We start from the raw sequence: 115,343 nt of genomic DNA, 5'->3' as shown, positions 1-115,343 counted from the left end.
TAACATATCTGAACCTGTTACTTCCACATCACCCCCTTTTACAGATACTTCATTAGGATGACTAACCACCCGATAGCGATAAAATACCAGTAGTATCAAACCACTGAATATCATATTTTTCTGTCTCATCATACATATACTGTCCTAAAATAACTGCATTGAAGCCAGACAATACAATTATTGTTGCTGTATGAGTAGCAGCCCACCAAAAATTTGCCTTTCCATTATATCCTTGAACACCAAAGATCAATGTAATAAATAACATTATCAAGCTTAACCAAATTGCTCCATATGGGTCTTTTCCCCAAGTTTCTATTGCCATATTTACTCTTCCTACTATATTTGAGATATTAAGAAACTACTTATTTTGTCTATCATTTGTTTCAGCTACTTGCAGTAATCCTTTACGGCGTAACACCCACACAATATATTTGAAAATCCATTTGCGATACTTTGTTACTAGCCAAATTGCTACTATCGGTGGCATTAATCCTATAATTCCATAGATAACTCCTCTTTTATCCCCTACAAGTGCCATAATAATGTACATTGAGCCAATTCCTGCAGATAACAAATCAGAAAACATGAACCATATTATTCCCCCTAATAAATAATTCTTACTTATTTCTAAATTTGCACCTTTAACTACTATTTCTCCTGGATATTTGATAACTCTATAGCGATAAAAAATTATTAATATAAAACCACTTATTAACAACGGCAATGATAATCCTAATACTGTTCCAATGCTTCCCCAAAAATCATATTTTGCTGTTTCATCATACACTGTCTGTCCTAAAGCAACTCCATTTAATAATGCTAAACTATTTATAATTACACTGTATCCTGTAGCACCAAGCTTGGTTACCTTACCGTTATAACCTCTAACACCAAAGATTAATACCATCATTAAAGCACCTAAACATAACCAAATTACGATATACGAACTATTCCATGTTTCTATTGCCATTTCTGTTCTTCCACCAATTTAGTCTAAATTTCTTTTTCACTACTACTTTTTTCATCTTCAACCTGCAATAATCCTTTACGACGTAACACCCAAACAATATATTTAAATATCCATTTACGGTATTTTGCTATCAGCCAAAAAGATACAGCAATCGGTATTAATACTGTGCTTGCAATTAGAAAACCTTCTCTGTCACCAACAAGCGCCATTACAACATACGCTATGCCTACGCCGCCTAACAACAATCCTCCCCACAAAAAAGTGGATAGTCCACTTAATAAATACGACCTGCTTACTATTAAATCTTTTCCTTTAACTACTACTTCTTCGGGATGTTTTACTACTCGATAGCGATAAAATATTAATAAAATCAACACACTTACTAATAATGGTACTGATAGACCCAAAGCCGTCCCTAAACTCCCCCAAACATCATATTTAACTTTTTCATCATACATATACTGTCCTAAAGTCGCACCATTTAGTATTGATAAAGCACCAACAAACATAGTATACCCTGCAGCTCCTAATTTTCTTACTTTGCCATTGTAACCTCTAACTCCATAAGTCAATACCGTCAATAAAATACCAAAACATAACCAAATTACAATATTCAGGTTATCCCATGTTTCTATTGCCATACTCCATATTCTCCTTCTTATTTTTTTACCATTTGTAGAGTTCCGTGACATCCCTAACTAAATCAATAACATTATCTACTTCTGCTCCCCAACTTGCATCACTAAATTGATTTCTAAGCAGTACTCTATTTTTAATTTGTTTAGCTACCTTTCCCCCTGTAAAACTATCTTTCACTACTCCTGCCGAAACGTTAATTGTGGTCTTAATTGGTCTAGCAATTGCATTACCTATGGCCCTATTAGTCATTTTATATTTAACACTACTTGTATCATTACCTACTAAAGAGTTTGTTATATTCGTTGCTACAGGTGTAACCACTGCATCTTTTACACTAGCAAATGTTGCTTGCTTAATTGATATTTATTGGCTATGTCTATATTAGTTTCTATTGCCCGTCTATCAAGATTCAACGCACTCACCACTTCTTTTACCGTATTTCCAATAACCTTACTATCACCAGTAAAATTAAATAGGTTAAGAAAATTTTTAGCACTCATAGAATCCTTTATAACTTGCTTACTATTTTGCAGTAATGGCTTAGTCTTTATTCCATTACTTACTAAATGTCCTTCTTTTGCTAAAGTCTTAAACGCACCTTGTGATCCGGCTACGCTACCTGCTAAATTTAAAAGTGCATACGTATTTTCTGACATTTCTCTATTCATTCCTGATTTCATAAAAAGCCATTTCAGAGCGTTGTCACCATATTTTTTTCCAGATTTCATCTTCGTATAGTCTTCATACAAAGTTATACCATCTAAAACGGCACCGAATAGGAGTAGTGCTGGAACAGCTATTCCACCAGTTATCGCAGTTATACCAAAGCCTAATAAAATAAACGTTCCATCAACTATGAGTTCCGTTTTTCCATCGTGCATATTCTGTTCTTTTTCCAAGCGCTCTAAATAGTGCTTGTAAGTTGTTTTGGCAGCATTTAGTTGTTGTTCTGCGTTTTTGACTAAGTCACGGTCACGATAGCTGTTGTTTTGTAAAGTAGTGATAACTTGTTGTGTCTTGCCACTGATCTTTTCTGCAAAGGCTCCTTTTTGATAACCTGTGAACTGAGGCAACGTTTGATTGCTATATTGTGAAATCAAACAACTGATCGCATTTATCATGTCATCTAGTTCAGCAAATTTCTGAACTTGTTCTGCTTCATAAGTTTGCCAGCTTTGTTTTTGCTTTTTGATGCCTGTCTTTATGCTATCTAACGAATCATCTACTTTTGTTTTGACTCCATTAGCTTGTTGGACATATATCCCACTATCAACGATATCGCTGACACTTCGCGTGATCTGGTTAAACTGCTTGATCTTTATTGCCACATCCGTGCGGTAGCTATCGACTTGACGGTTGATTGCTTCATAATCGGCAGTAGCTAAGTAAAAATCATCGCCACCTTGATCGACTCCAGTATATGAAGCAAAATAAAGTTTCACTAAATCGCCAAACCGCTGCATCAGTTGTTCCAGCATTGTCTGCAGACCATTGCTATGAACTTCACTGATGTAATTTGCGATTCCATCGGCAGCATTCCCAGTTAATCCACCTTTACTGTGTGCAAAAGCATTCATACTCTTTTGGGCTTTGTTTAACAGCTCTTTTCGACTTGCTAGACCTTTATCAGTCGCTACTGTGAAGCTATATAGCTCCATATAATTCATCTTTGTCACTTAATTCATCTCCGTCCCATTTGTTCATCTAGTTCACGCATATTTTGTGCTACTTTTTCGATTCTTTTTGCATCATTTCTTACCAACGAGCCATAACGTTGTAACAAGTTGTTGATTTGCGTGTGCTTTTCACGGATCTTTTTTGGTGTTGGAGTATCAATACTACTGTCTGGTTGACGTAAGCCATCTTGTTTACCGGTGATCGCATTACCTGCATTACTGATTTAGCTCACGTTGCGGGTGACCTCACCTGTATTTACACTGATTTTTGCCATTTGATTGTGCCCCCTATGTGATCCAATAACTCTTCTTTTCTGATTTCAAACGACTGATCGTATTGCTGTAATCTTCAAAGGCATCCCCCATTAAAGATGAAAAGCCATCGATATCATCTTTGACATAGCCGACTTTTTGCTGATGTTCACGGTAAACATTTCCCCGCCACACATTTTCACCACCATGCTGTATCTTGTCGATTTTTAGCCCATCTAACTCGGCTTGGACTGCCGTTAGCCGATTTATTGCTTGTTTTAATTTTTCAATTTTTCGTTCAATTGCTGCATTATGCTGATGAACAGCTGCGTTATGTGCAGCAACCTTAGCCATGCGTTCAACCAGCGCTTCTTCTGGAGTCATTTTATCTACTCTCCTTCATCAAAGTTTGCCGACAAGCCACTAAAAGGATCGGCTGGATTGGTAGCACCATTTTCAGGTGTTACTTTATTTGCATATGGATCGACTTTTTCAATCGCTTCATTGATCTCTTCAACGATCAATTCATCGTCTGCATCCGCATAGCCCACTGCAATAACTTTATAGACATCGGCGCTATTAAAATACACTAATTGTCCGTCAATCAAGCCCTCTGGATATAAGACTGCTCCATATTCAAAAAATTAGGCATCATTTTCTGTTTCATCCGTTGGAACATAGACTGCACGTTGCGCGATCATTACTTTTTTGATCGAACCATTTAAAATAACCACTGTTCCTAATAGTAAAAAATCTACTTTCTCCATTACTATGACCTTCTTTCTTTATGCCTCTCCTGCCAAGCGGATCTTGGTATGCTTTGTTCCTTGCGCTTCAAAGAAATAAGCTTCATTAGCTGGTAAATTTTTCTCTAATGATGAGCCCATAGCTTTAAGCGTATCGGTATCAGTCACCCTAGCTGTGACTACTCCGGCAGTAATATTTTTGCGGAATTCTTGAACATTTAGATCAAATCCCTTTTCAAGATAATTAATGCTGTCTGAAATAATAATGTATAAGCCTGCACGCCAAGCTTGCTTTAATGTCAAAATAAAGTTGTCGCTCGTCAGGCCACTCTTTTCAAAAAATAAGCGCAAATTAGGGATATACATAAATACGTGCGCCCCACTTTTTCTACTACCGGCTAATTTCACATAATCAGCTAACAAAAGTTTTAAGCGTTCAGTGTCTGTTCGTTCTGCGGTGTACACTTCATCAAAGAAAGCATAACTATCCGCATAAACTTGCTCTTCAAAATCGACTAAAATCGTCTTAGCTTTAGTTTTTCTCAACGAGAACATCAAGTTGTCATCTAACATTTGCCGTTGTTCTTCTGTCCCATAGATCATGGTAAAGAAGTGATGTTTTGATGGAACAAATCCTTTGAGCGCTGTTGTTTGAATATCAAATGCCAACGGAAGCTCATCTTGTTCAAGTAACTCACTGACTTCAAAGCAACTTTCCAAGTAGTCTGTTGCAAATTGAAGAGGCAACATCGGAATCGGTGCGGGGCGTTCCCCAGTCCAAGCTGCATCCATCTTTTCAGTCAGCAACACGATATTTTTGACGATGCTTAAAGAATCATCCCCTGAGATCGGCTGATATGTTTGAAAAGCATCTACTGTATCATCGATCTCTAACTGACCTCGTCCTGGAAGTGGTGGGATCTGTAGTCGTTTTCTCCCTAGCACTTCGATCAAATCGTCGTTATTGACCAAATAAAGTAAAAGCGTTTTGGCGATATTTGATCTCATGCCTAAACGATAGGCTGATATTTGGTTGGAACTCATCACTAAAAGCACCCCTAAAGCTGCCCCTTCACGTAAGATGCGATTTATCGTGCTATCAACGGTTTCCCTTTCATCTTCAATGATCGTGTCATAAGCATCGATCACGTTGACGATAACTGCCAACGTTTGTTTAGTCATCGCTTCATACTGTTCCAAATTGACTACACCATGTTCTTGGAACAATGCCTTTCGTTTTTCTAGAGTTTCTAAGATCCGCTGCAACATCTTAAAGAATTTTTCTCTTTCATCTAAGCGCACATGATCGGCAACATGAGGTAATTTTCTAAGCGGTAATAAGCCGTTATTGCCAAAATCAAGTAAATTAAATTGAACTTGTGTGGGTGAATTATAGCGTGCTAAATTAAGCACCAAAGTTTGTAACGCAGTCGACTTACCATACCCTGAACTCCCTAACAAAACTGCAGGCGTAAATTTTTCTAAATCAAATAACAATTCTTTTTGGGCTTGTTTTTCAGGAATATCTAACATGCCAAATGGGACCACCATGCGTCTAGGTTTTTGCCATTCGTTTTCCCAAGCAACTTCAGGAGCCACGATTTGTGGTAAAAGATCGGGCAACCATGGTTTTGTTGGTAAATTCAGGTCATTTTCTTTTGTCGTTTGGGCGATCTCATCCACTACTACTTCTAGTTCAGTCTGGTTCTCCTCGTATTCAGCTTGAACGATCTCCGCTGCCGACAGATCGGTCGTCAACAACTCCGCTTGCCCTAAGTGATTGATCAACCAGATGCGATCATCTACTTTAGCAGTTGCTTTGGCTTCAGCGGGCTCATACTTAGCCCCACTATAGGCTGTTTGGAAGAGTTCATAGATTTCATTTTAACGATCTCTAAAACTTGATCAAGGTATTCTTGTTGTCTCGTGGCGTTTAGATTTTGACTAAGTTCGTTTAACTCCTTGATCTCAGCTGGAGTTTTACTTGTAGTTGCTAATTGCCCAGTTGCTTCACCCAAAGCGTTGACTTGTTCACTTAGCTTTTCATACTGAGCGACTAATTGGTCAGCATATTTTTCGACTTCTGGCGTTAACTCCGTACTCTTAGTTGCCACTGCCGCCAATGATTCTGGTAAAGCTGTGATCTGACTTTGAGTTTAGTTGGCTAAAAAGTCCGCTAAACTACTTTGACTTTGCCCATAAACTGCCTTTATTTCATGCGCTAAAGCAATCGTTTGAGCAACATTTTGGTTGAGTTTGGTACTATCCGTTTGTGAAACCAATTCAAATTTTCCGGTACTTTGAACTTGATCATCTACACTCCATTTATATTCAGTGGAAGCATCGACTTGATAATCGACATTAAAACTGATTGCTACATTTTTAGCTGTAGTTGTTGGTTGTGTTTCAGTTGATTCTTCACTCTTAGCTGAAGACGAAGCTGACGCTGATTCTGAAGTCGCCGATTCGCTAGTTGCTTGACTTTCACTGGAAGTTGCTTCACTTGGCGACTCTTCTGTAGTTTCAACTTGCGCTTCACTTGAAGTAGTCTCTTTAGTGTTAGCCGTTGGGGTCGTCTTGGCATTTTTAGCAGTCGAACTTGGTGCTGTGAATCTAACTGTTAATTGATTATTCTTGAATGCTGAAACTACTACATTTTGATACCCAGCCGTTGTTAAAGCTTGAGTGATTTGGGCGGGTTCAACTTTTCCGGTTACCTTATCACCATTTAACTTGATCGTATTTGTCTGTCCGACGGTTAAATTTAGCGTGACAGTTCCCGTATAGGTATCTTGTTGTGAATTTTTTTCTAAATAGGTGACTTTTTGGGTGCCATAAGCACTATCTAGATTTTTAGCATATTTGGTCAAGATCTTGACTGCAGCTTGATATTGAGCCTTATCTTGGCTATTCCACAGATCTTTGGTCAATTCACTATCATTGGTCAAATCTTCTGCCAATGGCAAGTTAGCTAAACTTTGCTTCATTTGAGCAGCAAAGTTTTTTAAGACTTGAGTATTAGCACTACTATCACCAGTCAACTTAGCTTTAAGTGCGGCTAAATTCTCAGCTTGGGAAGTTTTAGTTAAGCCATATTCGGTCTCTAACTGTTGCTGTAAAGTCCGTAAGACTTGATATTGTTCACTTAATTGTTGTAACTGACCTTCAAGTGATGCTTGGTTAGCTTGAGTATCTTTTAGGAAAGAACTAGTAGTATCACTTAGCGATGAGATCAACGAGCCATTTTCTAAATAATTGCCGACTGCTAATTGATAAGTGCTCGTTTGACTATTTAATGCATCATAGCGCTGAAGTTGTTTAGTCAATTCTTCGTTCAACGCAGTATTTGCATCATCACCACTAGCTAAACCTTGATTCAAATCTTGTAATAATGAGCGAACATTGTTGCTAAAATCCTGGGTCATTTGACTATCCGTTAGTGGATCTTGATCTAAAATGTTTGCTGTACTAAACAACGAACTAAATTGGTCATTTAATCCTTGGAATGGTTGTTGAACTTGACTAGCTAAATCATTTACTTGGCTTGTTTGGCGGTTAGCGACCGTCCCCATCGCAAATTGGGCACTCCGTAAATTGCCGACTAAACTAGTAAAATACATCCGCACGACGCGGTTATTGAAATAATTGATCATACTGTCGACATTGCGCCCGACGGCTTGATTGGTGACCTCATTTTGTTCTTTGCGAACGCGATAACTGATCCCAGCTTGCTTTGGTGCAGTACTTTGAAGCGCTAAGATCCGTGAAGAAAAGTTTTCAGGAATAACGACTTCAACGTCATAAGTCCCATTTTTGATCCCTGCTTCGGCCATATCATATGATGCAGTTTGCCACTCATGTTTTGTATCCCTAGAAACAAGTTTGATAAAGTCGCCCCCTAAGTTATACGTTTTTCCGTTAAAGGTCGCCCCATTATCTTCATTGACCAAAACGTAGCGAACTTTATTATTTATCTGCGCATTTTCATCATGGCGAATGATATTTTTATTCCCTATTCCTAGCCATACTAAGCTGAGCAATAAAATCGTCCCTAAAAGACTGATCAAAGCTAGCCCCAAATCTCGCTTAGTTGTTATTTTCTTCATCTTTACATCACCTTTTTTCTTTGCATTACCTAAAAAAGACCCTCAACTTTTAAATTGAGGGTCTCACTGACTATTAGCTTAAACCAAAAGCACTACGATCTTCGTTATCACGTTGTTCAACAGTATTAGCATACGATTCGAGCTGACGATCGATTTGTTCTAGCAGCTGTGTCATTTGTGTAACATTCCCCTTCAATTGCTCAAATTGTTGGAGATAAGCTTGAAAAGCTTGTCCACGCCATTCATTTGCCATATTGTTATTTTCGCTTTGGACACGTTGCATTTGTTGTTGGATCTCTTGTGCAGCGTGGATGTACACCTTAGCTGAAGCCCGTAACTGTTCTGGAGTAACGGAAATTGCGCTCATATAAAAACCACCTTTAATTAAATTTAACAACCGATTTTTAACGCTAAATTAATATATTAACAAGCCATTTTTAATGATGTATATTATACTTTTTAATTTTTATAAAAAATGAATTAAGTCTATCATTACTTTATTCCTTAATCTAATTTAACTTAAAAAAGTCCAAGCGCTAAACCCTAATATTAAAAAAATTAATGCCAATTTCATATCTAAACATCAAAATTTAATAATTATAGTTTTTTCACTTTTTACTTCTGTTACAAAAATATTTCATTTTAAAAAAAACAAAAAAGCCCTGGCTTTCAACCAAGACTTTGAAAATCTATTACCCCCTTAAACTTTAGCTAAGTTGGTTTAAATTTGCTTTAAACCAAGCATGAAAACGACTCCATTTTGAATCGCTCGTGGTAAAATGTACTTAAATTATATTAGAAAGGTAGGTAACACGAGTGGACGACCCTTATCCGTCTCGCGCTATTTTTGTACGCTTAAATAAGGTTCCTTTTGTCTTTCGCAGATAGTTGTAAGTTTATCACTTAACAACTAAAGATGATCAAAGAAAGGAAAGATATAACATGAAACCTTATCAAAAAAATTTAGTAGAATTACTCCAAGATTATGAGCAAGAGGACCCACTTCAGGGACTTTCAACCAAGACAGCAACTAAAAGAGCAGCCAGCGAGGGACCTAATGCCCTAGTTGCTAAAAAAACACCTAAATGGCGCTTATTTATCCGTCAATTCAACAACATGATCATCTATATCTTGTTGTTTGCAGCCCTATTAACTCTTTTTTTAGGTCACTATACTGACGCACTTGTCATCAGCGTGGTAATCATCGCTAATGCTGTGATCGGTTATTATCAAGAAGCAAATGCTGCCGATGCTTTGGCCAAAATCAAAGACTTATTGGCAACTAACGCTACAGTCTATCGCGATGGCATCCGTCAAGATATTGCTGCGACTAAGTTAGTTCGTGGTGATGTAGTCTTTTTAGAAGCTGGTGACCAAGTCTCTGCTGATCTGCGTTTATTAAAAACAGCGGACCTTAGAATCGAAGAAGCTACTTTGACCGGTGAAGCTGATGCAGTGACTAAACACGCCGAACCACTAGAAGAGGCTGACTTACCTTTAGCTGAACAGACAAATATGGCATTTTCTTCCACTACAGTTGTTAATGGTTCTGGCTTAGGGATAGTCGTAGCAACGGGGCAAAAAACTGAATTAGGTAAGATCTCAACTGCTGTCGCTACCGCTAAAACGCGCCCTACCCCATTAGTCAAGGAGATCAACGCCTTAGGCAAGACCGTTTCCATCTGTGTTTTAGGCGCGGCGGTCTTACTGTTTATCTTGGGCATGCTCTTTGAGACCTATTCGCTACCAGTTTTAACTTTAGCGATCGTAACAATGATCGTGGGCTCGATCCCCGAAGGACTACCAGCTACCACTTCGGTCATTTTAGCTTTAGGCGTTGCTGATTTAGCTAAAAATAAAAATGCGATCGTAAAATCACTACCTTCTGCCGAAACATTAGGTGCAGTCGACGTGATCGCAACCGACAAAACTGGGACTTTGACTAAAAACGAAATGACCGTCACCGATATTTACTTTGATGAACGTCATTTTTCCGTCAGTGGTAGCGGTTATGCGCCAACTGGGGCACTATTTATTAATAGAAAACCTACTAATGAACGGGAAGCTAAACTAAAAGAACTACTCTTAGCGGGATATTTTGCAAATGATACAACGCTCACACAAAATGATGATATTTGGACGATCAACGGTGAACCAACCGATGGAGCTTTCCTAACCGTTTATCATAAATTGATGCCTACTAAAGAACAGATCAACTTAGAAAAACTCGCTCTCTTACCGTTTGATTCGTTTCATCGTTACATGGCAAGCCTCGTAAAGCTTCCAAATGGTACTCAAAAGATCTATCTAAAAGGGGCGCCTGACAAGGTATTCAACTTTGCTCAGCAACAAGATCAAAGCTTCAACCGTTCGTTTTGGCAAGCAAAAGCTGATCAGTTAGCTAAGCAAGGTAAACGTGTCGTTGCTTTAGGGGTGATCAAACCAACTGAACAACTCACCAAACTAACACATGAACACCTTCAAAGTGGTTTTTCGTTCCTAGGCTTAGTTGGGATCATTGACCCACCACGTCCTGAAGTCATCGCAGCTTTACGCGAAATGAACAAGGCCAAAGTTGAAGTTAAAATGATCACTGGGGATGCCCCACTGACCGCAGCAGCAATCGGGCGGCAATTAGGTTTGGCTCCTGGAGAATTACAAACGATCACTGGCCCTATTTGGGATCAACTGACCCCTGAACAAAAAGTTGAAGCTGCCGTCAAAAATCAAATTTTTGCGCGGACAACGCCAGAAAATAAATTAGAGATCATCGAAGCTTTACAACAAAAAGGCAAGATCACTGCGATGACCGGTGACGGTGTCAATGATGCACCAGCATTGAAAAAAGCTGATATTGGAGTTGCTATGGGGATCAAAGGTACCGATGCCGCTAAAGAAGCTGCTGACATGATCTTAACTGACGATAACTTTGCAACTTTAGCTACAGCGATCAAAGAAGGACGTCGGATATATGATAATATCAAAAAGAGCATTCTCTTCTTATTACCAACGTCATTTGCTGAAGGGTTGATCATCTTTTTAACGCTCCTCTTTGATCAAGAAATGCCGTTACAAGCGACCCAACTGCTTTGGATCAACCTAGTCTCGGCGATCACGATCCAATTTGCTTTTATTTTTGAACCTGGTGCCAGCGACTTGATGAAACGCCCACCACGTAAGAGCAACCACCAGCTGATCTCTGGCCGTGAAATGCTTCAATTAGGCTATGTTTCACTATTGATCGCTTTAGTAGGATTGGGTGCTTATGAACTACTGATCGCCACTGGTGCAACTACCGCTTTAGCAAGCACCGCCATGGTCAACATTATCGTCTTTAGCAAAATTTTTTACTTGTTCAATATTCGCACTGCAGAATCGGCCTTTTCCCGAGCTTCATTTACAAACAAAAAGGCTTTTGGGATCATCTTGCTGATGATTGGATTGCAACTGGGCTTGACCTACCTACCATTCATGCAAAATGCCTTTAGTACCACTGCAATGCAATTAGGTGAATGGAGTTTGACGATCATCTGTGGTTTTAGCATCTTAGCGGTGACTGAGTTGGATAAATTCTTCAAACTACGCTTAGCCCACATTAAAAATTAATCTATCTCCCGTGCCAGCAAAATGGGCGCGGGAGTTTTTGTTTGTTCTACTAAAAAAATCAACCATCACGTTTCAAAAACATGATGGTTGACTAGATATTATTTCCAAAATAGATCGTTTAAGGTTACATCAAGTTCTTTACAAATACTGATGCAAAGTTTGATCGTTGGGTTATAATCACCCTTTTCGATTGCCGAGATCGTTTGGCGTGAAACACCTACCCGCTCAGCTAAAGCTTGTTGCGAAAGATCTTTACCCGCTCGAGCTGCTTTTAACTTTAAATTTTTCATCTGCCTTCATCTTCCTTACGGTCAAGATGATTACGCAACATGATCGTTGCTCCCACGATTATTAAGAAAATCCCTAAAAATAGCATATATACGCTTTGGGAGTGTGTGAAATGTTCATCAAAAAAGCCCAATCGATCACCAAACACACTAAAAAAATTAAGAATCCCAATAACTAAGAAGCCCCAACCAGTTGCGTTACTATTTTTAACTTTAACTGAAAAATAAGCATTACGCCAGATAGTGTATAGAGCAAATACTAGTGTTCCAAACCAAATATTTAGCAAAGCAAGGTCCATTTTTGATATTTGAAAAATATTGCTGTATCTCCCCATTAAGTAAATCACCACATTTAATAACATGATTGCAAGAAAAGCATATTTATATCCCTTATTTGCGATCAATTCTTGACGTTCATCCCGCTCACCTGCATTTTTTGTCACCACTAACCAATACCCAATAGCTAGTAAAGCAATTAAAAATAATAACCCTATCAAATCCACTAGAGTTCACCTTCTTTAGCTTTATCTAAATAGTTACGTAACATGATCGTTGCCCCCATACTTAAACAGCTAAAACCGACAATGCCTAGACTGATTCCTTCTACAATTTCTGGCTTATCTCCCCACAGCCCTAAATAATCAATGACACCAAGTGCTACATTGACGATTCCTGTTACAATCATTAAAACTGCAAAGCCACTAGTTTCTTTAGCTCTAAACGAAAAAATGCATGTTGCCAAATACCATAAAGTGCAAATATTAGAACTCCACTCCAAATACTTATTGCTGACGTGAACATTACTGGCAATCTTAAAAAAACTATCCCCGAAGCTCAGAACATAAAAAAACATATTCAAAACAATCACAGTGGTCAAGGCATACTTACTACCACGATTCATAACAAGTTCTTGCCGTTCATCATACTCTTTAACCTTTCGCGCAGAGAGCAGCAAAACTACCATTATCAATAAAATAAAAATTGCAACTATTGTGGCTAACATAATGTATCTCCTCCTTTTTCTACACCCTAATAGTAATTTAAACCAGAAATAACGTCAACTATATTTTACAAAAATAACTTGTGAGTTGACAAAAAAAGAGTGTCACTACTGACACTCTTTAGCTTATTATTTACCTAAAACTAATCTTCTAGTATATACCACTTGTCCCGAATGCATACTAGCATCATCCAGGATCGAAATGATCCTTACCGCCCTTGTAACTGGGGATTCCCAACTTTCATCAATGATCTCATCTAAGGTCGTTAGATCCAAATTTGTTAAATATTCTCGCCCAAAAGCAACCGCTGCTTGTAAATAATCTATTAGTAGTCTTTTATCGTTTACTTGAACTTTACGAGCTTCGGTCGGAGTGTGGATCCAATCTTGTGTATCTAAAGGTAGAGCCAAATTAAATTTTTCGCCCCACCCTTGACTCGTATAAAGTGGTTCTTTTCCTGCTAATTCTGATAACTGTTGATCGATCATTTTAGCTGTATGCCACGTTAGCCACGTGACCGACTTGATCAAGTCTGTCGGCATAGTATTTAATTGTTCCACATTCATCTGCGCGATCGTTTCCAAAAAACGTTCTTCTGCCCGGTTAAGTGCATCAACTAACATGTCTGTTGTTTGCATAATATTTCCCCCATTTCAATAATTTATAGTAGTAACCATCTGTTACTAGCTTTGCTTGATTTTCATAATTATCATCCCAATATTTGTTGATTGTTGTTCGAAATCCACTTTAGAAATTGGCGCTGCATTTTTTAGCGCACATTCCAAATTTTCAATGATTTCTTCCAATTGATCTGAAGTTGCTTTAAGATATTTTGTCTATAAATGATTACTCAATTTATTCTTCAATTTTTGCTTAGATAATGTATATGGAGTCAGTGGCTCGAAGTGAGCCAAGAGCCATACTTCAAATGCAATATTTGAAAAAACAATTTCAAAAGATTCCCTAGTTGCTTTAGTAAACATTGATTTTAACTCATTTACTTTAATTTTATCTTTATCAAAGATAACAAAAACATCAGTCTGTTTGTCTCTCTTAAGTTTAGGATCATTTTGTAATAACCGCTTAGCTTTATCTATCCAAGTTATGCCACTATTATTCAAGATAGGCGTTTTTATTTTTACATTGGACAAGCGTAGTTTTTGACGTAAAAAATCAAAATATTTTTGCTCAGTTTCTCCTTCTACCAAAATGTAAATTTTTCGCTTCTCTTTCTTCCCCTTTTTATTTCTTACCATGCTATTCCCCCAAAACATCTAATAAAGCGGAATGATTAACGATTTGCGTAGCTCCAAATCTCCCTTCTAGATAACGTTTTTTATAACCAAAGTCACCTCTGTTCAAAAAAACATCGTCAAAGTCGTAAATTGAAGATAGTTCTGTCTCTCCATACTCATTTTTCTCAGCAAACCAAATTTGATCTTGACGCAAATTATGATCCATTAAAGATAATTCATGAGTTGTTAAAATAAATTGATTTGATTGTTTTTCATGCGTAAAAACATCTAATAATGCTTCAGCTAACTCAAGGTGAAAAGAGCGATCAAATTCATCGATCAACAAAACTTTTTTAGCATTTTCATTATGCAAAATATACAATGCTAAAAACATAAAAGCCTTGGTTCCCGTGCTTTCATTGTCGAAATGCACTTGAAAACTTCCTTCTTTAGCTCGATGCGTTGTATATACATCATACACTGTGACATAAGCGTCATCTTCTTTGGATAAAAGGAGCTCTCCATCTAGATCAAATCGAATTCCTGGTCGCAAAACATTGCGTTCTTTAACTTCAACATCAACAATATTAAAGTCTGCTGCCCTAAGAAATTTCAGAAACTTATTTTTAAAATTTGGTTCTGCCAACGACTTAAATAAAACATTTGGTACCTGATCTGAATTAACAAAAACTAAATCTTCTAGAAACCAAGTATAGGCTAACTTAGCCTCTTTTACATTGTTTTCCTGTGCAAAAAAAGGAGATTTTGGTTTTTTCTAATATTTTTTTGGAGTAGCGTAAGTTGTTCAGGAAGTTGCTCGAATCTTTGCCCTACACGTTCAAAAGTCACCCTACCGGCTACTGCTAATTTTTCAAAATTGATCTCATTTCGATTATAAACTACCTCATATTCAAAATATTGTTGCTCTTTAATAAAAGAAATCGCAAACTTTGTATTACCGTTATTATAACCAAATGTAGCCGTTGGCAATGGTTTATTTTCACTTGTAGTTGGAGTTAAAACTAAAAAACGCAATAGCTTTAAAGCATCAAGCAAATTAGTTTTACCATTAGCATTACCTCCAAATAAAATTGCTAGTTTCAATAACTTGGTTTTTCCAAATGTCAAAATATTGTTTTTATATTTTCGAAGATATTTTCCCTTTTCTAATGAAAATTCATTAGTATTTTTAAATGACTTGAAATTAGTAACTTTAAAATCAACCAACATGCTAAAGCCACCACCTCTTTAATAATTTGTATCAATTATAACGTTTTTTCGTTTTTTCTAAATAATATGCTCTTTTTCACCAAAAATAGTCGTTGGGAACTAAATATTTTATTTTCCCAGCGACTATTTTCATTGATTATTGCTAAAAAATATTCTTATAACCTTTACAACATCAATCGTTTCCATTTTCTAATTTTAGTCCTAAAAGTCGTGAACGGAGCAACGGTATTCACATGAATAAACTTATAGACTTCCCATACCGCTGTTTTAGTCGAATTATCCGCCCATTTTCGCATATGTGGTTCAAAGACCTCTGCTTCACTCATTTCATCCAGCATTTGATAGATTGCCTGAATATTTTTAGCTAATCGTTCTTGTAAATCTTTTAGTGACAATGATGCATAGGTGGCGGAAAAATATTGGTAAAGTTCGCCTAATTGATTCCACTTATAGTCCTCAGTTGGCGTTTTTACCAATTTACCCTGTCTTTCATCAGCTTCCCATTGCAATAAGAGTGTTGTCCACCCCACTTGATAAGCTAAATTCTCAGCCGGCGTACGGTCAACTTCCTCACAACGTTTATCTTTTAATGTCTCGGGAATCTCGGAAAATTCTGCAATATACTTGTCATATGTTTTTTGGATCTCAGCTTTTAGTTCCGCTTTACCATGATAACTTCTCATCGTTTAAAATCTCCTTTTAAGTCTTTTCCCTCAACCAGCGCAATACATTAGCTTTGCCTTAATTATAACGTCTGCTCATTTTTTTCTAAACAATATACTCTCTTTTTCACCAAAAATAGTCGCAACAAACGCTACTACGTTTCACTGCGACTAATAATATATTTAATGTTCCGATGCCCCTGTATTAGCATCTGGTGTTTCCAGTTGCACTTGCATTTTTTGAAGCACCGGTAGTTACATCAGGCATCATTTTACCGGCATTTCCCCCGACTAGGTGTTGACCAGTTTCTTTTAAATACCAATCTAGCCATGGTTTGAAGTTAAAGACCATTTCGTTAATTCCTGCAAATGACCCGTCAGAATAATACATTGCTTGATAATGATGCGTGTTGATCACACTGCTTGGTGAACCAGGAACGATTGTCCCCAGTATTCATCATTAGACTCTACAATCTTGTCATCTGGTAAGACGTGACGTTCAATAAGTTGATCTCTCGCCACCGCGTATTCTAATGAATTTTCCTTTGCCTGTAAAGCCTTCTCCATCCAGTACATTTTTTCTTGCGAAATAACTGCTACTGCTTGCTTATTTGAGCGAGCAATATATACAACTTCATCATCTTCATTCACACGATCTAAATATTCTTTGATATTGGTTCTAAAATCACTTTGTGTCAATGCTAAAGTCATAATACCACACTCCTTTTGTACATAATATTGTACTTTATTTTTTCACAAAAAACACAACTATTCTGCACATAAAAGCAATGAGTAATCCCTTAAGCACAAATAGCGCTCTAATACTTATTTGAAATAGTTTTTCTTTCGACTAGGCAAAATATTTCTTATTTTTAAATATCAAACCCGCTTCTAATTTAGCAAACAATTTAGCTGAACTTGTTTGCTGAAATTCATGTGCAACATACATAAATTCAGCCAGTAAAACGTTTAGTTCATCAAGTGTCTGCATAAACTTAGTGACTGTCAGCTCTGTTTTTCTGTGTTCCAACCGTGATAATTGTGAGATTGAAAGTCCCGCTATTGCTAGATCTTTTAGCTTTAATCCCCGTGCTTTGCGAAACTTTTGAAAAACTTCACCAAATTTTTGCATGCTTTTTCCCCCTTTGCATATCTGAGAATTTTTTTCAAAGATAGCACACTGTCACCCAAAATAAAAGCACAACTTTTTTGGCTAAAATATCAGTAATTTCATTGCTTTATGAACACAAAAAAGACAAACACATCCTCGTGCTTGTCTAAAAAATTATTTACTTTTCTTTAAACATTTTTGCATAAAATCAGCCACAATGTTGGTCATTTGCTTAGTGAAAAAGGCATCCATAGCGTGGTCTGCCCCTTCTAATTGATAGAACGTTGCATCTTTACCTGCATCCTTTAGTGCATCGTATAACAAGACGCTTTGTTCAAATGGCACTAAGCGATCCTTGTCACCGTGCATGATCAAAAATGGTGGTAAGGCTGATTCAGGCGTAATATAGTTCAATGGATTAGCTTTTTCAACTAAATCCAGATTTTCTAACACGGGGATTCTCCCGAAAAGTTGCCCTTCATAGCCGTTAGCGGAAGTGTGATCTCCAATCGATGGTTGATAGTTCATCCGTCTGATCACCGTTGGTCCGTAAAGATCGATCACCCCAATAATGTTTAACGGTTGGGTTTCATTGTCTTCTTCACTAAAGTTTTGATTATGTTCAGTGACTGCGGTCATAACCACCGTGTGTCCACCCGAGGAGTCCCCCCAGAGAATCGCTTGATCAGCTTGGATATGATACTTTTCTTTATTTTGATAAAGAAAGCGGATCGCGGTCTTAACATCTAAGATCTGCTTAGGAAAAGTTGCTTTAGGCGCATAACGGTATTCTACCATCGCGATCACATATCCACGCATCGCAAATTCAGCTAAATGAGCTAAGTGATCACCCATATTTTGCTTTTGAAAAGCAGAACCTTGCACGTAGACTACCAAAGGAAAAGTCTTGTCTGACGGAAAAAGATTATTTGGTGTCGGCATAATAACATGCACATGTAGATCCATCCCATCTTTATGGGCATAGACTTCATCCATCTTGATGAATGGATAGCGCCAAGTTAGATCCGCCTTTATCTTGTTAACTTCATATTTGGAACGAGCCTTTGACGTTGGAAAATCTGCTGGTGTGTAAAATTCTGGTTCGATATAATTTTTATCTTTCATAACTCTACCCCTTTTGCATCCATACTATAGTTTTAAACTAGCACATTTTAGCTACACTAAGCAAAAAGTTAGCATGCTCTAACTGTGCCACTATTTTAACAAAATAAGGTATAATGAATAGACCAAAGAAAAACAATGAAGGTGATATGATGGAAAAGGAAGCTGGCCACACATTTCTGGCACGTTTAGGTAAAACTAGACTTAGACCAGGTGGCAAGGAGGCAACTGATTGGCTTTTAGCCCACGGACATTTTACAAAGGAGACTAAAGTGTTAGAAGTTGCTTGTAATATGGGCACAACGATGATCGAACTCGTTGAAAAATATCATTGTCAAGTGACTGGGATCGACTTAGACCAAAAAGTTATCGCTAAAGCGCAAAAGAATATTGAAAAGCATGGCTTAACTGACAAGATCACCGCCAAACGGGGCAATGCCTTTAAGTTACCATTTGAAGCGGAAACTTTTGATGTAGTGATCAATGAAGCGATGTTGACAATGTTTCCTTATGCAAGTAAACAAAAAGCAATCAAAGAATATTACCGCGTTTTAAAACCAGGGGGGATCTTACTGACCCATGATGTCAGACTTATCAAAGATGACCCACAATTAGTCACACAGCTTGGCCAAACGATCAACGTTCATGCAACCCCGTTAACTAAAGAAAATTGGGAAGAACTCTTTTCACAACAAGGCTTTGAGGTGACAAGTAAAGTTGGTCCAATGAGTTTGATGAGTCCAGCCGGAATGATCAGAGATGAAGGTTTCTTGGGAACACTAAAAATCGTCAAAAATGGCTTAAAAAAAGAAAACCGTGCCCAATTTAAAGCTATGCATCACTTATTTAGTAGTAATAAAGATAATTTTAATTACATTGCCGTCGCTAGTGTTAAACCAAAATAAAATCAAACGCCCTGCAACCCAATTGTTGCAAGGCGTTTTTACTTAGACACGATCTAAATAGTCACCATAACCAGCTTGTTCCATCTTGTCATACGGAATAAAGCGTAATGCTGCTGAATTGATACAATAACGTAGGCCGCCTGCTTCTTTGGGGCCATCATTAAAAACATGACCTAAATGCGAATCAGCCTGACTACTTTTAACTTCAGTTCGGCGCATGAAATGCGAAAAATCAGCTTTAGTCGTCACACTATCTTGAGCCAGTGGTTTGGTAAACGCCGGCCAACCACAGCCTGAATTATACTTGTCTTTGGATGAAAACAACGGTTCACCGCTTACGACATCAACGTAAATTCCTTTTTCAAAAAATTCATCGTACTGCCCGGTAAAGGGATGCTCGGTCGCAGCATTTTGGGTAACATCATAAGCAAGATCACCAATTCTTTGCCGTAATTCTTGTTCATTTTCACGCATAATTTTTACCTCCGTTTTGATATTCTAATTATCATCAGCTATGCTCAGTGGAAACTTTAAGATCACTTGTGCACCGTGGTGATTTTTTTGATTTTCTAAGATCAACTCTCCTTTGTGTAATTTCATGATCTGAGCTACCATAAATAAGCCTAGCCCATAGTTTTTGGGAGAGTGGCGACTTTTATCGCCCCGATAGAAACGTTCTTTACCATGAACCAAATCAGCCGCTGAAAATCCAGGGCCTTGATCCACGATTCTTAGATCTAGCTGATCTGGGGTAGTTTTGAGCTGGAATTCAAGCACCGAATCTCCAGGAGCATAGGTCAGCGCATTGGCTAAAACATTTTGAACTGCGCGCTCCAATAACTTCATATCAATAAATAATGACCGCTGTTCAACTGCGATTTTTTGATGCAGTTTTAATGACGAAGTGGCAACTATTTCAGTAGCTATTTCAATTATTTTATCAGCAACCGCTCTACTTTGCATTTCTATTAACTCGACTTTAGTTAGATCTGCTGTCGTATTTGTAACCATCAGCGCTTGAGCATAGTCGGCGATTCGCTGGGAATTTTTAAGAATATACGCCACATACATCTGCTGTTCTAAGGTCATTTTTGTTTCTTTTAGCAGTTGGGCATTTCCCTGAACGATTGCAATTGGCGTCTTTAAATCATGCGTGAGCGCGGCAACTTGTTCTTTTCGTTGCTCTTCTATACGCCATTTACTTGCCAAAGCATTGCTCAAGGCTACTTTCATTTCTTCAAGCCCGTTTATGACTAAATTAAATTCACTGACCTTTGAATAAGGCATTTCAAAATCCAAATCTTGCTGGGAAATTTTTTTGGATGCTTCAAGGATTGGTGCCAGTTGTTTAGTAAGGCGTTTAGCCCAAAACAGTGTAATCAGCAAAATCGTTACGACACAAAAAATCACCAAGAGAGTAGCAAATAAAATATTTACACTAGGAAAATATTTTTCCAACCACTTATTAGCGTAATGTGGTTGGAGAGTATAGTGAATAATGACATAACCATTTTTCCTTTTGAACTCTAAATAGCTAGATGCTGCGGTATTGTTGAAATTTCCGGTGTGAAATTGACGCGCTTCTCTTTGAGTTGCTTGACTCATATTGCTTTTCAGCGTTTTTCCAGTATTTGAAAGTAACAAATATGAAGTATCGCTTGGCAACAGACTAGCATCAAATGGTTCAGACTTTGCCAGTTTAGTTTTATTTTTCAAAATCAAATTTTCGGCATAATTAGCTGGTTTGATCATGCCACTTGAAGTCAAAAAATTGACACTAAGCATTGCCAAACTAAGTGCTAAAACTAAGCCTAAAGTTACACTCACTAAGTATTCAAAAAAAATCACCTTTAAGGAGCGTCCTTTTTTACTTATCTCCATTTATACCCCACTCCCCAAACAGTCTCGATTGGCTGAACACCATGTTTTTGAAACTTAGCCCTAATATTTTTAACATGCTCAGCAATTGCTGCCGAATTACCAGTGCCATCATACCCAAAGATCATCTCATAAAGTTGTTCCCGTGAAAACACTTGCCCTTTTCGCCGTGCAAGTAACTCACATAGTTGGTATTCTGCTTTTGTAAGTGCCACTTTTTCATCATTGATAAACACTTCATGGGCAGCCAGATCAAGCCGAATATCACCTAAATTTAAAGCAACATGATGTTCCCGCTTTTCTCTTCTCAAATGCGCCTCAACGCGTGCAAGTAACTCATTGATTCCAAAAGGTTTAGTAAGATAATCATCCCCACCACTCGCCAAACCAGCGACAATATCATCTTCCATCGTTTTTGCTGTCAAAAAGATAATTGGACAATCAACTCTTTGACGGATATTTTTACAAAAAGTGCGTCCATCAATGTTAGGCATCATAATATCTAACAAGATCAAGTCATAATTATTTAACTTATTTGGCACTATTTCTAAGGGATCTTGATAAACGTCTACCAAATAGTTACGCTTCTTTAAAATATTTTTGATCAAAATAAGCATATCCAGCTCATCATCAACTACTAAAATTTTTGTCATAGCTTCTCTCTTTTATTCCAAGTAAGTCTTTCCATCCCACTTTGAAAACCAATATAAACTAAAAATCAAGCCGATCGTCCAAAATGTTACCGCTATCACACTCCATTTTAGCATCTCGCTCTCAACATATGCCACCTTATTTGCCTGAAGCTCTTTTAAAACATAAAGTGCTTCTAATCTAGCTGGCCAAGCGCTTAGCAAATAATACCATAACTTATCCCCTAAACTTGTCATAAATAAGCGGATAAAGTGCACGATAGTTTAAGTAACGGGCTTCTTTTTGATGCATCATGGCAGGAATCAAGGCAACCATAGCGGGAAGTAACATCACATACCACCAGTTATAAGCATTTACCGTAAAATAGGCTGGCATCAAAGCAAATGCAAGTAAGACTAACATTAATGGAGCCAACCACAAGAGCTTTTTTAAAAAGGTCCGCCGTTGTTTTAAATTTTCAGCCTTAACATATGCGATCATTTTCTGCCCCACCTTTCTTTTTAATAACATCCATAAAGAGTGCTTCAAGGTCTACACTATGATCTAGCACTGATTGATACGCTAATTTACCTGCATTGATGATTCCGATCTCATCAGCAACGTGTTCTATTTCGGTTAAAATATGACTTGAGATGATGACAGTGATCCCCTGTTTAGGAAATGATCTGATCAAATCACGCAATTCTTGGATTCCAACTGGATCAAGCCCATTAGTTGGTTCGTCTAAAATCAATAATTTGGGCTCATTTAGCAAGGCTAGCGCTATTCCCAAACGTTGCTTCATTCCTAAAGAAAATTGCCCACTCTTTTTCTTGCCAGTGTTAGTGAGTCCCACAATTTTTAAGACTTCAGTGATCCTTTCTTCTGGTAAGCCTAGTAATAAAGTTCTAACTTTTAAATTTTCCCAAGCAGTCAAATTGTGATAAAGTGGAGGCATTTCAATTAAGGCCCCGATCTGTGCTAAATCGGCTCTACTCCAAGGATGACCTGCAAAAATAATTTCTCCAGTCGTTGGATGTAGCATCCCTGTTAAGAGCTTTAAAGTGGTTGATTTTCCAGCTCCATTAGGTCCTAACAAGCCGTACACTGAATTAGGCTTAACACGTAAAGAAAGTTGATCAACCGCGATTTGTTTGCCAAATTTTTTGGTTAAATCTTTAGTCTCTAACAAATATTTTTCCATAAAGATCCCCTCTTTTCTTTTTCCAACTACAGTCTAAATGGTAAATTTAAGGATTCTATCAAGAAAAAAGTCTCAGACAAATTTTTCTTATCTTTGCCTAAAACTTTCATTATTATTCAATTACTTTATAGCCCATTTAATTCGAGCCACTCATCACTTTCTTCAAAACCATATTTCAAATAGACCGGCCGCCCCATCTTTGAAGCACCTAGCCACAAATTTTCTACCTTGCGCACTCTAGCTTCAGCAATCAACTATTTTTTGCAATTGATCAATCTTCCATAGAAAATTCTGCCTTAATATTCTTCAGCAAATAATTGATCATATTTTTCTCTAACTGGATCAAATTGGGCATCAGCTAACAACTGCTTAACTTGAGCAATTGGTCAACATCTTACCATTTTTTGATTTTTGGCGCCCTAAGGCAAAACAAAGACTTGGATATTCTTGCAACTCATGATGCCAAACTAATAATTCTGCTTTTTCAGAATCTTTTCCTAAAATAAAGTTAACGGCTTGACGATAATAATAGTTTGATAATTCATCATCTTGAATGCCCCATTTAGTACTACCATAAATATCGCCTAACTTATAAGCTGCATCAATGTTTTCCTTTTGTGCCGCCACTTTGAAGTACGCCAAAGCTAGATCAAGATTAGCCTTGATTTGCCTACCGTACAGATAACAATACCCCAAATTAGCAATTGCTTGGACATTGCCTAACATTGCCGCTAAGCGATAATACTCTACCGCTTGCCCATATTCACCCAAATTATAAAAATTGGCACCCTTATCAAGTAGATAATCAGCATCCAACGCATTCATTGCATTAAAATCAGCTGTAGTAAGTTTTAAATTATCTTCAAACATTGATTATTTCCCCCTTGATTTAAAAAAATCTATTTTCCAAAAACATCCTACCACTTAACCATTATTTTTTCCAAAACTATTATTCGATAATAAACAACTGTACTCAGCTAAAGTTTGAATATTATTTTTTTAACCAATTTTTTAATAAATCTGGGTCAAGATTGAATTTAAAGTCCGAGCTAAAGCAAAAATCATTTATAAGTGGTCCCCCCCACCGAGGGTTACTATACAAAATAGCTTCAATTTTAGTAATCTTTTTTAGTGGAACAATAATTTTGTCGGGACTTGTTGAGCCAAAATTTTTCTCATCTAACTCATAGTGCGTAAGCGTGATTTCTTGTGGAACTTGATTTTTTTCCATAAAAGTACCCCAAAAACCGACATATATTTTTTCGTCACATGTAGTAATCCGAACCTTTTGCCCAATTGGATACGCATCAAATGAAGCACCACTAAACTCCGCTTCTTCAATAATCCTTCCCGCTAAACTATATTGAATAAATTTCATTACCCTTTTTTCCTTTCGTAAACAATACCTATTAAGTACTACAATAGTTATTAGAACCCACTGAGCACTATTTTTACGCCAATGTTTTTTCACTAATCATTTTCAAAATAAAATTTCTTCAAACGATAGTGGTCACAGGTTCAACATAGTAATATCTGATCATCCACTTCAATTCCCATCTTTTTTAGCAAGCCACGACAAAAAAGTTCAAACTTCTGCGGTTTCATATTCTTTAGTGCATCTAGCAGTTGCTTTCGCCACAATTCATTTGTACTCTCACTATTATCAATTTCTTCTTGTTCAAGTCGTACTATTTTTGGTGTTGCCTTTTTCTTGATCATCAGTGGTTCTGAAATTACTCTAACGTCATTTTCTGGATCTAACGCATCTATCTCAACTGTCCGCCCCTTCTTAGTCAGTATCAGTTGATAGTGCCCCTCTTGATCATCAATGAAACCAGCTAAAATGAGATGCTTGATTGCAAAGTTAAACTTCCACTGAAAAGGACGATAAAAATTGCCAGTTTTTTTGACCGTCGCTCTTCATCAATCTGCTCCTCAGTAAAGTTAGTAGAATTTTCTCGAATATCTGATTTCTTTTCGAGTCGCCACTCCACCTAAATTTCGCATTGATATCAGAATATTTTTCATAGCTTGATTCTCGATTTCAACTTGCCTATTTGCCATCAAATAATCTCTCCTTCTTCGCTCCATTATTATACTTTGAATGTTCATTTATTCTCGATAAAAACTGTTCTTCACTCAAAATTCACCATTTTTTACAGAAAATAATCAAATAGAGACCTCGATTTACCAGTTAAAAAAATAAAAAATGCACTAATTCCCATCATCTTGACAGGAAAAGTACACTTTAAATCATCTCTATATGTGATATACCGGCATTTATAGCTACTTTTCGCTTCGTTCCAGCACCGTCACCGTTTCAACATGCGCAGTTTGAGGAAATTGGTCGACTGGCAAGATCGGTTGCGTTACCTTATAACCTAGATCCATAAAACTTTGTAGATCGCGCACTAAAGTTGCTGGATTACAGCTGACATAAACGATTTTTGTTGGCTGCATCTTAGTTGCACTTTCAATCAAGCTTTGCGTTAAACCTTTGCGTGGCGGATCGACCATGATCACATCGGGTTTGATCCCTTGTTCTTGCCAAGTTGCCATCCATTCTTCGGCATTGCCGACTTCAAATTCCAAGTTATCTAAGTTATTTAGCGCCGCATTCTTCTTGGCATCAGCGATTGCTGCTTCTACGATCTCAACACCATAGACCTTTTTAGCATGTTTCGCCATTGAAAGCGAAATCGTCCCGATCCCACAATAAGCGTCGATCACGGTTTCTTTGCCCGTCAAACCAGCACGCTTGATCGCTTCTTGATAGAGTTTTTCTGTTTGAGTCGGGTTGACTTGGTAAAATGACTTCGCTGAAATTTCAAATTTGAGCCCGTTTAGTTGATCGGTAATGTATTCTTTACCCGCTAAAACGTGCGTCTCATCCCCTAAGATCACATTTGTTTGCTTGGAATTGATATTTTGTTGCAAACTTACCACATCAGGACATTTTGCAATGATCTCAGCTACGATCTCATCTTTGTGCGGTAATTTCTTAGTCCGCGTAACTAAAACAACCATGACCTCATTTGAATAATGCCCACGCCGAACCATAATGTGCCGTAAAGTCCCACTATGGGTTGCTTCATCATACGCAGTAATATGATATTTTTGCAAAATTTGCAAGACTGCTTGAATAACTTCATCGATGCGTTTATCTTGGATCAAAAAGTCATCTAGCGGTAAAAAGTTGTGACTTCCACGTTTAAAGAAACCTGCTTTTAATTCACCATTTATCTCACGCACAGGAACTTGCGCCTTATTACGATAAGCGTATGGTACTTGCATCCCTAACGTAGGCGCTACGTCTAATGCATCCAAGTGCGCCTTTTGCAAGAGATCACTGACCAATTTTTGCTTGAATTTTAATTGTGCAGGGTAAGCTAAATGTTGTAAGGGTGCGATTCCAGTTTGAGAATAGGCTTTTCCCTTACCCGTGACACGTTCAGGGCTTGTCGTCAAGCGTTCCACTACTTTAGCATAACCAAAATTCTTGCCGGTTTTTAATACGTGTAAGACTACTTCTTCACCCGGTAAGGCATCATCACAAAAAAGCGAATAGCCATCGACTTTAGCAACACCCATTCCTTGATAAGTCAGATCCATGATCGTGGCTGTTAATTTCTGATTTTTTGTGACTGGTAAATTTCGTTTCATTTGTTATGTCCTCTTTTCAATTTCTGACTCTTTGTTTTTTTAAAAGCATCACGTAAATTTGGAAAACGTTGCTCTAAAAAGTAGATGAATGCTAAGTTTGAAAGGGCGGTCGTTTCCCATAAATACCACGCATGACCGCCACTGAAAAATTTAAAAATAAAAAGATCACGTTCGATCTCATCGCCTAATTCACTTAAAATCTCATGCGTTCCAAGTGAATCACCGGCTAAAATTTCCACTGCGATCCCGACTAGGAAAACTAAAAACCAACCAATAATATACGGACGTCCTTTCTTTAGGAGTTTTACGGGACGTCCGTGGCGGTCAAATTTGTCTGTGTCTTTAACTTGTGCTCCGATCGCTTGATACCACCCGATTCCCACTGAAAGGAGTAGTAAGACGACCATCGCTAAAATATTTTGCGCATCCCAAGTCACACTTAATAAAAACATCAGTAACGCATAAAACGGCAAAGTAACTGCTTCTAAGCGACTGATTTTCTCAAATTTTAGTGCTTTGGAACACATATAAATGACCGCGATCAGCAAAATTATATAAAACTGCATTCTTTCACCTCATTAATCATTTTACCAAGCTTACGTGCACAAAAAAAGTGGCTAACTGCCACCACTTATCTTGGTTTACGAAAAGCATCGATCAAGGTTGGAAATTTTCTTTCCAAAAAATATGTATATGCTAAATTGGAAACACCTGAGATCTCCCACAAATACCAAGTATTATTAGTCGCTATGTCTCCAACCACAAACAAATTTCCAAAAACATCTTCGCTAAACTCTTCAAGTAAATATGCAATACTCAAGCCATGATCAGCTAAAGCTGCTAACCCCATCCCCACGATAAAAACTAAAAACCAGCCGATAATATAAGAATTTCCGGCCCGAATCAGCTTTATCGGGCGACCATATTTATCAAATTTAGCAGTATCTTGCATAATTGCATCTTTAGCCTGATACCAGCCGATCAAACTTGAAATGCCAAATAAAATCACCATCGTAATAAGCGCTTCAACACTCCAAACCGCTTTAAATAAAAACATCCCGATCGCATAAAACGGGACTGAAACGGCATTTAAGCGACTGACTTGTTCAAATTTAAAGGCTCGTAAGCACATATACGATACAGCTCCAAGCAAAATCACTATGAAAAACATATCCCACCTCGTTATCCATTCTAACAGGGACAAGCCTACAAAAAAAGCCCCTTAAATCCGCTTAATTGCGAACTTAAGGCCTCTTACTATTTTTTGGTGACATATTCAAATCGCTTGATCCCACTAAATTTTCCGGCATATGTCATGTCAGCGGTTAGATCAGCCATGAATAAGACAAGTGATGTTTCAGGTTCAACTTTTAACTGCGCCAATTCTTCTTTTGTTCCCGTCACTGCTTGGCCTTTAGTCAACTTTTGCCCAGCAACTTCAAGGCTACCTGCCATCACATATAACCACGGTTCAAAACTTTCGATCTGGGGCAACGTAACATTTGTTTCTTTCGCAAAATGAGCGTCAAAAAGATACGCAGCTTGTCTGATTGTTAACGGACTAACGCTATTTTCTGGTCCAGCTAATTGGTTCCAATTACCATCTTGTTTAACTTCACGGGGATAAAATTGTACTTGGAGCACAAGATCTTTTTTCGTGGGCGAATAAAGATCTGTAGCATTTCAACCTCTTCATCCGGGTTGATTCTTGGTGCCAAAAACTCTTCCCGGCTCCCATTAACATTAAGCGCCCCGGACTAATATTTTCGCTATTACCATCGGAATCTTCATGAAACATTTGCCCTTTGAACATATAACTGATGATCTCATCATTGGTGTGTTCATGCATTGGCACTAAAACTCCTCGTTTGATGTGAGCAGGATCGATCCACGAAATTTGTCCAAAAGCATAATCTTCTACCGTGTAATCTTGATTTATTAGGCCTGGCAAAATAAAATCTAGGGTTACCATTGTTGACAGCTTGATCTTTAGTAAAAATTTGCATTGGTCTCATCCTTTCAAGATTTGTTTTAACAGTTTCAATAGTTGTTTTTGTTCTGCCCCAGTTAATCCAGCTAAAGCTTCTTTATGACTTTGTTCTAGTTTAGAAGTAACTGCTTGATAAAGCTCTTTTCCGGTAGGAGTCAAAAAAATGTATTTGGTTTTCCATTCCTGTTTGCGTGCGACTAAGCCTAATTTCTCCATTTTAGTGATGATCTGCGTAATATTTCCTTTAGTAACAAGTAGTGTCTGTGCTAATTCCTTTTGTGAACAACCATCGTGTCCATTTAAGTGATTTAAAATATCATACTGCGCATTGGTCAAATCAAATTGCGTTAAAACTTCGGTGCTATTACTCAATAATTGCCGTTGGACTTGGGTAAGTCGCATAAATAATAAACTTTCGCGATTCATCAGTTCACCTTATTTCCTTTCTCTTACTATTTGTAAGTTTATGTGTAAACTGAATAATTGTCAAGCCCAAATAAAAAAGCACAGTTCGAAACTGTACTCAATCATTGTTACTATCATGCATCCGATGCCACGCTTTGATCTGTTCCAAACGTTTTTTGATCCGTGCTTCATTTCCTTGTGTAGTCGGCTCATAGTAAGTATGCCCTTGTAAACTAGGCGGCATAGTTTGCATCGTCGTCAACTTATCTGGGACAAAATGTGCCAACTGATAATCTTTGCCGTAGCCTAATTCTTTCATCAACTTAGTCGTCCCATTTCTGATCTGCAACGGAACCGGTTCATTTAAGGTGTTTTTCACATCTTTTGTTACTTTCGTGGTTGCCCGATAGACTGCATTTGACTTAGGTGCAAGTGCCAAATAGATCACCGCTTGAGTTAAATGCACATTACATTCGGGCATCCCGATAAACTGACAAGTTTGAAAGACATTAACCGCTAAATTTAAGGCATTATTATCCGCTAGACCAATATCTTCACTCGCAAAGCGCAACAAACGGCGCGCAATATAAAGCGGATCTTCACCTCCAGCTAACATCCTACTCAACCAATAGACAGCTGCATCTACGTCACTATTGCGCATTGATTTATGCAAAGCTGAGATCAAATTATAATGATCTTCGCCATTTTTATCGTATTTAAGCGTCTTTTCACCTAAAATTTGGTGCAAAAGATCAGCATTTACGGTCAATTTCCCGGTCGTATCAACTTCACCGTTATCAACTAACATCTCTAAAGTGTTTAAGGCCGTCCGTGCATCGCCATCACTAAAAATTGCGATCTGAGTCAATAATTCAGGTGAAACATCAAGTGCTTTAGCAAAGCCTACTTGGCAAGCATGTTGTAAGAGTGCCGTTAAATCTTCTTTGGTAAGCTGCTGTAAGACAAAAACTTTTAGGCGTGACAATAACGCTGAATTTATCTCAAACGAAGGATTTTCTGTAGTCGCACCGATCAAAATGATACTGCCATTTTCCACAAATGGTAAAAAAGCATCTTGTTGGGCTTTATTAAAGCGATGGATCTCATCAACAAAGACGATAGTTTTTTGACCATAAGCAGTATTGGCCTCAGCTTCTTGCATGATTTTTTTGATTTCTTTGATCCCACTTGTGACCGCACTAAAGGAAATAAAGCCGGCTTTGGTGTGTTTAGCGATCACTTGGGCTAAAGTAGTTTTACCTACACCTGGTGGTCCCCATAAAATCATTGACGAAACCTTGTCTTGGGTTATCAATTCACGTAAGATCTTTCCTTTAGCGAGCAAGTGCTGTTGGCCATAAACTTGCGCTAAAGTTTGGGGGCGCAACCTACTTGCTAAAGGTTCATGAGCTTTATCTTCAAAAATAGATCCTTGTTTCATTTTTTCTGCCCCGTCCTCATTTTATGGAATTATTTTAACATCACGAACATTTGTTCGCAAACAAAAAACAGCTAGGTCTACCCTAACTGTTTTTATTAACTATTCACTTACGATGAGTAATGATTTGATTGCTTCACGTTGGTCCATTGCTTCATAGGCAGCTTGGATCTCGGCTAATGTAAAGCGTTTGGTAAAGACTTTACCTGGATTTATTTCACCTTTTAAGACCGCGTCTAACAATACTGCGCGGTCATGAGTCGTAACTGATGCCATTCCTCCACGCAATCCAATATTTGTCCAGAAAAGTTGATTTGAACTAGGTTCGGTTTGGGGCACACCCACACGCCCGATCACCGCACCGGGACGGGCAACTTGACCGGCTTGCTCAATTGCTGAAGTTGCCCCCACACATTCTAAAACTGCATCGGCACCAGCACCATCCGTCAATTCGAGCACCCTTTGCACCGCTTCATCACCACGCTCTGACACGATATCTGTTGCTCCAAATTCACGGGCTAATTTTGCTCGATCTTCATGGTGGCTCAAACTAATGATCCGTTTAGCTCCACGCAATTTAGCGCCAATCACACCGCAAAGTCCAACCGCACCATCGCCGATCACGACTACGGTGTCTCCTTCCTTAACTTCAGCAGTAAAGGCTGCGTGATAACCGGTTGCCATTACATCAGAAAGTGCCAATAAGGAATTTAGTTGTTCATCGGTGTAATCTGTTGGTTGACCTGGAATCTTGACCAAGGCCCAATTAGCATTAGTATAACGTAAATATTGACCTTGATACCCCCCATTGCCACCAGATTCTTGATTCAAGCAATTGCCATCAAAACCAGCCTTACATGCTGCACAATGACCACAACCATGCGTAAATGGTACGATCACAAAGTCACCAAGTTTAACATTGGTAACATCTGTGCCGACTTCTTCGACGATCCCGATCGCTTCATGACCAACAAAGCTATTTTTCTCACGCTTAGAAATACCACGATACCACCAAAGATCAGAGCCACAAACACAAGCACGTACGACTTTAATGATCGCATCAGTCGGCTTTTGTAGCGTTGGTTTAGCGGTTTCTGTGATTTCCATTTTTCCTGGTTCTACAAAAATTGCTGCCTTCATTTTATCTACCCCTTCTTAGTATACTGGACGCGTTTTTCCTTCAGTTGCAGGATCAGCGATACCTACACTATCATTGACTAGAAAACTTGGATCTGCAATAATACGCAAAACCACGTCTGCAATGCTACGCCGTGAGCCCGAAACCCCAAAGTATGTTTCATCTTTATGGGTGATCTCATAAACAATTTCACGATCATTTAGCCATGGTAAGCGCAAGGTAGTGTAAGCTAATCCCGATTCTGCCAATAGCTTATCAGAATTTTTCGCCGATTCCAAGCCAGATGCAACCATTTGCTTGTTCCACCGTCCAAATTCGCCTGGGACTTCATCATAAATTCCCAAAATATTGGTAAAGACGACCCGTTTGACCCCTGTTTCTTTCATTGCTTCGATCACATACTTAGTTTGATGGTTATCGTCAGTATGATCAACGACTCCAACAAAAACTAAATTTTGACCCTTGATAGCATTTTTGACAGCATCATAGTTATCTAAACTACCTTCGATCAAAGTCACGCGCTCATTATTGGCTAAACTTGCTAAACGATTTTTATCACGTAAAAACAAGGTCAATTCAACCTCATCAAACGCTTTTTCGCTTAGGACTCGGTCTTCAATCAAACGTGAAATTTGGCCATTAGCCGCCATGATCAATACTTTTTTCATTTTTGAATTACCTCTTTTGCCCATGTTAAAATATTTTTTTCTTTTGGATACACAGCTTCCACTGTTAATGGTGCTGCCCAAGTTTTAAAAATTTTGCTGTAATCACCAGCACTACCTACATCAGTATAAAAAGTGGCAAGTTTGCCTTTAAAATTAGTAATTTGCTTTAAAAAGCTATAGATTGGTGTTGCTGGGGCGCCACTCCAGACTGGACTCCCAACTAAGATCGTTTCATACTGTGATATTTCAGGGAGTTTAGTCAGCAATGCCGGAAAATTTTTAGTCTTGATTTGTGCTTTAGCGATCGCTGAAGTCTCATACATATCAGGTGAAAAGACATCATCTTTGACCTTAAGCTCTAAAAGATCAGCATTTAACGCTTGTGCCAAATTTTTGGCAACCTGTTTGGTCGTATTGGACCAAGAGTAGTAAGTGATCAATATCTTTTTTGTCATCAAAAAACTTCTCTCAATTTATTTTTGGGCTTCAAAGTCCATTTGCATGCGAGCATATTGTTCTTCTCGAGCATCGTTTGGAATGTAGTAACGCTTATTTTGATCAATTTTAGCGATTTCTGCCATCTCATCAGCCGTTAACTCAAAATCAAAAATATCCGCATTATCCTTAATGTGGGCGGGATTAGTTGATCCTGGAATTACGATAAAGCCCATTTGTACATGCCACCGCAAAATTATTTGGGCATTACTCTTACCATATTTTTGCGCTAATTTAGTAAAAATTGGTTCATTCAACAAGCTTTTATCACCATGCCCCAATGGATACCAAGCCATTACCCGTGTTCCATATGGGATTAAAGTTTCACGAACGTCTTTTTGTGGATAATATGGGTGAGCCTCAACTTGGATCACCTGTGGTTTAATTTCTGCTTGTTCCAATAATTGCGTTAATTTTTCACCATGAAAATTCGAGATCCCAATTGCTTTGATCTTGCCATCACGATAAGCTTGCTCAAGTTGCCGATAGCCTGCCATAAAATCACCAGCAGGTTGATGTAAAAACAATAAATCTAAATAATCGGTCCCTAAACGTTGCAAAGTTTTATCGACTGCCGTTTTATCTTGATAAACTGTGGGCCAAAGCTTGGAGCTCAAAAAGATATCTTGCCGAGCCACGCTAGATTCTTTGATCCCACGACCAACTGCTTTTTCATTTAAATACGCATTAGCTGTATCTAACAAGCGATAGCCACTTTCAAGTGCTGCAACAACAGCTTTTTGTGCTTGATCAGGCGACATTTGAAATGTTCCTAGACCTAGTGCCGGAATATTAATACCATTATTAAGTTCAAAAATTTGCATTATTAATTCCTCCTCGCAATCATTTACATTGAAATACTATAAACCTTGAAGTGAACTATAAGGCAAGCATAAATTTAACTAAAAAAAAACTCGCCGTCTATCAAACAGCGAGTTTTTCATTATTTATCTAATTTGATGTTGTCAGACTCATCAAGTTCTTGTACCCCATCAACAAAATGTTTCTTGGCTTCATCAAGTGCATCTTCACCGATCTCGGTGATCGCACTATCTGGAATATCTTTAGTGTTGGCGAAAAATTCAATATGACGCTTTAAGTTTTGGAATTTCATTGGGGCATCCCCACCGTATTCCCCATCAATATTGATCATCATCTTCTCATCAACTGGTTTTGCAACTAACTTAGAGGTTTTCACATATAAGATATTTGGATCACTGATATGCTTACCACCATTTAAGACCATCGTGATCAAGCGCATCATTTCAAGTAAATTACTGGTTTTAACTACGATCAAAGTAAATTTACCATCATCTAAACTTGCATCTGGCACAATTTGTTCAAAACCTCCGACAGAGTTAGTCAAAGCGACAAAAAACATGGAAGCTTTGCCATCATAAACACCATGGTCATATTCCAAGTGCATGTTGATCGGTTTTACACGTGGTAATAATTCTGCTCCCTTAACTAAGTAGGCTAAGTAGCCAAACAGTGTTTTAAATTCTGATGGAACTGAATAAGTTAATTCGCTCAACAAGCCACCAGCAGCAATATTGACAAAATATTTATCGTTTGCTTTACCGATATCCATTTTGACCGTGTTGCCCTTTGCGATCACTTTAGCTGCAGCAATCGGGTTGTCCCGGGGGATCTTTAATGCTCGTGCATAATCATTAGTCGTTCCCGCAGGAATGATCCCCAATTTAGGACGATGTTTCAAAGGTGCGATCCCATTAACAACTTCATTAATCGTACCATCGCCCCCGGCTGCAATGATCAAATTAAAACCTGCTTCAGCAGCACGTGTTGCTTCATTTCGGGCAGAATTGGGCTCAGGGGTCGTTGCAAACGCACTTGTTTCATAGCCAGCACGCTCTAAAATATTTAAAATCTCGACAAGATCATTTTTTAAAGCTTCACGTCCTGACGTTGGATTATAAATAATACGGCAACGTTTTTGCATAAAATTTCTCCCTTTAGCTTATCTTGAAGCTATCTTTCTTTTAAACTGGCCATCAATAATTGGTTAACAACTTTTGGATTAGCCTTACCATGAGTCTGCTTCATAATATTACCAACTAAGAAACCGACCGCACGATCTTTACCATTCTTAAAGTCTTCAATTGATTGTTCATTGTTATCCAAAACTTCGTCAATGATAGGCTGTAATTTAGCTGGGTCAGATAATTGGACCATGCCTTTTTCTTCGACCCAAGCTTTTGGTTCGGTATCGTTTTTAATGATCTCTTTAAAGACTTTCTTCGCGATCTTAGAGGAGATCGTTTCGTCTTGGATCAATTTGATCATTGTTGCTAAGTGTTCTGGTGTCAAAGCTGTGTCACCTAATTCAACTTTTTGGGCATTTAAGTAAGCACTAACTTCACCCATCAACCAGTTAGCTGCTAATTTTGCATCGGCACCAGCTGCCACGGTTGCTTCGTAGAAATCAGACATTTCTTTTGTTTGGGTCAAGACACCAGCATCATATTCTGGAATCCCCCAGTCGTTAACATAACGTTTACGCCGCACATCTGGCATTTCTGGAATGGAATCTTTAACTTCCTTGACCCATTCATCAGAAATGTGGATCGGTGGAATATCTGGTTCTGGGAAATAACGATAATCACTCTTACCTTCTTTGACACGCATCAAGATCGTTTCACCACTTGGTTCGTCAAAACGTCTTGTTTCTTGTTGGATCTGACCACCAGACATCAAGACTTTTTCTTGCCGTTTGGCTTCAAATTCCAAACCTTTTTTAACATGTTCAAATGAGTTTAAGTTCTTCATTTCTGTCTTTGTCCCAAATTTAGTGGAACCAATTGGACGAACAGAAATATTAACGTCGGCACGCATGGAACCTTCTTCCATCTTCACGTCGGAAACACCAGTAAACTGAATGATTTGACGTAACCGAGTTAAATAAGCATAAGCTTCTTCAGGCGAAGCAATATCAGGCTTAGAAACAATTTCGATCAATGGGGTACCTTGACGGTTAAGGTCAACGTAAGAATAGCCATCTGGATTGTGCGTGTTTTTACCCGCATCTTCTTCCACGTGCATTTCTTCGATCCCGATCCGTTTTTTAGTTCCATCTTCTAATTCGATCTCAAGCCAACCGTTACGTCCGATCGGTGTTTGAGCTTGCGTGATTTGGTAAGCTTTAGGGTTATCTGGATAGAAGTAATTCTTACGATCAAAATGAATATCACGCGTAATATCACAGTTAAGAGCTAAAGCAGCACGCATCCCATATTCTAATGCACCTTTATTAACTTGTGGTAAAACCCCTGGGTATCCCCAGTCGATCACATTAGTATTTGTATTTGGCTCTGCCCCATACATAACAGGTGCTGGCGAGTAAGCCTTAGAATTGGTCTTCATTTCGATGTGGACTTCAAGCCCAATTGTTGTTTCAAAGTTCATTAGTTTTGACCTCCGATCGTTGGTACTTGTTTATGGAAGTCTGTTGCTTGTTCAAAAGCATAACCAGCTTTATACATTGTATCTTCTCTAAATTGTGGCGCGATCAATTGCATCCCGATCGGTAAACCATTTGAGAAGCCTGCTGGTAAGGACATCCCTGGCAAACCAGCTAAGTTAACTGGAATCGTCAAAATATCGTTCATATACATTGTGATCGGATCATCGATCTCTTCACCGATTCCATATGCAGTTGTTGGTGCTGTTGGTCCTAAGATCAAGTCATAATCTTTAAAGACATTAGCAAAATCTTGACAGATCAAGGTTCTTACCTGTGCAGCTTTCTTAAAGAACGCATCATAAGTCCCAGCTGAAAGTGAGAATGTCCCTAACATGATCCGGCGCTTAACTTCATCACCAAAACCTTCTGTTCTAGAACGGACATAAACATCTTCCAAATTCTTAACATCTTGTGCTCTAAAGCCATAACGGATCCCGTCAAAACGTTGTAAGTTCGAGGAAGCTTCAGAGGAAGCAATGATGTAATAAACTGGCACACCATATTTACTGTGTGGCAAGGAAACTTCATCCACCGTTGCGCCTAAGCTTTCAAAGGTCTTGATCGCATCTTTGATCGCTGCTTTAACGTCAGCATCGACCCCTTCATCAAAGTATTCTTTTGGTACAGCGATGCGCATTCCTTTAATGTCGCCATCAAGGCCTTTAGTGAAGTCAGGTACTTCTTTACTTGAACTAGTAAAGTCGCGACTATCATGCCCACTGATTGCATTTAACACATAGGCATTATCTTTAACTGTCCGTGTCAAAGGTCCAATTTGATCTAAACTTGAAGCAAAAGCAATCAAACCATAACGTGAAACCCGACCATAAGTTGGTTTTACCCCTACGATCCCGTTATAAGCAGCTGGTTGGCGGATTGAGCCACCCGTATCTGAACCTAAAGCTACTAAAACTTCACCAGAGGCAACTGCAGCAGCTGAACCACCCGAAGAACCACCGGGAACTTTAGTTTGATCCCAAGCATTTTTTGTCAACTTAAAGGCGGAACTTTCCGTTGAACCACCCATCGCAAATTCATCCATGTTGACTTTACCAACATTGATCATTTGCGCAGCAGCTAATTTCTCCATGACAGTAGCATCATAGATCGGATCAAAGTTTTCCAACATTTTGCTAGCTGCTGTAGTCCGTAAACCTTTAGTTACGATATTATCTTTGATTGCAATTGGGATCCCCGCTAAGACATTAGCACGATCAATTCCGTTTTGATCGAGTTCTTTAGCTTGAGCAAGAGCATTTTCTTCGTTTAAAGCTAAGAAAGCTTCGATTTGTTGGTCGCGCTTTTTGATATTGGCAAAAGTTTCTTTCGTCAATTCTTCTGCGCTTAGTTCTTTATTGACCAGACTTTCGTGTAAACTAGTCAAGTCGTTTTTGAAATAATCCATCGGTTAGCCTTCCTCACTTTCATCAATAATTGCTGGAACTTTGATAAAGCCATCTTTTCGTTCTGGCACATTTTCCATCAATAATTCGCGGTCTGTTCCTTTGACTGCAATATCTTCACGCATTACGTCAAAAGCATCAGTTACCGTTGTTGTAACTGGGACATCAGTCGTATCAACTTCATTTAACTGTTGTACCATATTGATGATCTGGTCCATTTGACCAGTAAATTTTTCTAATTCAGCATCACTGACATCTAGCTTAGCTAAACTAGCAACGTGTTTTACTTCGTTTGCGCTGATCGCCATCTTCATCCTTCTTTCTTGCGTATCTCTCTAACATTTTAGCATAGATCGCAGGTATTTTTTATAATCATTTCACCACTAATCATCAAAAACGTGAGTGTAATAAGAACTACTATCTGATTCGCGTGCAATAAAGGCTTGGATATCTCCGTCTGAGCCTTTGATCGTGATATCGATCGGGATCCCGCTAGGAAGATAGGTCTTGGCTGCTTGCGCAACATATTGTGTAAAGCTCCTGATTTCAGTTTCACTATAGAATTGTGTCGTGATCTTAACGTGCAATTCTTGCAATGATTTGTTCTTATATTTTGTTGTTGCAGTTACCCCAGCAAGATTTGGGAAGAAGTTTTGGATCTTATTCTTAAATGATGTAAAGGAACTTTCATCGTTATCGTTGATCGCAGTACTTTCAGACGTTGTTGGCAACACTGAAGATTGTAAGTTAGTACTCTTCCATGTGCCTAAAGTACTACTCTTAGAAACGTTGTAGGCATAGAATGTCCCACCAACTAAACTATCATTTGGTGCTTGTTCAAACATACAGATCATGATCGGAATATCAGATGCACCTTTCAATTTCCGCACACGTTTCAAAACTTCAGCAGCAGCTTTTTTACCTTCAGCGATCATCTTAGCCTTAGAGATCGTTGTTGTATAAGTTGCCCCATATTCTTCTTTTTGGTAGTAATCTTTGCGGTTCATCCCGATCCCGATCGTGATCCCTGCTAAAACTAACTTACCATTTTCTTCTTTCATATAATCTTGTTCTTCGATTTGTTGAACGTAGATCGGATTACGCTTATCAGCATCAGTTTCACCATTATCCTTAGGGTTTAGCCCCGTTGGATTGCTAGATGATTTACGTGATAACCATTTTTGAACTGTTGATTTAGAAAGTAATTGACCTTCTCTAAAAATATAATCTTTAGGTGAAAATTCTGTCTTTGATAAAGTCGTTAAGCCACTTTCAAATGCCTTTAAGTTCAGCATATTTTCGGAGTTTTGGGTGATCCCGACCCCACGTGCTTTACTCGTTAAATATGATCCATTTTGAATAACACTTTGATACTCAGAATCACTTGATTGTCCCGTTGTTTGGTACCCACTTGAAGATGATTGTGTAGTTGTCGTTGTACTAGATGTTGAACTACTATTTAAATTCCCACAAGCGGTTAGGAACAAAGAACCCATACATAAGCTAATCAATGCCAAATATTTTTTCTTCACACTAAATTTCCTCCGTCTGCTTTAAAAATTCTTCCTCGTCAATGATCTTGATCCCCAACTCTTGTGCTTTCGTCAATTTACTTCCCGCATCATGACCAGCAACTAACAGATCTGTTTTTTTCGAAACACTACCAGTTACCTTAGCACCATGAGCTTCGAGTCGTTTTTTAGCATCAGCACGTTTGATTTTATCAAGTTTTCCAGTCAAAACGACCGTTAATCCATTTAAGGGATCATCGCCCATCTTTTGTGCGATCTCTTCACTTGTCTTACCCAAGAATTCTAAATTTACCCCTGCTTGAGCAAGTTCAGTTAAGAGCACGTCAACTTGTTCATTTTTAAAGTAAGTGACCACCGCATCAGCGATCGTTTCACCTAAAGAATCAATCGCAACGATCTCTGCTACGTCGGCCTGTTTTAAATTATCGATCGTCTTAAAATGCTCCGCTAATAAGCGCGCAGCTTTTGCACCGACATGTCTGATCCCTAACCCAAATAATAACCGTTCTAACGAATTTTGTTTACTTTTTGCGATCGCATTTAGCAAATTATTTGCTGATTTTTCTTTAAACTTGTCTAACGTCAATAATTCATCAAAAGTTAAATTATAAAGTCCAGCCGCATCTTTGATCAAATGTTTATCAAAAAGTTGCTCAATGATCCGCGGACCTAAGCCATCAATATTCATTGCATTTCGTGAAGCAAAGTGCGTTAAACTTTCCTTTAATAGCGCTGGACATTGTGGATTGATACAACGTAAAGCTACTTCTTCGTCTAAATGAACTAACTTCGCCCCACATTCAGGACAGTTCGTTGGTATTTCGTAGCTAATACTATCTTTAGGACGCTTAGCTAACACTACTTCTGAAATTTCTGGAATGATATCGCCGGCTTTGTGCAATTTTACCGTATCACCTAGGCGAATGTCTTTTTGCAACAAGTAATCTGGGTTATGCAAAGATGCCCGTGCAACCATGGTGCCAGCTAATTCGACTGGGTCCATCACTGCAGTAGGAGTAACTACCCCAGTTCGCCCTACTGTCCATTCGATTTCGCGCACGATCGTTTCTTGTTCATCAGGGGGAAACTTATAAGCAATCGCCCACCGCGGAACTTTCACGGTATTTCCGACCTTTGCTTGAATCGCAAAAGAATCAGCTTTGATCACGATCCCATCGATCTCGTATGCCAGCTCAGCCCGTGTTTGTTGATACTTATCAATGTACTGATCGATCTCAGCCATTTTAGTGACCCGTTTGGCCTCTTGGTTTACTTTAAAACCCCAACTTTGTAGCTTAGCAAGTGCTTCACTTTGGGTTTTGACCCCGTATTTTTCCGGTTCGATCAAATAATACATGAAGACACTTAAATTTCTTTTGGCGGTTTGTCTAGTGTCTAATTGACGTAAAGAACCAGCCGCTGCATTGCGTGGGTTAGCAAAAACAGTCTGCCCTTGCTCTTCTTTTGTTTCGTTTAACTTTAAAAAAGCTTCTTTGGGCATGTAACACTCGCCCCGCACCTCAACATCGATCGGCTCACTTAACCGCAAAGGGATCGCTTTGATAGTTTTTAAGTTTTCCGTGATATCTTCACCGATCGTCCCATTTCCACGAGTCGATCCTTTGACAAAGATCCCTTTTTCGTAAACTAACGAAATCGCTAACCCATCGATTTTTAATTCACAATTATATACGAGCTCTTCGCCCACATTTTCTTCGAGTTTTTCCTTAAAATCGGCTAACTCTTCTTTTGAAAAAACATCTCCCAATGAAAGCATAGGGATCTCATGTTCAACTTTTTCAAAGCCACTTAAGATCTGTCCGCCGACCCGCTTAGTTGGAGAATCAGCGGTAACAAGCTCAGGGTATTGTTTTTCTAACTCTACCAAGCGCCGATATTTTTCATCATAGACATGATCTTCTACGGTCGGACGATCTAATACATAATATTCATGACTCCACTTATTTAGCTCGGCGCGGATTGCTTGCACCTCTTCTAACACCTTAGGTTCCATCGTATTTCCTTCTTTGATAATTAAATCTTTGTAATCGGGGCAAATGCTGCCAAAAGACGTTTGATTCCTTGACCACTAAAGGCAATATCGATCTCAACGTCTTCGCCCGTACCACTAACTTTGACAACTGTCCCTGTGCCCCAAGCTTTATGGGATACTTTATCACCGATATTCCATTGCTTTTTATCAGCACCAGTCCCGGTATTTTTCTCAACAGTTCCCGCTGGTTTACGGTAAACATTTTTCTTAGCAAAAGGTACTTTGACCGTGTTTTTTGCTTGATAAGCATCTAAAGTTTCATTATCTCTTTGTAATAATTCATCAGAGATCTCACTAAGAAAACGTGAGGGCTGATTACTTTGACGGCGTCCATAGAGCATCCGTGAGACTGCATTTGATAAGTGTAATTCAGTTTCAGCTCGAGTAATACCTACATAAGCCAAGCGCCGTTCTTCTTCAAGTTCAGTTTCATCCATGACAGCTCGGCCTAAGGGGAAAATTCCTTCCTCTAATCCCATCAAAAAGACCGTTGGAAACTCTAACCCTTTAGCCGCATGAAGCGTCATTAAAGTTACTTCATCGGGATCTTCATCCACGCTATCTTGATCAGAAACTAAGGCTAAGTCAGCTAAAAAGTCAACGAACGGATCACTATCTTCTTTCTCAGGTTCCCAATTTTCATCAAATTGTTTTGTTACCGAAAGAAATTCTTCCAAGTTTTCTAAGCGACTTTGGTCTTCTAAAGTATTTTTAGCTTGCAGACTTTGTTTATAGCCCGTCTCATCTAAAATTATTTCGGTCAATTCCGTAATATTTTTTGTCTTTTCTAACTCGTTAAAATGATGGAGCAACTTAGCAAAACTTTCTAATTGTTTAGCAGCTTTGCCACTTACATCAGTCATCACAACATTTTCGGCTGCCTCGATCAAAGATAGACCATTCATTTCCGCAAAGTTTTGTAATTTAGTGAGACTAGTAGCACCGATTCCACGTTTTGGTTCGTTAACGACTCGCGCGAAACTCATTGAGTCATTAGGATTAGCGGCTAAACGTAAGTAAGCTAAAATATCCAAAATTTCTTTGCGGTCATAGAAACGATGAGCTCCGACTAATTTATACGGAATATTTGCTTTCACGAATGTTTCTTCAATCACACGCGATTGCGCATTAGTCCGATATAAGACGGCAAAATCACCATATTTTTGTTGTTTTTCTTGCATGTTTGTTTGGATCTGTTTTACCACATGATAGGCTTCGTCGTTGGCATTATCAGCGCGGTAATAATGGATCTTTTCACCCGCATCATTTTGCGTCCATAAAGTCTTTGCCTTACGGTTAATATTATTTTCAATGACTTCATTAGCTGCTTGTAAAATATTTTTAGTTGAGCGGTAGTTTTGCTCTAACTTGATCACCGTTGCATCCGGGTAGTCTTCTTCAAAATTCATGATATTTTCCATGTTAGCGCCACGCCAGCCGTAAATACTTTGGTCGGCATCCCCAACTACACACAAATTACGATATGTTTGCGCTAAAAGACTCACTAGTTGGTATTGCGCTTCGTTAGTATCTTGATATTCGTCCACATGGATATAATGGAATTTTCGTTGATAAAATTCGAGTGTTTCGGGTGATTCTTTGAAGAGTCTGATCGTTTGCATGATCAAATCATCAAAATCAAAAGCTTGGTTATTTTGAAGTTGTTCTTGATAAAGTTCGTAGGCATCACTGACCACTAAAGAAAACGGATCAGCCGCATCTTTTTTGACTTCAGCTGGTGTTTTTAAATCATTTTTTGCATTTGAGATCGCGCTTAAAACAGAGCGTGGATCAAACTTTTTAATGTCTACGTTTAAATTATCAGCCAAAATATGCTTCATTAATGTTCGTTGTTCACTAGTACTTGCAATCGTGAAATTACGGTCATAACCGATCTTTTCTGCATCACGGCGCAAGATGCGAACACATAAAGCGTGAAAGGTCGAGACCCAAATGTCATTTGACCCTTCTTGGATCAAACGATCGATCCGTTCGCGCATTTCACGTGCGGCTTTATTGGTAAAGGTAATGGCTAAAATATTCCAAGGATTTACATTTTTTTCTTCGATCAGGTAAGCAACTCGATGCGTCAAGACACGAGTTTTACCACTCCCTGCTCCTGCCATGATCAACAATGGGCCTTCCGTGCAGGTTACAGCTTCTGCTTGCTTATCATTCATACCGGCTAATAAGTTTCTTGCTGTCAAAATTTTCAAATCCCCTCTTAAAATTTCAATCAATGCCTATTATAGCAAATATCACTCACCTAATCTTTAAAATTACATAAAATGTCAAGAATTTGATTTGCAAATAAACAGCTACAATTAAGCAAAAAAGGAAAAGGCGGTGACAAGTCACACGCCTTAAAATTACTCTTCAGTTACACTACTTTTAGCTTCCCCGACTTGGTCATCCCAAATGCCGGTCGCTTCAACTTGTTGCCGTGCATTTTTACTCAATGCTGCCGTCACCAGTAAGTATCCTTCTGCTGAAACAGGCTTAAGTGATTCTGGATAACGGAAATAATTAAAATGCCAGTTATCCTTTAAGACCCACTGTGTTCGTAAAGCATCTAGATCTTTGGTCTCGATCATGACCATTTCTGTTGGGCGAACTAATTTTGGATGCCCTAATGGTAATTGACCTAGCGCACGTAAATGTTGCTCAAACATTGAAATGTCAGTAGCCTTATCAAACGCATAACCAGAAGCATATAATGCTGGAATGATTCGTTTGATGTAAAGTGCCCCACTTTCGGTCAAGAAATATTCAGCTTGTAAAACACCCACATAGTCAATTTCTTTAACAATTTCTGTTGTTAACCGTTCGACTTCTTCTTTAACGTCATCGGCAATATCGGTCGGCACGATCGTTGCATGCAAGCGATGATCACGGTAAATATCTTCTGCGATCGGGAAAAATGAAACATGTCCGTCTTTATCCCGCGCTAAAGTGAGCGATAGTTCTTTTTCATAGGGAATCCATGATTCTAAAACATACGTCCCTAAATCAATAATATCAGCACATTTGGCAATATCGGTTTGCTTTTTGATCACTTGTTTTCGATGCTTGCCAAACCCTTTTTGGATCGGTTTTAAAATACATGGATAACCGATCGAACCTACAGCTTGATAAACATCATCTAAACTAACGATCGTTGCATAAGGTGCGACGTTGATATTTAATTGTTCAAAAAAGGCACGCTCAAGCAAGCGATCTTGCGTAATCTCTAGCGTGTTACTACCTTGAGGAACACGCGTAAATTGACTCAAGAACTTCACCGCTTCAACATCGATATGCTCTGACGTATAAGTGACTACATCACAACGTTGGGCAAAGTCTTGGAGCTTGGTTTTTTCATTTAGTTTACCCACAATTTTTACATTAGCTTCTTCTAACACTGGGTTGCTTTCATCTGAACAATAGATAACAACTTTAAAGCCCATCTGTTTAGCTGCCCGTGCTAACATGATCCCACTAGGACTTCCACCTATGATACCGAGCGTATCCCCAGGAAATAAGATATCCTGATCCATCATTTCACAACCTCTCTAAAAAATATGATCTTTCTTCTATTTTACCATTATTCTGACTTTCAAAAAACTAAGGGTATATTAATTTTTTCGGATAAGAAAAACAGAAGCGCAACACTTCTGTTTTTTACTAGTCTTCGATTTTTTCTAAAATATCGCCAGTTTCTTTGGTTTCATTTTCTGTCGTAGCTTGTTTGCCTTTAAAGACCAAATTTAAAATAACTGAACTTAAACTTGCAACAACGATCCCATTACCCAAGAATAATTGCAGTGTCTTTGGTAGATCTTGGAAAATGCTAGGGTACACCGAGACCCCTAAACCTAAACCAACTGAGATTGCAACGACTAAAACATTACGTTGGTCGGAAAAATCAACATGAGCTAGGATTCTGATCCCTTGAACACTGATCATGGCAAACATGACCAACATTGCCCCACCTAAAACAGGTGTAGGGATCATTGTTGCCAATGCCCCCGCCTTAGGTAATAGGCCTAAAAGCATCAATAAACCAGCTGACCAATAAATCGGTCGTTTAGTTTTGATGCCAGATAATTCTAATAACCCAACATTTTGTGAAAAAGTCGTATATGGGAAAGTATTAAAGATCCCACCTAAAATAACCGCGAGCCCTTCAGCACGATAACCTTGTTTCAAGTCTTGTTCTGTGATCTTTTTGTTTAAAATATCACCTAAGGCAAAGTAGACCCCAGTTGATTCGACCATTGAAACTAAAGCAATGATGATCATCGTTAACGAAGAGGACCATTCAAAATGTGGCACCCCAAAATAGAATGGTTGGGGCACATGGAACCAAGCAGCTTCTTTAATCGGATCAAGCGAGACCATGCCAAAGAAAGCAGCGATCACACTCCCAATAATCAAACCTAGTAAAACCGCGATCGAACTTAAAAAGCCTCTAGCAAAAACTTGGATCGCTAAAATTAAAATAACGGTCAAAAAGCCAACACCAATATTTTTTAGGGCACCAAAATCGCTAGCAGTTGCTGTACCGCCACCAATATTTTGAACTGCGATCGGAATCAAGGTCAACCCAATGACTGTGATCAAGGTCCCCGTTACTACTGGGGGAAAGAGCCGTTTAACTTTAGAAAATTGACCTGAGATCAACCAAACAAAGATCCCGGCTACAATGATCGCACCATACATCGTTTGGATCGTAAATTGTTTACCGATCATCTTTAATGGTTCGACCGCTTGGATCGCACAGCCTAAAACAACTGGCAAGCCGATCCCAAAGTAACGGTTACGCATCAATTGAAGGAAAGTTGCTAACCCACACATAAAAATATCGATCGAAACAAGATACGTCATCTGCTGGGTGTTAAAATTCAGCGCTGTCCCGATCAACAACGGTACGGCGACTGCACCTGAATACATTGCCAACAAATGTTGTAACCCTAACAAAGCAGCTTGACTGTTATTTGTTTTTTTCATTTTATTTTATTCCTCCACAAAACGAACTTCACCGTTTTCAAATGAAGCGATCCGGGCTAATGATTCCAAACGAACACCACTTTCTTTGATCAAAGAAACACCCTTTTGGAAAGATTTTTCAACTACGATCCCAACGCCTGAAACTTCTGCTTGTGCTTGGCGACAAATTTCGAGTAAGCCTTGAACTGCTTGCCCGTTAGCCAAAAAATCATCGATCACTAACACATTATCCTTGGCTGATAAGAATTTTTGATCAACTGAGATCGTGTTAGTTACTTTTTTCGTATAGGAATAAACTTCAGCGGTATAAACACCTGCATCTAACGTCGATGGTTTCTTTTTACGGGCAAAAACCACCGGAACATTCATCACTAATCCAGCCATAATAGCAGGTGCAATTCCTGAGGCTTCGACAGTCAAGATCTTAGTGATCGGACTTTCCTTGAATAAACGAGCAAATTCTTGCCCGATCTCATACATCAATTGTGGATCGATCTGGTGATTTAAAAATTGATTGACCTTTAAAACATTTCCAGGTAAAACGACACCGTCTTGTCGAATGCGCTCTTCTAGTAACTTCAAAATTATTAGCCCCCTAAAAAATAATAAAGACCAGACTCCGTTTTACAACAAAAGTCTGGTCGCCATGCATATTGTACTCATAGTCCAAGATTTACGGTCTTGGGTAGAAACTCGTCAACCAGATTATGACATTATACAAGTAACTCTTACTTAAGAATAGCATAACTATATTTCGTTTTCAACACTCAATATTCGTATTTTACTGAACATTTCGCGCGATATTTAGCAAAATATCATGTTTTTTTTAGAGATCATACTGGTGTAAATTATATTCTTTGATCAAAGAGATCAACTTTTGAGCATAATCAGGGTCAGTGGCATAACCTTGTTGCTGCAGAGCTTGCGCTGCTTGCTCATAACTGGTTGCCCGTAAAACCGAACCATAATGATCAGAATTCCAAGCTGTCCCGTTAACAAATAATTGGGTATGGGCTTTGACCGAATCATCCCAGCTATTATAGACTGCAAACGTATCTTTGATCGTTACCCATTCACCATTAACATATTCTTGAGTTGTCATTAAAGAACCAGTGGAGCTCTTTATCCCAAACAGATTATTATATTTAGCAGAAAGCTCACTTTGACCCCAATCTGATTCCAAAGCTGCTTGGGCTAAAGTTATACTGGTAAACACCCCATATTGTCGCTGCTCCGCTTGAGCAACAGGAACTAATTTTTTGATAAAGCTTTGTTTTGTTTGTGTTTCACTATCGGTAGTTGGTTGCGAAGTTGCTTGTGAACTAGAATACTTATCAGCTATCCCAGTCGCAAAGGTTCCTAAAAATAACACCGTAAACCCTAATAAGACTAACTGTGGATAATTTTTCTTCTTTTTTCGCCGCCCCACACGATTTACCACCTTTCTAAATTGCTGACTAACGCTTTAATATTCGTAATAATGGCAAAGCAATACTTGGTGCCACGATCCCCGCTAAAATTGCTTCAGGAATCCCATTAGTGGCGAGCACACCTAATAAATATGGCAATAAAGCTGAAACATCGAGCGCATACATTTCAGGCGCTTTTCCTTGATAAAAAAGATAAATCTGGCCTAACACTAAAAGGGTATTGGTCAATGATCCTAAAACCGCCGCCACTAGCGCTGCCCCATATTGAAACGACCATTTTTTACGTAGCCAACTAAAAACGTAGCCAGCAACTACACCTACTAAGATCCTAGGCAAAATCGAGACTAGCGGATTGACAAAAACGATCGTCGCTAAGGGACTAGTTGGCCAAACAAAAGCGCGAATAAATGTTATCGTGCCCCAAATTCCACCTACGATCGCCCCTTCTTTTGGACCTAAGACGAGTGCCGCAATGATCACGGTCAAATGAATGATCGTCAAACTAAGCGGCCCTAGCGGAATATACCCTAACAAAGGGACAAAGTTTTGAATAATTATGATTGCAGTGAATAGCGCCAAAAAGGCTATTCTTTGCGTTTTTTCTCGTTGTTTCACCAAAAACTTCCTTTGCAATTTATTATGATTTTTAACTATATCATCACACCTGTAATAACACAATGAAAAAGATCAGCTTACGTTTGACTTCATTTTAGTTAATCTAAGCCAAAAGATGCAAGCTTAGTCTTTATCGAATTTTTTAAATAAAAAAGGGCTACCTTGCTTGCGCGCGGTAACCCTTTTGTTTTAGATAAATTGTAAAACAGCCATTAAAATTGGCACAACAACAACGAATAAAACGGTACTCATTACAACTACGTCAGTTGCATATTTAACGTCACCGTGTGCTTCTTTAGCTAAGATAGGTAAAACTGCCAACATTGGAGTTGCAGATTGAACAACTAATGTTTGACGCATCAAACTTGGTAAGTCGACCCCCAAGCTTGCACCACATTTGATCAATAAGATCAAAACAACTGGTGATAAGACGAAACGTCCAAGCAAGGCAAGAACTGAATCTCTTTCAAACTTAAAGTTATTCAAACCAGCATCACATAACACGATCCCGATATAGATCAAGGATAATGGTGTTACTAAAGCACCAACATAAGATAATGTTTGACCCATAAAGGTTGGAACTGGAATACCTAAAAGCAACCATACGATTGCAACAATAAAGCCGACCAATGGCATTGGTAAGATTTTTTTCCAGTTGATCTTGTGATCTTTCTTTTTACTCTTATCAACGGTTGGATCATCGTTAGAAATGAGATAGACCCCAAATGCCCAAGTTGAGACCGTGTTAATAATATAGTAGATCAAGAAATAACTCATTGCCTTTTCGCCAAATAAAGCGTTATTTAAAGGCATCCCGATAAAAATCGTATTAGCGTTAACTACGGCGTTCATAAAGATCCCGCGACGACCTGGCTTGATCTTTAAAACTTTAACCGCTAACCATGAGATCAAATAACCGATCACCACTGCGATCGCTGGGAAAATGATCCCTTTACCTAACCCTAAAAGACTACTACGAGTCAAGTTATTCATCACACCCATAAAGATCGATGCTGGCAACGCGATCTTAGTGATAAGTGAGGCGATATTGCCACCAAATGAGTCAGCAAACCAACCTGTTTTACGTAAAATGTAGCCTAATGCCATGATCAAAACGATCACTAACACACTTGAGACAGATGTTAAAAAGACTGTCATGTTATAAATTCTCCTCTTTTCTCTTTCAAAAGATAAAAGACCAAGCTTTTGGTCTCTTATCAACTAATAATTAATATTTAGGTTCCCACTTCATGTCAGCAACTGCTTTTTTAGCATCAGTTACTTGAGCAAGTCCTTGGTCAATTGCAGATTGTGCTACAACTTGAGCCACGGTTTCTGAGAATTCTTGTAACTTAGAAACAGGTGGTAAAACAGCAGCACCTGGTTGATCTGGGTCAACGATCCCGCCTAAAGCATGAGCAGCATCAGCTAACATCTTTTCATTTAAAACTTTAGCTTTAGCGGCAATTGCACCAAAACCAACACCTGGGTAAACTAACGCATTGTTAGCTTGACCAATGTTATATGTCACACCGTTATATTCGATGTCTCCTGCTGGAATACCTGTAGCGACTAAGGCACGACCATCTGTCCATTTCAAAAGATCTTCTGCTTTTGCTTCAGCCAAACGAGTTGGGTTAGATAATGGGAAAATTACTGGGCGTTTTGTATGAGCAGCCATTTCTTTAACGATGCTTTCAGTAAATGTTCCTGGTTGCGTTGAAGTACCGATCATTACCGTTGGGTGAACTGCTTTAACAACAGCTTCTAAGTTTGTCAATTCGTCAGCATTTTCAAATTCAGAACGTTGACGCACAAAATCTTTTTGACCTGGTGTTAAGCCTTCTGTATCTTCAAACAATAAACCTTGCTTATCAACAAGATAGAAATGCTTCTTAGCTTCTTCTTCACTCAAGCCTTCACGCACTAATTCATCAAATAACATGTTAGCGATCCCGACACCAGCAGTACCTGCACCAAATGTTAAGAAGATTTGATCTGTGATCTTTTCTTTGGAGATGTTCATCGCACCAAGCACACCAGCAAGTGAAATGATCCCTGTACCTTGAATATCATCGTTGAAAGTCAAGATCTTATCTTGATATTTTTCTAAGATAACGGCAGCGTTAGAACGACCAAAGTCTTCAAAGTGAAGTAAACTTTCTGGGAAAAGTTTTTCAACGGCAGCCACAAATTTATCAACCATTGTATGGTATTTTTCACCATAGATCCGCTCATGACGGTTTCCCAAGTAAAGTGGGTCATTCAATAATTTTTCATTGTTTGTCCCAGCATCAAGAGAAACTGGTAAAACTTGCGCAGGATCGATCCCAGCAGCTGCTGTATAGACCATCAATTTACCAACGGCAATATCAACACCGTTAACGCCCCAGTCACCCATACCAAGGATCCCTTCAGCGTCTGTTACAACGATCAAACGAATGTCACGTCCGTCAGCTGCATTTTTTAAAGATTCTTCGATATGATCTTGGTCATCTACCGAAATAAATGCTGCTTCTTGTGGACGAGTGAAGATCTCACTGTATTGTTCGATCGATTCAGCAATAACTGGATCATAAACAACTGGCATGAATTCAACAATATGTTGACCCATTAAGTAATAGAACAATGTCCGGTTAGTATTGAAGATCGTCATCAAGAATTGACGTTGTTCTAATTGGTTTGATTTGCTCTTGAATTGACCGTAAGCTTGGTCTGCTTGTTCTTGTAATGTTTGAACTTTAGCTGGTAAAGCACCAGTTAAACCTAATTTTTCACGTTCTTGTGTTGTAAAAGCTGTACCTTTATTTAAAAAAGGGTTATTTAAAATATTCATTGTATCTGTCATGGAAAACACTCCTTTTTGTCATATCTCAATCGACTTGAAACATTCTAAAACTCTTAGTTTTTTATAGTCAACTTTGTGGTACACTATTATTAAAATTAATATGAGCTTTAAAAAAGCTGTCAAATCAAGGATTTATCATGAACATAAAAGATTTTGAATATTTCCACAAACTAGTAAAAGAAAAAAATTTTTCAAAAGTTGCCCAAAGTTTTTCAGTTAGTCAACCAACCGTTACTTTAGCCATCAAACGGCTCGAAGAAGAATTCAAGACAACTTTTTTCATTCGAGATCGTTCGCATAAAGAGTTGATCGTCACGCCTAGTGGTTATCAATTTGATCAACATTTGACTGTCATCTTAAATGAACTTGCGATCGCCAAAAAAGAAGCAGCGCGAGCAGACCAAGAAAAGCTACTCTTTGGTCTGCCACCGATCATTGGTAATTATTTTTTCCCCAAGATCGTTGCTAATTTGATCTCAACTGGTTTGATCGAACAATTAGAAACTAAAGAAGCTGGTTCAGAAGCTTTACTCAAACTTTTATTAGATGGTTCGATCGATTTTTGTTTACTAGGATCACTAGCTCCACTAACACAAGAATCGTTAATAGCCGACACTTTTGCGAAAACACCGTTTAAGATCATCGTGGGTAAGCAGCATCCGCTCGCGATTAAAAAAGCGATCCATTTTTCAGAATTAAAAAATGAACGCTTTATTGTGCACACTGAAGGCTTTATTCATGACAAAGCCTTAAAAATGTTGGCTCGTCATAATCATTTCAAGCCTGATATTATTTATCGTACAAATTACGTTCACGTCTTAAAATCAATGGTTGAAAGCAACACCGGTATCGCTTGTTTAGCCGATTTAGCGATCGCCCCTAATGATAACTTTGCCGTCCTTGATCTCCTTGATGAAGATCAACCGGAATTCTTACTTTCGATCGTTCGTCGTTCAACGCAATATATGACACCAACTAAAGAAAAATTACTTAAAATAATCCACGAATCTGTCTACCATACCCCACTATAGAAAGGAATAAGCATGGAGCTATCACGTTTTAAAACTGCTCAAGCACAGTATTTTGAACTTACTTTAGCTGAACTGACTGCTGGTAAAAAACGTTCGCATTGGATGTGGTTTATGTTTCCTCAGCTAGCTCAACTTGGGCACAGTAAGACCGCTAAATTTTATGGCTTACATGATTTAGCTGAAGCTAAGGAATTTTTGGCCGACCCGATCTTAGGAAACAATTTACGCAATTTGTCGCAAAATCTTTTGCACCTAAACACTAATGATCCCCTACAAGTTTTTGGTTACCCCGATAATTTAAAGTTACACTCATCAATGACATTATTTTATCTTGCCTCAAACGAACTACTTTTTATGGAAGTTTTACAGAAATTTTTTGCCGGTAAAATGGATGAACAAACCATAAAGCTTGTACACTAAAAAAGTGTGACCAAAATGGTCACACTTTTTTTAGCGCTAAATTTTATTCTTTACGTAAAGCTTCGACCGGATCGAGTTTTGAAGCACGGTTTGCGGGCAATAAGCCGGCGATCATACTGATAATAACACTGATCAAAATTCCCGCCAAAGCATAATTAAAGGTCATAGAAACCACATTGACATCAAACTTAGCTGACGTGAAATTATTGATCAAGACTTGTAATACAGCTGTCATACCAACGCCTAACAAACCTGAACTTAACCCGATCAAAAATGCTTCTGAGACAAAGATTCGACGAATATCTTTTCTCCTTGCACCTAAAGCTTTTAAGACCCCGATCTCACGCGTACGTTCAACTACTGAGATGTTTAATACAACTAAGATCATGATCGCAGAAACGACCAAGGAAACCGCCGCAATCGCTGCTAAAACATAACTGATGATATCCATCATTTGGGTAAACATTTCGGTCATTGTTTCTTGCATCGAACCACTAAAGCCTAATTTTTTGACTTGTTCTTTGATCTTTTCAGTGTTGTCTTTGTTCTTAGTATAAAGATAAACCACATTTGGTGATAACGTTTGTCCATTGGCTTGATATAACGCAGCTAAGTCTTGATAGCGCATGATCACTGTACTGAAATTCGAACCTTGTTGTTCATAAGTACCACTGACTTTAAAGGTCTTTTTAACTTGTTTGCCATCAATCATCAATTTTAATGTAACGTTTTTGCCCACGATATTCTTAGATAAAATATCAGCTGTTCCTTTATCCAACAAGATTTCATCTGCTCCAGGAGCTTTACCAGAAACTATACTTGATTTTATAATGTTGGCTGACATCGTCTGTAAAGTCATGATCGTTGCCGATTTAGAACCATATTCAACACTGTTTGTTCCCAGTGATAAAGTCGTATAACCAGTTTCAAGGCTATCAACATGTTTTATCTTTTGTAATTTTTTTAAGTCGCTTTGCGTAAAATTACTCTCACTACTACTTCCAGTCAAGGCAGCCATATTATTTTGTTGCATTTGACTGATCTCAGCTTGACTAGTCGAAGTAGAATTTGCAGCTGGCATCATACTTTGCTTATGCACTTCGGTCACGTTTGGGTTGGTATAACTATTCATCGTTGATTGGATATAATTAGTGACCCCTCGACCAAGCGAAAGCATCAAAATTACCGCCATGATCCCAATACTTGTCCCAAAAGCAACTAGTGCATTGCGTCCTAACTTGGCACGCATATTTAAAAATGCCATCCGAATCGCATTGTAAAGACTCATATTTTTAATTTTTGGTTCTTTAAAATCAGCTGCTTTTTCGGTAACTTTAAAGCCGCCAAAATTTTCATCTGAGATCAATTGCCCATTATCGATCCTAATAACACGGGTACAATGTGCAGCTACTCGATCTGAGTGGGTGACCATTAAAACTAATTTACCACTTCGGGCAATATCTTTTATCAGGTCCAAAACCGTATCCGTAGTCTCTGCATCTAACGCACCTGTTGGTTCATCGGCAATGATCACATCTGGATCATTGATCAATGCTCGCGCGATCGCAACCCGTTGCTTTTGTCCCCCAGATATTTGATCAGGCTTTTTATAGAGATGATCTGTTAAACCAACTTGAGCTAATAATTCTTTAGCACGTTTTTCACGGGTCTCTTTATCGACATTTGAAAGCGTCATTGCTAAAGCAACATTTTCCACTAAGTTCAAATGCGGGATCAAATTAAAATTTTGAAAAATAAAACCGATACTTTTTTTATGATAGTCCGATAATTCTTTGGCGTTATAGTCACGCAAATTTTTACCCCGATACAAAATTTCACCGGAGAAATCTGAATCAAGTCCCCCGATCAAATTCATCAAAGTTGACTTACCACTCCCAGATTCCCCTACGATCGCTACTAACTCGCCAGCTTCAAATGAAGCATTAATGCCCTTTAGCGCTTCAAATGTCCCACCTCCTGCTAATTTGTAAAGTTTAATGAGATTTTTTAATTGTAAGATCTCCATCCTGTTCAATCCTTTCTTCACTTACCCATCCCTAACGCAGTAGGCAATTATCCACTTATATCATACCACCTGTAAAATAAAAAAGCGCCTAGCATAGACTAGACGCAATCGCCCTAATTATGAGTGGGCGTGAACTCGATTTAAAATAAAGGAAACGAGCAAGACTAAGATCACCGCACCGATAAGGGATGGAATGATCGCCATTCCAGCTAATTGTGGTCCCCAAGCTCCTAGTAAAGCTTCACCAATACTTGACCCGATCAAACCGGCTAAGATATTACTGATCCAGCCCATCGAACCACCATTTTTTGTAAGTGCACCTGCAATTGCACCAATTATTGCCCCAACGATAAGTACCCATATCCAATGTAACATATTGACATCCTCCTCTTATTATCTATCTGTATCTTTTTCAAATTTTTCTTTTAGCTTATCCGCACCAGCCATGAGATCTTCTTTTAAATCATCTGCTTTAGCCCGTGCTTTTCCTAAAAATCCTTGTGCTTGTCCCTCTTTTTTACGTAATTCATCACCAGTAATTTTACCTTCTGTTTCTTTTACCTTACCAACAGCCTCATCTTTTAAACCTTTTAGTTTTTCTTCACTCATTAGCTTTCTCCTAATTATTTTCTTTTAATTCTTCACGTGTCTTAACATCATTAATATGCATCTCAAATTTTACTAGTTTTAGTCCGGTCATTTCGCCCAAAACTTGGGTTAATTTGTCAGAGACTTCAGTAAAAACCGTCTCCGCACTTTTACCGTACTCAAGCGTGACTGCTAATTTTAAGGCAACTTGCTTTTCGCCTACTTGCGCTTCGATCCCCTTAGTTTGATCATTTCCTTGGGTCAATTTGTCAGTAAATTCACTCAACATATTACCATCAAGTGAAATAATACCTGGGACCTGACTTGCCGTGATGCCTGCGATCTTAGCGATTACTTGATCATCAAAAGTCAAATTGCGTTCTAATTCTTCATTTTTTGTTTCCATACGTTTTTTACCTCATTTTTGGTGACTACTGCAACTTCATAATTTATGATAGCGCTTAAATAAGCGTGGCTTTTTGACCGTAATGATACGGCTGTAAGGAAACATTTAAACGGCTTAAATCAATGCGTAACATCTCTTTTAAATCTTTAGCAACGGTTTGGCTAATTTTCGTCTCTAGTACTGATAAATCAGCATTTTTCGCTAAATCTCCTTGAACAAAAACATCAGCACGTTGATGGTTTGTTAGAAGCTTTACGCGTACCTTAACATTGATCAGATCATATTTTCCGAGTGTCAAACGAAGCTGATTCTCCACTGCTTTTTGATCAACTTGAATTTTACTAGCATGATCACGGTGAATCGTCATTACCTTTTGGGTCGTTGGTTGCATCAGCATCCAGCCTAAGCTAAAAATTGCAACAATAACTAAGTAGCTGGCAACTACTAATATTAGCCATCTTCCTAATTCTGTTCCTAAAAATTCACTTATTGTTACGGCTAGAGACGCTTGGGGCCAACACCACCATAATATGCCAATTACACCTAAAACAAATTGAAGAAACATTGAACTGAAAACACACCATTTCTTCCATACTTTCATAGCATCATGCCTTTCTTGGAGCTGTCTTAACCTTAACACTTTAAGAGCTTGATTGCATATAACTTTTGATTTTTCCTTTATTTCTTAACATAAAACAAATAATATTTAATTTTTTATTAATTAAAAAAGCTTTGGTAAAAAGTAACCAAAGCCCTTAAAAAATTTAATTTTGTTTACTAAAAAAGAAATTTCTGATCCAGTGATGATCGCGTTTTAACTGTACATAAGCAAAAATCGCAAATAAAACAGCACCTAAAAAATCAGCAAATAAATCACCCATTGTATCCATCAAAGCTGCTCGCCCTGCTAATAACTTGCCAGCTCGCATGTATCTCTGTAAATTCATTCCAAAACTATCACAGGTAAATTCATAAAATTCCCAGAGAACTCCGCAAAAAACTGCAAAAGCGACACTATACATCGAAATAAAAAACGGTGAGATCTTTTCGATCGCATCTTTTTCTACTAAAGCTCCAAAAGCAGAGAAAGCAAAACCACCTAAAAGCGCACCACTGATCAAATGTAATCCTTTATCCCAATAAGGTACATTATAAAAATGATAAATCGTTCCTAGATATACGGAACCATAAATAAATAGTGCAAAAAACAAATATAGTAATGGTGGCAAATAGACTTGCGCTTTTTTAGCAATATACTTAGGTAATAAAACGATCACTAGTCCTAAAATAATTTCTAGGGCTAAAAACCAAGCTGATTGTGCCTTAGCTCCACTAGTTAAGAGCGCATTTTTTAGTGTTAAAACTAATGAAACGATCATTGAAAGAGCGACAAAGATCAACCAATAATCTAGAATTCGTTCGTTTATACTTACTTTTTTCATGATATTCTTCCCTTCAAAACTTTCTCTTACCATTCAATTAAAGGACAAGAAACCAACTTGCGCAAGTAAAAACTAAAAATATAAATCAAATTCCGTAATATTGTTCTTCGATCGGCTCTACTATGATCTTTGCTTCTTCTAAGGCAATTTGTAATAACGGGATTTTTAAACAAGTTTGGTGATTTAAAAATAAAACTGCAACTTGTTGAAGTTTTGTTTCACCATCGTAAGTCAAAATCGCAACTGACATATTTAGTGATAGTGCTTTTTCATTGACTAATTCACGTAAATTAGTCATTTCTTGTGGCGCTGTACATTTTAGTATCATAATTTTTTCTATATCGTTATAAATAACAGATATAGTCCCTCCCACCTTTTAAAAGAGTTCTACATTGCTTTTTCAACTATAATAAATTTAAGCTGAAAATAAAAGCCTTACTCAAAGATGGTAAAGGATTTTCTTAAAGATCTCCTTTACCATCGTTAAATATATAATGCTAATCCAATATATACAACCTAGATGAACAAGCTCGACTTAATGATCGAATCTTTTAGCTCTAATGCTAGCAGTTAGGTCCAAAGAAATGTTTAGTTACTCGTGCTCTATCCGAGTAAATTTTAGGACGACAAGCTTTAAACGCCCATAAATCAGTTGTGATATATGACAGAAAATAAAAATTATGCTATGATTGTGTCAGAAAATTATTGATCAAAGCCCCCTATAGTAATTGTTCCCGCAATTTTATAGGGTCAGTTTTTGCCGTCAAATATTTCTACCAAGAGTTTAAGATTAACTCTTTTAAATTTCGCAAACAAAATAGATACTAATCTGAGCATACCTAAATCAGTTGCACTGTAAATATATCACTCACAAATAGGTATGTCAACAAAATGTATCCATTTTAGATGCTATTAATGTTATTGGGTATATCCAATACGAGGGGGCCTATGATGGAGAATAATATTACTAAAACGCTTATTACGCTACGTGAGAGTCGTAATATGTCACAAGCTCAATTAGCCAATTTAATGGGCCTAAATAAAAATGTCATGGGACGGATCGAACGTGGTCTACGTTCACTTCGCGCCGACGAGATCGTTCGGCTTGCTAAAATCTTTGACGTTTCGACCGATTTTATTTTAGGTCAAAATCATACGACCTCAAATAATGGTGAAGAAAGTTATCATAAACAACAAGCCTTAAACAAAAAAGATATTGCACGTAAAATTCAAGATATCATTTCAATGGCAGAAAATGAGCCAGACATAAATTTTTATGGTGCGCCTATGACAACTGAAAATCGTAAATTACTTGCTAATGCGCTTGAGGTTGGTTTAACTTTGAGTCAGAAAAAGCAAAATTTATAGGCTTAAAAAAGACCTTGTTTCGCTAAAAAGGAACAAGGTCTTTTATTTTGTGTCTAAAAAATAAAGTGCTATAATCAAAAAACGAACAAATGTTCTTGAATAAAAAGAAAGGAAAGCTATATCTCTTTATAGCGCTTAATAATTATGGAACGTATTTTTCAAACGATTGACCACCTAAAAGCACGTAACGCAGCCTATGATCCAATTACACTTTGCAAGCATTTAGATATTGATATTTTACATTTAGAATTAGGTGATATCCTAGGCTTTAAGACAAATTTTTATGGTGTTTCTTTAATTTATGTCAACCAACTACTTTCACCAGCAACCGCACGCTTTATTGTTGCTCACGAATTAGGCCATATTTTGCTTCATCAAGGAATTCAGCCGTTATTTACACAATACCTCGCCCATGATCACTTTATCTCACAGTTTGAAAATGAAGCCAATCAGTTTGCGATCATTTTATTACTCTGTAACTATTACCTCACTTATCGCTACGAAGAAGCACCTGAACAACTCATGGAACAAATTGGCCTCCCCACTGAATTACGTCCGCTATTTTTAGATACATTTGAGCAACTTGTGGAAAATAAGCAAAGACTTCTGCACTTATTAACTTAAAAAAATAAGCCACGGCAACGATGCCGTAGCTTATCTCTAACATTCTTAGTTTGTGAAGCCGTACTTCTTGTTGAAGCGATCCACACGACCGTCTGCTTGTGTGAATTTTTGCTTACCTGTGTAGAATGGGTGTGAGTCGCTGGAAATTTCCACACGAATCAATGGGTATGTCTTGCCATCTTCCCATTCAACTGTTTCTTCAGAAGTCTTTGTTGAACCAGACAAGAACTTGTAACCTGTAGCTGAGTCCATGAAGACAACTTCATGATAATCTGGATGGATTCCTTGTTTCATTCTAATTTCGCTCCTTTGCCCTGGTCCATTTGCTGCACCAGAGTTGTTTTTCGTGTTATACAACAAACAACATAATACCATGAATTTTGCTCAGTTGCAATTATCTTTTCCGATTTTGAACAGTATTATTTAAAAATCCTAACTCGGAAAATTCCGCACAAAAGGCTTCGTTATTAGGAGTTTGGCGCAAAACTTTCAAAACATTCTCAGTTTCACGTAACATGTCATCCCCAAAAGCACGGCGAATTTTCCAAATCGTATCTAAGGTATCCTTGGACAACAAAAGTTCTTCTTTTCTTGTACCTGATTTCTTCAAGTCAAGAGCTGGGAAGATCCGTCGTTCAGCCAAAGTACGATTCAACTGGATCTCTTGGTTACCAGTTCCCTTAAATTCTTCAAAAATAATATCGTCCATCCGGCTACCAGTGTCAACTAAAGCAGTGGCTAAAATAGTTAAACTGCCACCCTCTTTAACATTGCGCGCTGCTCCAAAGAATTTCTTGGGGCGATATAGTGCACTTGGATCTAAACCACCTGAAAGTGTTTTACCGCTCGAAGGTTCGACTAAATTATAGGCTCGTGCCAAGCGGGTCAATGAATCTAAGAGAATAATAACATCTTGTTTATCTTCAACTAAGCGCATCGCTCTTTCTAAGACCAACTCCGAAATATGGACATGGTTTTCGGGACGTTGATCAAATGTTGAATAAACAACTTCACCATTTGGATTGATCTTAGCTAAATATTCTTCTAAATCGGTAACTTCTTCGGGGCGTTCATCAATAAGTAAAACGATCAATTTAGCATATGGATAGTTAGCCGAAATGCCAGCCGTTATATCTTTTAAAAATGTCGTCTTACCGGCTTTAGGTGGTGCAACGATCAATCCCCGTTGCCCAAAACCGATTGGGGCAAATAAATCAATTGCGCGCGTTGAAAGTTTTTTGGGATCGTGTTCTAAAATAAGTTGTTGATTAGGGTATTTAGCAGTCAATGCTGGAAAATGTGGACGTCCTTTGGCTTCTTCAGGGCTTTTACCGTTGACTGAATCGATGTAAAGCATCCCATAGCGGTCATTGGCAACATTTTTACGCGGTGGTCGCACCTTACCAACTACTTCGTCACCATTTCTTAGCCCAAAGCGCTTGATCTGTGAAGCTGAAACATAGATATCTTCTTTAGATTGACTGTAGTTTAAAGGCCGTAAAAAGCCATAGCCACCTTCATCATAAAAGATCTCCAAGACACCTTTCATCACAAAGCTTGATTCTTCAGCTTGCGCACGGATCACAGCCAAAGAAAGTTCTTTTTTGTTCATTTGACTGTAATACTTGATCTTGTACTTACGTGCGTATTCGTACAGTTCTTTTAACGTTTTTTGTTGTAGATCTTCCAAAGTTACATTTTCTGACATAAAATCGCCTCTACCATAAAATATTTTAGAAATCTAAGTTCTCACTTTCTGTAACTACCTTTAAGTCCACGTTTAGACCACGGAATTTTTCAACAATCCTATCATAGCCGCGTAAAATATTATCAGCTTTAGTAATTGTTGTTGTGCCCTCTGCCATTAAGGCTAATCCTAGTAACGAAACACCCGCGCGAATTTCACCGGCTTCAACTTCAGTTCCAACGAGCTGTTTAGCCGGTCCGATCGTAATGACCCCATCTTCACTTGTGATCGTAGCACCCATTTTTTGCATTTCTGGAATATGTTTGGTCCGTTGCGGATAAAGGGTATCAGTGATCGTTGAATAGCCCTTAGCTTTCATCAACAAAGGCGTTAGTGGTTGTTGTAAATCGGTAGCTAATCCTGGGAAAGGAGCAGTTTTTACACTAACTGGTGCTAACAAATCGCCCCCAGGAACGTAAATTTTATCTTCATCGATCTCTAAAGTTACCCCCATTTCTTGCATTTTAGCAATAAATGGATCTAGGTGTTCGGTGATCACATTTTTTACTAAGACACCTTTGCCATTAGCTGCTGCAAAAGACAAATATGTCCCCGCTTCGATGCGATCAGGAATGATCGTATGAATATTTTGTGCCTTTAGGCTATCCACACCCTCAACTCGGATCACATCGGTCCCAGCACCACGGATCTTAGCCCCCATGTTGTTTAAAAATGTGGCTAAATCAACAATTTCTGGCTCACGAGCAACATTTTCCATGATCGTAGTCCCCTTAGCCTTAACCGCAGCTAATAACACATTGATCGTAGCGCCAACCGACACAAGGTCAAAGAAGATCTTTGCTCCTTGTAGTCCTTCTGGTCCAGTCGTAATGTAGACTGTATCTTCTTTTTCAACTACTTTTGCTCCTAAAGCCTTAAACCCCTTGATATGTTGATCGATCGGGCGTGGTCCAATATTGTCACCACCAGGAAAGCCGACAATTGCTTTGCCAAACTTACCTAAGAGTGCCCCCATAAAATAATAAGAAGCACGTAAACTGCGAATAGCTCCACCTGGAAGCGGAGTTGACACGATTTTTGTTGGATCAACTGTCAATTTTCCCCGGTTATAAAAGGAATCTACATTCATTGACTTTAAAATCAGCATCAAGTTATGCACATCTAAAATATCAGGAACCGAGTCAAATTCAACTGGTGTATCAGCTAAAATAGCTGCTGGAATCAAGGCAACTGTGCTATTTTTAGCCCCGCCGATCGTCACTTCGCCGGACAATATTTGGGAACCTTTGACAATCATTTTTTTCATTTTTGCTAATTTCCTCACTAAATTTAAATCAAGATTTCTTTTCGAGTCATCATCAAATAAAGGTGTGTTGTCAGCGACGATTCATAAACAACACACTGTCTTAAATTTTACAGGATAAAGCCCAAGGTTTCAATGTAAATTAGTGCTTTATCAGTGAAATATCTCAGCTATTTTCAGTTTATAACAAAAAAGCTGTAACGAAAACTCATTACAGCTTAAATGGCAAAAAAATAGCGTTATTTTTGCTTATATTGCTTAAGTTTTTTATCAAAATCAGTAACAACTAATTCAGCCATGATAAATGCCATAACCAAATATCAGCATTCCTAAAATACCAAGACCTATCAAGCCAATTCCTAATAAAAAAACAAACAAATTAGTTGCACGATAAAAGTAAACAATCACACCACCAATTCCTCCCATTAAGAAGAAAAGCGCAACCCATCGCTTTAAATTTGCAATCATTTGCTTTTGATACGCAATTTCGGCTTGATATCCCTGAATCAACTCTTTTCGTGTCATAATAAACCCCTTAGTATTTCAAACCTGGGTCAAAGAAGCCAGTTAAAACCCCGATCAGCGCGATGACAACTAACAGTAACATGACTTTGATCGGTGACATATTTTTTTTGGCCATCAACCACCAACAAAAGATAATAAATAATGCCGTCAAAAAACTAGGGTAAACACTATTTAACTGATTTTGCAAATCTAAATAAACTTTACCAGAAGAATTTCTCAGTTTTAGCGCCGTATTGATTGGAACCCAAGTTGCTGCAACTGCTCCAATAACCATGCCACCAATGATCGAAATTGATTTTCTAATCGCCTGTCCTTTAGGTCCAACTAAAAATTCCACCGCTTTATCCCCTAGCTCATAGCCTTTGAAATATGCAAAACGCATTCCAAAGTAAGCTAATAGATTCCACACCACAATGTAAAAAATTGCCCCTAAAGGTGAGCCACCAGTCGATAATCCTAAGGCGATTCCTAAAATAACTGGAATCAAAGTCCCAACGATCAAGGAATCACCGATACCAGCAATTGGACCCATTAACCCTGCCCGTAGACCATTGATCGTTTCTTCATCTACACCTTCAGGATCATTAGCCCGTGCTTCTTCCAAACCAGCAGTGACACCTACGATCAATGCCCCCAATTGTGGTTCTGTATTGAAAAATGCGGTATAGGTATGCATCGCTTTAGCTTGATCTTCTTTTTTATCATATAATTCTTCCACGATCGGCAACATCGAGGTCAAATACCCAAATGTTTGCATATGTTCTTGTGAAAAACAGGTCAGATTCCCATAAAACCAATGATGAAAGGATCTAGTTAAAGTCTTTTTACTAATTTTTTTAGCCATCTTAGATATCCTCCTCATCTTCATCATCAAAATCTGTGGTAGCAAGACCACCCGCAGCTTTAGCTAATTTAGCCATATCACCTTCATAAAATAACAGCGCAAAAATCAACGAAATAACTGCACAAGCGACTAAATTTAATTGCAATGAAGCTGCTAACGTAAAGCCAACAAAGAACGGTACAAAATCTAGGACTGAAGTTACGATTTGTTTTAATAAAATCGCGATTCCTACACATGGAAGCAATGCACCAACCGTAAATAGTGTTTTCATCGGGATCCCATCCATTGGTAAGGCAATTTTTAAGGCAGTTACTGCACTAGCTCCTAATTTACACATGATAAGCGTTGGTAAAAAAGAGAAAACTAAGTGTGACAGCCAAGGCCACCCCCAATCAACTTGGTATAACTTCTTAAAATTTCCCTTTTCAACGGCAGTCCAACCCATATGTTGCCAAACAAGATTCAGCGTTGCAGTGCCGTAAAATAGAACAGTTCCAATTGTTCCAACTAAAGTTCCCATTGATTTAGCTAAGTTTGCAGCCCCGGCTGAAGTTGCCACTAATCCTTGTGCATGGACGGCGACCATTGCTAAGGGAATTCCAATATAAGACACTGCACGAACATCAGCTGAAACAGTCCCACCTGGTGTAACTAAGGCAATATAAACCAATTGCATGGCCACACCACACATGATCCCAGTCTTTAAATCACCTAAAATCAAGCCACAAACTAATCCACCAACTAATGGACGTCCTAAAGTATAATTGCCGATCGTCGTTCCACCCATCCCTGGCATGGAAGCTAAACAGGCAAATAACCCCAAAAGTGCGGCTTGAAGCCAACTGATCGTCATTTTTATCAACTCCTTTTAAAAACCGAATCTTTCTTTAAAGTCATCCCAATAACCAATTGAAACATCGGGTAACAATTGAAATTTCACTTGATAACTACCGATTCCATCATCTTGGATCGTGATGTAATAATCAGTTACTTGATAAAAAGTAATCACTATTTTTTTAGCTTTACCGTGGCGTACCGAATTAGTTAGCGATTCTTCGATCAATCTAAAAATCGTATCTTCCGTTGTCTTTTCTAAGTCCACCTCACCCCAAGAAAAGTTAAACTCGATCTCAACTTGCGAAACTTCTCCAAACTCTGCGATCATTTTCGCCAAAGCTTCCTGTAAACTACTCTGCTCTAATGCACCTGGTCGTAATTTATTGAGCGAACCACGCACATCTTGAATACCTTCACGCACAACAAGTGAAATATTATCTAGTTGTTCATTTGCTTGTTTGGGGTTGATCTGCAACAAAACTTTAACAGCATCAATTCCGGCCGAGATTCCTGTTAAAGCATGCCCTAGCGTATCATGAATCTCGCGAGCAATCCGTTTACGTTCGCGGTCTTCTGCAATTTTTTCAGTAACTGCAATGTAACGTTTTAATTCGGTGTTAGTTTGTGCCACCATGCGTAACTCTTCTTCAATATTTCGTTTTTCATTAGTTGAATAGATGATATAAGTTATCAAAGAAAGGGTGAAAATCACCATATTAGCTACATAAAGTAAATTTTTAATAAACAGTAAAATATTTTGAATAAACAAAGGATATATAAATAAATAGGCATTAATATCGGGGGATTTAATAAGCAACTTGATCAAATCGTAACTCGACAAGGCAATTAAGCTAAAGCAAACTATGATCGGCATGATCCAATAACTCTTAGTTTTTAAACTGTAAAGATCTTTTGTACTAAAAAAGATATCCGCAAAAACTAACAAAAATAAACCATTATATGCAGCTTGCAAGGTCCTAAAGATCCAAATAGCTAGCCCAATTTCTAAAGCAATTAAATACTTATCTAACTTTTTTTGTTTTGGCAATAATTGACTGCGCCAATAGATTACACCGATAAGCAAACCATATAAGATCACACTTTTCACAAATATGACTTGCGGATCATTAGGGATCATACTTATCTGTTCTAATAACGTATCTCCCTTATTTTGCAAAATGATCGCCTTAGTCGCATAAAGATAGATCGCAGCATAAAACAAAATTGCAATAAAATTTATAGTGATCAACGCTTGGCGCGCATACCTAATATTTTTCAACTTATTCATAGCGACCATCCACTTTCAAATTGAGCCATGTTAGCTTGGATTATTAGGTAAACTGGGATCAAAATTTTACGCGGAACTTTTTTATTGGCTATTAGCGCATAACTATTAGTGACCGCTAGCGCACCTATTTTTGTGGGAGATTGAGCCGCAGTTGCACTCGCATTTGGATCTGTTGCCATGATTCGCCTGAAATTATCCGAACCATCAACACTATATACCAAAACTTGATGAGAGACTTTTTTCGCTTCCAATGCTGCTAGCATTCCGATGGCACTTTGATCATTTAACGACATAACGGTGTCAAATGATGTCCCTTGGGAGATAAATTTTTCAACTTGAGGCATTGAGATCTCAACTTGTCCTTGAGTATCTAAAGTTCCGACGATCTTGTAGTTTGGATCGTCTTTTAGCATATCTGTAAATCCTCTAATGCGATCACGAGCCGAAAGAGCACCTTTATGATCTAGCAATAAAATCTGAGCACTTGCTTTTTTACTTTTCAGATCTTTAGCACATAAAACACCCGCTTGGTAGTTATCCGACATAATCGTACAATCAACGAAACGACTTGTTTTTAATTGACTATCGACCACAACTATTTTTATTCCTGCGGCATGTGCTTGTTTAAGCACCTTAATCAGGCGTGAGTTGTTACCATCGACCGGATTAATAATGATCACATCCACTTTTTTTGAATAAATGCTTCAACTTGCTCACACTGTTTGGCAACACTTAAGGCTGGATCGCGCGTCTCTAAAATTCCATTACGTTTGGTTACATCTTTTTTTATCTCTTCATTTAACACCTGATAAAAAGAATTATTCATTGTCATATATGTCGCACCGACCCGTAGCCGGCCATCATTTTGTAAGACCCAATTACTCCCCAGATAAACCACCAAGGCAAGCACTAAAGCCCCACCATTTAAGAAAAACAACCATTTTTTCTTATTCATCTGCTTCACCTACCCCATAGGCAAATCAATTCTTCGAGTCACTTTTCAAGTTCGAACAACGGACTTTAACTCACTAGTACAAACGATAACTACATTTTCCTTTCACACATATCGCTAATAACACACTATTAGGGTCGTTAGCTTTGACGTAAAGCTTAGCACCACTAACTTGACTGATATTTTGTGAAATCGGGATCAGCGTGTTGTGAATATAGCCATTCTGATCGTTATTACGCAAATTTTCCAACAAAGAAACGGTGCTCGGCGTTATTTGATAGCCGTCCCGAAAGGCACTGATTTCGATTTTTATTCCATTTTTGGCATACAGATCTTTGATATTTGCTTCTTTTTTTTGATCTTCTGGCTTAAGTTTAAATATCTTTGCACTTTTAGAACTACTTTTGACCTTTGTAACATGCTCACTAGCAGAACAACCACTTATCCCACTAATTACCACGACTAAAAGCCACAAGCTCAACTTATTTTTGCCCATATTCACTCATCTCATTTGTGTTATCTTAACGATCTCTACGGTGATCATACTACTGCCAAACCAGATCTTCAAATCAATATTTAAAAGTATTTTGCGCTAAATTCCCGACAAAAAAACACCCTAATTTGGCTTGAGAACCAAACTAGAGTGTTTAAATTCAAATAGTTTATTTTTCAGCGGCTGCTTTGACAAATTCTGCAAACAAACCTTCTGGACGTTGTGGACGTGATAAGAATTCTGGGTGGTATTGTGCTGCCACAAAGAATTTATTTTCTGGAATTTCTACCACTTCAACTAAATGGTTATTAGGAGATGTTCCAGCAAAGACTAAGCCGTTTTCTGCCATGATTTCACGGTATTTGTTGTTAAATTCATAACGATGACGGTGACGTTGTTGGATCACATCTTGATCACCGTAAGCCTTAGCTGTCTTTGTGCCCGGCTTAAGCTTGCATGGGTAAAGACCTAAACGTTGTGTTCCACCCATTTCTTTGACTTCAGCTTGATCAGCCATTAAATCAATAATGTTGTTCTTGCAGTTAGGATCAACTTCCGCTGTGTTGCTATCTTCTAAACCACAGACATCGCGGGCAAATTCCACGCATGCCATTTGCATCCCTAAGCAGATCCCTAAGAATGGCACATCATTTTCACGAGCATAACGGATCGATTGGATCATTCCTTCAAGCCCACGATCACCAAAACCACCAGGCACGATAATGCCATCGTAACCAGCTAATTGTTCAGCTACATTTTCCGCAGTTAATTTTTCAGAGTCAAAGTAATCGATCTTAACTTTTGCGTTGATCGCATAACCTGCATGACGTAAAGCTTCATTCACGGAAATATAAGCATCAGGTAATTGTACATACTTACCAACTAAAGCGATCTTAACTTCACCTTCTAAGTTGCGAACTTTGTTAGCTAATTGACTCCAAGATGTCATATCAGCAGCAGGTGTGTCTAGATGAAGTTTTTGACATACGATCTCATCCATATTTTGAGCTTGTAAGTTCAACGGAATTTGATAAAGTGTATCTACGTCCATTGATTCGATCACTGCTTCAGATTCAACATCACAGAAACTAGCGATTTTGTCACGCATACCTTGAGAAATTGGTTTTTCTGTCCGAACGACCAAAATATTTGGTTGGATCCCTAAACCACGCAATTCCTTGACACTGTGTTGGGTTGGTTTTGTTTTCATTTCACCCGCAGCGCCTAAGTATGGGACTAATGTGGTGTGGATGTAAACAACATTTTCACTACCAACTTCTGATTTCATTTGGCGTAAAGCTTCTAAGAATGGCAATGATTCAATATCGCCAACCGTACCACCAACTTCGGTGATCACGACATCAGCATCTGTGATCGTACCTGCACGCATGATTTTTTCCTTGATCATGTTCGTGATATGAGGGATAACTTGCACTGTTGCCCCTAAATAATCGCCACGACGTTCTTTTTTCAAAACTTCCGAATAAATTTTACCGGTAGTAACATTGGAATACTTATTCAAGTTGATATCAATGAAGCGTTCATAGTGACCGAGATCCAAGTCAGTTTCCGTACCATCATCAGTCACAAATACTTCACCGTGTTGATAAGGACTCATCGTTCCTGGGTCAACGTTGATGTATGGATCAAATTTTTGAATCGTAACTTTTAAACCGCGATTCTTTAATAAACGGCCTAGTGATGCGGCAACAATACCTTTGCCCAATGATGAAACTACGCCGCCAGTAACAAAAATATACTTGGTCATTATTTTAATTGCTCCTTTAAATATTTTATCAGGGTAGAACTAACAAAAATAACAAGCTCCCTATTCAACCACTAGAATAGGGAGCTTGTCTTGCCGTACAACTGACTTCACATATAAGTGAAGCGCCCATATTGAATTTTACATAAATCAATGTAAAAGGTCAAGGGCAAATTATTCATCTTCTAAATCATCTTCTGATAATTCAGTTAATTGCCCTTCAATTCCATCAGGAAGATCATCGTCGTCTTCATCAGGATCATCAATATCGCTCAAATCTTTGCTGTAAGCTTTCAATTCATGATCTTCATCATCATCTTCTTCGTCATCGTATTCTTCATCTAAATCAACGTCTTCTGGATCGTCGTCGTTGTAATCGATGACATCATCATCGTCAGCTGCATCAGCCAAGAACGCATTGACTTTCTTGCGTTTCTTGCGCGGACGATTTTCTTCTTCTTCATCTTCTGAATGTACAAGTGCTTCATCGATCGATTCAAATGGATACCATGAACGTAAGCCCCAGAGATTATCACCTAATGAGATAAAACTACCATCGACGTTTAAATCTGTATAAAATTGTGCTAAGCGGTCACGAATCTCTTGATCACTTTTACCAAGATATTCTTGAATTGCGTTAGTTAAATCAGCAAAAGCCATCACATCGCCTTTTTGACTTAAAATCGCGTGTGCAACTTCGACCATTGATAATTCATTGCGGTTAGCATCTTTGAATTTTTCTAGCTCCAAACTGGTACACGTCCTTTCCACAGTTTACTCTTCATCTTACAATATTAAGGCTTGAATTGCAATTCTAATTTATATTTCCCGAGTAAATCATCCTCGGAATAAAGCTCATATGCGACCTTTAAAACACCACTTGCTTGACCATCTTTTTCTAAGACATATTTTTGGCAACTTGCCGTTAAAAAGATTGTGCCATATGCGGTTTTATACTTCGCATTGGTCTTTTCACCCACTCTTAAAACTAATTGCAATTCAAGTTCTTTTTGGCGGCGTGTCAACATCAACTCATCTGCTTTGATTTTTAATGTTGTTTGGGCTTGATTTTTGGATTCCACATAACGTAAATATAAATTATCATTTTTTTGCGTTAGCGTCCCAGTTTCATGTAACTCAAATTCTTCTAGTTTATCATCTTGTAATTGACTCGTTTTTAGCTCTACTGTCACTGGCGTTTGCATCGTCAAAATATTACCCCATTTATCTTATTTACTTTAGACCTTCTAACATGTACAATTAGTGGCTTAAAAGTTATACTAAAAGCAGACAATAATTGCGATAAGGAGGTCTTTACTATCGCCCAATATTATACACCAGATTTACTTCCAATGGAAAAAGTACTCCGTGACCCGATCCATGATTATATTTACATCAAACATCAAGTGATCTTAGATCTCATTAATACTCGCGAGTTCCAACGTTTACGGCGGATCAAACAACTTGGGACGACCAACTATACTTTCCACAGTGCAGAACACACGCGCTTCACTCACTCAGTTGGGGTTTACGAGATCACTAGAAGGATCTGTGACCTTTTTTCACGTAACTATGCCACTAAAACTCCTGGTGACGGCGGTTGGGACGATAATGAACGCCTCGTTGCTCTTTGTGCGGCTTTACTCCATGATGTTGGACACGGTGCCTATTCGCACACATTTGAGCACATCTTTGAAACCGACCACGAAGAAATGACCCAGATGATCATCACTTCACCTGAGACGCAGATCAATCAAGTTTTACGCCAAGTTGCCCCTGACTTTCCAGCAAAGGTTGCCAGTGTTATTCAAAAAACTTATTCTAATCCCCAAGTGGTACAAATGATCTCAAGTCAAATTGACGCGGATCGCATGGACTATCTCTTACGTGATTCTTACTTTACTGGTACAAATTACGGCACCTTTGATCTGACGCGAATCTTACGGGTCATGCGCCCTAATAAAAACGGGATCGTCTTTGAATACAGTGGTATGCATGCAGTTGAAGATTATATCATCAGTCGCTTACAAATGTATCAACAAGTCTATTTCCATCCCGTTTCACGCTCAATGGAAGTTTTATTAAGTCACTTGTTAAAACGAGCTAAAGATCTTTACGCTAACGATAAATTACCGGCTGATTTTGCAACAGATTACTTACGACCGTTTTTTGAACAAGACTTTACGCTTACTGACTACTTACGCCTTGATGATGGGATCTTAAATACTTGTTTTGAAAGTTGGCGTCATGCAAAAGACTCGATCTTACGCGATCTAGCACAGCGCTTCTTAGATCGTAAACCACTTAAATCGGTCAAAATCAGTCCTAAAACAGATAGTTTATTACCTAAACTAGAAGAGCTCGTCACCAACTCAGGCTATGATGCTAATTACTATACCGCGATCAATGATAGCTTTAATTTGCCTTATGCACTTTATGACTCAAAAGCCAAGATCAATTTGATCGAGCCTAACGGTGAACTAGAAGAACTGTCCGAAGTTTCTGCACTTGTTAAAGCTGTCACCGACAAAGAATTAGGGGATGAACGGTTCTTTTTCCCTAAAGAAATGTTGGGGAAAACTTCCCAACAAGAAGTCTTTCAGCCTAACTACCAAGAATTTACGGCCCACATAAAAAATGATCGTTTGATTTTATAAAAAAGGAGATGCACAAACGCATCTCCTTTTTTATAACGTGATCACTACGGCTAAGATGATCAAATATCCCCCTAAAACAAGGCAATTTAGCGCAAGTCTTTCAAAATGGATCGGACCATTTTTCTTTTCAGAAGCAACGCGTTTGACATCGATCTTGCGTTTAGCAAACTCTTCATCACTTTCGCCTTTTCTTTGCTTTTGAAACCAGCCAGCTAACAAGTTAGCGTGTAACAAGATATCGATCATCATGATACAAAGTAAGACTAACCCAAGCATAAATGCTGTATCTGACACTACGACTTGCTTTTTTAACATGATACCACCAAGTGCAGCTAATAAGGCAACGCCCATAATGAGCAGATCACCTTTTAACCACAAGCGTTCTTTTACAAATTTCATTTTCTACTAGTTACCACCATTCATTAATTGAGGCGCTCATATTGGCCGGTGACCTCGTTTAATTTTTGAGCGACTCCACTTGATAAGTTAAATTGGTACATCCCTTTCAAGTTTGAAACTTGTGGATCAGCTGAACTTGTATGGCGAATCTCGATTTGATAAAGATCATTGCCGAGATCTTGGACATAGTACTGATCCCCTGCTTCTTGCGGGATCGCGGTTGCCTTTCTAAAAGCACTTAGGACCGCTTGATTATCCATTTTAGCTGACATTGATGACACAGCTGCCGTTGGGGCTGAGCTTAATTCACTGCCAGTTTCTTTTTTATACTCAGAATTCAAGATTTTTGAATTACGTGCATTGGTATAATTTTCCGCACTAGAACTTGCTTGTGCCTGACTACTATCAGTACTTTCTGCAACACTTGTAGCTGAACTACTTTCCGCTTGACTAGTAGCCGTCGCTGCACTACTACTTTGGCTAGAAGCTTGGCTACTTTGAGCACTAGCAATCTTGTCATTGTAAGAGGCATACTGTTCTTGAAGCATTGCTACAGCCTGATACTTACTGGAAAGTGATTCAAGCGATTGTAAACTGCCACCTGCAGCCGTGTAATTTTGCGCATTATAATACTGCACAACTTCATCAGCGTAATGTTTAGCCAGTTTTACCGCTTGATATTCCTTAGTCACTTCTTTAATTTGTTTGACTAAAGCAGTTGGCGTCTTCACATTGGCTAACTTATCTAAATTAGTTTTCGTTGTGGTCAAGTCTGCCGTTGTGACCGCCTTTTTAGCTGCTAATAAATATTTTAAATTGCTTTTTAATGCTTGGATCTTCTTATCTGCTTGTGATATATTTTTGATTTTTTTCAGTTCATCATAAGCTTGTTTGTTTTCACCAGATTCCAAATACGACAAAGCTGATTGATAATACTCAGTCGCTTTTTGCGTCGTTGAACTAGAACTAGTTGTAGTCTTTGTACTAGTAGTATTTTGAGACGAACATGCCGTTAAAATTACTAAACAACTGAACAATAGGCCACATAAAACTAAAATTTTTGGCTTTTTCATAACTTTCACCCACTATTCATGTAGTATTTATCACACAATAAAAACAACTCTATTTCCTAGTCTCATTATATCATTTTGCTAACTTATCTTCAGCTAATTGTCGATCTTTTGCCGGTGCTCATTGAGGTTTTTCCCCACTAAATAAGTCGTGATCCAAATCACTAAAATAACCGCAACACTAGAAAAGAGTACTGCTAAGCATTCTTTGACAAAAATCTTAGAATTCAAGTAATAGCTAAAATCAGCGTCCAGTTTATATAACAAGATAAATAACGCTAGATCACTCCCAAACATCCCAAAAAAGAGCGTGTTAAAAGTCATCCCCATAATTTGAAAACCAATCATTTTTCCACTCTTAAAGACTTCCGGCAACGTGATCCCCGGTTTTTGTTCGATCACTTCATTTAACCCACTAGCAACAGCGATCGCTGCTTCAGCAATTGCGCCTAACGTACTTAACACCGTCGTTGAGATCAAAATAGCTTCAAAATCAGCACCGATCAAAAGATCAAATGCTTCGATCGTTTCAGACTGCTCACTTGCAAAACCTTTGATCTGAGCAAAATGATCAAACGGGATGATCAGTAACAACATGACCGCTAAAACGATCAAAGTCGCTTTAAATGCTATATTAGAAGTTTTTTCATCGCTATTTCCCATATAGATCGTGATCCCTAAAATACAGATTCCCGCAAAAAATGAGACCCAGATCGGTGGCAACCCACCGGTGATCAAAATAACGACGGTAAATAAAATTACAAAGTTAAATACCACACTTAAAAAAGCTGTGATCCCTTTACGCCCACCGACAACGACCATTAAAAAAGCTAAGATCAAAGTAAGTAAACTAATCGCTGACATGGCGTTTACCTCCTAAAACTTGTGCACTCAAAAAACTTGCAATCGGAATCGTCAAGACGATCCCGATCCCACTGATCAAGGCTTGTACGACCCCTAATGCCATCGTCCATTCAAAGGTATATGGAATGCTATTGCCGGTTCTAAAGTATAAAACTGACATCGCAAAGGTCTCAGCAAAAAAGATCAACAATAAGACGTTGACTAGTGGCCCCATGATCGATCTTCCCACAGCTTGCCCTGACTTAAACAATTGCTTTTTAGCGATCGTCGGCTGACTGCGTTTCATTTCAAATAAAGTTGACACAATATCAGTCGCCGCATCCATCACAGCTCCAAGTAACCCGATCACCGTCGCCGCTAAAAATAACTGTTGGGGCGATTGGGTCGCATAATCAAGCGCCTCATAGTGCACGCCTTTACTATTAGTAGCGTAAAGCGCCAAACAGCCGATCACAAGCGCAATCGTTGTCCCTAAAAAGATTGACGTAAATGTCACTAAACACTGCCAATTAAAGCCAATCACCAATACTAACGAAAGTGCTGTGAACACAATGGCTGCACCAGCGAAGATCCAAAAGAAATTATTCAAGTTCAGTTTTACATCCAACTGGACTACAAATAAAAAGATCACAAAATTTAATAACACACTCAATAAGGATCTTAAACCTTGAAATTGCATGGTCAAATACAAAAGCACGACTACTAACCAACTGAACATGACCAAATAAACATCCCGCTTATAATCAGAAATCGTCGCCTCTAACGTATTTCCTTTTTTATACACGTCCAAAAAGACTTTTTGTCCCGTACGGAATTTTTGATCTAGACCACCTGAGCGTGAATAAGTATTTGAAATTTTGACAGTTTTTCCTTTGTATTTGCCATTTAAGATCTCAAACGTCAAATGTTGGCGCGTTGTTTCATCGCTATTATTATAAACATCGGTCGTTTTGGTCGGCTTTTCTTCTTTCACCGCAACTACTTTACCGATCGGTTGTTGATATAAAAACTCATCATTGCTTACAAAAAAATAGAGGATCACTCCACTCAATAAGATCAAAGCAACGTGCCACATCGATTTAAGCTTAAATTGCATAAAATCACTTCCTAACTACGATAATTATTCAACTTTAAGCTTTAACTAAGCTGAATTACTCATTGCCATACATTTTTATTATACTAACTTTACTAACAACTAGCATTTTTGAACTAATATCTTAGTGCTAATTTTATGATTGTTTTATAGATTTGAATAAAGCCAAGATTCACGATAAGATAAAATAAAAGTTAATTTTTATGGTTAAACCACATGCAAACCTTTGCAACGTGATGGAACGAAAGGATAATCTTTATGAAAACAACAACACGGGTCCTTGAATTACTCTCAAGTACTTCAACCTATCTTTCGGGCCAACAAATCGCTGATCAATTACAGCTCTCACGCACCGCAGTCTGGAAAGCGATCAAGGCATTGCAAGATAAAGGCTATGCGATCAAAAGTAAGGCCCATGTTGGCTATTGCTACGTTGACGACAATACTTTAAACGAAACATTGATCAAACAAAACTTAAATAACTCATTAGACTTAGATATCTTATTGTATGATTCACTACCTTCCACTAATCTTAAAGCAAAAGAATTAAGCCTAGATCCCACACTCAAACGTCCAGTGGTACTGATTGCTGACCAGCAAACTGCTGGTTACGGGCGTTATCAACGAAGCTTTTTATCACCTAAAAAAACGGGGATCTACTTGAGTATTTTATTAGATAATGATCAAGTTGATTTTGATCCTGGTCTACTAACGACGGCGACTGCTATCGCGGTCACACGAACGCTCGAAAAACTTTTTCCCATCACTCCTTCGATCAAATGGGTCAATGATGTATTAGTTGATGGCAAAAAAATTTGTGGCATTTTGACTGAAGGTATCGCCGATCTTGAGACCCAAACTCTCAGTCAAATAGTCATTGGCACGGGCATCAATTTTGCTACACCAATGACGGCTTTTCCGCCCAAACTACACCAACGGATCGGCTCACTAGCACCTTATCTCGCCAAAACATCGGTATCACGAAATCAATTTATTGCCGAGTATCTAAATCAATTTTTTGATATTTATCAAAACTATGCTACAGGCAATTTTATGCCAGAATACCGGGCACACTGTGAATTGATCGGTAAGCAAGTGACGATCGAACAAGGCCAAAAGCAATTTAATGCTAAAGTTAGCGATATCAATGATCATGGTGCACTTGTTTTAGCCGATGGGCGCATCCTATCTTCGGGCGAAATCACCAAAATACGAAAGGAATGAGTTACATGAAAGTCACCTTTGTCTGTCTAGGAAATATCTGTCGTTCCCCGATGGCCGAAGCAATTTTTACAGATTTGGTCAAAAAGGCGGGCTTATCCGAACAAATCCAAGTTGATTCGGCTAGTACCAATGCCATTTCAGGGATGGCAACCGATGAAAGGACCTTAACGATCTTACAAGAGCACGGTATTGAGCCTCCACAAACGGCAGCACGGCAATTACGCGCCAAAGATTTTAGCACTTCTGACTATGTGATCGTCATGGATAAACATAATTATCTTGATGCCAAAAGGATTGCACCGATCGAACTTAACGCTAAGATCCATAGCATCTATGAACAAACACCGACTAAAGAAGATCAAGTTGTGATCGACCCTTGGTATACCAATGATTTTTCCACAACTTATGCTAATTTAAGCGAAGCCTTACCTAATTGGTTGAATTACTTAAAAACTAAACTTTAACGTAAAAAGCTACTCAGTGAAAGCCTAAATCCTTTCAACTGAGTAGCTTTTTTGCGCTTAGTATAATTCTTTTACTTGAGCTTGCACGGTTTCATGTTGTAAAAATTCATCATAAGTCGTGTCAAAGCGATCAACGACACCTTTATCCGAAACTTCGATAATATGGTCTGCGATCGTTTGAATGAATTGGTGGTCATGTGAAGTAAAGATCAACGAACCCTTAAAATCAATCAAGGCATCGTTTAAAGAAGTGATCGATTCGAGATCTAAGTGGTTAGTTGGATCATCTAGTAATAAGACGTTACCTTTTTCAAGCATCATCTTAGATAACATGCAGCGTACCTTTTCGCCCCCTGAGAGCACCTTGATCTGTTTATCAATGTCATCACCTGAGAATAACATTTTACCTAAGAATCCTCGTAAGAAGGTATTATCATTTTGTTCCTTATCTGCATATTGACGCAACCAATCCAAGATCGAAAGCTCGTCATTATTAAAGTTAGCATCTAAGTCACGTGGCATATAACTTGGGATCGCCGTTTGGCCCCATGTCACTGAACCTGTATCTGGTTCTAGTTTACCAGCTAAGATCTGCATCAAAGTTGTTGTCGCTAAATCATTACGCGAAATGATCGCTGCTTTTTCACCAGGACGGATCATAAAGCTGACATTATCCAAGATCTTCACACCATCGATCGTTTTTGAAACATTTTCCACTCGAACTAAATCATTACCTAATTCACGTTGCATTTCAAATTTCACAAATGGATACTTACGCGAGGAAGGTTTGATATCATCAAGCGTGATCTTTTCCAATTGTTTTTTACGCGAAGTTGCTTGTTTAGACTTGGACGCATTGGCTGAGAAACGCGCGATAAATTCTTGTAATTCTTTGATCTTTTCTTCTTTTTTCGCATTCGCATTAGCCTGTAATTTAGCCGCTAATTGACTAGATTCAAGCCAAAAATCGTAGTTTCCGACATATAACTTGATCTTACCAAAGTCGACATCACACATTTCCGTGCAGACTTGGTTTAAGAAGTGACGGTCGTGTGAAACCACGATCACGATCTTAGGGTAATCAGCTAAAAAGTCTTCTAACCAACTGATCGTTTGCACATCAAGCCCGTTAGTCGGTTCGTCAAGTAACAAGATATCTGGTTCCCCAAATAACGCTTGGGCTAGCAACACTTTAACTTTTTCACTTTCAGAAAGTTCACTCATTTTTTGCGTGTGCATGCTTTCCGGGATCCCCACCGATTGTAATAATTGAGACGCATCGGCTTCGGCATTCCATCCGTCCATTTCGGCAAACTGTGCTTCTAGATCGGCAGCTCTTAAGCCATCTTCTTCACTAAAGTCCGCCTTGGCATAGAGGGCATCTTTTTCTTTCATGATGTCATATAACTTTTTATGCCCTTGGATCACAGTTTCTAACACTTCAAATTCTTCAAACCCAAAGTGATTTTGGTTCAAGCTCGAGATCCGTTCGTTTGGTCCCGTTGTGATCGTCCCAGTTGTTGGGGTCAATTTACCTTCTAAAAGTTTTAAGAAAGTCGATTTACCAGCTCCGTTTGCCCCGATCACACCATAACAATTGCCCGGGGTAAATTTTAAGTTGACTTCATCATAAAGTAATCGTCCAGAAAAGTTTAAACTTACATCGCTTACTGTAATCAAAGATAAAATTCCTCGCATTCTTTATTATTCGTTTCCTAAATGTATCATATCGCATCCTAAAAAGGCAAATCTGCCTTAAATTTTTGTTGCTAAGTTACGATGCTTTAACTTAGGAAAAACAAGCTTATCGGCGATCCCAACTAAAGTTCCTTGGAAAAGTAAGGCAAATAACGTCCCAATATTGATCGCATAAATCTGATGCGTGATCATCAACGAAATAATGATCGCAATGATCGGTGGCGTAAAGACGATCAACTGTGCGACCGTAGCATTTCCCTTAAAATACTTAAATCTGATGATCTGCATTAAATCATCAACCGGGTGTAACATCCAGTTGACTCGTTGATAAATCGAAATGGCGATCGCAATAAAGCTGACACCGACACAATCAAGGATAACTTGCAGCCATAAAGGTAAGCTCGTTAAATGAAATTTTAAGATCCACGCAGCAAATATTCCAACTAGCCACGAAAAAGGCAACATAAAGATCAAATTGCCTAAGACTCTTTTTAAGTCGATTTTTTTCAAAATAATAATATTGGTCAAAATGACTAAACTCCCTGAGATGATCAACATCGAGCTCAACGTCAGGGGCAAAACTTTAGCCAGATTGACCGCCGCTGCAGTCCATAGCGCACTTCCTAAATTCAACGCTACTGTCAAAGCATTTCCTAAACTATTTAGAAAAATTGAGAAAATAAAATAGGCCAATAGTTCTAGTCGTTCATTTTGTCTTGCATTATTCATTTTTTATTCCTTCATTTTTATTTTCAGTAAGTCAGACGGCTTTTGTCTGCTACTGAAGAGTGCTAAAATTAAACCGTAATCAAAATCATGTAAGAAAGGCGGAATTTTTATGAGTGAAGATGTCTTTTTTAATCCCGGTGATTCTATTTCAAGTGCATTTGATTTTGACAATGCTTATGTTGCTGCCCAAATCTACCATCGTAAAGCCGAAAAACCTGTCTTAGTCGCAAAAGAAAAAGATGGCAAAGCTTACTTTGTTTTTGATGAAGCAGCAGCGATCGCCCAAGAACACGAAGAAGCTAAGCGTTATGCAGTCGTTAAACGTTTGAAATAACAAGCTTGATTTTGGGCATAAAAAAATGGTAAAGGATCCGCAAGCGCCGATCATCTTTACCATTTTTTATTTTGTCTATTTTAGTTTCTCCGGAAACGTGTTGTAAACAAAGGACTAACCGGTTTGTTTTCGTGGATACGTTTGATCGCATCACCAATAAGTGGACCAACAGAAACTTGTACTAACTTATCGATTTGTTTTTCTTCTGGAAGTTGAATCGAATCAGTCACAACTAATTGCTTGATTGGTGATTTTTCGATGCGTTCGATCGCAGGACCAGATAAAACTGGGTGAGTTGCGGAAGCATAAACTTCAGTTGCCCCTGCATCCATCAATGCTTGAGCAGCTAAAGTGATCGTGCCTGCTGTGTCGATCATATCATCGATCAAGATACAACGCTTGCCATCAACTGAACCGATAATATTCATGATTTCAGCAACGTTAGCTCGTGGACGACGCTTATCAATGATTGCGATCGGTGCCTTCAAGAATTCAGCTAATTTACGTGCTCGTGTTACCCCACCGTGGTCAGGTGAAACAACAACTGCATCTTTATCAAGACCTTGAGTCAAGAAGTAATCAGCTAAAAGTGGTGCACCCATTAAGTGATCGACTGGGATATCAAAGAATCCTTGGATCTGAGCAGCGTGTAGATCTAACATGATCGCACGATCTGCACCCGCTTTTTCAACCATATCTGCAACTAACTTGGCTGTGATAGGTTCACGTGAGCGAGCTTTACGGTCTTGTCGTGCATAACCATAATATGGAATAACAACGTTGATCGTTGCAGCACTTGCACGGCGTAAAGCATCGATCATAATCAAAAGTTCCATCAAATTATCATTAACTGGTGCCGAAGTAGATTGAATAATAAAGATTTCATCACCACGAATGGATTCTTCAATGTTAATTCGGATTTCACCATCACTAAAACGATCGACCGAAGTCTTTCCCAACGGTACGCCAACAGAAGCAGCTATTTTTTCAGCCAAAGGTTTATTAGAGTTCAAAGCAAAAATTTTAATGTTTGAACTATTATAGTTTTCAGACATAGTATCCTCCAAAACAAATTTATCTAATTATAATAGTATGCATTTGTTATGCTAAAATCAAGCTATTTTCAAAACTTTTTTCAGTCACTATTGATCTTTCTTTTCATTTTCAAGGGCAGCTTTAGCTACTGGATACCGGTCATAATAGCCTGGTTTATTGACTTGACGACCACGGGCGATCGCCATTTCATGTGAGGCTACATCGTTAGTGATCGTTGAACCAGCAGCTACATAAGAATGATCCGCTAATTCAACTGGTGCAATAATATTTGAGCCACTTCCGATAAAGGAATAGTCACCTACATTAGTGTGATGTTTATTTTGGCCATCATAGTTTACAAAAACAGTGCCACAGCCAACGTTGATCTCTTTGCCTAACGTTGCATCCCCAACATAGGTCAAATGACCAACTTTAGTATTTTTGCCAAGTTTAGCTTTCTTAACTTCAACAAAGTTACCAATATGCACGCCTTCACCAATATCAGCTTGTGGACGCAAATGGCTATATGGCCCAATATTGGAATTGTTGTGCATGTAAGCATCTTCTAAGAAGGAAGCTTTAACTTCGATCCCGTCTTCTAAAGTTGAGTTTCTGATCTCAGAATGAGCCCCAATGACACAATCAGAACCGATCTTAGTCTTACCTTTTAGTAAAACGCCTGGTTCGATCACAGTATCTGCTCCGATCTCAACGTCAACATCAATATATGTGCTCGTAGGATCGATCAAAGTCACCCCATTTTTCATGTGTTTTTCATTGATGCGACGTTGCATGATCGCCGTAGCCTTAGCTAAAGCACTGCGATCGTTTACCCCCATTGATTCTTCAAATTCAGGCATGCAATAAGCACCAACCGCTTTACCTTGTGACTTTAAGATTTCGATCACATCAGGTAAGTAATATTCGCCTTGCGCATTATCATTATTAACTTGATGTAATGACTCAAAGAGAGCTTGATTATCAAAGCAATATACCCCAGTATTGATTTCGTTTACTAAGGCTTCTTCTGGCGTAGCATCTTTTTGTTCGACGATTTTTTCTACTTCATCGCGGTTGTTACGGATGATACGACCATAGCCAAATGGCTTATCAGTTTTAGCAGTTAAAACAGTAGCGGCTGCCCCAGATTTTTCGTGATATTCGAATAATTTAGCAAAAGTTTCAGCCGTAAATAACGGGGTGTCACCACAAGTGATCAAAGTCATCCCTGCTTTATCACCTAAGATATCTTCCGCTTGTAAGACCGCATGACCTGTACCTAATTGTTCGGCTTGCAACGCATAACGGGTTCTTTTTCCTAAAGTTTCTTTAACTTTTTGAGCACCATGGCCCACGATCGTTACGATCTCATCTAATTGATCTTTTTCTAATTCGGTTAAAACATGGTCAACCATGGATTTCCCACAAACGGGATGTAAAACCTTATATAATTTTGATTTCATTCGGGTACCTTGACCTGCAGCCAAGATGATCGCATATTTTGCTGTCATTTTAAAACTCACCGTTCCTAATAAAAACGGCATCCTTTCTTATACATAATATATCCGTAAACACTATCAATGATAAACCAGACATCAACTAGTTTCAAGCTTTCAAACTAATCAAAAAAGCTACGACCCTAATGACCGTAGCTAAATACATTTTAGTGTTCAAATACTTTTTCAAGATAATTTCCGGGACTGACTTTGATCGTCTTATCAAGCGTGTTGACTTGATCAACTTTTAACAATGAAGTATAGTCATCGACCATTCTTTGTCCATCAAAAGAACCTTCTGCAAAAACAGTGATCCCCACGAGTTCAGATTCAAATTCTTCGATCATTGATTTCATACCGTTGACAGTGCCGCCGCCTTTCATGAAATCATCGACTACTAAGACATGTGAACCGCGCTTTAGACTGCGCTTAGAAAGTTCCATTTTTTCGATCCGTTCGCTTGAACCAGAGACATAATTGACCGAAACTGTGGAACCCTCTGTGATTTTTGAATCACGCCGCACGATCACAAAGGGCACATTTAAATAACTCGAAACACTTTGCGCGATCGGAACACCTTTAGTGGCAACTGTCATGACGGCATCAATTTGCTTATCAATATATTGGCGTGCGATCACACGGCCAACTTTACGCAAAACGTCGGGGCGCCCTAATAAGTCTGATAAATAAACATATCCCCCTGGTAAAAGACGATCTTTTTCTGATAATTCAGCGGTCATTTCATTGATAAACTCACGCGCTTCATGTTCTTCGATGGAAGGAATAAAGCGGGCACCCCCAGCAGCACCAGGAATGGTCTCTAAAATGCCGATCCCACGTAATTTGAAAGTTCGCTTAATGATGGCTAGATCTTCACTGATCGATGATTTAGCCGATTCATAACGCTCTGCAAAAAAAGTCAATGAGATCAGTGTATGAGGCGACTCCAAGAGATATCTCGTCATATCGATCAATCTATCACTTCTTCTTGTTTTCAAATTTTATTCCTCCAATATCTATTTGATTACTTCATTATACGGCATCGCTCGTTTTTTTCCTAGTTTTTAAACCTATTTTAATAAAAAAGTTCGTTTTTTAGTCAATAGTTATTTAACTAAGCTTTCAATAATCAACTATCTAACACTTTAATAATTAACGTTCGGTTCTAAAACAAACTATTATAGGTTATCACTCTCAGACCACCACGTCAAGCAAACTTTTTTGCTTTTGGCTAAACGCTCATCCACAGGTTCTTTTATGCATAAAAAATATTAAATTTAGCATTTTTGTGAATAATTATTAATAAATTGTTGATTTTTGTGAATAAAAATTGTATGATAACTTCAACAAAACAAATAAAGGAGTTTTTAACATGGCAAATAAAAAAGTAGTGCTCGCATATTCTGGTGGTTTAGATACTTCGGTCGAAATCGCTTGGCTCAAAAATAAAGGTTACGATGTGATCGCTTGTTGCATTGATGTCGGAGAAGGTAAAGATCTAGAAAAAATTAAGGAAAAAGGCTTAGCTGTCGGAGCCGTAGAATCACTCGTGATCGACGCCAAGCATGAATTTGCAACTGATTATTGTTTGCCAGCTCTCCAAGCGCATACATATTACGAACAAAAATACCCCCTTGTTTCTGCCCTATCTCGTCCTTTGATCGTTAAACATCTCGTAGAAGTCGCTAAAAAATATGATGCAACTGCGATCGCCCATGGTTGTACTGGTAAAGGAAATGACCAAGTTCGTTTTGAAGTGGGGATCCACGCACTTGCACCCGAAATGATCATCGAAGACCCGATCAGAGATAATCATTGGTCTAGAGAAGAAGAGATCGATTATGCTTTACAAAATAACATCCCTGTACCGATCAACAAAAAAAGCCCTTACTCAGTTGATGAAAACTTATGGGGTCGGGCTAACGAATGTGGTATCTTAGAAGATCCATGGCAAAGTGCCCCTGCTGATGCATATGATCGGACCTTACCATTAGAAGAAACACCTGATGAAGCAACAATAATCGAACTTGAATTCAAACAAGGAGTCCCAGTTAAGTTAGACGGGCAAACACTGGAATTAGCAGATTTGATCCAAAAGCTCGATAAATTAGCTGGCAAGCATGGAATCGGACGAATCGATCACGTTGAAAATCGGCTTGTTGGGATCAAATCAAGAGAAATCTACGAATGTCCAGCTGCAACAGTCTTGATCACTGCTCATAAAGATCTCGAAGATATCACCCTTGAAAAAGAAGTCGCTCATTTCAAACCAGTCATTGAAAAGAAGATGAGTGAATTGATTTATAACGGTTTGTGGTTCTCGCCTTTAATGCCTGCTTTACAAGCATTTTTAGCCGAAACACAAAAACAAGTGACCGGGACTGTCAGAGTCAAACTATTCAAAGGAAATGTTATCTGCGAAGGACGTAAATCACTTAACTCTTTATATGATGAAAAATTAGCAACCTATACCGCAGCTGATGAATTTGATCAAGAAGCAGCTAGTGGCTTTATCAAACTTTTCGGGTTACCGACCCAAGTTTTTGCCCAAGTTCAACAAAAAAACGACAAGGAAGTGAATTAAGATGAGCACTCATAAACTTTGGGGTGGGCGGTTTGAAAAACAACCGGAACACTGGGTCGATGAATTCGGTGCTTCGATCTTCTTTGATCAACTCATGGCCGCGGAAGACCTTGAAGGTTCATTAGCACACGTAAAGATGCTCAAACACACTAAGATCCTTCCTGCAAATGAAGCCGATCAAATTATCGCTGGTCTACAAACACTTCAGGAAAAATTAGCAGCAAATGAACTCGAATTCACAGTTGAAAATGAAGATATCCACATGAATTTAGAAGCGTTATTAACAAAAGAGATCGGACCGGTCGCCGGTAAATTACACACTGCTCGGAGCCGCAATGATCAAGTCGCCACTGACTTACATCTGTACTTAAAAAAGCGCCTCAAAACCGTGATCACTTGCATCACGGAACTGCAATCTGCTTTATTAGCTAAAGCAGAATTACACCAAGAGACCTTAATGCCTGGTTATACTCACTTACAACACGCCCAACCGATCTCTTATGGACATTATTTAATGGCCTATTGGCAAATGTTAAAGCGTGATCGGGAACGTTTTTGTTTTAACCTAAAGCATACTGACATCTCACCATTAGGCGCAGCAGCTTTAGCGGGAACAACTTTTCCGATCGACCGTGAATATAGCGCTAATGAACTTGATTTTAGCGAACTTTACGCTAACTCCTTAGATGCTGTTTCTGATCGTGACTTTGCGCTTGAATTTTTAAGCAACGCTTCAATTTTAATGGTTCATCTCTCACGTTTTTGTGAGGAACTTATTTTATGGTGTAGCTATGAATTCGGCTATATCGAGCTTTCAGATCAATACTCGACTGGTAGTTCGATCATGCCACAAAAGAAAAACCCTGATATGGCTGAACTTATTCGGGGCAAATCCGGGCGGATCTTTGGTGATCTCATGGGTCTTTTGACCGTTTTAAAAGGCTTGCCACTTGCCTATAATAAAGATATGCAAGAAGATAAAGAAGGTGTCTTTGATGCCGTCAAAACGATCATCCCTTGTTTAAAGATCTGTACTGGCATGGTCGAAACTTTAACGGTCAAAGATGACAAGATGGCACACGCGCTTGACAATGACTTTTCTAACGCCACTGAATTAGCTGATTACTTAGCTAAACAAGGGATCCCCTTTAGAAAAGCCCATGAAATTGCTGGCAAACTTGTTTTAACTGGCATCAAAGAACACCAAAACTTACAAGATATGCCGCTTGAGTCATTACAACAAGCTGAACCAACGATCAAAGATGATGTTTATGCAGCCTTATCACCTAAAAATGCTGTTTTACGCAGAAATTCCTATGGTGCTACCGGTTTTGAGCAAGTCAAACAGCAAATTGCTCAAGCAAAACAAATAATGGCTAACTATAAAGATAATTAAATTTTCTAATAGCGCTAATGATCTCGTTCATTTAGCGCTATTTTTAATGGCTGGAAAGATTGCTTAACTAGGCTATTCCAACTAAAATATGCTTAAGTAGATCGTTTTGGTGTATTTATTATAGAAAAGAGAGACCGCTAGTGAAAATCATTATTGCTCCTGACTCATTCAAAGGAAGCCTAAGTGCTGAAAATGTAGCTAAGGCACTCAAAGCTGGCTTCTATCCTTATTTTCCCAAGGCAACTTATCATCTGATCCCAATGTCTGACGGGGGAGATGGCTTTTTAGCTGCAATGTTACACAATACGACTGGTCAACTTTACCCTATTAATGTTACCGGTCCCAACAACAATCAAATAACTACTACATTTGCGACGATCGATCACGGACAAACAGCAGTGATCGAAACTGCTAGTGCCAGTGGACTTGAGTTGGCTACAACTAAAGATCCACTCCATGCCACCAGTTATGGCACCGGTGAATTGATCAAGGCCGCCCTTGATCTAGGTGTCAGTAAAATTATTCTTGGTTTAGGTGGTAGTGCAACTAATGACGGCGGTGCTGGCCTTTTGCAAGCACTTGGCTTAAAGCTTTTAGATCATGACGGTAACGTGCTTTCCTTTGGTGGAGCAGCCTTGAAAAACTTAGCCACTATTAAAACCGATGCGTTTGATCAGCGCTTACAAACTACAAAGATCATCTTAGCCAGTGACGTTATCGCTCCGTTTATTGGTCCTAAAGGCGCAAGTTTTGTTTTTGGACCCCAAAAAGGTGCCTCAGAAAAAGACGTTAACGCTCTTGATAAAGCTTTACAGCATTTTGCTCAAGTAATTTACCAAACAACGCAAAAAGATATCACTAATGTCTCTGGTGCTGGAGCTGCTGGGGGCATTGCCGGGGGGCTATTGGCATTTAGTCATGCTCAACTGCAGTCAGGCGTGAGCTTAATGCTCGAAATGACTGCTTTAAGTGAACTTGCTCAAGGAGCCGATCTTTTACTTACAGGTGAAGGCAGCTTAGATGCCCAAACTGAACTAGGTAAAGCGCCTTTAGGGGTCTTGCAAACGGTCAAGAAAGTAGCTCCTAATTGTCTTTGCTGTGGCATTGCCGGTCAGATCAAAGATGTAGCCCAACTGCATGAGCTTGGCTTTGATGCATTATTTTCTTGTGTTCCTGGAGTCGTTACTTTAACAGAAGCGTTAAGTGCTACTGAGCAAAACTTGACGCAAACAGCAACTGAGCTGGCATGTTTTTTAAAAAAAGCGCAGAATATTTGATCCCACTTTTAAAATGACGCGTTGTTCAGTATAATTAAACTAATAATTTGAATGATAGACAGGTGAAACAAATGGAGATATCAGAGAAAGCTCCGGCTAAACTAAACTTCAGCCTAGATACCCCATTTCGTCATCAAAACGGCGAACCAGAATGGAAAATGGTCATGATCGCAGTGGATTTAGCTGATTATGTGCACATCAAAACCCTTCCAGATTCTCGTGAAATTACTGTCTCAACGAATTCCGGTTTTTTACCGAGCGATCAACGTAATTTAGCCTACCAAGCCGCTAAAGTTCTACGTGATCACTACTGCATCAATGAGGGGGTTGAGATCGTGATCGACAAAAACATCCCTGTCGCCGCAGGAATGGGTGGTGGATCTTCCGATGCAGCCGCAGTCTTACGTGGGCTAAACCGCCTTTGGGATCTCGGTCTCACTAAAGCTCAGCTCGCCAAGATCGGCCTTGAGATCGATTCAGACGTTCCCTTTTGCGTCTATAGCGAACCCGCATTAGTCACAGGAAAAGGTGAGATCGTCACCCCGATCGGACCGCTTCCCCCACTAAAAATCGTGATCGCTAAGCCACGTGATAGCGTCTCGACTCCTAGTATTTTACGCCGGATAAATTATGGTAAGATCACTCACCAAGATGTTGATGGGGTTGTTGCTGCGATCAAGGCTGGTAATTATGAGCAGATGGTCACTAAAATGGGAAATACGCTTGAGGCAATCACGGCTGAACGTCACCCAGATATTTTAAGGATCAAACAAAAGATGCTTAAATTTGGGTGTGATGCTGCCCAAATGAGTGGTAGTGGGCCGACCGTATTTGGAATCTCGCAAAAATCTTCGCGGATCCAACATATTTATAATAGCTTACGTGGCTTTTGCCATGAAGTTTATGTAGTTACGCCCTATAATTTAGATAAGCAAAATACTTGTCTAAAATAAAAAGCGAACCGCCTAAGTTGGTTTTTCAATTAACTTAGGCGGTTCTTTTATTTTTGCACTAAAGCTCGTTTGCTCCAAAGGATCTGCATAATATTTTCTAAGATCTTTTTTCGTTGGTGAAGCGCAGTATGATCGGTGTTGGCATAAACTGCTTGATAATACCGCGCCCAATCCGAATGTAGCAAATTTTTCAAAAACATCGATTGGACATTGGGGACCGAACCATCTGTTTGTTCACCATCGATCGAACCCATCAAATTGTAAAAAGTGATCGTTGACGCTGGACTAAACTTTTGAAATTTCTTGATCAGCTGTTCATAATTTTGATCGGTCGTTTTTTGTTTTTGTGCTTTAGTATAACTGACACCCTCATCTACCCCTTCATCAACCGGAGTCCCTAATAAAATAACTTTAGGAAAAGAAATCTCGCGTTGCAATGACTTAGAATCAGCCATCGCATGCACAAAAGCACTTCCACCCCAAGAATGAGCTACAATATTTAAGCGCGTTACGTGATACTTATCGTGTAATACCTTTAAAACACTGGTCAACCAGACAGTTTGGGGCTGATAATCTTTAGTGTAATTCCAATCAAAGATCAACTGGATCAGCGCATTTTTCTTCTTAGCAACAGTCCCTTTAACCTTCACCTTTCCTGTGGGTGTCACATGGATCGTCATTGTTTTTTGGGCAACATTTTGTTTTTGATAAGATGTGATCAGTTTCCGATACGTCCAAGCATTACCACCCCATCCAGGGATCAAAAGCGTAGGCACATCAGAATATTCAAGGTTACTGTGTAAATTATCAGTTCGCAAAGGTTGCTCAGAAGTGCCCCATAAAAGAAGCACTTGTAAAATTACTGCGCCAATCAAAATCACGCCTAAGCTTCCCCAGATCCATTTTTTCACAACTGTGACCTTCTTTCTTCGATCACCTAATTATAATCCCATTTTGAAGTTTAGTAACAGTTTTAAAGCAAAAAAATACGAGTAAATCTCCCAAAGCGTATGACCTACTCGTATTTTTCAGCGATAAATTTTTATTGTTGTAATGCTAAAAGTTCCGTTACTTCAGTAGCATCAAGCCCCACAAAGTATTCATTGAGTTCAAATTGACTTAGAACTTGGCGAATTACTTCAGGTGCATATTTTTGGCCTTTTAAGGCTGTCTGCAATTCAGCGACATCTTTTTTCCCAAAGAAATCACCATAGATCGTTACTTCAGCGATTTTGCCGTTTTCGATCAAGAAACGCGCATCGATCGTTCCACCGTCAAAATGACGACGTCTTTGGACGGTAAACTCGGGTGAACGGCCATAGACCCAATCCCAATTTTTGTACAATTCTTGTTCAATTTTGGCGATTTCTGCTTGATCGGTCTCGTCTAATTTATACTCAAACTCTTTTAACTGCTCGAGATCATCAACTTTCCAAATCTTCTTGATCAATTCATCGCGGAATGAAAAAGTATCTAATTTTTGGTAACTTTCAGCTAGGTAAGGTTTGATATTGGTGACCCGTGAACGTACCGATTTGATTCCTTTTGATTCGATCTTATCTTTAGGAACTTTCAAGGCATTTTCAACTGCACCTGTATCCACATCAAACATCAATGTTCCATGTGAAAAGGTTTTGTCGCCCTTAGTATACATTGCATTTCCAGAAAACTTCTTTCCGTCGATCACAATGTCATTTCGACCAGTAACTTCAGCTCCCGTAGCTCCCATTTCATGTAAAGCTTCAACTACTGGTGCGACTAAAGTCTTAAAATCACCGAATTCTTGATCTTTAGCTGGAACAACAAAACTAAAGCATAAGTTACCGAGATCTTGATACATCGCACCACCGCCGGACAAACGCCGCGTGACCGTGATACCATGTTCTTCACAATATTTTTGGTTGATCTCTTCTAAAGTATTTTGATTACGCCCCACGATAATACATGGACCTTCGATATAAAAGAGCATAAACGGTGCTTTTAATTTACCACTGTTCATTAAATATTGCTCAGTTGCTAAATTAGTCCGAATATCGTTACTGGGCATTACTACATATTGCATTTTCATCCCTTATTTGCCTCTTAAATGTTAGTTGGAAAACCTAAAGCTACATCCGCAGCATCCATTACCGCTTCACCTAATGATGGGTGTGGGTGGATCGTTAAACCAATATCTTCTGTGGTTGCCCCCATTTCGATCGCTAAAGTCAATTCGTTGATCAAATCACTAGCGTGGGCCCCAACGATCTGTGCTCCTAATAAGACATCAGTTTCTTCTTCAAAGACTAAGCGAATAAATCCATCAGTCTTACCCATTGAGATCGCCCGTCCGTTAGCTGTAAATGGGAATTGAGCTTTTTTAGCTTTGAAGCCTTGTTCTTTTGCTTCCGCCAAGGTCAAGCCAGTTGTGGCGATCGAAGTATCAGTATAGCAAACTGCTGGCATCGCGCGATAATCAACTGTCGTTTTCATCCCAGAAATTGCTTCAGCCGCTACTTTTCCTTCGTAACTTGCCTTATGAGCTAACGCAAAACCAGCCACGATATCACCAATTGCATAGATATGCGAAATATTTGTCCGACTTTGAGCATCAACTGGGATCAAGCCACGTTCATCAATTTTAACCCCTGCTTGTTCTAAGCCCATATCGGCAGTATTAGGACGACGCCCGACCGAAACGATCACATAGTCGGCAACCATTTCTTTTTCTTCACCGTTGATCTCAAAGGTGATCTTAACATTTTCATCTGTTTGTTCAGCCTTTTTAGCAAGTGCATTCGTATAAATATCAACACCTTGTTTGCTAAAGTGATGTTCCACAACTTTCACTAAATCTTTTTCGTAGTTAGCTAAAATCATTGGGCCACCTTCTAAGATCGTGACATGAGCCCCCAAGTTAGCGTAAGCAGAAGCTAATTCAGAACCAATATACCCCCCACCAACAACAACTAATTCTTTTGGCACTTCTTGTAAATTAAGCGCACCAGTCGAATCTAAGACACGGCCCTTAAATTTGAAGTTGGGAATTTCGATCGGATGACTACCCGTTGCAACGATCAAATTATTGAAACTATAGGTTTGTGCATTTCCATCCTTATCGATCACACGTAAACTGTGGTCATCTTTTAAGAAAGCATCGCCCCAAACAACATCGATCTGGTGCTTTTTGAAAAGTGATGCAACCCCACCAGTCAAACGAGAAACAACACTATTTTTCCATTCGATCGTCTTGGCAAAGTCTAATTTAGCAGCTGTCACTAATAGCCCCATATCTTGTGAATGCATCGCATATTGATAATGGTGCGCAGCTTCGATCAAAGCTTTTGATGGAATACAACCAACGTTCAAACATACACCACCGATAAATTCACGTTCGATCACCGTTACTTTTTGCCCTAATTCAGCCGCATGGATCGCAGCTACATAACCTCCTGGGCCAGCACCGATGACAACTGTATCTAATTCAATTGAAAAATCTCCTACGACCATCTGTTTCTCATCCTTCCATTAATAACAATTCTGGGTCTGCCAACAATTCTTTTAGACGGTTGACTGCCTTTTGCGCAGTTGCACCATCAATAACACGGTGGTCAAAGGCTAGAGATAATTTCAAGACCCGTGCGATTTGTAACTCATCATCTACTACAACGGCTTCTTTAGTGATCTTACCCATACCTAAGATCGCTACTTCAGGCCAATTAATGATCGGGGTAAAGAAACCACCACCAACAGAGCCAATATTGGTGATCGACATCCCCGTATGACTCATATCATCACGTGACAATTTGTTTTCCTTAGCTTTAGCTGTATTAGCTGAGATCTGTTCTGCGATCCCAAATAAACTTAAAGCATCCGCATGCTTGACGTTAGGAACAAATAAACCGTGATCAGTATCCGTGGCGATCCCTACGTTAATGTAGTTCTTGTAGGCGATCGTTTGATTTTGCATATCCACTGAACTATTAAAGATCGGATATTCTTTTAAGATCACTGCTAAAGCTTTGACCATATAAGCCATAAAGGTCAACTTGACACCACGTTTAGCTGCCAATTCTTTATATTTCTTACGGTGATCCCAGAGCTTATCAACGACCACTTCATCAAAAACGTGGACATGTGGGATCTGAGAAACAGAACGGACCATTGCATTAGCGGTTGCTTTGCGAACAGGTGACATTTTTTCGACCGTTTCAGGCCAATCTGGACTGGCAGTAGTCGTTAAAACTACTGGTTCATTTGTTTTTACATCTGCTACTGTTTTTTCTGCTGCTTCTTGTGGTAAGTTCATTGCTTGATCAATATCAGCACGTGTTACTTGCCCATGGCGACCACTGCCTTTGATCTTAGCAAGCTCTACTCCTTTTTCACGTGCATATTTGCGCACGGCTGGCATTGCCAAAACAGGTAAGGAATGATCTTGCGAGGCCACGACCACTTGCGCATTATTAGGCGTTTCTTTAGTAGCAGTTTCAGCTGGTTTATCACTTGCTACTGGTTGGGTTTCTGCTGCTGGTTCTTTTGGAGTAGCGTCTGTTGTAACGTTTCCCGCACCTTCAGCAACCTCTAACTCGACTAAAGGATCGCCAACTTCGGCTGTTTCACCTTCTGACACTAAGATCGCAGTTACTTTACCTGCCACTGGACTAGGGATCTCTTCAACGGACTTATCATTTTCGATTTGAACTAAATCTTCGTCTTCTTTGATCTCATCGCCAACTTTAACGTGCCATTCACCAATAACACCTTCCGCGATCCCTTCTCCGATATCGGGTAATTTAAATTGATATTTACTCATCAGACTTCCTCCTAGAAATTAACCGTTTCCTTTACTTTTTCAATAATGTCTGCCTTATTTGGTAACCAAATTTGTTCAGCATCGCTAAATGGGTATGGTGTATCTGGTGCATCAACTCGCCCAATCGGAGCTTCTAAGGATAAAATTCCTTTTTCGGCGATCAAAGCTGCTACTTGCGCATTGATCCCGGCTTGGCGTTGTGCTTCTTGAACTAAAACAACTTTGCCTGTTCGTTTCACTGATTTTAAGATCGTTTCTTCATCTAATGGCGAAACCGTTCTTAAGTCAACAACTTCAGCCTCAATACCCTCTTTAGCTAAATCTTCAGCGGCACGTAAACTTTCGTGGACCATATAACCGTAAGTAATGATACTTACATCTTTACCTTCACGTTTGATCGCTGCTTTATCTAAAGCGACCGTGTAAGCTCCATCAGGTACTTCTTGTTTAAATGAACGATACAACTTCATGTGTTCTAAAAAGACGACCGGATCATCGGAACGGATCGCAGAGATCAACAAGCCCTTAGCATCATAAGGATCACTTGGAATCACAACTTTTAATCCTGGTGTTTGTGCCATTAAGCCTTCTAAACTGTCAGAGTGCAATTCTGGCGTATGCACCCCACCGCCAAATGGTGCCCGGATCGTCACAGGCATCTTACGTGTGCCACCTAAACGGAAATGTGTCCGCGCAATTTGAGCAGCGATTTCATCCATCACTTCAAACACAAAACCAAAGAATTGAATTTCAGGAACCGGACGAAAACCTGTCAAGGCAAGCCCTACAGCTAAGCCACCAATGCCTGATTCTGCTAATGGCGTATCAAACACTTGGTCCTTACCGATCTTATCTTGTAAACCATCTGTAGCCCGGAAGACCCCACCATTGCGTCCGACATCTTCACCAAATACCAAAACATTTTTATCACGTTTTAATTCTTCTTCCAAAGCTTGAGTGATTGCTTTGATCATCGTTGTTTTAGCCATTATTCTTCCTCCTTAGCCGCAAATTTTGCAATTTGTTCTTCTAAGGTCGGTGGTGTTTCTACAAAGACATTTTGCAGATATTCGCTGACCTTTTGTTTTGGAGCTTGTTCTGTCTTTTTCATTGCTTCATTGATCTCTTCATTTACTTCAGCAACAACAGCTTCTTCTTGCTCCGCAGACCACAAACCTTTTTTATCTAAATAAGTACGTACTCGTACTAAAGGATCTTTTTTACGCCATTCGTCTTCTTCTTCAGCTGTCCGATAACGATGAGGATCATCCCCAGAAAGCGTGTGTGGTCCAAAGCGATAAGTCAACGTTTCGATCAAGACTGGACCGTTGCCAGCTACACTATATTTACGAGCTTCACTCATCACCAAGTACACCGCTAAGGCATCCATTCCGTCAACTTGAAGTCCTGGGATCCCGGCAGCTAAGCCTTTTTGCGCCAAGGTTGGTGCCACAGTTTGAACTGCACGTGGAACAGAGATCGCATAGCCGTTGTTTTGCACGACAAAAATCGCAGGTGCTTGGTAAGCCCCAGCAAAGTTGATCCCTTCATAGAAATCGCCTTGGGAAGTCCCACCATCACCAGTATAAGTGTAGGCCACATTTTTAGCGCCTTTTTTCTTAAGCCCTAAAGCAACCCCTGCTGCTTGAACATATTGGGCACCGATAATGATTTGTGGTGGTAAAGCAGCCAAATCATCAGCATATTCGTTCCCCAAAACATGTCCTCGTGACCACAAGAAAGCCTTTTCTAATGGTAAGCCATGCATTACTAATTGCGGTACATCACGGTATGCTGGTAAGAGAAAATCACTCTTTTCCATCGCAAATTCTGAAGCGATCTGAGAAGCTTCTTCCCCAGCTGTTGGGGCAAAGAAACCTAAACGGCCTTGACGATTCAACTTAGTCGAGCGCTCATCTAGCACACGAGACCAAAGCATTTTCTTAAATAATTCAACAATTTTTTCATCACTAAGATCTGGGAAAAAATCTGGGTCAATCACATTGCCATTTTCATCTAGAACTTGAAGTGGTTTGATTTCGCTAGGTGAAATTGTTTTCAATGCGTCAAAATCAATTTTTTGTGTCATTTTAAAACTTCCTTTCTCTAAAACATAAGGAAAAAAACTTATCTAAAAACCTGTATAGCGCTTACATTATTAATTATAACTGAAATTAAATAATTTGTTAATTTTGTGCAACTTTTAATTTGTCATCGAACAAGCGCTAAATGTTTGTTTTGCGCAATGTTTTACTGAAAAAAAGTTAAAATTTATTTTTATCCTTTCCGCTTGTTACGTTTATCACAATCCAAAAATGGCTCCCCCTAGCAGTTAACACACTTAAAAGTCTACTCACCCTAAAAGCACCTTACACTAACTGATCCAGCTCTGCTACTTTGGCTAAAAAGATACTTTACTAATAAGACTTTAATTTTTTATATTAAAAAGTGTTTTTATTTGTAACTCTTGAACTAGAGAACTATAATTACAGTTGTAACATGAAGGGAAGTATGTAATTATGACACGTCGTAATGATTCAAAATTAGAACATCGTTTAAATGAAACACGGCTTGAAGATGCTAGACGTCGTGAAAATGAAGTCAAAGAAGAAGAAGCCAAGCGTGAAGATAAAAAGCGTTAATTAAAAACATAAAAAGAGATGCCGATTTTGGCATCTCTTTTTATGTATATTCACAATTAAATCTCGGTCCCTCAGCCATGATAACCATGGCAATACTAGAGTTTATTTTTAATCAAAGTCTAGAACGATACTATTGGTCAAAACGTCGGTGTAGCTATAGGATACGCGTTCAACGGCATTTTCTTCGTGACTTAATTCTACGATAAAAACAGCGGGGAAAGTTTCCCGCAAAATTCCATGACGTTTAGTAACTTTTTTGCGTCCCACATGAGACGTTACCGTTAAACCAGCGCCAATGCAATTGTCGAGCTTGCTCTTGATTTTAGTTAATGTACTTGGCAATACGCTTCACCTCTCTGTATCGACCATTGTAACATAATTTTACAAAATTAGCAATTATACCATACTAGAAAGACTACTTCAATAATTAAAATCAAATTTTTATAGTTTTTGTGCACTTAATGCATCGGCTAAATCTACCATTTGTGCGATCGATAATTTTTCCGCGCGGATCCCTGGTTCGATCCCGGCTTTTTGTAGCGCTACTTGCATTTTTTCTTTTGTAGCTGGGTCTTTACCATATAATCCTTGTAAGTTATTCCACAAACTCTTACGCCGATGTAAAAAGATCCCTTTGACCATTTTTTTGAAAAATTCTTCATCAGCTGGTTGATATGGTTGGCTATCTTTTTTCTCTAAGACAATGATCGCTGAGTCGATCTTAGGCTGTGGGATAAAGACTGTCTTAGGCACGATAAAGGCAATATCGGCATCCATTTCGTATTGGACCGCTACTGTCAAAGAACCATAGTCTTTATTTCCTGGGGTAGCGGCTAAACGATCAGCGACTTCTTTTTGCATCATCACAACGATCTTTTCAAAATCGATCTTCGTATCCAATAAATGTAAAATGATTGGTGTCGTAATGTAATATGGCAAGTTAGCGACAATTTTTAAATTATGCTTACCATCAAAATTTTGCGCGATCAAAGCCTTCAAATCTGCTTTTAAAACGTCTTGGTGCACAATTGTCACATTATCATATGGCGCTAAAGTATCCTTTAACACCGGGATCAGGCGGTCATCGATCTCTAATGCCATAACTTGATGCGCTCTTTTCGCCAATTGTTCGGTCAAAGCACCGATCCCGGGACCGATTTCGATCACATCATCAGCTTCAGTCACATCAGCCGCAGCAACGATCTTATTTAAGATGTTGATATCCGTTAAAAAGTTTTGCCCTAAACTCTTCTTAAAGGTCAAACCATAGCTTTCCATGATCGCACGTGTCCGCGTGGGCGAAGCGATCTCTGGTAATTCATTTGTCATTTAATCCAATCCTTTCTCTTACTCAAGTGGTTCTAGCTCATCAACTTCACGCAAAGCCTGCGCGAATTCTTCTTTGGTGATCTGAAAAAGACTCAACCGCTTGTAGAGTTGTTTACCATTTACATAACCGATCCGCAAGATCTCGCCTAATAAGCGCCGTCTGATTTTGGCTTTTGGCCCAGAGATCAAGCCCGCCGTCGCTAGATCTTCTCTAGTGATTACCGGGATAGCATCGGGTTCTTCGGTATATAAATTACGTAAAGCTTCCCTAATCGCTTCAGGTGAAGCATGTTCTACGCCTAAACTTCCTTTATGATCAGGCGCAGCATCGTGTTTAGTCAAAAAGGCATGCTTAACGCCAGGCACTGCTTCTTGGATGATCTTTCTGATCTTTTCCCCGGAAAAATCGGGATCAGTAAAGACGATCACCCCTCTTTTATCGTGGAGTTCTTCAATTTGAGCTAAAGTCTCATCACTGATCGCAGAACCACGTGTTTCTAAGGTATCAGCATTTACGGCTAAATTGATCCGTTTAGTGTCGTCTTTGCCTTCAACAACGATCACTTCTTTTATTTTCATTTTATCTGTCATCTAATTTCAAGACCCTCCTTGCATTTGCACGAGTAATCTGTGCTAATTTTTCGGGAGTTATATTTAAACTTTGGGCTAAGAATTCAAGGGTATACCGCGTCATTGCAGGTTCATTGATGCGCCCCCGAAATGGTAATGGGGTCAAATATGGCGCATCTGTTTCCACTAACAAATGATCTAGCGGAGTATTTAGCGCAGCCGCTTTAACTTCTTTAGCATTGCCAAAGGTCACGACCCCACTGTATGATAACTCCATCCCTAAGGCTAAAAATTTCTCAGCCCAATTTTTATCACCATTAAAGCTATGCATGATCCCACCGAGCTGATCCACTTGAGCATTTTTTAAAATTTCATAACAGTCGGCGATCGCATCGCGGTTATGGATACTGATCGGTAAGTTCAATTCATGGGCAAGTTCGATTTGGCGTAAAAAGACCTTCTTTTGCACTTCTGGTGAAACATCACAGTGATAATCAAGACCGATCTCCCCGATTGCTACAACTTTAGGGTGTTTAAGCACCGTTAAAATAAAATTTTCATAAGCTTGATCATAAAGGTCTGCACTTTCCGGATGACAACCGATCGCTCCGTAAAGACCATCATATTTATCTAACAGCTTTAACATTTGCTCAGCACTAGTTTGATCGTAACTGATCAGTAGCATTTCTGTGACATCCAATGCTTGGGCACGCTTGATCACATCAGGTAGATCATGCTTAAACTCAGTAGCATTGATATGCGTATGTGAATCAAAAATTTTCATTTTCTTTCCTTTCTTACGCTAAAAGGCACACGGAAGCCCCATGTGCCTTTTAGAAGCGCAATTAACCGACTAATGAACCGGCCGGAATTTCATCAGGAACGATGATCAATTGAACTTGATCACCAAATTCGGCTGATAACAACATTCCTTGACTGATCTCACCGCGCATTTTACGTGGTTGTAAGTTAGTGACCGCAATAACTTTCTTGCCGATCAATTTTTCTGGTTCTGGATACCATTGAGCGATTCCAGATAAAATTTGCCGTTCGCCTTCATCTCCTGCATCCAAACGGAATTTGAGCAATTTATCGGCACCTTTGACTTTAGCGACATCTTTGATCAAAGCCACCCGTTGTTCAACTTTGTCAAATTTATCAAAACGGATCTCTTTTTTAGTCAATTTCAAAGTTGTCTTTTCAGGGTCAAATTCAGCCTCTGCTTGGGCTGCAGTTTGCATTGCCTTACGTCCCTTTTGTTTATCACTCTTAGTCATCTTAGACTTGATATATTCAACTTCTTCGTCAATATCGAGACGAGGGAAGATCGGTGTCCCCTTCTTAACAACAGTTGCATTTTCAGGTAGATCAAAATAAGATACATCCTTAATATTCATGTTATCTGTTGGCAACCCTAATTGTGCAAAAATCTCTTTTGGTGCGTGGGTCATTACTGGTTGTAATAAGATCGCGATCAAACGTAAACTAGCCGCTAAGTGGGCTAATACACTATCTAATTCTTGGGCTTTAGTTTCATCTTTAGCCAAGACCCAAGGTTCAGTTTCATCGATGTACTTATTAGAACGAGAAACAAACTTCCATAATGCTTCTAAAGCTAAGGAGAAGTGAGCACTATCCATTTCAGCTTGATATTCTTTGATCGCATCAAGCGCACATTGTTCCAAATCAGCATCAAAAGCTGTGACTCCAGATTTTAAAGCGGGAACTTTGCCGGCACGATACTTATTGATCATCGCTACTGTTCGGTTCAATAGGTTCCCTAAATCGTTAGCAAGATCGTAGTTGATCCGGCTGACAAAATCTTCTGGCGTAAAGACCCCGTCATTACCAAATGGTACTGCACGCATCAAATAGTAGCGTAATGCGTCTAAGCCATAGCGTTTGGTCAACATTTCTGGATAGATCACATTGCCCTTAGATTTAGACATCTTACCGTCACGCATCAATAACCAGCCATGACCAATGATATGTTCTGGCAATGGTAAATCTAACGCCATCAAAACAATTGGCCAATAGATCGTGTGGAAGCGCACGATTTCTTTCCCCACCATGTGAACGTTAGCAGGCCAATATTTGTTGAATAGTGTTTGGTCATCACTGCCGTAGCCAAGCGCCGTGATATAGTTACATAACGCATCGATCCAGACATAGACTACGTGTTTTGGATCATTAGGAACTTTGACGCCCCAATCAAAACTAGTCCGCGTGATCGCTAAGTCTTCTAAACCTGGCTTGATGAAGTTGTTTAACATTTCATTTTTACGTGTTTGTGGAATAATGAATTCAGGATGTTCATTATAATATTCCACCAAGCGATCAGCATATTTACTCATCTTAAAGAAGTAAGATTCTTCTTCAACTAATTGGACTTCATGGCCTGATGGGGCTTTGCCACCGATCATATTGCCTTGTTCATCCCGATAAACTTCGGCAAGTTGGGATTCAGTAAAGTATTCTTCATCAGAAACTGAGTACCAGCCCTTATATGAACCTAAGTAAATATCACCTTTATCTAAAAGCTTTTGGAAGATCTTTTGGATCGCAGCTTCATGATAATCATCAGTTGTTCGAATAAATTTATCGTTTGTGATCTCTAATGTTTTCCACAGGTTTTGGATCGATTCAGCCATCATATCTACATATTCTTTTGGTGTCATATTTAGATCTTCGGCTTTTTGTTCAATTTTTAAACCATGTTCATCAGTTCCCGTCAAAAAGAAAACATCAAAATCTTGAAGGCGCTTATAACGTGCTAAAACATCACAAGCGATCGTGGTGTAAGAATTACCGATATGTAATTTCCCCGAAGGATAATAAATCGGCGTGGTAATATAAAATGTCTCTTTTTCAGCCATAAACTTGTTATTTCCTTTCACTTAAAAACTTAACTATAGTATGCAAGTTCTCATCGTCAAAAATTCGATAAAATTAGTATACCATAACAACTACTCCTTGATGAGCTGTTTCCCGTAAAAAACTAGGGTATTAAGCATATTTATGTGCGATCTTACCACATGTGGCTGCCACGATCGCCGCTAATAGATCATCAATAAACGTATTTACATGCTCAGGACTCGTATCGAACTTTTGAATGATCCCCGATTTAACACGGTCAAAGTAGCCAAAATTAGTTGCCCCGATCGTTCCGTAAATATTAGCGATCTGTAACGCCAAAGTTTCATCGACGCCAAAAACACCGGAGTCATTTTCGATGATCTCCCGTAAAGGTTGAGCAACTTTATTTTCTTCGGTCAAACGGTCAAGTTCTAACATTACCATTGCATTGTTTAATAATTCCCGTTTATGCATCACATCGTTAAGATCTTTTTGGCATTCTGCTAAAGTCAACTCAGCTTCAAAACCTTTTTGGGTATCGTAGACGAGTTGCGCTAATTGATCAAGTTCCACCCCACGTTCCTTTAACCGGGTGACTACAAATTCATAAGCCTTAGTGTCTGGGTATTTAAAATCTTTTTGATACATTTTCTCTTGCCTTCTTTTCTAACTAATTAGCGTGTTAAATATTCTACGCCTAAGCGTTCCAATAACTCTCGTACCGGTAAAGCGTATAATTCTTTGAATTTTTCTGCTTGGTCTTTTTCAAAATTAGGTAACACAAACGAATTTTGTCCATCAACTTTAAAACGTCCAATATAAGCTGATTTAAAATGCAAATTATCTTGCCAAGGAGTGTGATAAAACTCAAATAAGACGCTGGTTTCTAACCGTAATTGGCGGGCACTCAAAACTGGAGTCAAAGTGATAAAGTCGTTTAATTGCATGGATAACAAGTGCCAAGTCACTAATTGTTCATCAAATGCTTTCCATAAACGAACGACTCCCCGCCGAATTTCAAAAGCTGTCTCCAATTTTTTCTCAGTCATCACGGCAAATAACTTTTGCGCTGCTGCAAGCGAGACGGGATATAATTCGGTCAATTTCGGTAACACTATTTCAAGTTTATCGGCAAAAAAGACTAAAGCATCAAGTAATGTTACCGTCCGTAAAACCATCCACTCATCTCGTTTATCTTTAGGTTCTGGTTTTAAGACCGCTAAGATCCCTTTTAAATAAAGACCTTCTAGTTCTGGCGTCACAAAACCTAACTCACGCTGACGAGCGTATACCTTAGTGTGCAAAACAGTGTCATATAAATCGACACCAGCTAACATAAATTTGTGATCACGCTCAACTTCACCAGTAGTTAAGTTAAACGCCACTTGCGGTGTTTGTTCAAACATCAATAAAAAGTGCAATAGTTCATGGGCGATCGTGTAATCAGCTGCCGTCGTATCATAGACTTCAACTTTTAATTTTCCCCCATGTAAATAGTGTTGTGCTTGATCATGCCGTAAATATCCCACCGGGTCATTAGGTTTAACTTCAATTTGGACCCCGGCTGGAAATTTTTCTTCAACTTGCTTGATCAAAGCTTCAGTTGCTGGTGATAGTTTCATTTCGTTCATTACTTATTTCCTCTGATTTCTGCTAAAATTTGTTGCGCAGTTGCTGAATCACGTGCTTTTTTGGCTAATATTTTTTCCACAACTTGCGAAACTTCTTGCGGTTTGGCACCAATAGAAACTGCCAAACTCTTTAATTGTAATTTCATGTGCCCTTTTTGGATCCCATCGGTCACTAAAGCATACAAAGCTGCCAAGTTTTGTCCTAAACCAACAGCAGCTACGATTTTTTCTAATTCTTTAGCATCTTCTAATTCTAATAACCGCTGATTTATTTTAACTAAAGGTACGATCGAAACCGAACCACCAACAGTGGCTAAGGGCAAAGGTAATTCGAGCTCACCGCATAATTTTCCACCTTTTAGTTTCCAAGTGCTCAAGCCCCGATACTGCTCATCTCGCGCTGCATAGGCATGTGCTCCTGCTTCAACGGCGCGCCAATCATTGCCACTAGCGATCACAACCGCATCGATCCCATTCATGATTCCCTTGTTGTGTGTTGTTGCTCGGTAAGGATCAAGCTGGGCTAACCGGCTAGCACTGGCGATTTTTTGGGCGATCTTTGCACCTGAGATCTCGCCTTTAGTTAAATTTTCTACTGGAAGCTCGCAAGTCACCTTGACTAAACATCTAGTTGCATAATTGGAAAGAATGCTGAGTAACACTTCTACTGCTAGTTCTTCTTCGAGATATTTAGCACAAGCTTCTAACATCGTATTTAACATGTTAGCGCCCATAGCTTCTTTAACATCGACCACTAAATCGACTGATAGCATATCAGGCGCTAAAATTCGCACATTTAACTCTCGTGCTCCTCCACCCCGTGAAACGATTGAAGGATGAGCTTCGTTGGCTAAAGTCAATAATTTATCTTGTTGTTGTTTGATTTTTTTTGCTAACGTAGGAGCGTCACTGACTTGTTCTAACACGATCTGACCGATCATCAAGCGTTCTTTGACCTGTGCCTTAAACCCACCGCTTTTTTTGACAAGTTGCGCCCCATGACTTGCAGCTGCGATTACTGATGGTTCTTCGGTCACCATTGGGATCAAATACTCCTTGCCATCGATCACATAATTTAAAGCTAAACCCTCTGGGAGCTGATACTGGGTCAAATAGTTTTCGATCATCGTATCGCCTAGTTCAAAATCTAACTCTGCTTGTGCGAGTTTTTCAACCTCAGCGGAAGATAATTTTTGTTGCTCTACTAAAATATTTAGCCGTGTTTGCCGATCTTTTTGATAATATTTACTAAATCCGTTCATATAAAATTCCTCAGTTTTCTTTTCAGTTGACTGTTAGACCCTTTTAGTTTAAGCATTATCGCCCTAAATTACAAGTGTCGCAACGCCTAAGCATAACGACCGTAGCGGATTTTTTCCTAAACAAATTCTCACGTCCAAGCCACATTTTTAGCAAGCGTATTGTATAATAGATTCAACGATACAATTGAAGGGATGGGGAAAAATGAAAAAATTTCCATTACTTTTACTCAGCGCCTTTTTAGGGCTTTTTTTGCTTAATTTACCGCTTCATACGATCCACGCTGAGTCGACTTTGACCATGGGAATTTTGACCAATGATCAACCTTACAGTGTCCAAAAAAATGGCAAATGGCAAGGTTTCTCAGTTGAGCTAGCCCAAAAGCTCGCAACTGAGTCTAATAAAAAAATCACTTTTAAAGCATATTCATCGACAGAAAAATTATCGACTGCCCTAAAAAGTGGCAAGGTTGATTTTATTTTAGGGGATAAAGCCAATTTTTCAACCGCATTTAAGAGTACTGAGTCTTTCTTATATCCTAAAAATGTGCTCTTTACCCGAACGGATGCTAAAGCTAAATCACTTGAAAAATTAGCGGGCAAAAAAGTCGGTTTACTCCAAACGGGTCAACAAACTGCTCTTTTAAAGCAATTAGGACTTAAACCGGTAAGCTTTGCGACTACAGCTGAGCTCATGGATGCTTTAGCTAATAAAAAAATCTCCGCCGCGATTTTAAATGAAGATACTTATCAGGCTTACTTAAAAGAGCATCCTGAATTGATCAAACCAGCTGCTGATGCAACCTCAGATCAAAAAGCAGCGGTACTTCATAAGATCAACGATCCTAGCATCTTAGCGCAATCACTTAGTTTGATCACTTATAAACAACCTAAGGTCCAAAAACTTTTAACGACTAGCTTAACTGAACTCCAAGATTCGAGTCAATTAACCACGCTTTCACAAAAGTACTTTGGCCAAGATCTTACAATAAAATAAAAAGGCAAACTCTACTTGGTAGAATTCACCTTCTTTACGATCTCCTAATTTACCTAGGAGATCGTTTTTTAATTATTTTGGAGCATTGAATACAATACGCCTTCACGAACGCCACTCTCAGAAAAAATAACTTCGTGAATACTTAGATATTCAATTAAAAATGCGATCGGGGTCAAACCACCAATGATAATATCTGCCCGCGCACCTTCTGGACCAAGGACGGCTTTGCGCTGTTCAAGGTCTAGGCCTAACCAATTGGTATACACATCTAAAAAGGCATACGTTGACATCGAAACACCGTGGATCTTAGTCAAATCAGTCTTGCCTTGCCGGATCAGCTCTTGTCTGGCAACTGTGCGACTAGCTCCTCCTAATAAGACTAACGGTAACCCTTTAGCTTCTAAGAGCCAAGGCAATTGACTAAATTTATAGTTTAAGAAACGCGAAAATCTAAAGATGTCTTGCGCCGTAATCGTTTTGGCAGCGTTAAACTTTTCGGTCAAACTGACGGCTCCATATGGAATACTGATATAGTTTTGCGCCCGCGCATTTTTGACTACGATCAACTCAAAACTACCGCCCCCCATGTCACAAATAACACAATCCCCAACATCTAGTGTATTTTTGACGGCTAAGTAATCATAATGAGCCTCAGCATTACCCGAAAGGACCTCGATTTCAATTCCGGTTTCATCTTTTACTTGTTGTAAAAATTCAGCACTGTTTTTAGCTTCACGTACAGCTGCAGTCGCAATCCCACGCACTTCTAAATTTGGCAGATCACGATACATCTTTTTAAATTTTAAGATTGCAGCTAGCGTCCGCTTGATCGCTTGTTCTTGTAAAACTTTTTCGCCCTTGTCTTGTCCCATTCCTTCAGCCAGGCGCGTCATTTCTTTAGCACGTTTGATTTCAACAAACTCACCTGTTGCAGTAATTTGATTGATCGACATTCGGGTCGAGTTAGAACCAAAATCCAACATAACTAAATTTTTCAATCTTAACACCCCAATTTATCAAAGTACCTATATTTTATCACATTTCTCTCACAAAATATTAACCACAAATTCGTTTACTTTTAAGGTTAGTCAAAATAGTTAACTCCGATGGCAGCGCGGACTTCGGCTAAAGTTTGTTCTGCGACTTCATTTGCCTTTTGACTCCCTGCTTTTAACATGTCATAAACTGCCGGAATATCCTTAGCAAATTCAGCCCGACGTTCGCGGATCGGTCCTAATTTAGCTTCCAATACTTCGTTTAAGTAACGTTTGATCTTAACATCCCCTAAGCCACCAGTTTGATAGTGTTCTTTTAATTCCACCACTTTTTGCTTATCGGAATCAAAAATATCAAGGTAAGTAAAGACCATATTACCTTCAATTTGTCCTGGATCTTCAATATGGATATGATTTGGATCGGTATACATTGACATGACTTTTTTCTTCAAAGTATCAGCATCATCAGCTAAATAGATCGCATTTCCTAATGATTTACTCATCTTAGCATTACCGTCTAAGCCTGGGAGACGTCCCGAGCCCTTAGGTGGGAAAACGCCTTGTGGTTCAACTAAAACTTCTTTGCCATAGATCGAGTTAAAACTCCGCACGATCTCACGCGTTTGTTCTAGCATTGGTTCTTGATCATCCCCCACAGGAACTAAATTAGCTTTAAAGGCTGTAATGTCAGCCGCTTGACTTACCGGATAAGTAAAGAACCCAGCTGGGATCGAACGTTCGAAATTCTTTTGCGCAATTTCAGCTTTGACAGTTGGATTTCTTTCCAAACGAGAAACGGTAACTAAGTTTAAGTAATATAAATTTAATTCCGCTAAAGCTGGAATCTGCGATTGGACAAAGATCGTTGATTTAGCTGGATCTAAGCCAACTGCTAAATAATCTAAGGCTACTTCGATCAGCGAGTTTTTGATTTTTTCTGGATCACGCGCATTGTCAGTCAATGCTTGTTGATCAGCAATCATAATGAAGGTGTCATATTTCCCCGAATTTTGCATCTCAACTCGATTTTTTAAAGAGCCGATATAATGTCCAATGTGTAATTTTCCGGTGGGACGATCGCCGGTTAAAATAATTTCTTTTGTCATGTTTAGCTTCCTTTCTATTACTGCATTTACGCAAAAAAACGCCCTAATATCAAATATTAGGACGAGTTACCGTGGTGCCACCTAAATTGCAAAAATGCCGCTCTTAAATATCCAATTTAGCTTCTCCAGGCATCCAATTCGCATTTTCTTGCATCTCTCAGCTTCTGATACATCTCTGTTGGTGAATCTGCTACTTTTTACCGTTCAACGAAGGTTACTTTAATTGTAGTGGAAGTTTAAAAGCCTGTAAAGGATATTTTCCTTGTCAAATGACACTTTTTAAAACACAATGATTATCTTGTAAGTATATCTGTAATATAATGGAGTTATGATTTTACGTAAGGAAGTGATGCTATGCGAGACGTCAACGAACATTTGAAAAAAGAATATGAAGATTGGGAAAAAGTCCAGCAAAACGAGTTGACCAAATTAAATTCGGCCATGCGCCATTTATTGCTCAATGTTTTTGCTTACCTGGCCATTTCGATCATCGAATGGATCTTAGCGTCAATGAGTCACTCCCAAACTCTACGTGCCGATGCCTTTAATAATTTGTCAGGGATCATCTCAACGGCTCTTTTGATGATTGGAATTCATATTGCCCGCGACATTGATGATGACGATATTGCTGGCGTTGTTCCTCTTCCCAAGCATAATTTACGCAAAACTGGTAACGATCAACGCGTCCAATTTACCCGTTTTCGTTACGAAACGATCTTTACGTTGGTCACCGGAATCGTCATGATCGCAATTTCGTTAAGTGTTATTATCAGTGGGATCACTGGGTTATTATCCCCAGATACACGCGTCATCCCCCAACCGATCGCCTTAGTCGGGGCGGGGATCGCAAGTGTGATCATGTTACTTGTCTGGTACTTTAACAAACGCGCTGGCCGTAAGCTAAAAAATGCTTCCTTGATTGCTTCAGCGCAAGATAGCCTAAGTGATGCTTTTACTAGTTTAGGAACTTTGATCTCGATCGCTGGTGCTTGGATCTTTAAAATAACTTGGCTTGATGGCGCGACAAGTATTTTAGTCGGTTTGTTTATTCTCTACTCGGGAGCACGGATCTTTATTGAAAGTAGCTTGAATTTAGCCGATTACTTCGATCCTCAAGCTGAAGACGATTTTCGCCAGACGATCAAAAATATCCATGGTGTAACGGCAGTTGATGAACTAAAAGCACACTATAACGGTAATTTAGTGACTGTCGATGTTGTCATTGTGGTCGATGCGAATATGAACGTACTTGAAAGTTATAACTTAGCCGAACATATCGAAAGTATCATGCGCGTTAAATTTGGGGTCATTGACACCGATGTCTCATTTTTACCGGATACTAAAACGATCACCTCATCAACGCAAAAAAGATTGCTTCGAAACCGACGGAAACACCGCAGATAAATTACTTTAATTTCACTACAAGTTAAGCTAAAATAAATTAACATTAAGAATCGAGGTGCTGCTTCATGAAACAACTGGAAACTGCAATTTTTGCAGGCGGATGTTTTTGGTGCATGGTCAAACCGTTTGATACTTATCCTGGAATACACAAGGTGATCTCAGGTTACACCGGTGGACATGTGCCCAACCCGACCTATGAACAAGTTTGTCAACAAAATACTGGACATACCGAAGCCGTTTTGATCGAATTTGATCCTACGATCGTAAGCTATGAAAAATTAGTTGAGATCTACTGGAACCAAACTGATCCGACCGATGCCATGGGGCAATTCCAAGACCGCGGTGAGAGCTATCGCCCCGTGATCTTTGTTAAAGATGAAAAGCAACGTCAAATTGCGGAAAAATCACGGACTGCCCTGGCTAATAGTGGCCGCTTTGACAAACCGATCGTCACTCAGATCGAAGATGCGCAACCATTTTATCCCGCTGAAGAATATCACCAAGACTTTTATAAAAAAGATCCTAAGCGTTTTGCCTTAGAAGAAGCTGGTGGACGAGAAGCTTTTATCCAAAAACACTGGCAATAAAAAAATCATCAAGCTGAGCTTATCAGTTTGATGATTTTTTATTAGCGTAAAATGTCGATCAAGTTCTTATTAGCTGCTTGGCGCGCCGGTAAAATCCCAAAGATGACCCCGACCGCAGTCGAAACTCCAAAGGCTAATAAGAAGGAATTAAGTGTTACGACCGCTTTAATGTTTCCTGGAATAAAGACCGCAATTCCGTTAGCTAAAAACCAGCCCAATACAAAACCGATCAACCCACCGCTGACCGTTAGCATGATCGCCTCAAGTAAGAACTGCATTAAAATATTGCGTGGTGTGGCCCCGATCGCTAAACGGATTCCGATTTCTTGAGTCCGCTCGGAAACTGAGATATACATCATATTCATGACCCCGATTCCCGCAATAAACAAGGAAATTCCGGCAATTGCGCTGATGAAAAGGGTCAAGGTATCCATAAATTTTGAAATTTGTTGCAAGACACTACCGATATCAAAATAGTTATAAGTTCCTTTATCCTTTGCGCTACCATTTTTTTCTAAATATTTGACAACTTTTTTTGTCACCTTCGAGGCATTTTGTCCCTTAGCGATCGTTAATTTGACCGCATTACCTTGACTTTTACTATTAGTATTCGCCGCAAAGACAACTTTAGGAACGATCACGTCGCCTGTCGTTGGATCTTCAGCTTGAGCATCTGCTTGCTGACTTGCTTCATAAACCCCCACAACAACATAATTGACATTATCAATAAACAAAGGGCTACCAATCGCCATAGAAATATTTTTATATTGTCGCTTAGCTAATGCTTTAGAGATCAAGGCTTGTGGTTTAGCTGCCGTAAAAGTCTGGGTGGTAAAGTTTTTACCCGCCACGATCAGATTTTGTGCGAGTGGCTCTTTAACGATTGCTAAATTGAGCATTTCAGTAGCCGAATTTCCGACTTGCACCGCACTTGTGATTCCTGTTGACGGATTATTAAATTTGGCACTAACGACCTTACCGGCAAAGTTTTGCTCGATCGCGATCAGATCTTGTTTGTCAAATCCAAACGTCTTACCATTATCAGAGACAAAATCAATTTCTGTCGTTTGTTGTCCACTATCAGTTGTCTTAAAAGTAGCGACCATCTTAGATTTTACACCATTTCCCAGTGCAATGATCGTAATAACGGCGGCGATCCCAATGATGATCCCGATCATCGTCAAAAAACTTCTTCGCGGATTAACCCGTAATGACTGCCACGCCGTTTTCAACAATTCTAAAGATTTCATTTTACCCCCCCTTACTTTGACGGTGCGTCTGATCTTCGGTCAAACGTCCGTCTAAAATATGCACTAAGCGATCTGCTTGTGCCCCAACGTTTGGATCATGGGTAACAATAATGATCGTCGTATTGTTTTCTTTGTTTAAGCGTTTAAACAAGGCCATGATCTCTTTTGATGTTTCACTATCTAAGGCTCCAGTAGGTTCATCAGCGATCAAAAACTTCGGACGCGTCACGATTGCGCGGGCGATCGAGACCCGTTGTTGTTGTCCCCCAGACAAGTTTTTCGGTAATTGTGTCTCATAACCTTTTAGACCGACTGCCTCTAAAACTTGCGCGACCCGTTCTTTAATGACTGCCCGCTTTTCACCGGCATAAAGCAGTGGTAAAGCAACATTTTCCGCAATCGAAACATTTTGGATCAGTTTAAAATTTTGGAAAACAAAGCCAACGTTGCGGTTACGTAAGCTCGAAAATTGCGCTCGCGTGTATTCATGGATCGGATGATCATAATAGTAATAAGTGCCTTCAAACTGGTCATCTAAAAAGCCGATGATGTTGATCAACGTTGATTTACCAGAACCAGATTGGCCCATGATCGCTAAAAATTCACCTTGTTCGATCTTTAAATTGATATCATGCAAAATATGATAGCTATTTGGACCTTGGATATAGGATTTATTGATATTTTTTAACTCAATCATTGGTCTCAACTCGTTTCCCATCTTTTAACTCACCATCCGGATCAACGATCACTCTTTGACCACTGGAAAGTCCGTCTGTCACAATGTAACTACCATTTGAAGTTTGACCAGTGACCGCAACTTTTTGAGCTTTTTTATTTACTACAATGTAAACATAACCATTCTTTACACTAGTAGCTGGAACTTGTAAGCCTTCTTGTGGGATCGAAATATTTAACGTTTGCCCAACCATAAAATCACCCGCATTCAATGGAGCCGTCACTGTATATTTAGCCTCATTTGCTTTGCTATTTTCCGCTGGTGTGGTCGCACGATAGTTGATTTGTGTTTCTTGTTTCTTTTTAGTCGCTAAACTTGTGACCTTAATTTGTTGTTCAAGTGAAACTTTGTTGTAATCATATTCGGAAACAGTAGTACTTGCTTGCAGTTCATCAGAAACAAGCGTTACGCTAGGTTGCCCTGTTTTGTCGTATTCAACCGTTACTGTCCCCGCAAATGGTGCGGTGACACTCCCATTTACCTTGGAATTTAACGTATTTAATTTATTTTGCGCATCAGTCACGTCAGCTTTTGCATCTTCTAATTGATTTTTTGCTGTTGTCACTTGCTCTTGGGCTTCACTATACCCTTCATCTGTAGAAGTTAATTTCTGTAATTGATTTTGTGCTTGTGTGAGTGCTTGTTGCTGTTGAGTCACTTGCCGTTGCGCCTTAGATAGAGCAGATCTTGCATCGGCTACTTGTTCTTCGTAGTCTTGGCTATAAGTCGTCATCACTGCTTGTCCTTGTTCAACATGATCGCCATTTTGAACCGTCACACTTTGCGCTTTTCCAGTATTAGGTACTAAAACTTGCGTCCGCACAGCTTGAACCGTCCCCGAATAAGTAAGTGGTTCGGCTGATTTTACCTTAACTGTCGTATAAGTTGTGGCTGTTTTTTCTGCTTTAGGCTTTAACATGCTATAGCCTAAATCACCCAACATTACAAGTACGATCAGACCGATCAATATTTGCCACCATTTGAAGCTTATTTTTTTCATATTTTCCTCCTTTTTGAAACCCCTTTATATCTTGTAGTATAACAGAGTGCCAATATGGGACACAATTAAAATTCAAACGTTTTCTTGTCCTTTATTGCTTGCACTGTATTTAATTTTCACCAATATTATATAGTGTATAATATTGGTAGTCAACTAATATTGTTAAAAATAATAATAAAAGAAAACTAGTTAAACACCTTAACCATATTTCTAAAGTTTAATGCTACTTGGCATGATCTTTATTTTTTACGGCAAAACTGGTTGAGTTATCAGCAAATTTATTTTGACAGGAAAGTAAAACTAAGTTAGAATTTAACGATACTGTTAGAGCTTCTGAATTTTAGTGTTAGACTATTATTTAGAAGCTTTTTGCACGCTTAATTTGAAAGGATGATTTTCTTGGATAAAGCTCGAGAATTGGAACAAAGACAGGTCGATTTCGTAGAAAAAGAAATTGATCATCAGCTCATTTTAAACGAACAAGAATATCAAAAAGCGCAACTCGAAACTTCACTGGTTGAAAAAAACTATGGGCAAAATGCCAAAATCAACACCTTTGAAGTTGATGATCAAATGGAAACAAACGCTGAAGTGCAACAACAAAAGCAATTAGTTGCCAAAAACTTGGAAAATGAAAAAATCTTAGCTCAACAAGTCGAGACATTAAAACAGCTAAAAGATTCACCTTATTTTGGACGGATCGACATCTTAGATCCTGGCGAAGATGAGCCTGAAACGCTCTATATTGGTACGGCTTCATTAGTCGATGATTCGCAAAATTTCTTGATCTATGATTGGCGCGCACCGATCTCATCGATTTATTACAACGGTACTTTAGGTAAGGTAACTTATGAAACTCCAATGGGTGAGCTTGAAACTACTTTGGAAAAGAAGCGTCAATTTACGATCTCTGGCGGAAAGATCATCAATATGTTTGATACTAACGAAACAGTTGGTGATGAAATGCTACAACAAGTTTTAGGTGAACATAGCGATGAATACATGCGCAATATCGTTGCAACGATCCAACAAGAACAAAATGATATCATTCGTGATACAAAACATGATCTTTTATTGGTGCAAGGAGTCGCCGGCTCAGGTAAAACTTCGGCAATTTTGCAACGAATCGCTTTCTTGCTATACCATAGTCGTGACAAGCTTTCCGCCGATCAAATCGTGTTATTTTCACCTAATCTGCTCTTTAGTCACTATATCTCAGAAGTTTTACCTAGTTTAGGTGAACGCAACATGCGCCAAGTTACATTGGCTGAATTTTTAGCACAACGCTTCCAAGGCTTAAAAGTTGAGACACTTTTTGACCGCTACGAAAAAGCAAAAGACTTAACTTCGCTCCAAAAAAAGATCCGCGCTCAAAAAGAAAGTGCTCATTTCATGGCACAGATTGAAGATTATCTAAAACAATTAAAGCCTACAGAAATTTGCTTTGCAGATATCACCTTAGATGGTGGACATATTTTCTTTAGTAAAGAAGAAATCACCGCAATTTATCAAGACTTGCCGCAACTAATGAAACCGGCACAACGTTTCCACGAAACAAAAAATATCTTGATCAAACGTTTAAACAAACGAATCAAATCAGAAGCCAAAAAAGACTATGTTTTAGCACAAGTCGATAATTTGACTGATGCCCAATATTATCAACTACTAGGCAATAAGCAACGTGGGCGTTTCCAAGCAATCGATGATGAGACTGACTTTTTAGCGCGCAAAATCGTTACCAAAAAATTTGAAGTAATCTATGATGCACTTTACAATAATTATTTTCTCGATATCTATGCGCAATATGAGCACTTTTTACAACAAGTTTTACCTACCGGAAATGCCAGTTTCAGCAATAACTTAGAATATCATCGTATTGCCCTAGAAGATTGTACTCCCTTGCTTTATTTGCGTGACCTACTGACAGGTAGTGGGCAAAACCAAGGAATCGCCCATCTCTTCATTGACGAAATGCAGGACTATACCCTACCACAATTGATATATCTAAAATATATCTTTCCTAATGCCAAACTCACCTTATTAGGCGATAGTGAACAAGCCCTTTTCAATCCGTTACAAACACCGCAAAAGTTGCTGACAACTTTAGAAACTGAACTTAAACCTAAATCAAGTCGGGTCGTATCTTTGAATACAAGTTATCGTTCAACTTCACAGATCACCGATTTTATGAAGGCTCTTTTGCCTGACGGTGAGACGATCCACTCATTTACACGAGCTGGAAAATTACCTAAAGTTATCATGACTGAAACAAACACAGAAGGCTTGTTAAGTTTAAAACAAGAGCTAACAAGTTTGCTAAAAACTAATGATACCGTTGCATTGGTCACTCAAAACAAAGAACAAGCTCAACAGCTCTTTGAACAACTTCACCGTGAATTTGAGACTAATTTATTAGGCAATGAAGATCGCTTGATTCCTAAGGGCGTCGTTATTTTGCCAATTTATCTTGCTAAAGGGTTGGAATTTGATGCCGTAGTTGCTTATGATATTTCAGCTAAAAATTATCCACTCGATCAATTAGGTGTTTTATATACGATCTGTTCACGCGCAATGCATGAACTTTCCTTGATCACAATTGGCGCTCCATCACCGCTTTTAGCCCAAATTCCTAATACTTCTTATCAACTAGAAAAAAGGCTTACATTAAAGTAAATTTTGCTTGCAAAACAATACTCAATCATATATACTATTTTATGTATTGAGTGATGCCATTTTAGCTCAGCAGGTAGAGCACCACCATGGTAAGGTGGGGGTCACCGGTTCAAGTCCGGTAAGTGGCTTATTATGAGTCCGTAATTAAGTTTACGGGCTTTTTTATTTTATGCTCAGATTTCATAATAAATGTTTTTTGGCCTTTGTTATATTAGTCCTATCATCCATAAAGAGGTGCTAATATGAAATATAATGATTCACTTACTGATCTTTTAGGCTATTTACAAAAAGAACCTAATAGTCTTGCTTTTCAAATTATTTTTCAAAAATATCGCCCAATGATCATTACTGTTATTAAAAAATTTAACCTTACTTCACATGATACCGATGATTTGTTTCAAGAAGCTAGCCTTGTTTGTTATCAGACAGCTTGCTCGTTTGACCCCAAGAAAACAGCGACTACTTATGGAGCTTTTTTTAAGCTCAGTTTAATAAACCATTGTCGGACATTGGTTCGGCAGGAAAATGCCCAAAAAAGAGAAGTCCAAAAGCATCTCACCTCCCTTGAAGGGCTTCTTGAGGTAAACGGTGATACTTTTTCGAGTAAAACTAAAGACCCCTACGAATTAGTTCAATTACATTTATTGTATGAGCATCTTCCCCAAATTCTTTCGCCACTAGAATATCAAGTGTTTTGTGCAAAAATTAATTGTCATAATACCGATGAAGTTGCACAGCAATTACATTTAAGTCGTTCTCAAACATATAATGCTTTAGCACGTTGCCATCAAAAAATAACTGCTTGGTGCCAGCAATAAATACAAATAAAAATGAGTTTGAAAATAATGTTTCAGTTTCAAACTCATTTTTATTTTATCGTTATTAATATTTTTGGTGGTATAAGTAAATATCAAGATACAAAAAAAGCAACCATATCTCTATGGCTGCTTTACTTGCATAGCAATGTCCTACCCTCGCAAGGGGCGATCCCCTAACTACTATCGGCGCTACAAAGCTTAACTTCTGTGTTCGAAATGGGAACAGGTGTGACCTTTGTGCCATCATCACTACACTAAGCGGAAGACGGGATTCGAACCCGCGACCCCCACCATGGCAAGGTGGTGTTCTACCACTGAACTACTTCCGCACAAACCGCGTGGCAACTTCCTACCCTCGCAAGGGGCGATCCCCTAACTACTCTTGGCGTGA

122 protein-coding genes, 2 tRNA genes, 1 rRNA gene, 3 pseudogenes and 1 riboswitch are annotated in these 115,343 nt (G+C 38.9%); of the genes and pseudogenes, 21 read left to right on the top strand and 107 right to left on the bottom strand.

Features of this window, described 5'->3' with window-relative positions:
* Positions 1-61 precede the first annotated feature (61 nt).
* The 13 genes and pseudogenes from FC32_RS10970 to FC32_RS05770 all read right to left on the bottom strand — a co-directional run bounded on the left by FC32_RS10970 (position 62) and on the right by FC32_RS05770 (position 8,756).
* Positions 62-322, bottom strand: coding sequence for a hypothetical protein (locus FC32_RS10970; protein WP_025086553.1), 261 nt, complete (start codon positions 320-322; stop codon positions 62-64).
* A 36-nt stretch (positions 323-358) separates the two neighbouring features.
* The gene (locus FC32_RS05815; protein ID WP_025086552.1) at positions 359-970 is read right to left on the bottom strand and encodes a hypothetical protein; all 612 of its coding nucleotides are present in this window, start codon (positions 968-970) and stop codon (positions 359-361) included.
* Between the two features lie 23 nt (positions 971-993).
* Positions 994-1,611 (bottom strand): hypothetical protein, encoded by a 618-nt coding sequence (locus tag FC32_RS05810; RefSeq protein ID WP_025086551.1) that lies wholly within the window; start codon positions 1,609-1,611, stop codon positions 994-996.
* A gap of 25 nt (positions 1,612-1,636) precedes the next feature.
* Positions 1,637-1,930: a hypothetical protein gene (locus tag FC32_RS05805; RefSeq protein ID WP_025086550.1), complete on the bottom strand. Its 294-nt coding sequence runs from the start codon at positions 1,928-1,930 to the stop codon at positions 1,637-1,639.
* Positions 1,931-1,938: 8 nt separating this feature from the next.
* Positions 1,939-3,276: a T7SS effector LXG polymorphic toxin gene (locus FC32_RS05800; RefSeq protein WP_235722445.1), complete on the bottom strand. Its 1,338-nt coding sequence runs from the start codon at positions 3,274-3,276 to the stop codon at positions 1,939-1,941.
* A gap of 14 nt (positions 3,277-3,290) precedes the next feature.
* Complete coding sequence (locus FC32_RS11115) at positions 3,291-3,422, bottom strand: hypothetical protein (RefSeq protein WP_369384538.1); 132 nt, start codon at positions 3,420-3,422, stop codon at positions 3,291-3,293.
* Positions 3,423-3,573: 151 nt separating this feature from the next.
* Complete coding sequence (locus tag FC32_RS05795) at positions 3,574-3,921, bottom strand: hypothetical protein (protein ID WP_025086548.1); 348 nt, start codon at positions 3,919-3,921, stop codon at positions 3,574-3,576.
* Between the two features lie 5 nt (positions 3,922-3,926).
* Positions 3,927-4,166: pseudogene (locus tag FC32_RS05790) on the bottom strand (DUF4176 domain-containing protein); the annotation flags it as partial.
* A 15-nt stretch (positions 4,167-4,181) separates the two neighbouring features.
* Positions 4,182-4,304 carry a DUF4176 domain-containing protein gene (locus tag FC32_RS10965; protein ID WP_162150516.1) on the bottom strand — a complete coding sequence of 41 codons (123 nt, stop codon included), beginning with the start codon at positions 4,302-4,304 and terminating at the stop codon, positions 4,182-4,184.
* Between the two features lie 18 nt (positions 4,305-4,322).
* Positions 4,323-6,071 carry an FtsK/SpoIIIE domain-containing protein gene (locus FC32_RS05785; RefSeq protein ID WP_025086547.1) on the bottom strand — a complete coding sequence of 583 codons (1,749 nt, stop codon included), beginning with the start codon at positions 6,069-6,071 and terminating at the stop codon, positions 4,323-4,325.
* 14 nt (positions 6,072-6,085) lie between these two features.
* Positions 6,086-6,397, bottom strand: a complete 312-nt coding sequence (locus FC32_RS05780) for a hypothetical protein (RefSeq protein WP_025086546.1) — start codon at positions 6,395-6,397, stop codon at positions 6,086-6,088.
* 42 nt (positions 6,398-6,439) lie between these two features.
* Complete coding sequence (esaA, locus tag FC32_RS05775) at positions 6,440-8,389, bottom strand: type VII secretion protein EsaA (RefSeq protein WP_025086545.1); 1,950 nt, start codon at positions 8,387-8,389, stop codon at positions 6,440-6,442.
* Positions 8,390-8,462: 73 nt separating this feature from the next.
* The gene (locus FC32_RS05770; RefSeq protein ID WP_025086544.1) at positions 8,463-8,756 is read right to left on the bottom strand and encodes a WXG100 family type VII secretion target; all 294 of its coding nucleotides are present in this window, start codon (positions 8,754-8,756) and stop codon (positions 8,463-8,465) included.
* 575 nt (positions 8,757-9,331) lie between these two features.
* Between FC32_RS05770 and FC32_RS05765 the strand changes: the two genes are divergently transcribed.
* Positions 9,332-11,995, top strand: a complete 2,664-nt coding sequence (locus tag FC32_RS05765) for an HAD-IC family P-type ATPase (protein ID WP_056957317.1) — start codon at positions 9,332-9,334, stop codon at positions 11,993-11,995.
* A gap of 98 nt (positions 11,996-12,093) precedes the next feature.
* On the opposite strand, the gene FC32_RS05760 is transcribed toward FC32_RS05765, so the two are convergent.
* The 12 genes and pseudogenes from FC32_RS05760 to FC32_RS05710 form a co-directional block, all read right to left on the bottom strand.
* Entirely contained in the window at positions 12,094-12,285 is a 192-nt protein-coding gene (locus FC32_RS05760; RefSeq protein WP_025086543.1) for a helix-turn-helix transcriptional regulator, read from the bottom strand.
* Positions 12,282-12,785 (bottom strand): hypothetical protein, encoded by a 504-nt coding sequence (locus FC32_RS05755; RefSeq protein WP_025086542.1) that lies wholly within the window; start codon positions 12,783-12,785, stop codon positions 12,282-12,284. Before FC32_RS05755 ends, FC32_RS05760 begins: the two co-directional genes overlap by 4 nt.
* Positions 12,785-13,285 carry a hypothetical protein gene (locus tag FC32_RS05750; protein WP_025086541.1) on the bottom strand — a complete coding sequence of 167 codons (501 nt, stop codon included), beginning with the start codon at positions 13,283-13,285 and terminating at the stop codon, positions 12,785-12,787. The genes FC32_RS05755 and FC32_RS05750 overlap by 1 nt, the downstream gene beginning before the upstream one ends.
* Before the next feature lie 126 nt (positions 13,286-13,411).
* Positions 13,412-13,921 (bottom strand): DinB family protein, encoded by a 510-nt coding sequence (locus FC32_RS05745; protein ID WP_025086540.1) that lies wholly within the window; start codon positions 13,919-13,921, stop codon positions 13,412-13,414.
* A gap of 198 nt (positions 13,922-14,119) precedes the next feature.
* The gene (locus tag FC32_RS05740; RefSeq protein WP_025086539.1) at positions 14,120-14,539 is read right to left on the bottom strand and encodes an RloB family protein; all 420 of its coding nucleotides are present in this window, start codon (positions 14,537-14,539) and stop codon (positions 14,120-14,122) included.
* A 1-nt stretch (position 14,540) separates the two neighbouring features.
* A complete protein-coding gene (locus FC32_RS05735; RefSeq protein WP_025086538.1) occupies positions 14,541-15,164 on the bottom strand; it encodes an AAA family ATPase in 624 nt (207 codons plus the stop codon).
* Positions 15,165-15,250: 86 nt separating this feature from the next.
* Positions 15,251-15,748, bottom strand: coding sequence for an AAA family ATPase (locus tag FC32_RS05730; RefSeq protein WP_025086537.1), 498 nt, complete (start codon positions 15,746-15,748; stop codon positions 15,251-15,253).
* 164 nt (positions 15,749-15,912) lie between these two features.
* Positions 15,913-16,431, bottom strand: coding sequence for a ClbS/DfsB family four-helix bundle protein (locus FC32_RS05725; RefSeq protein ID WP_025086536.1), 519 nt, complete (start codon positions 16,429-16,431; stop codon positions 15,913-15,915).
* Positions 16,432-16,593: 162 nt separating this feature from the next.
* Positions 16,594-16,855, bottom strand: a pseudogene (locus FC32_RS10390) (NAD(P)H-dependent oxidoreductase); the annotation flags it as partial.
* Positions 16,825-17,121, bottom strand: coding sequence for a type II toxin-antitoxin system Phd/YefM family antitoxin (locus FC32_RS05720; protein WP_025086534.1), 297 nt, complete (start codon positions 17,119-17,121; stop codon positions 16,825-16,827). The gene FC32_RS05720 and the pseudogene FC32_RS10390, both read right to left, overlap by 31 nt.
* Positions 17,122-17,260: 139 nt before the next feature.
* Entirely contained in the window at positions 17,261-17,542 is a 282-nt protein-coding gene (locus FC32_RS05715) for a helix-turn-helix domain-containing protein (RefSeq protein WP_025086533.1), read from the bottom strand.
* A gap of 153 nt (positions 17,543-17,695) precedes the next feature.
* The gene (locus tag FC32_RS05710; protein ID WP_025086532.1) at positions 17,696-18,646 is read right to left on the bottom strand and encodes an alpha/beta hydrolase; all 951 of its coding nucleotides are present in this window, start codon (positions 18,644-18,646) and stop codon (positions 17,696-17,698) included.
* Positions 18,647-18,792: 146 nt separating this feature from the next.
* Here FC32_RS05710 and FC32_RS05705 point away from each other — a divergent pair, with 146 nt between their 5' ends.
* Positions 18,793-19,548: a class I SAM-dependent methyltransferase gene (locus tag FC32_RS05705; RefSeq protein WP_056957433.1), complete on the top strand. Its 756-nt coding sequence runs from the start codon at positions 18,793-18,795 to the stop codon at positions 19,546-19,548.
* 42 nt (positions 19,549-19,590) lie between these two features.
* Here FC32_RS05705 and msrB read toward each other — a convergent pair whose 3' ends face one another.
* From msrB to FC32_RS05535, 32 genes are all read right to left on the bottom strand, one after another.
* Positions 19,591-20,022 carry a peptide-methionine (R)-S-oxide reductase MsrB gene (msrB, locus tag FC32_RS05700; RefSeq protein WP_025086531.1) on the bottom strand — a complete coding sequence of 144 codons (432 nt, stop codon included), beginning with the start codon at positions 20,020-20,022 and terminating at the stop codon, positions 19,591-19,593.
* A gap of 24 nt (positions 20,023-20,046) precedes the next feature.
* The gene (locus tag FC32_RS05695; protein WP_056957316.1) at positions 20,047-21,429 is read right to left on the bottom strand and encodes a sensor histidine kinase; all 1,383 of its coding nucleotides are present in this window, start codon (positions 21,427-21,429) and stop codon (positions 20,047-20,049) included.
* Positions 21,420-22,079, bottom strand: a complete 660-nt coding sequence (locus FC32_RS05690) for a response regulator transcription factor (protein WP_025086530.1) — start codon at positions 22,077-22,079, stop codon at positions 21,420-21,422. Before FC32_RS05690 ends, FC32_RS05695 begins: the two co-directional genes overlap by 10 nt.
* 214 nt (positions 22,080-22,293) lie before the next feature.
* The gene (locus FC32_RS05680) at positions 22,294-22,557 is read right to left on the bottom strand and encodes an ABC-2 transporter permease (RefSeq protein ID WP_056957315.1); all 264 of its coding nucleotides are present in this window, start codon (positions 22,555-22,557) and stop codon (positions 22,294-22,296) included.
* The gene (locus FC32_RS05675) at positions 22,541-23,260 is read right to left on the bottom strand and encodes a lantibiotic protection ABC transporter ATP-binding protein (RefSeq protein WP_025086527.1); all 720 of its coding nucleotides are present in this window, start codon (positions 23,258-23,260) and stop codon (positions 22,541-22,543) included. The genes FC32_RS05680 and FC32_RS05675 overlap by 17 nt, the downstream gene beginning before the upstream one ends.
* A gap of 369 nt (positions 23,261-23,629) precedes the next feature.
* The gene (locus FC32_RS05670; RefSeq protein ID WP_051533627.1) at positions 23,630-24,130 is read right to left on the bottom strand and encodes a tetratricopeptide repeat protein; all 501 of its coding nucleotides are present in this window, start codon (positions 24,128-24,130) and stop codon (positions 23,630-23,632) included.
* A 121-nt stretch (positions 24,131-24,251) separates the two neighbouring features.
* Positions 24,252-24,638 carry a hypothetical protein gene (locus tag FC32_RS10860; RefSeq protein ID WP_025086526.1) on the bottom strand — a complete coding sequence of 129 codons (387 nt, stop codon included), beginning with the start codon at positions 24,636-24,638 and terminating at the stop codon, positions 24,252-24,254.
* 908 nt (positions 24,639-25,546) lie between these two features.
* Positions 25,547-26,923 (bottom strand): 23S rRNA (uracil(1939)-C(5))-methyltransferase RlmD, encoded by a 1,377-nt coding sequence (gene rlmD / locus FC32_RS05655; RefSeq protein WP_025086524.1) that lies wholly within the window; start codon positions 26,921-26,923, stop codon positions 25,547-25,549.
* Positions 26,920-27,489 carry a hypothetical protein gene (locus tag FC32_RS05650; RefSeq protein ID WP_025086523.1) on the bottom strand — a complete coding sequence of 190 codons (570 nt, stop codon included), beginning with the start codon at positions 27,487-27,489 and terminating at the stop codon, positions 26,920-26,922. Before FC32_RS05650 ends, rlmD begins: the two co-directional genes overlap by 4 nt.
* Before the next feature lie 65 nt (positions 27,490-27,554).
* Entirely contained in the window at positions 27,555-28,094 is a 540-nt protein-coding gene (locus FC32_RS05645; RefSeq protein ID WP_155891419.1) for a hypothetical protein, read from the bottom strand.
* Positions 28,095-28,180: 86 nt separating this feature from the next.
* Positions 28,181-28,567 (bottom strand): pirin family protein, encoded by a 387-nt coding sequence (locus FC32_RS05640; RefSeq protein WP_056957314.1) that lies wholly within the window; start codon positions 28,565-28,567, stop codon positions 28,181-28,183.
* Complete coding sequence (locus tag FC32_RS05635) at positions 28,539-28,895, bottom strand: pirin family protein (protein ID WP_056957313.1); 357 nt, start codon at positions 28,893-28,895, stop codon at positions 28,539-28,541. Before FC32_RS05635 ends, FC32_RS05640 begins: the two co-directional genes overlap by 29 nt.
* 39 nt (positions 28,896-28,934) lie before the next feature.
* Positions 28,935-29,339 (bottom strand): MarR family winged helix-turn-helix transcriptional regulator, encoded by a 405-nt coding sequence (locus FC32_RS05630; protein WP_025086519.1) that lies wholly within the window; start codon positions 29,337-29,339, stop codon positions 28,935-28,937.
* 97 nt (positions 29,340-29,436) lie between these two features.
* Entirely contained in the window at positions 29,437-30,759 is a 1,323-nt protein-coding gene (locus FC32_RS05625; protein WP_025086518.1) for a replication-associated recombination protein A, read from the bottom strand.
* A 99-nt stretch (positions 30,760-30,858) separates the two neighbouring features.
* A complete protein-coding gene (locus tag FC32_RS05620) occupies positions 30,859-31,896 on the bottom strand; it encodes a zinc-dependent alcohol dehydrogenase family protein (protein WP_025086517.1) in 1,038 nt (345 codons plus the stop codon).
* Positions 31,897-31,911: 15 nt separating this feature from the next.
* The gene (locus FC32_RS05615; RefSeq protein WP_025086516.1) at positions 31,912-32,562 is read right to left on the bottom strand and encodes an NAD(P)H-binding protein; all 651 of its coding nucleotides are present in this window, start codon (positions 32,560-32,562) and stop codon (positions 31,912-31,914) included.
* Positions 32,559-33,017: a flavodoxin family protein gene (locus tag FC32_RS05610; protein WP_025086515.1), complete on the bottom strand. Its 459-nt coding sequence runs from the start codon at positions 33,015-33,017 to the stop codon at positions 32,559-32,561. The genes FC32_RS05615 and FC32_RS05610 overlap by 4 nt, the downstream gene beginning before the upstream one ends.
* 18 nt (positions 33,018-33,035) lie before the next feature.
* A complete protein-coding gene (locus FC32_RS05605; protein WP_025086514.1) occupies positions 33,036-33,881 on the bottom strand; it encodes an aldo/keto reductase in 846 nt (281 codons plus the stop codon).
* 119 nt (positions 33,882-34,000) lie between these two features.
* A complete protein-coding gene (locus FC32_RS05600; protein WP_025086513.1) occupies positions 34,001-35,020 on the bottom strand; it encodes a diacylglycerol kinase in 1,020 nt (339 codons plus the stop codon).
* A gap of 29 nt (positions 35,021-35,049) precedes the next feature.
* Positions 35,050-36,483: an Asp-tRNA(Asn)/Glu-tRNA(Gln) amidotransferase subunit GatB gene (gatB, locus tag FC32_RS05595; protein WP_025086512.1), complete on the bottom strand. Its 1,434-nt coding sequence runs from the start codon at positions 36,481-36,483 to the stop codon at positions 35,050-35,052.
* The gene (gene gatA, locus FC32_RS05590) at positions 36,483-37,946 is read right to left on the bottom strand and encodes an Asp-tRNA(Asn)/Glu-tRNA(Gln) amidotransferase subunit GatA (RefSeq protein WP_025086511.1); all 1,464 of its coding nucleotides are present in this window, start codon (positions 37,944-37,946) and stop codon (positions 36,483-36,485) included. The genes gatB and gatA overlap by 1 nt, the downstream gene beginning before the upstream one ends.
* Positions 37,947-37,949: 3 nt before the next feature.
* Positions 37,950-38,252 (bottom strand): Asp-tRNA(Asn)/Glu-tRNA(Gln) amidotransferase subunit GatC, encoded by a 303-nt coding sequence (gene gatC, locus FC32_RS05585; RefSeq protein ID WP_025086510.1) that lies wholly within the window; start codon positions 38,250-38,252, stop codon positions 37,950-37,952.
* A 75-nt stretch (positions 38,253-38,327) separates the two neighbouring features.
* Positions 38,328-39,476: a CamS family sex pheromone protein gene (locus tag FC32_RS05580; protein ID WP_025086509.1), complete on the bottom strand. Its 1,149-nt coding sequence runs from the start codon at positions 39,474-39,476 to the stop codon at positions 38,328-38,330.
* 1 nt (position 39,477) lies between these two features.
* A complete protein-coding gene (ligA, locus tag FC32_RS05575) occupies positions 39,478-41,490 on the bottom strand; it encodes an NAD-dependent DNA ligase LigA (protein ID WP_025086508.1) in 2,013 nt (670 codons plus the stop codon).
* A 20-nt stretch (positions 41,491-41,510) separates the two neighbouring features.
* Entirely contained in the window at positions 41,511-43,736 is a 2,226-nt protein-coding gene (gene pcrA, locus FC32_RS05570) for a DNA helicase PcrA (protein ID WP_025086507.1), read from the bottom strand.
* Between the two features lie 162 nt (positions 43,737-43,898).
* A complete protein-coding gene (locus FC32_RS05565; RefSeq protein ID WP_025086506.1) occupies positions 43,899-45,065 on the bottom strand; it encodes an ATP-grasp domain-containing protein in 1,167 nt (388 codons plus the stop codon).
* Positions 45,066-45,192: 127 nt separating this feature from the next.
* Positions 45,193-46,518, bottom strand: coding sequence for a nucleobase:cation symporter-2 family protein (locus tag FC32_RS05560; RefSeq protein ID WP_056957312.1), 1,326 nt, complete (start codon positions 46,516-46,518; stop codon positions 45,193-45,195).
* Positions 46,519-46,524: 6 nt separating this feature from the next.
* Positions 46,525-47,100: a xanthine phosphoribosyltransferase gene (locus FC32_RS05555; RefSeq protein WP_056957311.1), complete on the bottom strand. Its 576-nt coding sequence runs from the start codon at positions 47,098-47,100 to the stop codon at positions 46,525-46,527.
* A 60-nt stretch (positions 47,101-47,160) separates the two neighbouring features.
* A riboswitch (purine riboswitch) is annotated at positions 47,161-47,259 on the bottom strand.
* Between the two features lie 85 nt (positions 47,260-47,344).
* Entirely contained in the window at positions 47,345-47,947 is a 603-nt protein-coding gene (locus FC32_RS05550) for a glycoside hydrolase family 73 protein (RefSeq protein ID WP_025086505.1), read from the bottom strand.
* Positions 47,948-47,975: 28 nt separating this feature from the next.
* Positions 47,976-48,563 (bottom strand): ECF transporter S component, encoded by a 588-nt coding sequence (locus FC32_RS05545; protein ID WP_025086504.1) that lies wholly within the window; start codon positions 48,561-48,563, stop codon positions 47,976-47,978.
* Between the two features lie 189 nt (positions 48,564-48,752).
* On the bottom strand, positions 48,753-49,721 hold the full coding sequence (locus FC32_RS05540; RefSeq protein WP_025086503.1) for an AEC family transporter: 969 nt from the start codon (positions 49,719-49,721) through the stop codon (positions 48,753-48,755).
* 70 nt (positions 49,722-49,791) lie between these two features.
* Positions 49,792-51,411, bottom strand: a complete 1,620-nt coding sequence (locus FC32_RS05535) for a malolactic enzyme (RefSeq protein ID WP_025086502.1) — start codon at positions 51,409-51,411, stop codon at positions 49,792-49,794.
* 137 nt (positions 51,412-51,548) lie between these two features.
* On the opposite strand from FC32_RS05535, the gene FC32_RS05530 reads away from it, so the two are divergent.
* Together FC32_RS05530 and FC32_RS05525 are read left to right on the top strand one after the other, a co-directional pair.
* Complete coding sequence (locus tag FC32_RS05530; protein WP_025086501.1) at positions 51,549-52,442, top strand: LysR family transcriptional regulator; 894 nt, start codon at positions 51,549-51,551, stop codon at positions 52,440-52,442.
* A 12-nt stretch (positions 52,443-52,454) separates the two neighbouring features.
* Complete coding sequence (locus FC32_RS05525) at positions 52,455-52,862, top strand: DUF1810 domain-containing protein (protein ID WP_035459499.1); 408 nt, start codon at positions 52,455-52,457, stop codon at positions 52,860-52,862.
* Positions 52,863-52,905: 43 nt separating this feature from the next.
* Here the strand turns inward: FC32_RS05525 and FC32_RS05520 are convergent, their stop codons facing one another.
* From FC32_RS05520 to FC32_RS05490, 7 genes are all read right to left on the bottom strand, one after another.
* Positions 52,906-54,888, bottom strand: coding sequence for an ABC transporter ATP-binding protein/permease (locus FC32_RS05520; RefSeq protein WP_025086500.1), 1,983 nt, complete (start codon positions 54,886-54,888; stop codon positions 52,906-52,908).
* A gap of 117 nt (positions 54,889-55,005) precedes the next feature.
* The gene (locus FC32_RS05515) at positions 55,006-55,263 is read right to left on the bottom strand and encodes a GlsB/YeaQ/YmgE family stress response membrane protein (RefSeq protein WP_025086499.1); all 258 of its coding nucleotides are present in this window, start codon (positions 55,261-55,263) and stop codon (positions 55,006-55,008) included.
* An 18-nt stretch (positions 55,264-55,281) separates the two neighbouring features.
* A complete protein-coding gene (locus tag FC32_RS05510) occupies positions 55,282-55,497 on the bottom strand; it encodes a CsbD family protein (protein ID WP_025086498.1) in 216 nt (71 codons plus the stop codon).
* Between the two features lie 10 nt (positions 55,498-55,507).
* Complete coding sequence (locus FC32_RS05505; protein WP_025086497.1) at positions 55,508-55,882, bottom strand: Asp23/Gls24 family envelope stress response protein; 375 nt, start codon at positions 55,880-55,882, stop codon at positions 55,508-55,510.
* Between the two features lie 55 nt (positions 55,883-55,937).
* The gene (amaP, locus tag FC32_RS05500) at positions 55,938-56,483 is read right to left on the bottom strand and encodes an alkaline shock response membrane anchor protein AmaP (RefSeq protein WP_051533633.1); all 546 of its coding nucleotides are present in this window, start codon (positions 56,481-56,483) and stop codon (positions 55,938-55,940) included.
* A gap of 163 nt (positions 56,484-56,646) precedes the next feature.
* A complete protein-coding gene (locus tag FC32_RS05495) occupies positions 56,647-57,324 on the bottom strand; it encodes a DUF2238 domain-containing protein (RefSeq protein WP_025086495.1) in 678 nt (225 codons plus the stop codon).
* A gap of 85 nt (positions 57,325-57,409) precedes the next feature.
* Positions 57,410-57,652: a hypothetical protein gene (locus FC32_RS05490; RefSeq protein ID WP_025086494.1), complete on the bottom strand. Its 243-nt coding sequence runs from the start codon at positions 57,650-57,652 to the stop codon at positions 57,410-57,412.
* A gap of 623 nt (positions 57,653-58,275) precedes the next feature.
* Between FC32_RS05490 and FC32_RS05485 the strand changes: the two genes are divergently transcribed.
* Together FC32_RS05485 and FC32_RS05480 are read left to right on the top strand one after the other, a co-directional pair.
* Complete coding sequence (locus FC32_RS05485) at positions 58,276-58,692, top strand: helix-turn-helix domain-containing protein (RefSeq protein ID WP_025086493.1); 417 nt, start codon at positions 58,276-58,278, stop codon at positions 58,690-58,692.
* Positions 58,693-58,836: 144 nt separating this feature from the next.
* Positions 58,837-59,316, top strand: coding sequence for an ImmA/IrrE family metallo-endopeptidase (locus FC32_RS05480; protein WP_025086492.1), 480 nt, complete (start codon positions 58,837-58,839; stop codon positions 59,314-59,316).
* A 45-nt stretch (positions 59,317-59,361) separates the two neighbouring features.
* Here the strand turns inward: FC32_RS05480 and FC32_RS05475 are convergent, their stop codons facing one another.
* The 13 genes and pseudogenes from FC32_RS05475 to FC32_RS05420 form a co-directional block, all read right to left on the bottom strand.
* Entirely contained in the window at positions 59,362-59,610 is a 249-nt protein-coding gene (locus tag FC32_RS05475) for a type B 50S ribosomal protein L31 (protein WP_025086491.1), read from the bottom strand.
* Positions 59,611-59,710: 100 nt separating this feature from the next.
* Complete coding sequence (gene rho / locus FC32_RS05470; RefSeq protein ID WP_025086490.1) at positions 59,711-61,024, bottom strand: transcription termination factor Rho; 1,314 nt, start codon at positions 61,022-61,024, stop codon at positions 59,711-59,713.
* A gap of 25 nt (positions 61,025-61,049) precedes the next feature.
* On the bottom strand, positions 61,050-62,330 hold the full coding sequence (locus tag FC32_RS05465; protein ID WP_025086489.1) for a UDP-N-acetylglucosamine 1-carboxyvinyltransferase: 1,281 nt from the start codon (positions 62,328-62,330) through the stop codon (positions 61,050-61,052).
* Between the two features lie 236 nt (positions 62,331-62,566).
* Positions 62,567-62,852: pseudogene (locus tag FC32_RS05460) on the bottom strand (DUF202 domain-containing protein).
* Between the two features lie 10 nt (positions 62,853-62,862).
* Positions 62,863-63,696, bottom strand: coding sequence for a PTS system mannose/fructose/sorbose family transporter subunit IID (locus FC32_RS05455; RefSeq protein ID WP_025086488.1), 834 nt, complete (start codon positions 63,694-63,696; stop codon positions 62,863-62,865).
* Between the two features lies 1 nt (position 63,697).
* Positions 63,698-64,549 (bottom strand): PTS mannose/fructose/sorbose/N-acetylgalactosamine transporter subunit IIC, encoded by an 852-nt coding sequence (locus FC32_RS05450; RefSeq protein WP_025086487.1) that lies wholly within the window; start codon positions 64,547-64,549, stop codon positions 63,698-63,700.
* Positions 64,550-64,564: 15 nt separating this feature from the next.
* Positions 64,565-65,821, bottom strand: a complete 1,257-nt coding sequence (locus FC32_RS05445; RefSeq protein WP_081780031.1) for a sensor histidine kinase — start codon at positions 65,819-65,821, stop codon at positions 64,565-64,567.
* Positions 65,818-66,501 carry a substrate-binding domain-containing protein gene (locus FC32_RS05440; RefSeq protein ID WP_235722429.1) on the bottom strand — a complete coding sequence of 228 codons (684 nt, stop codon included), beginning with the start codon at positions 66,499-66,501 and terminating at the stop codon, positions 65,818-65,820. The genes FC32_RS05445 and FC32_RS05440 overlap by 4 nt, the downstream gene beginning before the upstream one ends.
* Positions 66,498-66,776 (bottom strand): hypothetical protein, encoded by a 279-nt coding sequence (locus FC32_RS10960; protein ID WP_235804341.1) that lies wholly within the window; start codon positions 66,774-66,776, stop codon positions 66,498-66,500. Before FC32_RS10960 ends, FC32_RS05440 begins: the two co-directional genes overlap by 4 nt.
* A gap of 73 nt (positions 66,777-66,849) precedes the next feature.
* Positions 66,850-67,269 carry a hypothetical protein gene (locus FC32_RS05435; protein WP_025086486.1) on the bottom strand — a complete coding sequence of 140 codons (420 nt, stop codon included), beginning with the start codon at positions 67,267-67,269 and terminating at the stop codon, positions 66,850-66,852.
* A gap of 166 nt (positions 67,270-67,435) precedes the next feature.
* Positions 67,436-69,034 carry a CTP synthase gene (locus tag FC32_RS05430; RefSeq protein ID WP_025086485.1) on the bottom strand — a complete coding sequence of 533 codons (1,599 nt, stop codon included), beginning with the start codon at positions 69,032-69,034 and terminating at the stop codon, positions 67,436-67,438.
* A 171-nt stretch (positions 69,035-69,205) separates the two neighbouring features.
* Entirely contained in the window at positions 69,206-69,781 is a 576-nt protein-coding gene (gene rpoE / locus FC32_RS05425) for a DNA-directed RNA polymerase subunit delta (protein ID WP_025086484.1), read from the bottom strand.
* A gap of 44 nt (positions 69,782-69,825) precedes the next feature.
* Positions 69,826-70,236 (bottom strand): YwiB family protein, encoded by a 411-nt coding sequence (locus tag FC32_RS05420; RefSeq protein ID WP_025086483.1) that lies wholly within the window; start codon positions 70,234-70,236, stop codon positions 69,826-69,828.
* A gap of 147 nt (positions 70,237-70,383) precedes the next feature.
* On the opposite strand from FC32_RS05420, the gene FC32_RS05415 reads away from it, so the two are divergent.
* Complete coding sequence (locus FC32_RS05415) at positions 70,384-71,688, top strand: HD domain-containing protein (protein WP_025086482.1); 1,305 nt, start codon at positions 70,384-70,386, stop codon at positions 71,686-71,688.
* A gap of 30 nt (positions 71,689-71,718) precedes the next feature.
* Here FC32_RS05415 and FC32_RS05410 read toward each other — a convergent pair whose 3' ends face one another.
* The 4 genes from FC32_RS05410 to FC32_RS05395 form a co-directional block, all read right to left on the bottom strand.
* Positions 71,719-72,087: a DUF3899 domain-containing protein gene (locus FC32_RS05410; protein ID WP_025086481.1), complete on the bottom strand. Its 369-nt coding sequence runs from the start codon at positions 72,085-72,087 to the stop codon at positions 71,719-71,721.
* Between the two features lie 23 nt (positions 72,088-72,110).
* Complete coding sequence (locus tag FC32_RS05405) at positions 72,111-73,160, bottom strand: hypothetical protein (protein ID WP_025086480.1); 1,050 nt, start codon at positions 73,158-73,160, stop codon at positions 72,111-72,113.
* Positions 73,161-73,253: 93 nt separating this feature from the next.
* Positions 73,254-74,021, bottom strand: a complete 768-nt coding sequence (locus tag FC32_RS05400; protein WP_025086479.1) for a YibE/F family protein — start codon at positions 74,019-74,021, stop codon at positions 73,254-73,256.
* The gene (locus tag FC32_RS05395; protein ID WP_025086478.1) at positions 74,008-75,117 is read right to left on the bottom strand and encodes a YibE/F family protein; all 1,110 of its coding nucleotides are present in this window, start codon (positions 75,115-75,117) and stop codon (positions 74,008-74,010) included. Before FC32_RS05395 ends, FC32_RS05400 begins: the two co-directional genes overlap by 14 nt.
* A gap of 255 nt (positions 75,118-75,372) precedes the next feature.
* On the opposite strand from FC32_RS05395, the gene FC32_RS05390 reads away from it, so the two are divergent.
* Together FC32_RS05390 and FC32_RS05385 are read left to right on the top strand one after the other, a co-directional pair.
* On the top strand, positions 75,373-76,338 hold the full coding sequence (locus FC32_RS05390; RefSeq protein WP_056957310.1) for a biotin--[acetyl-CoA-carboxylase] ligase: 966 nt from the start codon (positions 75,373-75,375) through the stop codon (positions 76,336-76,338).
* 5 nt (positions 76,339-76,343) lie between these two features.
* A complete protein-coding gene (locus FC32_RS05385) occupies positions 76,344-76,802 on the top strand; it encodes a low molecular weight protein-tyrosine-phosphatase (protein ID WP_025086477.1) in 459 nt (152 codons plus the stop codon).
* A gap of 57 nt (positions 76,803-76,859) precedes the next feature.
* On the opposite strand, the gene FC32_RS05380 is transcribed toward FC32_RS05385, so the two are convergent.
* Together FC32_RS05380 and FC32_RS05375 are read right to left on the bottom strand one after the other, a co-directional pair.
* Positions 76,860-78,482: an ABC-F family ATP-binding cassette domain-containing protein gene (locus FC32_RS05380; RefSeq protein WP_025086476.1), complete on the bottom strand. Its 1,623-nt coding sequence runs from the start codon at positions 78,480-78,482 to the stop codon at positions 76,860-76,862.
* A 75-nt stretch (positions 78,483-78,557) separates the two neighbouring features.
* Complete coding sequence (locus FC32_RS05375) at positions 78,558-79,229, bottom strand: YczE/YyaS/YitT family protein (protein ID WP_025086475.1); 672 nt, start codon at positions 79,227-79,229, stop codon at positions 78,558-78,560.
* 109 nt (positions 79,230-79,338) lie between these two features.
* Here FC32_RS05375 and FC32_RS05370 point away from each other — a divergent pair, with 109 nt between their 5' ends.
* Positions 79,339-79,563: a hypothetical protein gene (locus FC32_RS05370; RefSeq protein WP_025086474.1), complete on the top strand. Its 225-nt coding sequence runs from the start codon at positions 79,339-79,341 to the stop codon at positions 79,561-79,563.
* 80 nt (positions 79,564-79,643) lie between these two features.
* On the opposite strand, the gene FC32_RS05365 is transcribed toward FC32_RS05370, so the two are convergent.
* The 3 genes from FC32_RS05365 to purR all read right to left on the bottom strand — a co-directional run bounded on the left by FC32_RS05365 (position 79,644) and on the right by purR (position 83,092).
* Positions 79,644-80,618, bottom strand: a complete 975-nt coding sequence (locus tag FC32_RS05365) for a ribose-phosphate diphosphokinase (protein ID WP_025086473.1) — start codon at positions 80,616-80,618, stop codon at positions 79,644-79,646.
* Between the two features lie 87 nt (positions 80,619-80,705).
* A complete protein-coding gene (gene glmU, locus FC32_RS05360; protein ID WP_025086472.1) occupies positions 80,706-82,109 on the bottom strand; it encodes a bifunctional UDP-N-acetylglucosamine diphosphorylase/glucosamine-1-phosphate N-acetyltransferase GlmU in 1,404 nt (467 codons plus the stop codon).
* A gap of 152 nt (positions 82,110-82,261) precedes the next feature.
* Positions 82,262-83,092 (bottom strand): pur operon repressor, encoded by an 831-nt coding sequence (gene purR / locus FC32_RS05355; protein WP_025086471.1) that lies wholly within the window; start codon positions 83,090-83,092, stop codon positions 82,262-82,264.
* A 374-nt stretch (positions 83,093-83,466) separates the two neighbouring features.
* On the opposite strand from purR, the gene FC32_RS05350 reads away from it, so the two are divergent.
* The 4 genes from FC32_RS05350 (at position 83,467) to ispE (ending at position 88,304) form a co-directional block, all read left to right on the top strand.
* On the top strand, positions 83,467-84,678 hold the full coding sequence (locus tag FC32_RS05350) for an argininosuccinate synthase (protein WP_025086470.1): 1,212 nt from the start codon (positions 83,467-83,469) through the stop codon (positions 84,676-84,678).
* A 1-nt stretch (position 84,679) separates the two neighbouring features.
* The gene (argH, locus tag FC32_RS05345) at positions 84,680-86,074 is read left to right on the top strand and encodes an argininosuccinate lyase (RefSeq protein ID WP_025086469.1); all 1,395 of its coding nucleotides are present in this window, start codon (positions 84,680-84,682) and stop codon (positions 86,072-86,074) included.
* 140 nt (positions 86,075-86,214) lie between these two features.
* On the top strand, positions 86,215-87,351 hold the full coding sequence (locus tag FC32_RS05340) for a glycerate kinase (protein ID WP_056957309.1): 1,137 nt from the start codon (positions 86,215-86,217) through the stop codon (positions 87,349-87,351).
* Between the two features lie 71 nt (positions 87,352-87,422).
* Positions 87,423-88,304, top strand: coding sequence for a 4-(cytidine 5'-diphospho)-2-C-methyl-D-erythritol kinase (gene ispE, locus FC32_RS05335; protein WP_056957308.1), 882 nt, complete (start codon positions 87,423-87,425; stop codon positions 88,302-88,304).
* Positions 88,305-88,351: 47 nt separating this feature from the next.
* Here the strand turns inward: ispE and FC32_RS05330 are convergent, their stop codons facing one another.
* The 6 genes from FC32_RS05330 to pdhA all read right to left on the bottom strand — a co-directional run bounded on the left by FC32_RS05330 (position 88,352) and on the right by pdhA (position 95,188).
* Entirely contained in the window at positions 88,352-89,215 is an 864-nt protein-coding gene (locus tag FC32_RS05330; RefSeq protein WP_025086468.1) for an alpha/beta hydrolase, read from the bottom strand.
* Between the two features lie 131 nt (positions 89,216-89,346).
* A complete protein-coding gene (locus tag FC32_RS05325; RefSeq protein WP_025086467.1) occupies positions 89,347-90,366 on the bottom strand; it encodes a lipoate--protein ligase in 1,020 nt (339 codons plus the stop codon).
* Between the two features lie 20 nt (positions 90,367-90,386).
* On the bottom strand, positions 90,387-91,793 hold the full coding sequence (lpdA, locus tag FC32_RS05320) for a dihydrolipoyl dehydrogenase (RefSeq protein ID WP_025086466.1): 1,407 nt from the start codon (positions 91,791-91,793) through the stop codon (positions 90,387-90,389).
* A 7-nt stretch (positions 91,794-91,800) separates the two neighbouring features.
* Positions 91,801-93,099, bottom strand: coding sequence for a dihydrolipoamide acetyltransferase family protein (locus tag FC32_RS05315; RefSeq protein ID WP_025086465.1), 1,299 nt, complete (start codon positions 93,097-93,099; stop codon positions 91,801-91,803).
* Positions 93,100-93,110: 11 nt separating this feature from the next.
* A complete protein-coding gene (locus FC32_RS05310; RefSeq protein WP_025086464.1) occupies positions 93,111-94,088 on the bottom strand; it encodes an alpha-ketoacid dehydrogenase subunit beta in 978 nt (325 codons plus the stop codon).
* The gene (gene pdhA, locus FC32_RS05305) at positions 94,088-95,188 is read right to left on the bottom strand and encodes a pyruvate dehydrogenase (acetyl-transferring) E1 component subunit alpha (RefSeq protein ID WP_025086463.1); all 1,101 of its coding nucleotides are present in this window, start codon (positions 95,186-95,188) and stop codon (positions 94,088-94,090) included. The genes FC32_RS05310 and pdhA overlap by 1 nt, the downstream gene beginning before the upstream one ends.
* Positions 95,189-95,618: 430 nt before the next feature.
* Between pdhA and FC32_RS11060 the strand changes: the two genes are divergently transcribed.
* Complete coding sequence (locus FC32_RS11060) at positions 95,619-95,741, top strand: hypothetical protein (protein WP_257576542.1); 123 nt, start codon at positions 95,619-95,621, stop codon at positions 95,739-95,741.
* A 108-nt stretch (positions 95,742-95,849) separates the two neighbouring features.
* On the opposite strand, the gene FC32_RS05300 is transcribed toward FC32_RS11060, so the two are convergent.
* The 8 genes from FC32_RS05300 to FC32_RS05265 form a co-directional block, all read right to left on the bottom strand.
* Complete coding sequence (locus FC32_RS05300; RefSeq protein ID WP_025086462.1) at positions 95,850-96,083, bottom strand: Veg family protein; 234 nt, start codon at positions 96,081-96,083, stop codon at positions 95,850-95,852.
* Positions 96,084-96,182: 99 nt separating this feature from the next.
* Positions 96,183-97,070, bottom strand: coding sequence for a 16S rRNA (adenine(1518)-N(6)/adenine(1519)-N(6))-dimethyltransferase RsmA (gene rsmA, locus FC32_RS05295; RefSeq protein WP_025086461.1), 888 nt, complete (start codon positions 97,068-97,070; stop codon positions 96,183-96,185).
* A gap of 18 nt (positions 97,071-97,088) precedes the next feature.
* Positions 97,089-97,649 (bottom strand): ribonuclease M5, encoded by a 561-nt coding sequence (gene rnmV / locus FC32_RS05290; protein WP_155891427.1) that lies wholly within the window; start codon positions 97,647-97,649, stop codon positions 97,089-97,091.
* 1 nt (position 97,650) lies between these two features.
* Positions 97,651-98,424 (bottom strand): TatD family hydrolase, encoded by a 774-nt coding sequence (locus FC32_RS05285; RefSeq protein ID WP_025086459.1) that lies wholly within the window; start codon positions 98,422-98,424, stop codon positions 97,651-97,653.
* Positions 98,425-98,485: 61 nt separating this feature from the next.
* Positions 98,486-100,516, bottom strand: a complete 2,031-nt coding sequence (metG, locus tag FC32_RS05280; protein WP_056957307.1) for a methionine--tRNA ligase — start codon at positions 100,514-100,516, stop codon at positions 98,486-98,488.
* 130 nt (positions 100,517-100,646) lie between these two features.
* Positions 100,647-101,144 carry a phosphatidylglycerophosphatase A family protein gene (locus tag FC32_RS05275; RefSeq protein WP_025086458.1) on the bottom strand — a complete coding sequence of 166 codons (498 nt, stop codon included), beginning with the start codon at positions 101,142-101,144 and terminating at the stop codon, positions 100,647-100,649.
* 26 nt (positions 101,145-101,170) lie between these two features.
* Positions 101,171-102,127, bottom strand: a complete 957-nt coding sequence (locus FC32_RS05270; protein WP_025086457.1) for a hypothetical protein — start codon at positions 102,125-102,127, stop codon at positions 101,171-101,173.
* Positions 102,127-103,389: a hydroxymethylglutaryl-CoA reductase, degradative gene (locus FC32_RS05265; RefSeq protein WP_056957306.1), complete on the bottom strand. Its 1,263-nt coding sequence runs from the start codon at positions 103,387-103,389 to the stop codon at positions 102,127-102,129. Before FC32_RS05265 ends, FC32_RS05270 begins: the two co-directional genes overlap by 1 nt.
* Positions 103,390-103,591: 202 nt before the next feature.
* On the opposite strand from FC32_RS05265, the gene FC32_RS05260 reads away from it, so the two are divergent.
* Positions 103,592-104,383 (top strand): substrate-binding periplasmic protein, encoded by a 792-nt coding sequence (locus tag FC32_RS05260; protein WP_056957305.1) that lies wholly within the window; start codon positions 103,592-103,594, stop codon positions 104,381-104,383.
* A 68-nt stretch (positions 104,384-104,451) separates the two neighbouring features.
* Here the strand turns inward: FC32_RS05260 and FC32_RS05255 are convergent, their stop codons facing one another.
* Complete coding sequence (locus FC32_RS05255) at positions 104,452-105,381, bottom strand: Ppx/GppA phosphatase family protein (protein ID WP_025086456.1); 930 nt, start codon at positions 105,379-105,381, stop codon at positions 104,452-104,454.
* A gap of 86 nt (positions 105,382-105,467) precedes the next feature.
* On the bottom strand, positions 105,468-106,484 hold the full coding sequence (gene trpS / locus FC32_RS05250; protein ID WP_025086455.1) for a tryptophan--tRNA ligase: 1,017 nt from the start codon (positions 106,482-106,484) through the stop codon (positions 105,468-105,470).
* 354 nt (positions 106,485-106,838) lie between these two features.
* On the opposite strand from trpS, the gene FC32_RS05245 reads away from it, so the two are divergent.
* Both FC32_RS05245 and msrA read left to right on the top strand, forming a co-directional pair.
* Complete coding sequence (locus FC32_RS05245; RefSeq protein ID WP_025086454.1) at positions 106,839-107,888, top strand: cation diffusion facilitator family transporter; 1,050 nt, start codon at positions 106,839-106,841, stop codon at positions 107,886-107,888.
* A 65-nt stretch (positions 107,889-107,953) separates the two neighbouring features.
* Positions 107,954-108,475 carry a peptide-methionine (S)-S-oxide reductase MsrA gene (gene msrA, locus FC32_RS05240; RefSeq protein WP_035459496.1) on the top strand — a complete coding sequence of 174 codons (522 nt, stop codon included), beginning with the start codon at positions 107,954-107,956 and terminating at the stop codon, positions 108,473-108,475.
* A gap of 41 nt (positions 108,476-108,516) precedes the next feature.
* Here the strand turns inward: msrA and FC32_RS05235 are convergent, their stop codons facing one another.
* From FC32_RS05235 to FC32_RS05225, 3 genes are read right to left on the bottom strand one after another with little or no spacing between them, the layout of a single operon-like run.
* Positions 108,517-109,725, bottom strand: a complete 1,209-nt coding sequence (locus FC32_RS05235; RefSeq protein WP_025086452.1) for an ABC transporter permease — start codon at positions 109,723-109,725, stop codon at positions 108,517-108,519.
* A 1-nt stretch (position 109,726) separates the two neighbouring features.
* Positions 109,727-110,422 (bottom strand): ABC transporter ATP-binding protein, encoded by a 696-nt coding sequence (locus FC32_RS05230; protein WP_025086451.1) that lies wholly within the window; start codon positions 110,420-110,422, stop codon positions 109,727-109,729.
* Complete coding sequence (locus FC32_RS05225) at positions 110,415-111,461, bottom strand: efflux RND transporter periplasmic adaptor subunit (protein ID WP_025086450.1); 1,047 nt, start codon at positions 111,459-111,461, stop codon at positions 110,415-110,417. Before FC32_RS05225 ends, FC32_RS05230 begins: the two co-directional genes overlap by 8 nt.
* Before the next feature lie 390 nt (positions 111,462-111,851).
* Between FC32_RS05225 and helD the strand changes: the two genes are divergently transcribed.
* From helD to FC32_RS05210, 3 genes are all read left to right on the top strand, one after another.
* Entirely contained in the window at positions 111,852-114,134 is a 2,283-nt protein-coding gene (helD, locus tag FC32_RS05220; protein ID WP_235722420.1) for an RNA polymerase recycling motor HelD, read from the top strand.
* 55 nt (positions 114,135-114,189) lie between these two features.
* A tRNA-Thr gene (locus tag FC32_RS05215) sits at positions 114,190-114,262 on the top strand.
* A gap of 114 nt (positions 114,263-114,376) precedes the next feature.
* On the top strand, positions 114,377-114,952 hold the full coding sequence (locus FC32_RS05210) for an RNA polymerase sigma factor (protein WP_025086448.1): 576 nt from the start codon (positions 114,377-114,379) through the stop codon (positions 114,950-114,952).
* A gap of 137 nt (positions 114,953-115,089) precedes the next feature.
* Here the strand turns inward: FC32_RS05210 and rrf are convergent.
* A 5S ribosomal RNA gene (rrf, locus tag FC32_RS05205) occupies positions 115,090-115,206 on the bottom strand.
* Between the two features lie 3 nt (positions 115,207-115,209).
* Positions 115,210-115,281, bottom strand: a tRNA-Gly gene (locus FC32_RS05200).
* Positions 115,282-115,343 lie beyond the last annotated feature (62 nt).

Source organism: Ligilactobacillus apodemi DSM 16634 = JCM 16172 (genome assembly GCF_001434405.1).
In the GTDB taxonomy this organism is placed as follows: domain Bacteria; phylum Bacillota; class Bacilli; order Lactobacillales; family Lactobacillaceae; genus Ligilactobacillus; species Ligilactobacillus apodemi.
Note: the sequence above shows the minus strand (reverse complement) of the source record. Positions and strands in the feature narration are given on the sequence as shown.

Excerpts from the sequence above, each read along its gene's own strand:
- FC32_RS10970 (WP_025086553.1), bottom strand. The coding sequence starts at position 322 with ATGGCAATAGAAACTTGGGGAAAAGACCCATATGGAGCAATTTGGTTA.
- FC32_RS05815 (WP_025086552.1), bottom strand. The coding sequence starts at position 970 with ATGGCAATAGAAACATGGAATAGTTCGTATATCGTAATTTGGTTATGT.
- FC32_RS05810 (WP_025086551.1), bottom strand. The coding sequence starts at position 1,611 with ATGGCAATAGAAACATGGGATAACCTGAATATTGTAATTTGGTTATGT.
- FC32_RS05800 (WP_235722445.1), bottom strand. The coding sequence starts at position 3,276 with ATGAATTATATGGAGCTATATAGCTTCACAGTAGCGACTGATAAAGGT.
- FC32_RS05795 (WP_025086548.1), bottom strand. The coding sequence starts at position 3,921 with ATGACTCCAGAAGAAGCGCTGGTTGAACGCATGGCTAAGGTTGCTGCA.
- FC32_RS10965 (WP_162150516.1), bottom strand. The coding sequence starts at position 4,304 with ATGGAGAAAGTAGATTTTTTACTATTAGGAACAGTGGTTATTTTAAAT.
- esaA (WP_025086545.1), bottom strand. The coding sequence starts at position 8,389 with ATGAAGAAAATAACAACTAAGCGAGATTTGGGGCTAGCTTTGATCAGT.
- FC32_RS05770 (WP_025086544.1), bottom strand. The coding sequence starts at position 8,756 with ATGAGCGCAATTTCCGTTACTCCAGAACAGTTACGGGCTTCAGCTAAG.
- FC32_RS05765 (WP_056957317.1), top strand. The coding sequence starts at position 9,332 with ATGAAACCTTATCAAAAAAATTTAGTAGAATTACTCCAAGATTATGAG.
- FC32_RS05760 (WP_025086543.1), bottom strand. The coding sequence starts at position 12,285 with ATGAAAAATTTAAAGTTAAAAGCAGCTCGAGCGGGTAAAGATCTTTCG.
- FC32_RS05750 (WP_025086541.1), bottom strand. The coding sequence starts at position 13,285 with ATGTTAGCCACAATAGTTGCAATTTTTATTTTATTGATAATGGTAGTT.
- FC32_RS05745 (WP_025086540.1), bottom strand. The coding sequence starts at position 13,921 with ATGCAAACAACAGACATGTTAGTTGATGCACTTAACCGGGCAGAAGAA.
- FC32_RS05740 (WP_025086539.1), bottom strand. The coding sequence starts at position 14,539 with ATGGTAAGAAATAAAAAGGGGAAGAAAGAGAAGCGAAAAATTTACATT.
- FC32_RS05730 (WP_025086537.1), bottom strand. The coding sequence starts at position 15,748 with ATGTTGGTTGATTTTAAAGTTACTAATTTCAAGTCATTTAAAAATACT.
- FC32_RS05725 (WP_025086536.1), bottom strand. The coding sequence starts at position 16,431 with ATGAGAAGTTATCATGGTAAAGCGGAACTAAAAGCTGAGATCCAAAAA.
- FC32_RS05720 (WP_025086534.1), bottom strand. The coding sequence starts at position 17,121 with ATGACTTTAGCATTGACACAAAGTGATTTTAGAACCAATATCAAAGAA.
- FC32_RS05715 (WP_025086533.1), bottom strand. The coding sequence starts at position 17,542 with ATGCAAAAATTTGGTGAAGTTTTTCAAAAGTTTCGCAAAGCACGGGGA.
- FC32_RS05710 (WP_025086532.1), bottom strand. The coding sequence starts at position 18,646 with ATGAAAGATAAAAATTATATCGAACCAGAATTTTACACACCAGCAGAT.
- FC32_RS05705 (WP_056957433.1), top strand. The coding sequence starts at position 18,793 with ATGATGGAAAAGGAAGCTGGCCACACATTTCTGGCACGTTTAGGTAAA.
- msrB (WP_025086531.1), bottom strand. The coding sequence starts at position 20,022 with ATGCGTGAAAATGAACAAGAATTACGGCAAAGAATTGGTGATCTTGCT.
- FC32_RS05695 (WP_056957316.1), bottom strand. The coding sequence starts at position 21,429 with ATGGAGATAAGTAAAAAAGGACGCTCCTTAAAGGTGATTTTTTTTGAA.
- FC32_RS05690 (WP_025086530.1), bottom strand. The coding sequence starts at position 22,079 with ATGACAAAAATTTTAGTAGTTGATGATGAGCTGGATATGCTTATTTTG.
- FC32_RS05680 (WP_056957315.1), bottom strand. The coding sequence starts at position 22,557 with ATGATCGCATATGTTAAGGCTGAAAATTTAAAACAACGGCGGACCTTT.
- FC32_RS05675 (WP_025086527.1), bottom strand. The coding sequence starts at position 23,260 with ATGGAAAAATATTTGTTAGAGACTAAAGATTTAACCAAAAAATTTGGC.
- FC32_RS05670 (WP_051533627.1), bottom strand. The coding sequence starts at position 24,130 with ATGTTTGAAGATAATTTAAAACTTACTACAGCTGATTTTAATGCAATG.
- FC32_RS10860 (WP_025086526.1), bottom strand. The coding sequence starts at position 24,638 with ATGAAATTTATTCAATATAGTTTAGCGGGAAGGATTATTGAAGAAGCG.
- rlmD (WP_025086524.1), bottom strand. The coding sequence starts at position 26,923 with ATGAAACGAAATTTACCAGTCACAAAAAATCAGAAATTAACAGCCACG.
- FC32_RS05650 (WP_025086523.1), bottom strand. The coding sequence starts at position 27,489 with ATGCAGTTTTATATAATTTTGCTGATCGCGGTCATTTATATGTGTTCC.
- FC32_RS05645 (WP_155891419.1), bottom strand. The coding sequence starts at position 28,094 with ATGTTTTTCATAGTGATTTTGCTTGGAGCTGTATCGTATATGTGCTTA.
- FC32_RS05635 (WP_056957313.1), bottom strand. The coding sequence starts at position 28,895 with ATGGTAACCCTAGATTTTATTTTGCCAGGCCTAATAAATCAAGATTAC.
- FC32_RS05630 (WP_025086519.1), bottom strand. The coding sequence starts at position 29,339 with ATGAATCGCGAAAGTTTATTATTTATGCGACTTACCCAAGTCCAACGG.
- FC32_RS05625 (WP_025086518.1), bottom strand. The coding sequence starts at position 30,759 with ATGAAACAAGGATCTATTTTTGAAGATAAAGCTCATGAACCTTTAGCA.
- FC32_RS05620 (WP_025086517.1), bottom strand. The coding sequence starts at position 31,896 with ATGAAGGCAGCAATTTTTGTAGAACCAGGAAAAATGGAAATCACAGAA.
- FC32_RS05615 (WP_025086516.1), bottom strand. The coding sequence starts at position 32,562 with ATGAAAAAAGTATTGATCATGGCGGCTAATGGCCAAATTTCACGTTTG.
- FC32_RS05610 (WP_025086515.1), bottom strand. The coding sequence starts at position 33,017 with ATGACAAAAAAGATATTGATCACTTACTACTCTTGGTCCAATACGACC.
- FC32_RS05605 (WP_025086514.1), bottom strand. The coding sequence starts at position 33,881 with ATGCAAATTTTTGAACTTAATAATGGTATTAATATTCCGGCACTAGGT.
- FC32_RS05600 (WP_025086513.1), bottom strand. The coding sequence starts at position 35,020 with ATGCAAAAACGTTGCCGTATTATTTATAATCCAACGTCAGGACGTGAA.
- gatB (WP_025086512.1), bottom strand. The coding sequence starts at position 36,483 with ATGAACTTTGAAACAACAATTGGGCTTGAAGTCCACATCGAAATGAAG.
- gatA (WP_025086511.1), bottom strand. The coding sequence starts at position 37,946 with ATGGATTATTTCAAAAACGACTTGACTAGTTTACACGAAAGTCTGGTC.
- gatC (WP_025086510.1), bottom strand. The coding sequence starts at position 38,252 with ATGGCGATCAGCGCAAACGAAGTAAAACACGTTGCTAGTTTAGCTAAG.
- ligA (WP_025086508.1), bottom strand. The coding sequence starts at position 41,490 with ATGGAACCTAAGGTGTTAGAAGAGGTGCAAGCAATCCGCGCCGAGCTA.
- FC32_RS05565 (WP_025086506.1), bottom strand. The coding sequence starts at position 45,065 with ATGGATCAGGATATCTTATTTCCTGGGGATACGCTCGGTATCATAGGT.
- FC32_RS05560 (WP_056957312.1), bottom strand. The coding sequence starts at position 46,518 with ATGAAAAAAACAAATAACAGTCAAGCTGCTTTGTTAGGGTTACAACAT.
- FC32_RS05540 (WP_025086503.1), bottom strand. The coding sequence starts at position 49,721 with ATGACAGTCTTTTTAACATCTGTCTCAAGTGTGTTAGTGATCGTTTTG.
- FC32_RS05535 (WP_025086502.1), bottom strand. The coding sequence starts at position 51,411 with ATGACAGATACAATGAATATTTTAAATAACCCTTTTTTAAATAAAGGT.
- FC32_RS05530 (WP_025086501.1), top strand. The coding sequence starts at position 51,549 with ATGAACATAAAAGATTTTGAATATTTCCACAAACTAGTAAAAGAAAAA.
- FC32_RS05525 (WP_035459499.1), top strand. The coding sequence starts at position 52,455 with ATGGAGCTATCACGTTTTAAAACTGCTCAAGCACAGTATTTTGAACTT.
- FC32_RS05520 (WP_025086500.1), bottom strand. The coding sequence starts at position 54,888 with ATGGAGATCTTACAATTAAAAAATCTCATTAAACTTTACAAATTAGCA.
- FC32_RS05515 (WP_025086499.1), bottom strand. The coding sequence starts at position 55,263 with ATGTTACATTGGATATGGGTACTTATCGTTGGGGCAATAATTGGTGCA.
- FC32_RS05510 (WP_025086498.1), bottom strand. The coding sequence starts at position 55,497 with ATGAGTGAAGAAAAACTAAAAGGTTTAAAAGATGAGGCTGTTGGTAAG.
- FC32_RS05505 (WP_025086497.1), bottom strand. The coding sequence starts at position 55,882 with ATGGAAACAAAAAATGAAGAATTAGAACGCAATTTGACTTTTGATGAT.
- amaP (WP_051533633.1), bottom strand. The coding sequence starts at position 56,483 with ATGAAAGTATGGAAGAAATGGTGTGTTTTCAGTTCAATGTTTCTTCAA.
- FC32_RS05495 (WP_025086495.1), bottom strand. The coding sequence starts at position 57,324 with ATGAAAAAAGTAAGTATAAACGAACGAATTCTAGATTATTGGTTGATC.
- FC32_RS05490 (WP_025086494.1), bottom strand. The coding sequence starts at position 57,652 with ATGATACTAAAATGTACAGCGCCACAAGAAATGACTAATTTACGTGAA.
- FC32_RS05485 (WP_025086493.1), top strand. The coding sequence starts at position 58,276 with ATGGAGAATAATATTACTAAAACGCTTATTACGCTACGTGAGAGTCGT.
- FC32_RS05480 (WP_025086492.1), top strand. The coding sequence starts at position 58,837 with ATGGAACGTATTTTTCAAACGATTGACCACCTAAAAGCACGTAACGCA.
- FC32_RS05475 (WP_025086491.1), bottom strand. The coding sequence starts at position 59,610 with ATGAAACAAGGAATCCATCCAGATTATCATGAAGTTGTCTTCATGGAC.
- rho (WP_025086490.1), bottom strand. The coding sequence starts at position 61,024 with ATGTCAGAAAATGTAACTTTGGAAGATCTACAACAAAAAACGTTAAAA.
- FC32_RS05465 (WP_025086489.1), bottom strand. The coding sequence starts at position 62,330 with ATGAAAAAAATGATTGTCAAAGGTTCCCAAATATTGTCCGGCGAAGTG.
- FC32_RS05455 (WP_025086488.1), bottom strand. The coding sequence starts at position 63,696 with ATGGCTAAAAAAATTAGTAAAAAGACTTTAACTAGATCCTTTCATCAT.
- FC32_RS05450 (WP_025086487.1), bottom strand. The coding sequence starts at position 64,549 with ATGACGATCAGTTGGCTTCAAGCCGCACTTTTGGGGTTATTTGCCTGT.
- FC32_RS05445 (WP_081780031.1), bottom strand. The coding sequence starts at position 65,821 with ATGAATAAGTTGAAAAATATTAGGTATGCGCGCCAAGCGTTGATCACT.
- FC32_RS10960 (WP_235804341.1), bottom strand. The coding sequence starts at position 66,776 with ATGAATAAGAAAAAATGGTTGTTTTTCTTAAATGGTGGGGCTTTAGTG.
- FC32_RS05435 (WP_025086486.1), bottom strand. The coding sequence starts at position 67,269 with ATGGGCAAAAATAAGTTGAGCTTGTGGCTTTTAGTCGTGGTAATTAGT.
- FC32_RS05430 (WP_025086485.1), bottom strand. The coding sequence starts at position 69,034 with ATGACCAAGTATATTTTTGTTACTGGCGGCGTAGTTTCATCATTGGGC.
- FC32_RS05420 (WP_025086483.1), bottom strand. The coding sequence starts at position 70,236 with ATGCAAACGCCAGTGACAGTAGAGCTAAAAACGAGTCAATTACAAGAT.
- FC32_RS05415 (WP_025086482.1), top strand. The coding sequence starts at position 70,384 with ATGGAAAAAGTACTCCGTGACCCGATCCATGATTATATTTACATCAAA.
- FC32_RS05410 (WP_025086481.1), bottom strand. The coding sequence starts at position 72,087 with ATGAAATTTGTAAAAGAACGCTTGTGGTTAAAAGGTGATCTGCTCATT.
- FC32_RS05405 (WP_025086480.1), bottom strand. The coding sequence starts at position 73,160 with ATGAAAAAGCCAAAAATTTTAGTTTTATGTGGCCTATTGTTCAGTTGT.
- FC32_RS05400 (WP_025086479.1), bottom strand. The coding sequence starts at position 74,021 with ATGTCAGCGATTAGTTTACTTACTTTGATCTTAGCTTTTTTAATGGTC.
- FC32_RS05395 (WP_025086478.1), bottom strand. The coding sequence starts at position 75,117 with ATGCAATTTAAGCTTAAATCGATGTGGCACGTTGCTTTGATCTTATTG.
- FC32_RS05390 (WP_056957310.1), top strand. The coding sequence starts at position 75,373 with ATGAAAACAACAACACGGGTCCTTGAATTACTCTCAAGTACTTCAACC.
- FC32_RS05385 (WP_025086477.1), top strand. The coding sequence starts at position 76,344 with ATGAAAGTCACCTTTGTCTGTCTAGGAAATATCTGTCGTTCCCCGATG.
- FC32_RS05375 (WP_025086475.1), bottom strand. The coding sequence starts at position 79,229 with ATGAATAATGCAAGACAAAATGAACGACTAGAACTATTGGCCTATTTT.
- FC32_RS05370 (WP_025086474.1), top strand. The coding sequence starts at position 79,339 with ATGAGTGAAGATGTCTTTTTTAATCCCGGTGATTCTATTTCAAGTGCA.
- FC32_RS05365 (WP_025086473.1), bottom strand. The coding sequence starts at position 80,618 with ATGTCTGAAAACTATAATAGTTCAAACATTAAAATTTTTGCTTTGAAC.
- glmU (WP_025086472.1), bottom strand. The coding sequence starts at position 82,109 with ATGACAGCAAAATATGCGATCATCTTGGCTGCAGGTCAAGGTACCCGA.
- FC32_RS05350 (WP_025086470.1), top strand. The coding sequence starts at position 83,467 with ATGGCAAATAAAAAAGTAGTGCTCGCATATTCTGGTGGTTTAGATACT.
- argH (WP_025086469.1), top strand. The coding sequence starts at position 84,680 with ATGAGCACTCATAAACTTTGGGGTGGGCGGTTTGAAAAACAACCGGAA.
- ispE (WP_056957308.1), top strand. The coding sequence starts at position 87,423 with ATGGAGATATCAGAGAAAGCTCCGGCTAAACTAAACTTCAGCCTAGAT.
- FC32_RS05325 (WP_025086467.1), bottom strand. The coding sequence starts at position 90,366 with ATGCAATATGTAGTAATGCCCAGTAACGATATTCGGACTAATTTAGCA.
- lpdA (WP_025086466.1), bottom strand. The coding sequence starts at position 91,793 with ATGGTCGTAGGAGATTTTTCAATTGAATTAGATACAGTTGTCATCGGT.
- FC32_RS05315 (WP_025086465.1), bottom strand. The coding sequence starts at position 93,099 with ATGAGTAAATATCAATTTAAATTACCCGATATCGGAGAAGGGATCGCG.
- FC32_RS05310 (WP_025086464.1), bottom strand. The coding sequence starts at position 94,088 with ATGGCTAAAACAACGATGATCAAAGCAATCACTCAAGCTTTGGAAGAA.
- pdhA (WP_025086463.1), bottom strand. The coding sequence starts at position 95,188 with ATGACACAAAAAATTGATTTTGACGCATTGAAAACAATTTCACCTAGC.
- FC32_RS11060 (WP_257576542.1), top strand. The coding sequence starts at position 95,619 with ATGACACGTCGTAATGATTCAAAATTAGAACATCGTTTAAATGAAACA.
- rsmA (WP_025086461.1), bottom strand. The coding sequence starts at position 97,070 with ATGACAAATGAATTACCAGAGATCGCTTCGCCCACGCGGACACGTGCG.
- rnmV (WP_155891427.1), bottom strand. The coding sequence starts at position 97,649 with ATGAAAATAAAAGAAGTGATCGTTGTTGAAGGCAAAGACGACACTAAA.
- FC32_RS05285 (WP_025086459.1), bottom strand. The coding sequence starts at position 98,424 with ATGAAAATTTTTGATTCACATACGCATATCAATGCTACTGAGTTTAAG.
- metG (WP_056957307.1), bottom strand. The coding sequence starts at position 100,516 with ATGGCTGAAAAAGAGACATTTTATATTACCACGCCGATTTATTATCCT.
- FC32_RS05275 (WP_025086458.1), bottom strand. The coding sequence starts at position 101,144 with ATGTATCAAAAAGATTTTAAATACCCAGACACTAAGGCTTATGAATTT.
- FC32_RS05270 (WP_025086457.1), bottom strand. The coding sequence starts at position 102,127 with ATGAACGAAATGAAACTATCACCAGCAACTGAAGCTTTGATCAAGCAA.
- FC32_RS05265 (WP_056957306.1), bottom strand. The coding sequence starts at position 103,389 with ATGAACGGATTTAGTAAATATTATCAAAAAGATCGGCAAACACGGCTA.
- FC32_RS05260 (WP_056957305.1), top strand. The coding sequence starts at position 103,592 with ATGAAAAAATTTCCATTACTTTTACTCAGCGCCTTTTTAGGGCTTTTT.
- trpS (WP_025086455.1), bottom strand. The coding sequence starts at position 106,484 with ATGACAAAAGAAATTATTTTAACCGGCGATCGTCCCACCGGAAAATTA.
- FC32_RS05245 (WP_025086454.1), top strand. The coding sequence starts at position 106,839 with ATGCGAGACGTCAACGAACATTTGAAAAAAGAATATGAAGATTGGGAA.
- msrA (WP_035459496.1), top strand. The coding sequence starts at position 107,954 with ATGAAACAACTGGAAACTGCAATTTTTGCAGGCGGATGTTTTTGGTGC.
- FC32_RS05235 (WP_025086452.1), bottom strand. The coding sequence starts at position 109,725 with ATGAAATCTTTAGAATTGTTGAAAACGGCGTGGCAGTCATTACGGGTT.
- FC32_RS05230 (WP_025086451.1), bottom strand. The coding sequence starts at position 110,422 with ATGATTGAGTTAAAAAATATCAATAAATCCTATATCCAAGGTCCAAAT.
- FC32_RS05225 (WP_025086450.1), bottom strand. The coding sequence starts at position 111,461 with ATGAAAAAAATAAGCTTCAAATGGTGGCAAATATTGATCGGTCTGATC.
- helD (WP_235722420.1), top strand. The coding sequence starts at position 111,852 with ATGATTTTCTTGGATAAAGCTCGAGAATTGGAACAAAGACAGGTCGAT.
- FC32_RS05210 (WP_025086448.1), top strand. The coding sequence starts at position 114,377 with ATGAAATATAATGATTCACTTACTGATCTTTTAGGCTATTTACAAAAA.